The 115,343-nt window shown below is 29.4% G+C and carries 92 protein-coding genes, 1 pseudogene and 1 riboswitch (1 of these 94 running past the window's edge); of the genes and pseudogenes, 55 read left to right on the top strand and 38 right to left on the bottom strand.

Going from position 1 to position 115,343, the window contains the following annotated elements; genetic code table 11:
* Together CUEA01_RS08970 and CUEA01_RS08965 are read left to right on the top strand one after the other, a co-directional pair.
* Window positions 1-131: the 3' portion of a UbiX family flavin prenyltransferase gene (locus CUEA01_RS08970; protein WP_234121305.1), read on the top strand. Its footprint begins 427 nt before the window's first position; the window shows 131 of its 558 coding nt (coding positions 428-558); its start codon lies off the left edge, out of view; its stop codon occupies window positions 129-131.
* Window positions 132-204: 73 nt separating this feature from the next.
* A complete protein-coding gene (locus tag CUEA01_RS08965) occupies window positions 205-1,731 on the top strand; it encodes a sensor domain-containing diguanylate cyclase (protein WP_234121304.1) in 1,527 nt (508 codons plus the stop codon).
* 40 nt (window positions 1,732-1,771) lie between these two features.
* On the opposite strand, the gene CUEA01_RS08960 is transcribed toward CUEA01_RS08965, so the two are convergent.
* A complete protein-coding gene (locus tag CUEA01_RS08960; protein WP_234121303.1) occupies window positions 1,772-3,937 on the bottom strand; it encodes a helix-turn-helix domain-containing protein in 2,166 nt (721 codons plus the stop codon).
* Between the two features lie 223 nt (window positions 3,938-4,160).
* Between CUEA01_RS08960 and CUEA01_RS08955 the strand changes: the two genes are divergently transcribed.
* The 5 genes from CUEA01_RS08955 to CUEA01_RS08935 all read left to right on the top strand — a co-directional run bounded on the left by CUEA01_RS08955 (window position 4,161) and on the right by CUEA01_RS08935 (window position 10,525).
* Window positions 4,161-5,873 (top strand): methyl-accepting chemotaxis protein, encoded by a 1,713-nt coding sequence (locus CUEA01_RS08955; protein ID WP_234121302.1) that lies wholly within the window; start codon window positions 4,161-4,163, stop codon window positions 5,871-5,873.
* 207 nt (window positions 5,874-6,080) lie between these two features.
* Window positions 6,081-6,713, top strand: coding sequence for a TetR/AcrR family transcriptional regulator (locus CUEA01_RS08950; protein WP_234121301.1), 633 nt, complete (start codon window positions 6,081-6,083; stop codon window positions 6,711-6,713).
* A 134-nt stretch (window positions 6,714-6,847) separates the two neighbouring features.
* Complete coding sequence (locus CUEA01_RS08945; protein ID WP_234121300.1) at window positions 6,848-7,549, top strand: ABC transporter ATP-binding protein; 702 nt, start codon at window positions 6,848-6,850, stop codon at window positions 7,547-7,549.
* 25 nt (window positions 7,550-7,574) lie between these two features.
* On the top strand, window positions 7,575-9,842 hold the full coding sequence (locus tag CUEA01_RS08940; protein ID WP_234121299.1) for an FtsX-like permease family protein: 2,268 nt from the start codon (window positions 7,575-7,577) through the stop codon (window positions 9,840-9,842).
* A 128-nt stretch (window positions 9,843-9,970) separates the two neighbouring features.
* Complete coding sequence (locus tag CUEA01_RS08935) at window positions 9,971-10,525, top strand: DNA-3-methyladenine glycosylase I (protein WP_234122152.1); 555 nt, start codon at window positions 9,971-9,973, stop codon at window positions 10,523-10,525.
* A gap of 83 nt (window positions 10,526-10,608) precedes the next feature.
* On the opposite strand, the gene CUEA01_RS08930 is transcribed toward CUEA01_RS08935, so the two are convergent.
* On the bottom strand, window positions 10,609-11,244 hold the full coding sequence (locus CUEA01_RS08930) for a TetR/AcrR family transcriptional regulator (RefSeq protein WP_234121298.1): 636 nt from the start codon (window positions 11,242-11,244) through the stop codon (window positions 10,609-10,611).
* A 258-nt stretch (window positions 11,245-11,502) separates the two neighbouring features.
* Here CUEA01_RS08930 and CUEA01_RS08925 point away from each other — a divergent pair, with 258 nt between their 5' ends.
* Together CUEA01_RS08925 and CUEA01_RS08920 are read left to right on the top strand one after the other, a co-directional pair.
* A complete protein-coding gene (locus CUEA01_RS08925) occupies window positions 11,503-13,170 on the top strand; it encodes an MFS transporter (protein ID WP_234121297.1) in 1,668 nt (555 codons plus the stop codon).
* 866 nt (window positions 13,171-14,036) lie between these two features.
* On the top strand, window positions 14,037-14,645 hold the full coding sequence (locus CUEA01_RS08920; protein ID WP_234121296.1) for a class I SAM-dependent methyltransferase: 609 nt from the start codon (window positions 14,037-14,039) through the stop codon (window positions 14,643-14,645).
* Window positions 14,646-14,888: 243 nt separating this feature from the next.
* On the opposite strand, the gene CUEA01_RS08915 is transcribed toward CUEA01_RS08920, so the two are convergent.
* On the bottom strand, window positions 14,889-15,560 hold the full coding sequence (locus tag CUEA01_RS08915; protein WP_234121295.1) for a methyltransferase family protein: 672 nt from the start codon (window positions 15,558-15,560) through the stop codon (window positions 14,889-14,891).
* Window positions 15,550-16,383, bottom strand: coding sequence for a MerR family transcriptional regulator (locus tag CUEA01_RS08910; RefSeq protein ID WP_234121294.1), 834 nt, complete (start codon window positions 16,381-16,383; stop codon window positions 15,550-15,552). Before CUEA01_RS08910 ends, CUEA01_RS08915 begins: the two co-directional genes overlap by 11 nt.
* 261 nt (window positions 16,384-16,644) lie before the next feature.
* On the opposite strand from CUEA01_RS08910, the gene CUEA01_RS08905 reads away from it, so the two are divergent.
* From CUEA01_RS08905 to CUEA01_RS08850, 12 genes are all read left to right on the top strand, one after another.
* Entirely contained in the window at window positions 16,645-17,220 is a 576-nt protein-coding gene (locus tag CUEA01_RS08905) for a hypothetical protein (protein ID WP_234121293.1), read from the top strand.
* Window positions 17,221-18,023: 803 nt separating this feature from the next.
* The gene (locus CUEA01_RS08900; protein WP_234121292.1) at window positions 18,024-18,731 is read left to right on the top strand and encodes a thioesterase II family protein; all 708 of its coding nucleotides are present in this window, start codon (window positions 18,024-18,026) and stop codon (window positions 18,729-18,731) included.
* 5 nt (window positions 18,732-18,736) lie between these two features.
* Window positions 18,737-24,421, top strand: a complete 5,685-nt coding sequence (locus tag CUEA01_RS08895; RefSeq protein ID WP_234121291.1) for a non-ribosomal peptide synthetase — start codon at window positions 18,737-18,739, stop codon at window positions 24,419-24,421.
* A gap of 24 nt (window positions 24,422-24,445) precedes the next feature.
* Window positions 24,446-25,591 carry an MFS transporter gene (locus tag CUEA01_RS08890; protein ID WP_234121290.1) on the top strand — a complete coding sequence of 382 codons (1,146 nt, stop codon included), beginning with the start codon at window positions 24,446-24,448 and terminating at the stop codon, window positions 25,589-25,591.
* A 110-nt stretch (window positions 25,592-25,701) separates the two neighbouring features.
* On the top strand, window positions 25,702-34,881 hold the full coding sequence (locus tag CUEA01_RS08885) for a type I polyketide synthase (protein WP_234121289.1): 9,180 nt from the start codon (window positions 25,702-25,704) through the stop codon (window positions 34,879-34,881).
* Window positions 34,882-34,901: 20 nt separating this feature from the next.
* Entirely contained in the window at window positions 34,902-36,608 is a 1,707-nt protein-coding gene (locus tag CUEA01_RS08880; protein ID WP_234121288.1) for an AMP-binding protein, read from the top strand.
* A 182-nt stretch (window positions 36,609-36,790) separates the two neighbouring features.
* The gene (locus CUEA01_RS08875; protein ID WP_234121287.1) at window positions 36,791-37,489 is read left to right on the top strand and encodes a 4'-phosphopantetheinyl transferase family protein; all 699 of its coding nucleotides are present in this window, start codon (window positions 36,791-36,793) and stop codon (window positions 37,487-37,489) included.
* 747 nt (window positions 37,490-38,236) lie between these two features.
* Entirely contained in the window at window positions 38,237-38,611 is a 375-nt protein-coding gene (locus CUEA01_RS25280) for an SEC-C metal-binding domain-containing protein (protein ID WP_407929235.1), read from the top strand.
* A gap of 91 nt (window positions 38,612-38,702) precedes the next feature.
* Window positions 38,703-39,926, top strand: coding sequence for an AAA family ATPase (locus tag CUEA01_RS08865; protein ID WP_234121286.1), 1,224 nt, complete (start codon window positions 38,703-38,705; stop codon window positions 39,924-39,926).
* Window positions 39,919-40,638 carry a DUF4276 family protein gene (locus tag CUEA01_RS08860; protein ID WP_234121285.1) on the top strand — a complete coding sequence of 240 codons (720 nt, stop codon included), beginning with the start codon at window positions 39,919-39,921 and terminating at the stop codon, window positions 40,636-40,638. The genes CUEA01_RS08865 and CUEA01_RS08860 overlap by 8 nt, the downstream gene beginning before the upstream one ends.
* 85 nt (window positions 40,639-40,723) lie before the next feature.
* Window positions 40,724-40,873 carry a hypothetical protein gene (locus CUEA01_RS08855; RefSeq protein ID WP_234121284.1) on the top strand — a complete coding sequence of 50 codons (150 nt, stop codon included), beginning with the start codon at window positions 40,724-40,726 and terminating at the stop codon, window positions 40,871-40,873.
* Window positions 40,874-41,108: 235 nt separating this feature from the next.
* A complete protein-coding gene (locus CUEA01_RS08850) occupies window positions 41,109-41,282 on the top strand; it encodes a hypothetical protein (RefSeq protein ID WP_234121283.1) in 174 nt (57 codons plus the stop codon).
* A gap of 72 nt (window positions 41,283-41,354) precedes the next feature.
* On the opposite strand, the gene CUEA01_RS08845 is transcribed toward CUEA01_RS08850, so the two are convergent.
* Together CUEA01_RS08845 and CUEA01_RS08840 are read right to left on the bottom strand one after the other, a co-directional pair.
* Complete coding sequence (locus tag CUEA01_RS08845) at window positions 41,355-42,347, bottom strand: P-loop ATPase, Sll1717 family (protein WP_234121282.1); 993 nt, start codon at window positions 42,345-42,347, stop codon at window positions 41,355-41,357.
* A 112-nt stretch (window positions 42,348-42,459) separates the two neighbouring features.
* Window positions 42,460-42,663: pseudogene (locus CUEA01_RS08840) on the bottom strand (ATP-binding protein); the annotation flags it as partial.
* A 275-nt stretch (window positions 42,664-42,938) separates the two neighbouring features.
* Here CUEA01_RS08840 and CUEA01_RS08835 point away from each other — a divergent pair.
* Window positions 42,939-43,322 carry a (deoxy)nucleoside triphosphate pyrophosphohydrolase gene (locus CUEA01_RS08835; protein ID WP_234121281.1) on the top strand — a complete coding sequence of 128 codons (384 nt, stop codon included), beginning with the start codon at window positions 42,939-42,941 and terminating at the stop codon, window positions 43,320-43,322.
* Window positions 43,323-43,505: 183 nt separating this feature from the next.
* Here CUEA01_RS08835 and CUEA01_RS08830 read toward each other — a convergent pair whose 3' ends face one another.
* Window positions 43,506-46,466 (bottom strand): DUF3427 domain-containing protein, encoded by a 2,961-nt coding sequence (locus CUEA01_RS08830; protein WP_234121280.1) that lies wholly within the window; start codon window positions 46,464-46,466, stop codon window positions 43,506-43,508.
* Between the two features lie 81 nt (window positions 46,467-46,547).
* Here CUEA01_RS08830 and CUEA01_RS08825 point away from each other — a divergent pair, with 81 nt between their 5' ends.
* The 8 genes from CUEA01_RS08825 to CUEA01_RS08790 all read left to right on the top strand — a co-directional run bounded on the left by CUEA01_RS08825 (window position 46,548) and on the right by CUEA01_RS08790 (window position 57,380).
* On the top strand, window positions 46,548-46,766 hold the full coding sequence (locus CUEA01_RS08825; RefSeq protein ID WP_234121279.1) for an NUDIX hydrolase: 219 nt from the start codon (window positions 46,548-46,550) through the stop codon (window positions 46,764-46,766).
* A 104-nt stretch (window positions 46,767-46,870) separates the two neighbouring features.
* On the top strand, window positions 46,871-47,326 hold the full coding sequence (locus tag CUEA01_RS08820) for a DUF3990 domain-containing protein (RefSeq protein ID WP_234121278.1): 456 nt from the start codon (window positions 46,871-46,873) through the stop codon (window positions 47,324-47,326).
* Entirely contained in the window at window positions 47,319-47,765 is a 447-nt protein-coding gene (locus CUEA01_RS08815; RefSeq protein ID WP_234121277.1) for a hypothetical protein, read from the top strand. Before CUEA01_RS08820 ends, CUEA01_RS08815 begins: the two co-directional genes overlap by 8 nt.
* 85 nt (window positions 47,766-47,850) lie before the next feature.
* Window positions 47,851-49,212, top strand: a complete 1,362-nt coding sequence (locus tag CUEA01_RS08810; protein ID WP_234121276.1) for a hypothetical protein — start codon at window positions 47,851-47,853, stop codon at window positions 49,210-49,212.
* 344 nt (window positions 49,213-49,556) lie between these two features.
* Entirely contained in the window at window positions 49,557-50,627 is a 1,071-nt protein-coding gene (locus tag CUEA01_RS08805) for a Wadjet anti-phage system protein JetD domain-containing protein (RefSeq protein WP_234121275.1), read from the top strand.
* Window positions 50,628-50,631: 4 nt separating this feature from the next.
* A complete protein-coding gene (locus tag CUEA01_RS08800; protein ID WP_234121274.1) occupies window positions 50,632-52,137 on the top strand; it encodes a hypothetical protein in 1,506 nt (501 codons plus the stop codon).
* A gap of 1 nt (window position 52,138) precedes the next feature.
* Window positions 52,139-52,903 (top strand): DUF6063 family protein, encoded by a 765-nt coding sequence (locus CUEA01_RS08795; RefSeq protein WP_234121273.1) that lies wholly within the window; start codon window positions 52,139-52,141, stop codon window positions 52,901-52,903.
* Window positions 52,887-57,380 carry a hypothetical protein gene (locus CUEA01_RS08790; protein WP_234121272.1) on the top strand — a complete coding sequence of 1,498 codons (4,494 nt, stop codon included), beginning with the start codon at window positions 52,887-52,889 and terminating at the stop codon, window positions 57,378-57,380. Before CUEA01_RS08795 ends, CUEA01_RS08790 begins: the two co-directional genes overlap by 17 nt.
* Before the next feature lie 74 nt (window positions 57,381-57,454).
* Here CUEA01_RS08790 and CUEA01_RS08785 read toward each other — a convergent pair whose 3' ends face one another.
* Window positions 57,455-58,261 carry a MerR family transcriptional regulator gene (locus tag CUEA01_RS08785; protein ID WP_234121271.1) on the bottom strand — a complete coding sequence of 269 codons (807 nt, stop codon included), beginning with the start codon at window positions 58,259-58,261 and terminating at the stop codon, window positions 57,455-57,457.
* Between the two features lie 112 nt (window positions 58,262-58,373).
* Between CUEA01_RS08785 and CUEA01_RS08780 the strand changes: the two genes are divergently transcribed.
* From CUEA01_RS08780 to CUEA01_RS08755, 6 genes are all read left to right on the top strand, one after another.
* Window positions 58,374-60,104 (top strand): ABC transporter ATP-binding protein, encoded by a 1,731-nt coding sequence (locus CUEA01_RS08780; RefSeq protein ID WP_234121270.1) that lies wholly within the window; start codon window positions 58,374-58,376, stop codon window positions 60,102-60,104.
* A complete protein-coding gene (locus CUEA01_RS08775; protein ID WP_234121269.1) occupies window positions 60,101-61,867 on the top strand; it encodes an ABC transporter ATP-binding protein in 1,767 nt (588 codons plus the stop codon). The genes CUEA01_RS08780 and CUEA01_RS08775 overlap by 4 nt, the downstream gene beginning before the upstream one ends.
* A gap of 613 nt (window positions 61,868-62,480) precedes the next feature.
* Entirely contained in the window at window positions 62,481-62,825 is a 345-nt protein-coding gene (locus CUEA01_RS08770; RefSeq protein WP_234121268.1) for a CidA/LrgA family protein, read from the top strand.
* 2 nt (window positions 62,826-62,827) lie between these two features.
* Window positions 62,828-63,532: an LrgB family protein gene (locus CUEA01_RS08765; protein ID WP_234121267.1), complete on the top strand. Its 705-nt coding sequence runs from the start codon at window positions 62,828-62,830 to the stop codon at window positions 63,530-63,532.
* Window positions 63,533-63,553: 21 nt separating this feature from the next.
* Window positions 63,554-64,144 carry a hypothetical protein gene (locus CUEA01_RS08760; RefSeq protein ID WP_234121266.1) on the top strand — a complete coding sequence of 197 codons (591 nt, stop codon included), beginning with the start codon at window positions 63,554-63,556 and terminating at the stop codon, window positions 64,142-64,144.
* A 44-nt stretch (window positions 64,145-64,188) separates the two neighbouring features.
* Window positions 64,189-65,364: an SAM-dependent methyltransferase gene (locus CUEA01_RS08755; RefSeq protein WP_235699822.1), complete on the top strand. Its 1,176-nt coding sequence runs from the start codon at window positions 64,189-64,191 to the stop codon at window positions 65,362-65,364.
* 322 nt (window positions 65,365-65,686) lie between these two features.
* Here CUEA01_RS08755 and CUEA01_RS08750 read toward each other — a convergent pair whose 3' ends face one another.
* Window positions 65,687-65,863 carry a hypothetical protein gene (locus CUEA01_RS08750; RefSeq protein WP_234121265.1) on the bottom strand — a complete coding sequence of 59 codons (177 nt, stop codon included), beginning with the start codon at window positions 65,861-65,863 and terminating at the stop codon, window positions 65,687-65,689.
* Between the two features lie 165 nt (window positions 65,864-66,028).
* Between CUEA01_RS08750 and tlp the strand changes: the two genes are divergently transcribed.
* The 13 genes from tlp (at window position 66,029) to CUEA01_RS08685 (ending at window position 78,634) form a co-directional block, all read left to right on the top strand.
* Window positions 66,029-66,253 (top strand): small acid-soluble spore protein Tlp, encoded by a 225-nt coding sequence (gene tlp, locus CUEA01_RS08745; protein WP_234121264.1) that lies wholly within the window; start codon window positions 66,029-66,031, stop codon window positions 66,251-66,253.
* Between the two features lie 509 nt (window positions 66,254-66,762).
* Window positions 66,763-66,978, top strand: coding sequence for an RHS repeat domain-containing protein (locus CUEA01_RS08740; protein WP_234121263.1), 216 nt, complete (start codon window positions 66,763-66,765; stop codon window positions 66,976-66,978).
* A 201-nt stretch (window positions 66,979-67,179) separates the two neighbouring features.
* The gene (locus CUEA01_RS08735) at window positions 67,180-67,599 is read left to right on the top strand and encodes a hypothetical protein (protein ID WP_234121262.1); all 420 of its coding nucleotides are present in this window, start codon (window positions 67,180-67,182) and stop codon (window positions 67,597-67,599) included.
* A 45-nt stretch (window positions 67,600-67,644) separates the two neighbouring features.
* Window positions 67,645-68,145 (top strand): hypothetical protein, encoded by a 501-nt coding sequence (locus CUEA01_RS08730; protein WP_234121261.1) that lies wholly within the window; start codon window positions 67,645-67,647, stop codon window positions 68,143-68,145.
* A 236-nt stretch (window positions 68,146-68,381) separates the two neighbouring features.
* Window positions 68,382-68,795 (top strand): YtxH domain-containing protein, encoded by a 414-nt coding sequence (locus CUEA01_RS08725; protein ID WP_234121260.1) that lies wholly within the window; start codon window positions 68,382-68,384, stop codon window positions 68,793-68,795.
* 9 nt (window positions 68,796-68,804) lie between these two features.
* Window positions 68,805-69,146 (top strand): hypothetical protein, encoded by a 342-nt coding sequence (locus tag CUEA01_RS08720; protein WP_234121259.1) that lies wholly within the window; start codon window positions 68,805-68,807, stop codon window positions 69,144-69,146.
* A 124-nt stretch (window positions 69,147-69,270) separates the two neighbouring features.
* On the top strand, window positions 69,271-70,254 hold the full coding sequence (locus CUEA01_RS08715) for an alpha/beta fold hydrolase (protein ID WP_234121258.1): 984 nt from the start codon (window positions 69,271-69,273) through the stop codon (window positions 70,252-70,254).
* A gap of 298 nt (window positions 70,255-70,552) precedes the next feature.
* On the top strand, window positions 70,553-72,463 hold the full coding sequence (locus CUEA01_RS08710) for an acyl-CoA dehydrogenase family protein (RefSeq protein ID WP_234121257.1): 1,911 nt from the start codon (window positions 70,553-70,555) through the stop codon (window positions 72,461-72,463).
* A 31-nt stretch (window positions 72,464-72,494) separates the two neighbouring features.
* Complete coding sequence (locus tag CUEA01_RS08705; protein ID WP_234121256.1) at window positions 72,495-73,709, top strand: FprA family A-type flavoprotein; 1,215 nt, start codon at window positions 72,495-72,497, stop codon at window positions 73,707-73,709.
* 426 nt (window positions 73,710-74,135) lie between these two features.
* Complete coding sequence (locus tag CUEA01_RS08700) at window positions 74,136-74,936, top strand: helix-turn-helix domain-containing protein (RefSeq protein ID WP_234121255.1); 801 nt, start codon at window positions 74,136-74,138, stop codon at window positions 74,934-74,936.
* 225 nt (window positions 74,937-75,161) lie between these two features.
* Window positions 75,162-76,289 (top strand): tyrosine-type recombinase/integrase, encoded by a 1,128-nt coding sequence (locus CUEA01_RS08695; protein WP_234120269.1) that lies wholly within the window; start codon window positions 75,162-75,164, stop codon window positions 76,287-76,289.
* Window positions 76,282-78,258, top strand: a complete 1,977-nt coding sequence (locus CUEA01_RS08690; protein ID WP_234120274.1) for a tyrosine-type recombinase/integrase — start codon at window positions 76,282-76,284, stop codon at window positions 78,256-78,258. The genes CUEA01_RS08695 and CUEA01_RS08690 overlap by 8 nt, the downstream gene beginning before the upstream one ends.
* A 1-nt stretch (window position 78,259) precedes the next feature.
* The gene (locus tag CUEA01_RS08685; protein WP_234120276.1) at window positions 78,260-78,634 is read left to right on the top strand and encodes a DUF6262 family protein; all 375 of its coding nucleotides are present in this window, start codon (window positions 78,260-78,262) and stop codon (window positions 78,632-78,634) included.
* 72 nt (window positions 78,635-78,706) lie between these two features.
* Here the strand turns inward: CUEA01_RS08685 and CUEA01_RS08680 are convergent, their stop codons facing one another.
* From CUEA01_RS08680 to pdxR, 11 genes are all read right to left on the bottom strand, one after another.
* Window positions 78,707-79,549: a PDC sensor domain-containing protein gene (locus CUEA01_RS08680; RefSeq protein ID WP_234121254.1), complete on the bottom strand. Its 843-nt coding sequence runs from the start codon at window positions 79,547-79,549 to the stop codon at window positions 78,707-78,709.
* 130 nt (window positions 79,550-79,679) lie between these two features.
* Window positions 79,680-80,666: a tyrosine recombinase XerC gene (locus CUEA01_RS08675; RefSeq protein WP_234121253.1), complete on the bottom strand. Its 987-nt coding sequence runs from the start codon at window positions 80,664-80,666 to the stop codon at window positions 79,680-79,682.
* 368 nt (window positions 80,667-81,034) lie between these two features.
* Complete coding sequence (locus CUEA01_RS08670) at window positions 81,035-82,006, bottom strand: pectinesterase family protein (RefSeq protein ID WP_234121252.1); 972 nt, start codon at window positions 82,004-82,006, stop codon at window positions 81,035-81,037.
* A gap of 49 nt (window positions 82,007-82,055) precedes the next feature.
* A complete protein-coding gene (locus CUEA01_RS08665; protein WP_234121251.1) occupies window positions 82,056-83,609 on the bottom strand; it encodes a 2-isopropylmalate synthase in 1,554 nt (517 codons plus the stop codon).
* Window positions 83,610-83,801: 192 nt separating this feature from the next.
* A complete protein-coding gene (metA, locus tag CUEA01_RS08660) occupies window positions 83,802-84,719 on the bottom strand; it encodes a homoserine O-acetyltransferase MetA (protein WP_234121250.1) in 918 nt (305 codons plus the stop codon).
* A 91-nt stretch (window positions 84,720-84,810) separates the two neighbouring features.
* Window positions 84,811-84,923, bottom strand: a riboswitch (SAM riboswitch).
* Window positions 84,924-85,065: 142 nt separating this feature from the next.
* The gene (locus CUEA01_RS08655) at window positions 85,066-85,209 is read right to left on the bottom strand and encodes a hypothetical protein (protein ID WP_234121249.1); all 144 of its coding nucleotides are present in this window, start codon (window positions 85,207-85,209) and stop codon (window positions 85,066-85,068) included.
* 63 nt (window positions 85,210-85,272) lie between these two features.
* Window positions 85,273-85,401: a CPC_1213 family protein gene (locus tag CUEA01_RS24905; RefSeq protein ID WP_268906148.1), complete on the bottom strand. Its 129-nt coding sequence runs from the start codon at window positions 85,399-85,401 to the stop codon at window positions 85,273-85,275.
* 98 nt (window positions 85,402-85,499) lie between these two features.
* Window positions 85,500-87,758 (bottom strand): ATP-dependent Clp protease ATP-binding subunit ClpA, encoded by a 2,259-nt coding sequence (gene clpA, locus CUEA01_RS08650; protein WP_234121248.1) that lies wholly within the window; start codon window positions 87,756-87,758, stop codon window positions 85,500-85,502.
* A 3-nt stretch (window positions 87,759-87,761) separates the two neighbouring features.
* Entirely contained in the window at window positions 87,762-88,061 is a 300-nt protein-coding gene (locus CUEA01_RS08645) for an ATP-dependent Clp protease adaptor ClpS (RefSeq protein WP_234121247.1), read from the bottom strand.
* Between the two features lie 31 nt (window positions 88,062-88,092).
* Entirely contained in the window at window positions 88,093-88,578 is a 486-nt protein-coding gene (gene msrA / locus CUEA01_RS08640; RefSeq protein ID WP_234121246.1) for a peptide-methionine (S)-S-oxide reductase MsrA, read from the bottom strand.
* A gap of 251 nt (window positions 88,579-88,829) precedes the next feature.
* Complete coding sequence (gene pdxR / locus CUEA01_RS08635; protein ID WP_234121245.1) at window positions 88,830-90,215, bottom strand: MocR-like pyridoxine biosynthesis transcription factor PdxR; 1,386 nt, start codon at window positions 90,213-90,215, stop codon at window positions 88,830-88,832.
* A 127-nt stretch (window positions 90,216-90,342) separates the two neighbouring features.
* Here pdxR and CUEA01_RS08630 point away from each other — a divergent pair, with 127 nt between their 5' ends.
* On the top strand, window positions 90,343-90,957 hold the full coding sequence (locus CUEA01_RS08630) for a LysE family translocator (RefSeq protein ID WP_234121244.1): 615 nt from the start codon (window positions 90,343-90,345) through the stop codon (window positions 90,955-90,957).
* Between the two features lie 52 nt (window positions 90,958-91,009).
* Here CUEA01_RS08630 and CUEA01_RS08625 read toward each other — a convergent pair whose 3' ends face one another.
* Both CUEA01_RS08625 and CUEA01_RS08620 read right to left on the bottom strand, forming a co-directional pair.
* The gene (locus tag CUEA01_RS08625) at window positions 91,010-92,734 is read right to left on the bottom strand and encodes an ABC transporter ATP-binding protein (RefSeq protein ID WP_234121243.1); all 1,725 of its coding nucleotides are present in this window, start codon (window positions 92,732-92,734) and stop codon (window positions 91,010-91,012) included.
* A 21-nt stretch (window positions 92,735-92,755) separates the two neighbouring features.
* Window positions 92,756-94,501 carry an ABC transporter ATP-binding protein gene (locus CUEA01_RS08620; protein WP_234121242.1) on the bottom strand — a complete coding sequence of 582 codons (1,746 nt, stop codon included), beginning with the start codon at window positions 94,499-94,501 and terminating at the stop codon, window positions 92,756-92,758.
* A gap of 231 nt (window positions 94,502-94,732) precedes the next feature.
* Here CUEA01_RS08620 and CUEA01_RS08615 point away from each other — a divergent pair, with 231 nt between their 5' ends.
* Window positions 94,733-95,143 carry a DUF3888 domain-containing protein gene (locus tag CUEA01_RS08615; protein ID WP_234121241.1) on the top strand — a complete coding sequence of 137 codons (411 nt, stop codon included), beginning with the start codon at window positions 94,733-94,735 and terminating at the stop codon, window positions 95,141-95,143.
* 24 nt (window positions 95,144-95,167) lie between these two features.
* Window positions 95,168-95,548, top strand: coding sequence for a hypothetical protein (locus tag CUEA01_RS08610; RefSeq protein ID WP_234121240.1), 381 nt, complete (start codon window positions 95,168-95,170; stop codon window positions 95,546-95,548).
* A 227-nt stretch (window positions 95,549-95,775) separates the two neighbouring features.
* Here the strand turns inward: CUEA01_RS08610 and CUEA01_RS08605 are convergent, their stop codons facing one another.
* Window positions 95,776-96,765 carry a fumarylacetoacetate hydrolase family protein gene (locus CUEA01_RS08605; RefSeq protein WP_234121239.1) on the bottom strand — a complete coding sequence of 330 codons (990 nt, stop codon included), beginning with the start codon at window positions 96,763-96,765 and terminating at the stop codon, window positions 95,776-95,778.
* A 2-nt stretch (window positions 96,766-96,767) separates the two neighbouring features.
* Window positions 96,768-97,532, bottom strand: coding sequence for a cyclase family protein (locus CUEA01_RS08600; RefSeq protein ID WP_234121238.1), 765 nt, complete (start codon window positions 97,530-97,532; stop codon window positions 96,768-96,770).
* Window positions 97,533-97,656: 124 nt separating this feature from the next.
* Between CUEA01_RS08600 and CUEA01_RS08595 the strand changes: the two genes are divergently transcribed.
* Window positions 97,657-98,187, top strand: a complete 531-nt coding sequence (locus tag CUEA01_RS08595) for a TetR/AcrR family transcriptional regulator (protein ID WP_234121237.1) — start codon at window positions 97,657-97,659, stop codon at window positions 98,185-98,187.
* Window positions 98,188-98,230: 43 nt separating this feature from the next.
* Complete coding sequence (locus tag CUEA01_RS08590) at window positions 98,231-98,602, top strand: nucleotidyltransferase domain-containing protein (RefSeq protein WP_234121236.1); 372 nt, start codon at window positions 98,231-98,233, stop codon at window positions 98,600-98,602.
* 37 nt (window positions 98,603-98,639) lie between these two features.
* On the opposite strand, the gene CUEA01_RS08585 is transcribed toward CUEA01_RS08590, so the two are convergent.
* Entirely contained in the window at window positions 98,640-99,182 is a 543-nt protein-coding gene (locus tag CUEA01_RS08585) for a hypothetical protein (protein WP_234121235.1), read from the bottom strand.
* Window positions 99,183-99,374: 192 nt separating this feature from the next.
* On the opposite strand from CUEA01_RS08585, the gene CUEA01_RS08580 reads away from it, so the two are divergent.
* Window positions 99,375-99,917 carry a hypothetical protein gene (locus CUEA01_RS08580; protein ID WP_234121234.1) on the top strand — a complete coding sequence of 181 codons (543 nt, stop codon included), beginning with the start codon at window positions 99,375-99,377 and terminating at the stop codon, window positions 99,915-99,917.
* A 358-nt stretch (window positions 99,918-100,275) separates the two neighbouring features.
* Here the strand turns inward: CUEA01_RS08580 and CUEA01_RS08575 are convergent, their stop codons facing one another.
* The 13 genes from CUEA01_RS08575 to CUEA01_RS08515 all read right to left on the bottom strand — a co-directional run bounded on the left by CUEA01_RS08575 (window position 100,276) and on the right by CUEA01_RS08515 (window position 115,297).
* A complete protein-coding gene (locus CUEA01_RS08575; RefSeq protein ID WP_234122150.1) occupies window positions 100,276-101,970 on the bottom strand; it encodes a M3 family oligoendopeptidase in 1,695 nt (564 codons plus the stop codon).
* A gap of 20 nt (window positions 101,971-101,990) precedes the next feature.
* On the bottom strand, window positions 101,991-102,848 hold the full coding sequence (locus CUEA01_RS08570) for a L,D-transpeptidase family protein (protein WP_234121233.1): 858 nt from the start codon (window positions 102,846-102,848) through the stop codon (window positions 101,991-101,993).
* Window positions 102,849-103,010: 162 nt separating this feature from the next.
* Window positions 103,011-104,441 (bottom strand): adenylosuccinate lyase, encoded by a 1,431-nt coding sequence (gene purB / locus CUEA01_RS08565; protein WP_234121232.1) that lies wholly within the window; start codon window positions 104,439-104,441, stop codon window positions 103,011-103,013.
* Window positions 104,442-104,601: 160 nt separating this feature from the next.
* Entirely contained in the window at window positions 104,602-104,862 is a 261-nt protein-coding gene (locus tag CUEA01_RS08560) for an HPr family phosphocarrier protein (protein ID WP_234121231.1), read from the bottom strand.
* A gap of 94 nt (window positions 104,863-104,956) precedes the next feature.
* A complete protein-coding gene (locus CUEA01_RS08555; protein WP_234121230.1) occupies window positions 104,957-105,415 on the bottom strand; it encodes a PTS sugar transporter subunit IIA in 459 nt (152 codons plus the stop codon).
* 181 nt (window positions 105,416-105,596) lie between these two features.
* Entirely contained in the window at window positions 105,597-106,460 is an 864-nt protein-coding gene (locus tag CUEA01_RS08550; protein ID WP_234122149.1) for a decaprenyl-phosphate phosphoribosyltransferase, read from the bottom strand.
* 136 nt (window positions 106,461-106,596) lie between these two features.
* Window positions 106,597-106,857 (bottom strand): stage V sporulation protein S, encoded by a 261-nt coding sequence (locus CUEA01_RS08545; RefSeq protein WP_053241904.1) that lies wholly within the window; start codon window positions 106,855-106,857, stop codon window positions 106,597-106,599.
* Between the two features lie 164 nt (window positions 106,858-107,021).
* A complete protein-coding gene (gene rny / locus CUEA01_RS08540; protein WP_234121229.1) occupies window positions 107,022-108,560 on the bottom strand; it encodes a ribonuclease Y in 1,539 nt (512 codons plus the stop codon).
* Window positions 108,561-108,817: 257 nt separating this feature from the next.
* Entirely contained in the window at window positions 108,818-109,867 is a 1,050-nt protein-coding gene (gene recA / locus CUEA01_RS08535; RefSeq protein WP_234121228.1) for a recombinase RecA, read from the bottom strand.
* A 137-nt stretch (window positions 109,868-110,004) separates the two neighbouring features.
* Window positions 110,005-110,616 carry a CDP-diacylglycerol--glycerol-3-phosphate 3-phosphatidyltransferase gene (pgsA, locus tag CUEA01_RS08530; RefSeq protein ID WP_234121227.1) on the bottom strand — a complete coding sequence of 204 codons (612 nt, stop codon included), beginning with the start codon at window positions 110,614-110,616 and terminating at the stop codon, window positions 110,005-110,007.
* Complete coding sequence (rimO, locus tag CUEA01_RS08525) at window positions 110,600-111,937, bottom strand: 30S ribosomal protein S12 methylthiotransferase RimO (RefSeq protein ID WP_234121226.1); 1,338 nt, start codon at window positions 111,935-111,937, stop codon at window positions 110,600-110,602. Before rimO ends, pgsA begins: the two co-directional genes overlap by 17 nt.
* 174 nt (window positions 111,938-112,111) lie before the next feature.
* Window positions 112,112-114,367 carry an FtsK/SpoIIIE family DNA translocase gene (locus CUEA01_RS08520; RefSeq protein WP_234121225.1) on the bottom strand — a complete coding sequence of 752 codons (2,256 nt, stop codon included), beginning with the start codon at window positions 114,365-114,367 and terminating at the stop codon, window positions 112,112-112,114.
* A gap of 249 nt (window positions 114,368-114,616) precedes the next feature.
* Window positions 114,617-115,297, bottom strand: a complete 681-nt coding sequence (locus CUEA01_RS08515; protein ID WP_234121224.1) for a ClpP family protease — start codon at window positions 115,295-115,297, stop codon at window positions 114,617-114,619.
* Between the last annotated feature and the right edge of the window lie 46 nt (window positions 115,298-115,343).

Raw genomic sequence — 115,343 nt, 5'->3', positions numbered from 1 at the left:
AGATGATGCCTCCAATGCCAGCATTTTATAATAAACCACAAACCATAGACGATATAATAAACCATCATATAATGAAGATACTTGACCAGTTTGGAATTCCGTATGATAAGGTTAAACGATGGAAAGCTTGATGGCGGTATGATATAATAATTGGTGGATTTTAAGGATAGATTAGCTAATATAATTAGGGGTTGTGGTAACTAGATGAAGTTCTTGTATAAATTTACATTATTGCTTGGTATTCTAATTTTTTTAAGTTCTAGCATTCAATTTGCAGTATTTAACAAAGTTTTTATTTCTAATACAAATTCGCTATTGTTAAATATTAATGAAAAAGCTTCAGAAAATGTTAGTATGCAGCTTGTGGAGAATTTTAAAAAAATCGAAAACTATTTAAAAGCTGTTGCTGCAGATGAAGAAATAAGAGGAAATAAAGAACTTCTTAATAAAATTAACGATATTATTCCAGAAGTAGATGTAGTAACCGTGCTTAATTCAAGAGGAGATATTATGCAGCTTGTTGGTAATGAATATAGTCCTGATGTTTTAAATTTGTCAGATAGGGATTATTTTAAAAAAGCCATTCAGGGGAAAACCTATATCAGCAATGTTTTTATAACGCACAGAGGATCTAAGGTAGTTGCAATATCGGTTCCAATTGTAAAAAATAATAAAATTGATGGTGTTGTTGTTGGAATTGTAAAGTTACAGAGAACTTCTTTAGCATCAATGTTTGATAACAAAGAGTTTGGTGAAAATGGTTATATTTCTGTTCTAGATAGTAAGGGTTATGTTGTTTATCATCCTAATAAGGCTAGGATTGGCAAGAAAGCTGTAATTTTTAACAATTTACGTGAGAAATCAGGCACTGTAATTACAAAGGATTATACAGATACGGATCAATTTGTTGGTTATTGTAAAGTTCCTAATTTAAATTGGTATGTAGCAGTCATTACACCAACGGCGGGGGTAGTTAGAAATAAAAATATTGTGAACTATGAAACGATGTTTATGGCGATTATATTAAGTTGCTTGATTATTTTACTTAGTGCATATGCAATAAAACGTTATACTAAGCCGTTAGATAAGCTTATATACTCATTTAATGCTTTAAAAAATGGAAATTATAGAAAGATTAATTCATGCAATTATAAGAAAGAATTTCATGAAATGATTCGAGTTTATAACAATGCAATAGAAACTTTAGAAGAAACCCATAATGATCTAGAAGAAGTTGCTGGCAGTGATCCATTGACAGGTGCTTATAATAGGCGTGCATTTAATAATTTTATTACAATTGTGAAGCAAGAAATAAATAATAATACTTTACAAAGCTTGGGGATTGTTTCATTGGATGTAGACCATTTTAAGAAATTAAATGATACAGGTGGACATTTAGCTGGCGATAATATATTAAAAAAACTCACTGAAATAATGAAAGAAATTGTGGGAGAAAAATTTGTATTTCGTTTTGGTGGAGATGAATTTGTAGCTATACTTAGAGATGTTTCAAGTGAAAAGTTATTATCAGTTGCAGAAGAAATTCGATTGAAAAGTGAAGCTTCTTTGGAGGGATGTACTGTTAGTATTGGTGTAGCTGAATTTCCTAAAGATGCATATTCTATGGATGAATTGCTAGAGCTTGCTGATAAAGCTCTTTATGTAAGTAAGAAAAGTAGAAATAAAGTAACTAGTATAAAAAAATTGGTTAAAAGTAACTTAAGATTTTAGGGGGCGTAATATCCTCTAAAATCTTATTTTTGCCTATGTTTTAAAGTAAATTTTTAAAGTAAATTTTATCATTATTCATGTTTATAAATGCCTGTTTAATAAAATGTTTGGAGTCTATTATTTTATCAGAATATTGCTTGATTCCGTAGTTTAAGATGCAGAAATTATTATTTTTATATATTTCAAATGTGGTTTTGTTAAATTCTTTTTTTATTTTGTTTGCAACACTCATGACATTTTTATAATTAGTATTGTTCAGTGCAAGTATGAATATATTTCCAGTATAGCGTCCAGCCCAGTCATTTGGAGTTACTAGGTAATTTGAGAGGATATCAGCAAATTTTTTAAATATATAATTAATTGAAATATGATTAAAAATATTTTTTTCTTGATTAACATTTTCAATTGTAAATAAAATTATGAATAAAGATTTTTGGTTGAGAATACTGCTGCGCATATTTATATCAAGTTTTTTCCCTATGTAAATTCTACAGTATAGGCCAGTTACTATATCTTTTTTATTTAATAAAAAGTTTTCGCTATCCTTTAAACAAATCTTAACTTTTTTTTCATCCATATCAATTAAAAATTTATTAGAAACATTTTTTTTCAATTCAACAATGTAGGTATTTCTTTCTGAAGTTATTGGAATATCTATCATCAAAAAAGTATTTTCATCTTTATCGTATAGTTTGAAAATTGTATCATTCTGTAAATATGCTTTTATATAAAGGGCATTATTACAGTAAGTAGTTTCTCTTTCAATTTTACAAATTTTGTTTATACAATTAGTATTACCTTCAGTATTAATATTAATTTTTTTATGATTAACGGGGTCTATAATACATGCACTATCGAATAAATTAGAAAGCATGGAAAGCTTAATGCTAATATTTTCGATTAAAGCGTTAGAAGTTTTATCAAAAGAATTATAGTCTTTTTTTGAAGTGAGTTCATTTCCAAGAGCTTTTCTAAATTCATTTGGAGAAAAACCAGTAAATTTTTTAAAAATTGATGCAAAATGATTTTGATAGTTAAAACCAACTCTTTGTGATATATCCAAAATGGTTATATTAGTATTGATTAATAAATATTTACTCTTTTCAATTCTAATTTTGTTAATATTGTCTAAAAGGCTTAGTCCTGTTTCTTTTTTTATTTGCTTTGATAAGTAAAACGTACTTAGCTTTGTATGCTCTGCAAGCATTTTTAATGTGATTTTTTCTGAATAATGTTGATATATATAATTTATGGTCATTCGAATATTTTTTGAATATGCACCTTTTAGACTTTTAGAAACAATATCAGTAAGTTTAAGTAACATTTCCTCAATTAGCTTATAAATATCGTTTATATTTTGTAAATTTTCAACCTTGCATATATAAGCATCGGTAGTATTTATTACTTTTTCATATGGAGCTTTTGAGTCAATTGCTATATAACAGGCTATAGAACATAGTTTAATAAAGTTATTTTTTAATGAACGTATAAACTCTAAGTCATATAGTCTATAAAGATCTAAGCTGCCAGCAGTGATTTTATGCAAGGTTTTAGCCAATAATTCTGTATTTCCAGTTTTTATTAAAGATGTTATATCAAAAAAAATTGAAAACCGAGTATTATCTTTTTCTATTGGTAGAATTGAAAAATTATAATTATTATTAGGCATTTGATAAGGTTTCTTAATTTTTGTTTTAGTATTTGAACCGCATAAAATTTGTTTTATATCATTTTGAAAAATAGTTTTTGAAAGTTCATATAGAATATTTCCAATAGGTGTAATTGCAGAATAATCGATTATTGGCAATTTTAATATTGTATTTTCTAAGTTTTTTTTATCTTTTAGTGACAGAATTGAAGAATTAAGTATTGTTTCAAGCTTTTTTTTATTAAAAGGTTTTATTAAAATTGGTTCTGTAACAAAAGCCCCCATATACGCATTATCTTTAATTGCAAATGCAATATTAAATATAAAGTTATTTGGCAAAACATATGTGTGAAAAGAAGATTCTTTTATTGGAGTTTTTGAAAAAGCTTCTGCTAGATACGCCGATATTTCATTCATACCTAAAACAGAAAAATTATAGGCTGTTTTCTTTTCAGGGAAGCAGGTTATAAGGTTTAGATTAGTATCTGAGAAATTTAGTTTTATACCAGTGGATTTGTAGAAAGTATTTAATATACTATGTATTTTAATATTATTCATATTTATAATTAGTCCTTTCCTTATTTAAATAGATTTTGAAAAATATATTAAATATCGAGGGTAATTTGATTTTTTTTAGCAAAAAATAAAATTTGTGACAATTTAATATCATTTATAGCAATTTTTTATCTATTACTTTCGTTTTTATATTATAAAATGTTCTAGTGTCATGCATTTTGGTAGCGTTACTATTATGAATAAAAATTACAAGGGGATGAAAATTGTGAGATGGTTTAAAAATATTAAAATATCAAAGAAACTGATAATAGCTTTTGTTTTAGTTGCTTTATTAGCGGGAGTTGTTGGAACAATAGGCTTGCTTAATATGAATAAAATTAATTCCAATGCAATTTCTATGCATGACTATAATTTAGCTTCAATAAGGAGTTTAACTAAAATAAAGGAAAATTTTTCTGATGTACGTGCTGATTTATTAAAGGTTGTATATCAAAAAAATGCTAATGAAATGGATAGTATAAAGAGTGAAGTTAATAGCTTATTTTTGAGCAATAACAATCTTATAAATACCTACGAAAAATCATTACTTGCACAATCTGAAAAAACTTATTTTTGGGATTTAAAAAGTAAATTTGCTTCTTATGAGGAGCTAAGTAATTCTTTAATTAAATATGTATATGAAGGTAATGATGCCGCTGCTGAAAGTGCTTTTTCTAAGCTATCTACAATAAGAAAAAAAATATATTCAGATATGGATAAATTAATAAAAAGCAATGAAGATCAAGCGGATAAAGCGTATGGCCAAAATAATTTAACTTATAAAAATTCTTTATTTACTACAGGAGTTATAGTGGCAGTAAGTTTTATAATAGCTATTTTATTAGGTGTATTTATAGCAGCCATTATTTCAAAACAAATTAAAGAAGCTCTTTCTTTTGCTGAGGCACTTGGAAGGGGAGATCTAACAAAATCCATTAAAGAAACTTCAAAAGATGAAATTGGTAATATGCTAAGAGAATTAATTAATGCAAAGGACAATATAAAGAAACTTATAATTGAGATAGTTAGCAGTACAAATGATATAAGTGCTGCTAGTGAGGAACTTTCTGCAACTACAGAAGAAATATCAGCAAAGATGGATGCAGTAAATGAAGCAGCAGGCCAAATATCTGATGGTGTTCAAGATTTAAGTGCAACTACTGAGGAAGTTAGTGCTTCTGCTGAAGAAATAAATGGTACAGCAGATTTAATTTTAAAAGAGGCAGACTCAGCTGCGACCTCAGTAAATGAAATAACAAATCGTGCTGTAAAAATAAAGAATGAAGCAGCAGAAAGTATACAAAAAAGTAGGGCAATTTATGATGAAAGTCGCTCAAATATTTTAAAGGCAATTGAGAATTCTAAAGTTGTAGCAGAGGTAAAAACCATGGCTGATTCTATTGGAAGTATTGCTGGACAAACAAATTTAATTGCTTTAAATGCTGCTATAGAAGCTGCAAGGGCTGGCGAACATGGAAAAGGGTTTGCTGTAGTTGCTGATGAAGTGCGTAAACTTGCAGAGGAATCAGCTGAAGCTGTCAGTAAAATTCAAAATATGGTATTACAGGTTGAAGAAGCGGTTAAAAATCTTTCACAAAGTGGTCAAGGGGTATTAGAATTTATTTCAGACAATGTAAAACCTAATTATGAACTTCTTATGAATACAGGAGTTCAATATGAAAAGGATGCTGAATTTATGTTGAAGCTTATTAAAAAATTTGAAGCATCCTCAAGTCAAATGAATGAAGCAACGGTTCAAATAAATAGTGCTATGCAGAATGTATCAGCAGTAGCAGGTGAGTCTGCTAATGGTACAGAGGAAATAGTGGGAAGCGTTCATGAAGTTACGGCGGCAATTACTGAAGTGGCAAAAGCTTCTCAAAGTCAAGCTGAACTTTCTGAAAGACTTACTGAAATGATACAAAAATTTAAAATATAAAAGGACCAAGTAATAGTGCTTTGGAATATTAAAAAGAATCTATAAATCTAAGGTAGAAAAATCACAAAATCCTAAGATATTTCAATAACTCGCTAAGCAAATGCAAGTATAGATTGAAATGCCTTAGGATTTTATAAATCATGAAATTATTGACACAACAATGATTGTATGATAGCATAACATGTGTTATGTAGAATGAGGGTGATTGTGATAGGTAATACACTTGAAACAAGAGAAATGTTATTAGATTCCGCAAAAAAGGAATTTTTAAAAAAAGGTTTTGAAAAAGCATCATTAAGGACAATATGCAAAAATGCAGGATTGACTACTGGTGCATTGTATTTTTTCTTTAATAACAAGGAAGATGTATTTGATTGTCTTGTAAAAGATATTGTTGTAGAACTTAAGAGTATGCTTTGCAATTTTTCACAAAAAGAAAAGCTTGAATATAAGAGTGCGTTAAACAATGAGAGAGACAACAACTTTCAATTAGATATAGAAGATGAAAAAGAGGTTATGAAATATCTATATACTAACAAAGAAGAATTTGTTCTATTAATTAATAAAGCACAAGGATCTCCATATGAGAATTATTATCATGAAATAGTTGGATTTTTGGAACAGTTATTTGATGAGTTTTTTCAGTTATATTATGACAAAGAAATTGTTGATTCAAAGACTGTCCAATATGCAATTCATAACATGGTTTCCTGGAAGATTAATTCTTATATTGAAATATTGAAAAACAGTTTAACACTAGAAGAAGCGATGATACAAGCTGAAATAATAGCAAAGTATGCAATTGGCGGCTTTCAGAATGTAATAAAGAGCATAACTTAAAGTAGAGTGAAAGGTGAATTTACCTTTCGATTCACTTAGATTAAACTTGAAATTTGTTATTTTTAAGTTTCAAGATATTTCATTAGGTCCACAACATAACAACTGTTATGTAAATATAAAAAGGAGATGTTCTTATGTTTTTACAAATCAAGAATATTAATAAAAGTTACGGAGGAGGCCAAAGCTTTATAAAAGTTTTGAATGATGCTTCAACAGATATTGAAGAAGGACAAATGTGTTCCATTTGTGGGCCGTCAGGTTCTGGCAAGTCAACTTTCTTAAATGTTATAGGTGGAATAGATACAGTTGATTCGGGAAGTATATTAATTGATGGAAAAGAGATTGTAAAGTTAAGTAAAAAAAACAGAGCATTATATAGAAGAGATTACTTAGGATTTATTTTTCAGTTTTATAATTTAGTATCAAATTTAACAGTACGTGAAAATATTTTAGTGTGTGAATATCTAGCAAAGGAAAAGTCCTTAAATGTAGATGAGTTAATAGAGCTATTGGGGCTGAAAGGACATGAAAATAAGTTTCCTTCACAGCTTTCTGGGGGGCAGCAGCAAAGGTGCGCAATTGCAAGAGCATTAATAAAAAACCCTAAGCTGCTTCTTTGTGATGAACCTACTGGGGCATTGGATTCAAAAACTTCGGGAGAAATACTTACGTTACTTGAAAATGTTAATGAAAAATATGGTACAACCATGCTCATTGTAACACACAATGAAGGCATTAATGATATGGTACATAAAGTTATACGAATTAAGGATGGCAAAATTGCTAAAGATTATATAAATGAAAAAAGGAAGCATGCGGCTGAACTAGATTTGTAATTGAAATAAAGATAGGAGATTTACTATGATATTAAATAAGAGAATATTAAGAAATTTAAAAAGTAATTTTACAGGATATTTTATAATATTTCTTTTAGTAATAATGAGCGGATTCCTTGTTGTATCTTTTGGCGGTACAACATATACCGTTAGGAATTCAGTTCAAAAATCCTGGAAAGCAAGCAATGTGGAAGACGGCGAATTTGTATCATATAGTCCAATTTCAAATGAAAATCTAAATAAGCTTAAGAATAAGGGTGTAAAGATTGAAAAAACATTTTATATGGATATTGAAGCTAACAATGGTTCAATTGTAAGGATATTTAAAAATCGAGATGATATTAATAAAATTCAAATTATTAATGGAAAAGGAAATCCTAAAAATAATGAAATTGAACTTGAATATACTTTTGCTAATTTTATGAAGGTTAAAACAGGCGATGAGTTCACTATAGGTAAAGATAATTTTATGGTTAAAGGGTTATGTTCTGCAGCGGATTATGCCCACCGTGTAGCTAACATTTCTGACACTGGAACAGACGCTAAATTTGGAATTGCCTTTGTATCAAGTGATACCTTTAATAAGATTGTGTCAAATAAAAAATATGGTAAAAAGTTGGTATATAATTATACATACTTATTGCATGGTAAAATGACAGATGCTCAACTAAAAAATTGGTTAAAGAAATTGAAAATTGATCAATATATGGACAAGACAATGAATTATAAGCTTCCAGTTTTAAAATCATTTCAGGCAAGAGAAAGCAATTCAAGGATAATTGGTATTATAAAATACAATGAAAGTATGTTATCCTATGCAATTATGGCAGGAATATTGCTGACAGTTATAATTGCATATATATTAGCAGTATTTGCATCAAGCAATATTGAAAAGGAAAGCACAGTTATAGGAGCAATTTTTGCATTAGGTTATTTGAAAAAGGAACTTATTAGGCATTACATGATATTACCTATTATTATAGTTATGATTGGATCTGTTGTGGGAACTGTGCTAGGTATTAATGGAATTACATGGTTTGTAGCAACATCTTATTCATATCCACCGTTAGTTCCTACAGTAACTCAAGGACTTATAACATACAGTATTGTGCTTCCAATAATATTAGTAAGTGCAATTAACTATTTTATATTAAATCATGAACTAGGACAAGAACCACTCAGTATGATGCGCAATGAGAAAAAGGCAGGTAAAATTTCAAATATTAATTTGCAGCGATTCAAATTCATTTCCATGTACCGTATTCGTCAATTATTAAGAGAATCTAGGAGCTACCTTATAATGTTCTTTGGAATGGGAGTTGCAATTATTTTTATGATGCTTGGCTTTGCACTATATGGAACCATAAACCATTATGCTTCTAAAGTATCACAGGACATGGAATATAAAAACATGTACATTTTAACAAATCCTCTTCAAAAACAGCCTAAGAAAACTGAAATTGGACTTACAAATGGTTATACTATATTTAGTAATCAAGCAGGAACCGATATGGATGTTGTCTTACAGGGAATAAAAAGTAAAAGTAAATATTTTAATTTTTCAAACAAACTTAAGAATAATGATAATTTAATATATGTTTCAGATTCTGCCGTTGTTAAATTTGGATATAAGGTTGGAGATAAGGTTACGCTTACAGATAAACTCAATAATAAAGATTATACCTTTACCATTGCTGGTGAGGTGCCTTTTAAAAACGGCATTTACTTCTTTATGAATATTAATGCTATGAGAAAGCATTTTAATATACCAAATGATTATTACAATACGTTATTTTCTAATGAAAAAATAAAAGTTGATGATAACATGCTTATAAATACAATTTCAAGAACAACCGTAGAGCAAACAGCACAATCATGGTTAAAGGACGCAAAGAAATATATGGTGATGTTTTTTATAATATCAATTATAAGTTTTGTGTTAGTAACGTATCTTCTCATGAGAAACATATTGGATAGGGCGACTTTTGGAATATCGCTTATTAAAATATTTGGTTTTAATAAAGGCGAAATTAAAAATATGTATTTAGGTAGTGCTAAATATGCTGTTATTGCAGCTCTCATAATATTTATTCCAATTTCAGCAGTATTAATGAATTATGCAATACCATCACTTAACGCTGCTATGAATTCAGGAATGGCTAATTTTATATATCCCATTACCTACGTTATTATTATAGCAATTACTTTTGTAACGTATTTTGCAGTAATGTTTATTTTTGATAAAAAAATTGATGGAGTAGATTTAGCAGAAATACTTAAAAATAGAGAATAAATAGGGGGGGCTGCCGCACTAATGGTATTTAATATGTAATTTTTAAAATATGAAGGACATAATATGACATGCAGTTGTCAAAATAAAATGCTATAATGAGTGTACTTAAAAGTGTTTGGAGTGATTATATGGACAATTGTGCATGGCCCGGAAAAAATGAAATAATGCAAAAATATCATGATAAAGAATGGTGTGTACCAAGTTATGATGATACATATATATTTGAAATGCTTTCACTGGAAGGAGCTCAGGCAGGATTATCATGGAATACTGTGCTTTCTAAAAGGGAGGAGTATAAAAAGGCTTTTAACAATTTTGATATTGTGTATTGTTCAAAGTTAAGTGATGAGGAGCTTGAAGAAATAAGGCAGAAGTATTGTGTGATTAAAAACAGATTAAAGCTTAAATCCGTAAGAAGCAATGCACTAGAAATATTAAGGGTGCAAGATGAATTTGGAAGCTTTTCTAACTATTTATGGAACTATGTAAATTTTAAACCAGTTATAAACAGCTGGAAAACTGACGCTGAGGTTCCGGCAGAAAATGAATTATCTCAGAAAATTAGTAAGGATTTGAAGAAAAGAAACTTTAAATTTGTTGGGCCTCTCATAATTTACTCATTTATGCAGGCAATAGGGATGATTGATGATCACATAATATCATGTAAGTATCATTCTTTCTAAATCAGAGTACAGTTAAGGTTGATTTACCTTTCCTTGCGTCAGGTAAATCAACCTTAACTGTACTTTGTACTCCGTACTCTGAATTAAATATCCGCTGTATTTTTTAACAAAGTACACAGCATTTCAACGGCTTGTTCTATATATGAATCGGCATTTTTAATAGAATCATCATAGAGAATTTGATGGCAAACATCATCTATTAGAACATTGCAGTAGTGGAGAAATATATTTGAAGCTTCTGCGTTTTTAAATGGAATGTCCAATATATTTAATATATTCATTGTACGTTTCATGCGCATTTTGGAATTTTCTTTTTCTAATAAGGCAATATCTTTATCAAGAAGCTTTAATGCTGTCATATCATCATGGAATAATTTTGAAAAATTGTGATAACTCATCATGGCTTTAATAAATATTTTAAATATATTTTTTACATTTTCAATGTTTTTAAAGTCCAATTTTTTATTTTCTTCCCAAAAACTTTCAGTAGGCTCAAATATATTTTTTCCTATCCTATTTGAAACCTCAATATAAATATCTTTTTTATCTTTAAAATATGTGTATACAGAACCTGTAGCGATATTGGCTTCCTTAGCAATATCCGTAGTAGTTGTATTAAAATAACCTTTTTCATTAAAAAGTTTAAAAGCAGCTTCAACAATTCTTTCATACTTTTCAAGAGATCTTTTTTGCGTTGGCTTTTTTATCTTTTTTTCCATCACATTGTATTCCTTTCACTATAGATAAACCGGTTTAATTACCAAAATAAATTGGTTTATCTTTAAAAATAGGAGCTTTTTTTATTTTATAGCTTATATAAATTTAAATCAAGACCTATTGACTTAATTAAATTATAATGCTAACATAAAACTTGAAATTGAATTCAACTTCAAGTTTTTAAAGTTATTATATTTCGTGTAGATAAATCATTTCAAGTTTCAATGTGGTTTATCTTTAAGAGAGGAATGGATTAAATTATGAAAAAATCACAAAAAATTTTAGCCTTTATATCAATAGCTATAGCATGTTTTTTAACGGTATTAGATAGTACTATAGTAAATGTGTCGCTTCCAAGTATGGCAGCTTATTTTAATACCGATACGACAGGAATATCCTGGGTGAGTACAGCATATTTAATTGCTTTTTCATCATTGCTTATTAATTTTTCAAAAATAGCAGACATATATGGAAGAAAAAAATTATTTTTAATTGGTCTTGTTTTATTTGGTATGGCATCAATATTTTGTGGACTTGCAAATTCTTTAAATACGCTAATAATTTTTAGAATTATCCAAGGAGTAGGGGCAGCAATACTAACTCCTCTATCTATACCACTAGGAATTGAGATTTTCGGAAAAAAGGCAATGGGTAAATTAGCTGTTATTGTTGGAATGACTATATCTATTTCTGCTGCTTCTGGTCCTGTTATTGGTGGAATTTTAAATGAGTATTTTAATTATAGAGCTATATTTTATGTAAACACACCTTTTGTCATCATTGCATTTATACTTGGAGCACTATACGTAAAAGAATGTTATGATGAAACTATAGAAAAGAAAATAGATTTTATGGGCTGCATTCTTTTAGCAGTTGGTTTAGGTACTTTAACTTTTTCACTTGTAAAAGGAAATGATTATGGTTGGAACAGCACCAAAATTATTGCCATGTTTATAATTTCAGCTGCAGCTATAATTGCTTTTGTAATATATGAAATGAAAATAAAAAATCCAATGATTGAATTTAGTTTATTTAAAGTTAAAAGTTTTACGGCTTCAATAATTTTAATAGCGGTATTTTTCTTCGCCTATATGCCAGTAGCTTATTTGCTTAACTTTTATTTTGAAAATACACTTGGATATTCAGTTTTAAAGGCAGGTTTAATGATGGGAATTCCAAGTGTAGCTGCACTTATATCTGCACCACTTTTGCCGCTTATAGCTAAAAATATTTCGGATAGAGTAGTGTCCTTTGTATCTATACTTATAGTGGCTTTTGGAAATCTTATGTTTGCATTTATGAATAAGGAAAATCATATGACAATAATCATTACTTCATTTATTTTACTTGGTATTGGTGTTAGAATCACAACATCACTTTATCAAACTGCTTACGAAGAAATATCAAAGGATAAAAATGCTATGGCATCTGGAATACAAAACAGTTTAAGACAATTGTGTGCATGCATTGCAATAGCATTGGTATCAACTCTTAGCAGCAATTTTACAACTACTGCAATTCAAAATACAAAGGATAGAATATCAGCAGAAATAAACAAAAGTACAGTTCTTGAGGCACAGGTGAAAACTTCCTTTAATGATAAAATAAAGGCTTCTAATAGCAAGAATTCAACCGGTTTTTCAAAAGCAGCTGTACACAGCATATTTCTTAGCAATGAAGTATCAGTATTAAAAAGCGTACCTGATAAAATGAAAAATACTGTGATTAAAAATTTTAAGGTTCAAGAAAAGGAAGTAGATAAAATAATTGATGACGGTTCAAAAATTAAAGAAGAGGAAAGTTATAAAGTTTATAATAAATGTTTTTTAATAACTGGAATTATAGCAATGCTTGGATTTATAGCTGTACCTTTTAATAAAAAGAGGGAAAGAAGTAAAGTTATTAATGAAGAAGCTGTGAATGCTTAAATATTGCGAAGCAAAGTGTAGTGCAAAATCAAAAAACCTTTGGTAGGCGTAGAAAAATGATGTTAGTGAATAGCGGCTCAAAATCCTAAATAAAATTAATAAAACTAAGCGGCAAATTTTTTAAAGCTTAAGAGCTTTCGATAACTCGCAAAGATTAGCTCAGACAATCTAAAGCTCTAAAGCTTTAGAAAATTTCCCACTAAGTTTTATACAATTTTATTTAGAAATTTTTTCACCACTATTCCCTAACATCATTTTTTTCCTACACCTACCAAAGGTTTTTGATTAATCCACTACATCTTTGTTTCACAATATATAATTGTTATTTAACAACCTAATAAAGTAAACTTAATGATTTCAGTAATAAATATTGTTTCTGTACTACACCAAAATTCCGTAGGCCACTTAATATTTTTGATTAATTCATGTCTTTGAAATGGAGCATTAGAAATTAATGATATAGGTTCAAGAATCTTAATGGGCTTACGCCCAAGCCTCTGGTATGTGTTCTTTCCTTAAACAACTGTAAATGCGAAGTAAGTGTAGTTCAGGATGGTTTAAATAAAATTTTAATAAAACTTAGAGTGAAATATTTAAAAGGCTTAGATTTTTCAATTGTCTGAGCGTCCAGCGAGTTATTGAAACATCTTAGGCTTTTAAATATTTTGCTCTTAGTTTTATTAATTTTATTTAATATCCTGGACTGCACTTACTTCGCAATATTTTTATGTTGTAATTAAATGTTTTTTAGTGAAATAATGTAAAGAGAAGATAAAAACATATGACTTGTGTTTGGAAAATTACATAGTTTAATGTATAATTGTAGTAGTTTTGAGTAAAAAAGTAATAATGGAAGAAGGGGTTTTATGAAATTTAAATTTAGACAACCTCAGTTGTACAGATTTTTGGAATTTTGTAATGAGGAAGGATTAGAAAAGACTATATTAGATTGTGGAGCAGGAGGGAATATGCCGCCGCTTGCAGTTTTTTTAGAACATGGATACAAGACCTATGGAATTGAAATAAGCGATAAGCAAATAAAAAGGGCTGAAGCCTTTTCAAAGGAAAATAAGGTTGAACTTAATATTGCTAAAGGGGATATGAGAAAACTTCCTTTTGAAAATGAGTCATTTAACTATGTTTATTCTTATAATAGTATTTTTCATATGAAAAAAGAAGATATTAAAGTAGCTGTAAATGAAATAAAAAGAGTATTAAAGCCAGGGGGAATTTGCCTTATAAACTTTCTTTCTATAAATGATGAGGATTATGAAAAAGGTGAAAAAGCAGGGGAAGGCGAATACTTTAGAATTGAAGATGGTGAAAAGGTCCTACATGCTTATTATGATATTAATGAAGCAGAGGAACATTTTAAAGACATGAAAATATTGTTTAAGGAAAATAGGATTTTGGAAAGAATATATGAGGGAGAAAAAATAAGACAAGGATACATTGATTATATAATAAAAAAATAATGGAATTAAACCAAAGTACGAAGTACAAAGTACAGAGTACAAAGAAGGATGATTTACCTTTCGCGCTGCTCAGGTAAATCTTAAACTTATATGTTGTCAGCTTCCATGAACAACATTAGGAACGCGATTGCGTAAGCAATCAAAAAATAAGTTATAAGATTTTCTATAGCAAGGCTGAAGAAAATCATCCTTCACTGTACTCTGTACTCTGTCAACTGTACTCTGAATAGTTGTTTTTTATAATTACCATACTGACGGAATGAGTCTATATCGTGTTTTTAAGCAGTAATCGCTGTAGCCGTCAAGTTCCTTTAAGAGAGTTTTTTCTTCACCCTTTATTCTAAATACAAGTATAGGTATTATGAAAAGTATAGGTATTAGTGAAAAATAAGATCCAAGTGCAAGCGGCATAAAGAGAGACATAATTAGCATTCCAGTGTACATTGGATGACGGACTATTGAATAAGGACCTGTTGTAATAACCTTCTGCTTGTTTTCTACCTGAATAACTGTTGAAGCATAAGTGTTTTCTCTAAAAACAAAGAAAATAAAGATGTATGCTGCAAAAAATATTAAATTTGATAGAATTATGAGCAATACTGGTTCTTTAGACCAGTTGAAACGAAAATCTATACCAGGAAGAATAAAACCTATAAAATATAGTTTTAAGAATGCTGGAGTCTTTACAGTTTCCTTTTCTTTAGTTTTTGATCGTCTAGACAGAAACTCAGGGCTTTTTTTAGTAAAATAAACTGCAATAAAAAAAGTTATTAAAGAAAAACCTATCCATAAAATCCATGCCTGCCAAAATTTGAGTGTGCCTGCCGGTAAAAATAGAATAAACCACATGATAATCATAATAATTATTGGAAATATATAAACTTTGGCGTTTGATTTATTAGTATCATTTTTCATTTGTATTTCCTCCTTTGTAGTTGAGATATTTTTGTATAAGCTCTCTATGTTTTCTTTGAGCAGGTGAAAGATAATCATCTGTAAGTGTATTAAATAAGTTTTCATAGGGTATTTTGAAACCAGATTGATTGCATAGTCTATCTTTAAGAAAAGGTATTGATTTTATAAAATCGGAGCCTTCTTTTGCCAAAGCTTCAATCTCTGGATCATCGTAAGAAAGTTCTTTTAATTTAGCAAGACGTTTACCAAATTGTAATGCTATTTTATATTTTTCCGGGTGCAGCTTAAAATATTCCGCTATTTCTATAAAATTGTCTTTATAATCTTTATCCCATTTAAAATCTTCTATAATACCAAAAACATTACGCTGCTGTTCAAAAAGTTCGTTATAACCATAGAGTTGTTTTTCAACTTCAGTAGTTTCTAATATATTGGTAATCATTTTAAAGGCTTCGGATTCAAAGGAAGCTTTTTCAATAGTTACTGTCTGGTGCTTTAAAATTGTCTCTATTTTAGATAATTGTTCTTCAATGCGTCTTTTTTCTTTTAAAAGATCAGCTTGCAACGCTGTTAGAACCTCATTTAAGTTGGTTTGCTCTTTTGCATCTACTAATATTTCTTTTATTTGCTTTAAATCTAAGCCTAAAGTTTTTAAGTGTTTGATCATTCTCATTCGTGAAAGTTCTTCTGCTCCATATAAGCGATAACCGTTAGCTGAACGTTTAGGTTCCTTAAGTAAGCCAATTTTATGATAGTATAAAACAGTTTTTAAGGTGCTGCCAGTTAATTTAACGAAATCGCTGATTTTAATTTGGTTATCCATTTTCACCACCCCTTCTTTGCTACATTATAAACTAAACCCTTGGGGAGGAGTCAAAGGAAATTTAATTAATAATTGTAATAATTTTTATAGATTTTAATTATATATTAAATAATAAGGAACTAAAACTGGTATATCTTTAGATAAACCAGTTCAACTACCAAAATCAATTTGCATCAAAATGCCAAGAAGACGGCATTTTGATACAAATTAATTTTGAAGTTTCAAGTGGTTTATCTTTAAATCAATGTAAAGGAGTTTTATATGCGTAATAGACAATTTTTCTGCTGTCCATACTATCTTAAACAAGTCCAATATCGTTCTTATATTAGTGCAAAGTCTAGAAATAAAGTACAAAAATTTGCGCCTTTTAGTGGTACTGTAATTAGAATTGAAGATTTCTATCCTGATGAAAGTGCAAGTGCTGGTTGCTACAAATTAATGTCGCTTGAAAACAAGAATAAGGAACCTGTAAACTTTGTAATATGGCCTCAAACTTATTTTGTTGATCATGAAGTCATAAAGGTTGGGGATAAAGTAACTGGATTTTATGATGCAAATGCACCTGCTATTCTTATTTATCCTCCACAGTACCCTGCAATTGTTATGGCAAAAAATAAGAAATATCAAAATGTTGTTGTTGATTATTTTAATAAAGACCTTGTAAGTAGTAATGGAAATTTAAAATTAAATATTGCTCCAAATACGAAGGTAATACTAACAAATAATCAGCCTTTTAGTAAATATCCTGGAAATAGAAATCTAGTTGTTGTTTATGGAAGTACAACAAAGAGCATACCAGCACAAACTACCCCGGATGAAGTGATTGTTTTGTGTTAGAGAAATACCATTGTGAATTGTGCATCGTGAACTGTGAATTGAAAAATATTGCTGTCAGGATAAACTTGGAATTCTCAATTTTAATGTTCCAGATTGTCTATCTATAGGAGCATGTGAAAAATGTAGGTATTCTTTTTTATGAGCCGCTCATAAGGCTTTATGTGCGGTATAATAAAACCTATAGAATACCTTTTTTCACATCCTCCTATAGTTGAATATTTTTTTAGAAGTCGTAGAGTAAAATCTGCGGCTTTTAATTTTGTGCAATTAAAATAAATATAAAATTTTACATAAAAATAGGCATATTTAATGTGCTGGTAACGTTTTTTTTATTATAATTAGTATTAAAAAAGTAAAAAGTAAATATTAATTATAAAATTCTTAATATAAATAAATTTAAACTTATTAAATATATAGCTGCTCAGCTATAAAAATTAATTTGCATAATAATATCCAAAAGACGACATTTTGGTACAAATTAATTTTGAACTTTCACATAGAATATCTTTGAAAAGCCTAGAAGTTTTATGGAAATTTTAATATTATAAAACTAATACTTGAAAATTACATATAAGGTAACAAAAATGATACAAATATTAAAAAAGTGTTATAAAATTGAAAAAAATGTTGACTTATGTATTTAATATAAATATAATTTAAACATAGAAATTAAGTAATTAATAAATTTTACAAAATACGATTGGCACAATCTTAAATTTTGATTTATTTTTGCATATATAGTGAAAAATAAAAAAGTAAAAAAAATAACTGTATTTAATATGGTTTTGTATTTAGGAGTAGGTATGAAAAAAAATAAGATTAAGCTATTTTGTATACCACATGCAGGAGGATCAGCTGCTTCATATTTTAAATTAAGGGAATGTATTGGAGATAGTATGGAAGTGATACTTATAGAATTGGCTGGTAGAGGAAAAAGGTATAATGACAAATTTTATGACAGTATAGATGAAGCTGTGAAAGACGTATATAAATCCATAAAAGATGATATGGATTGTGAATATGCTATTTTTGGGCACAGCATGGGGAGTCTAATTGCTTATGAATTGGTACATTATATTAAAAGACTAAAAGGAAAACTTCCCATAAATGTTTTCTTTTCTGGAAGAAAAGCACCGAATGTTATTTATGAAAATAATTTTATCCATAAATTGCAGGATGAGGAGTTAAAAAATGAAATTTTACAGCTTTCAGGAACTCCTAAAGAAGTTTTTGAAAATAAAAGAATTTTCGATAGTTTTTTACCAATTTTGCGAGCAGATTTTAAAATTTGCGAAGAATACAAGTATAAGGAAAAGCAATCTAAACTGGATTGTGATATTACAATATTAAATGGAACTATGGATAACATTAGAATAGGAGATATAGCAGCATGGAAAATGCACACAAATAAAAAATGCAGTATTTATTTTTTTGAAGGTGGTCATTTTTATATAAATGATAATTGGGAAAGTATAAGTAAAATTATATATAAAACTATATTTGGAGGGTGATAAATATGTCAACGAATAAATTATTAAACATCACAAAGTCTGTATTTGATATTATTTCTGAGATAACAGGACATCCAGTAGAAAATTTAGAAACGGATATGTTTTTAGAAAGTGATTTGGGTTTTGATTCCATTAAAATGATAAACTTAATGAACAGCCTAATGAAGTTAGTTCCCAAGGAAGATATACAAGCCTTCACAGAAAAATATTCTATTTCATCGCTTATGACTTTAGATACTATTGGAGAAATTATAAACGTATTTGAAACCTGGAATTCCAGTAATGAGGATGAAGTTAAGTTAAATAATGTAGATGAATTGGATATGAAAGAAACTGAAAAACTAGAAATATTAAACTCACAATATCCATTTTTAGCTTCATACTTTGCAGTGGGAACTATGACAATTTGTTCAGGGGTGAAAATATCTGGAGAGCTTAATTTAGAAGTTTTGCAGGAGAGCTACACTGAAATTATAAGAAATAATATCACTTTAAGGGCATACTTTAAAGCTGATGAAACTGCAAGTTCATTTGAAGATTATGAACAATTATTATACGAAAAAGAAAGCTCGCCCGAAATTGAAGTTTATGATTTTCAAAATTTAGACAAGAATGCACAAGAAGAGGAAAAATATAAATTTATTAGAAATACGATTAATACAAAATTTTCTATTTTTCAATGGCCCTTGCATAAGGTTAGTTTAATTAAAACAAAAGTATCAGAATATGAAGTGATATTTTCCAATAATCATCTTATTGCAGACGGATTAGGAAATCAGGAAATTGTAAGAGAACTTTTGGAAGTATATAGTGCAAAGCTGTCAAATAAAGAAAAAATATGTAATAGAGATATTACTGCAGCAAGGTATAACGAACTAGTAAAAAACATAAATTCATATTCTGATTTAGAAACTAATGAAAAGCTTAAAGAATATTTAAAAAAGCAGGGTAGGGAAAAGTATTTTTTTAATCCGTTAAATTTAAACAAGAATGTTTTGGACAAGTTTGCAAAGGTAGATAGTGTAAAATATTGGATTGATGAAAAGACTTTACATGGCTTGAATGAAACCGCAAGAAAGTTTAGGGTATCGTTATTTACTCTTTTGGTAAGCGCATATGTGAAGACTGTAGTAAAAATACAAACAGAGGAAGAAAACCTTATTTTAAATTTACCAACAGGAGGTAAAAATTATCCTGGTATGGATTTAGATAAGCAGATAGGTTGTTTTGCGCAAAATATGGCCATTAAATTTTCTAATATAGGAAAGTATGATGATATTGAAACTGTAGTAAAAAAAGTGAACAGTGAAACTAAAATAATATTGACAAGCGGTTTTGATAGGGAACAAGTTAATAATGCGGCTAGAGAGCTTAAGAATAAAAAAATGTTAGAAAATGGGCAAATGACAGAAATCACAGCTTCATTTATTAGATCAAGTTTAAAGTCAAATCTTTATATGTCTTTTATGGGAAACACAAAAATTTCAGAAAATTATAATAGCATAAAAGTTATAGATTATGAAGCCTATACAGGAACTAATTCTGGCGCTATAGATAATATTTTAGAAATATTTCAAAATAGATTATTAATTTCAAGCAATTATGATAGTTTGTTTTTTGATAGAAATTTTATTGAAAAATTGATTGGAAGTTTTATAGAAGAATTAAAAGAAGTAAGTCAAAAGAAAGATGAATTTAAAACTTTAGGGACAGTAAAAAATTATAATCATGATACGGCTAAAAAGGTATGCGACATAATTAATGAAGTTTCTAAGGTAAATGTTAAAGAAAGCGATTTTGAAAGTGATTTAGAAGCACAATTTGGAATTGACTCTTTAGAAAAAATTAGAATTATTACAAGAATAAATAAACAATTTAAACATATAAATAGAGACAATTTATTTGATTGCAGATCTATAAGTGAATTTGCTGTAGTAATAGATAGTAATGCAAACATAACCATGGATACAAAAAATGTAATTGAAAAAGAAGAAGAAATAAAATTGCCTTTCGTAAAGATAATGAAACAATGCTCAGAAACCCCAAATGCGCCTGCTGTTAATTTTATGAATGATGAGTTAAGTTATGGGAAATTAGACGATTTATCTAATAGACTTGCACATTACTTAAGAAAGCAGGGAGCTAATAGAAACAATTTAATTGGAATTATGACATTGCCGGGACCACTTATGCTGGTTGGAATGCTTGGGATATTAAAATCAGGAGCGGCATATGTTCCTATCGACCCAAATTACCCAGCTGATAGAATCAAATATATTTTGAATAATTCTGATATAAAAATTTTGATATCAGAACAAGAGTTAAAGGATGATATTTTAGGTATACTAAAAAATAATGAAATTTTGGAAGGCGTTGTATTTTTAGATGATGGAGATTTAATAAATGAGCCGGTTAATTTTGTCCAAGTTCAAAGCCATATTTGGAGAGACTATTCAAATGAAGCACCAATCGTTATAAATGAGCCAGAAGATTTGATGCTAGTTATATATACATCAGGTTCAACGGGAAATCCCAAAGGTGTAATGCTTACTCATGAAGGGTATATGAATAGGTTAGTTTGGCATCAGAAGTTGTTTAAGTTAAAACCAAAAGAAAGAGTTGCACAAAGAACCTCTTGCTGCTTTGATATATCTATTTGGGAATTATTTTGGACACTTATGTATGGTGGAACTGTATGCCCAGTAAGAAAAAACATAGTAAGAAATCCTTGGAAACTAGCTCAGTGGATGATAGATTTAAAAATTAATATTATGCATTTTGTTCCTTCACTATTTGGAGAATTTGTAAATAGTATAGAGGATGAGGAGTATGAATTTAAGGATTTAAGATGTCTAGTGTATAGTGGAGAAGCTTTGCCAATGTCATTTATTCAAAAATGGATAGATAAATATGGGATGAAAACAAGTTTAACCAATCTTTATGGTCCAACAGAAGCATCAATTGATGTAACCTACCATGTCATAGATAGAAGACCTGGTTCTATGGGAGAAACTTCTATACCTATAGGAAAACCTATAGATAATGTATATATTTTAAGTTTGGATGAAAATATGCAGGAGGTTAGTAATGGTGAGACTGGCGAACTATGGATTGGAGGCATACAGCTTGCTAAAGGTTATTTAAATAATAAAGAAAAAACAGAGGCAGCATTTAAGCCTAATCCTTTTAAGCATATACCTGGCAAATATCTTTATAGAACAGGTGATTTAACAGTAAAAAATGAAAATGGAAGCTTTGACTATCATGGTCGCATAGATAATCAAATAAAAATAAGAGGCTTTAGGGTTGAGCTTGGAGAGATTGAAGCTGTATTGGATTCAAGTCCTAAAATTAAAGAAGCAGCTGTGGTTGCTGTTAATTATAAGGATAATCAAAAAAGATTAGTGGCGTTTATAGTAGGAGAAAAAGTCAGCGATAACGATATAAAAAGTTTAGTTGCAAGCAAGGTGCCTGAGTATATGGTACCACATAGTATAAAATGGATAGAGGAACTTCCTAAAACGCCAAATGGAAAAACTGATAGAAAGGCTTTAATAAAGCTTATAACGGATTCCAATAAGTCTGAAAAGACAGAAGATTCAAATAATAGTAAAGAACAAATACTTCCATTAGCACCAGCTCAAAGGTGGCTTATGAGTTATTTTGATTATCCATATGAGTGGGCAGGATTTACTAGATTCAAATACAAAGAAAATTTAGATTTTGGAGCTTTTAATAAAGCCTTAACCTTATTAAGCCACAAACATGAAATTTTAAGATGCAAATTAGATAAGCAAGGCAATAAATGGGTTCAAAAAATATTACCAAGTGAAAGTATGGAAGTTACTGCTGAATATTATGATGCTTCAAATGGTGAAATTGGACAGAAAGAAAATAAAATACAGGAACTAATAATCAGCAAAATAAATGAATTAAGATTTGATAAATGGCCTTTGTGGAAGACAATAGTTATTAAAACAAATGAAAATGAATATGATATTTCTGTTGTTGGACATCATTTAATATCTGATGTAATAACTAATAAATTATTGTTTGAGGATATATGGAAATTTTATTCAAAGGTACTTTTAGATGGAGAAATATCACCAAAGGTAGAATCTAAAACCTATAGTGACTTTATCAATACTTTAGAGTTAGAAAAAAACAATAAGGAGAATGAGTTTATAGAATATTGGTTAAATAAATTTCCTAATGAAGAAGCTGCTTTTAATATTTCCTATGATTTTGACAAAGGAGCAAATTTAGAGAAAACAAGTGATATAAAGAGCTTTACCCTAGATGAAAAATTAACTTCTACATTGCTTGGGCGTGCAAAGAAATATTATAAATCCAATGTTTATAGTATGCTGCTTGCACCACTTTATAAAAATTTTTCTGAAGCTAGTGGGAAAAATCAAGTTGTAATAAGTCACAGGGTTCACGGAAGAAATTTAAATGAAAAAATGTACTTTGATACTGCTGGCAATTTTGCAATAAATTTTCCGCTTTCCTTAGATCTAGGTGACGTAAATGGTTATGAAGGAATAGTAGCTAAAATTCAAAAAGAATTTGAAAGTGTTCCACTAAACGGATGCAGCTATGATTTAGTAGCTGAGAAATTGCCATTTTATATGTATCCTGATTCAAAATTAACAGCTGTAAGGGCAAATTATCTTGGAAATAGACAGCTAGTAGATTACGAATCCTTTGAATTCTCTAAGGAAAATTTTGATAAAAGATTTTCAATGCCAAATCAAAAAAGAACAGTAATACTAGAATTTTTCTTCTATATAGAAGCTGGCAAAGTTGTACTTGATTTAGAGTACTCAAAAAATCTATTTAAGGCTGAAACAATAGAAAAAATGGGGAAAGATTATATAAACTCACTTACTAATTTAATTTCACAGGTAAAGCCTTCTGTTAAAGAAAATGAAATAAAAGAAAATAAAGAAGATAAGGTAGTATTAATTACTGGTGGAAGCAGGGGAATAGGAAAAGAAATAGCAGTTTGTATGGCTGAAAAATATAAAACGGTGGCTATCGTTGGTAGAAATAATGAGGATTTGCTTAAGGTAGCAAAGGAAATTGAAAAACGTGGAAGTGTGCCTTACATAATAAAGGCTGATATAACTGATTTAGAAAAAATAAAAAGTGAGATTAATGATTTAGTTAGTAGCTTTGGCAAAATTGATATATTAGTTAATAATGCTGGCATTACCAAAATGTCAACTTTAATTGAAACAGATCCAAAGGATTGGATAAACATAATTAATACAAATCTTATAGGAACATATAATTTGTGTTTTGCTGTTGCACCGTACATGGTAGAAAGGCAAGAAGGAAAAATAATAAATATTGGTTCTGATTCTTCTTTAATTGGATATCCACTTATGACTGCATATGCTGCTTCAAAGCATGGTATTTTAGGTCTTACTAAAGCGCTATCTGAAGAATTAAAATTGAAAAATGTACAGGTTAATGCAGTTTGTCCAGCATTAGTTGCAACAGACATGGCGCCAAGTGCTCTTAAAAATAGTGCCATTGCACCAATAAAGGTTGCAAAAATAGTTATGTTTTTGGCTTCTAAGGATGCCGATTGCATAACGGGAGAAGCAATTCAAGTTAATGGAAGACAAGATATGTATTGGTTTGGTTCAAAGCAGATGGACATGCTAAAAAGGTTTATATAATGTTTAGAAATTGAGTGATTTTATATGAATATCAAAAAAATATTTAACAATAACAAATGGGCAATTTTTCTAATGGCATTTCTAATCGGAGGTGCCATTGGAATAATAATACCACTAACTTCTACTTATATGTTACAAAGGAATGTAAGTGATTTAACCATAGGAGTAATTGAATCTGTATATTTCTTTGCTATTGCCGTGGGAACTGTATTTATAAATAAAAAAATGTTTAATATGGATTTAAAAAAGTTTATTTTTATAGGCTTAACTTTAAGCTCTATAGGAACTTTAATATTTCCATTAGTAAGCAATCCATATTATTGGTTTTTCACCATGTGTTTGATTGGATTTTGTATTAGTTTCCATTTGGTTGGCACGCAGACGGCACTTCATATACTATCTGACGAAGCTATAAGAGGTGTCGTAAGTGGAATATACACATTATTATTTGCAGCTGGATATGCCGTTGGAACAATAAGTGGGCCGATAATTTATGAAAAAAGTATAGTAGGCTCCTTTATTGTTGGAGCAGCATTTTTAATAGGAGCAGCGTTTATTGTATTAAGTAAAATAAATATAAAACTTATGGTAAACCACAAAGGTATAAATGAAAAATCGAATAAGGGTATAACTGTATCTTTGCAGGGAGCCTTTTCATATGGCTTTATTGAAAATACTATAGCAGCTTTATATCCTGTATTTTTAATAAAAAGTAACTTTTCGGTGTCACAGATGGGTACAGCACTAGCTATGTTTGTCATAGGTGGAATTGTTGGAACTATACCAATAACATATCTTGGAGACAAAATAGGAAGAGAAAAGAGCTTAGTTATTTGTTCAATAATTTCTATATGTTCCTTAGTTTGCATTACAAAGTTTAATGCTTTTGAATACAAACTCTTATTTTCCTTAATCTGTGGTATTGGAGTTGGTGCTATTTATCCAGTATGCATGGCCTTAGGCGTTGAAGATTTAAAAAAAGAAGATATTTCAAGGCAAGCCTCTAGATTTACTTTTTTTTATAGTTTTGGATCAGCAGCAGGACCTGTATTATCTTCTTATATAATGAACAGATTTTCAAATAAATATATATTTTCTATTAGTATATTGTTTTTAATAGCTTTACTTATAAGATTAATAGGGATAAACCGCTTGAAACTTCAAAATTAATTTGTATCAAAATGCCGGTTTCTTGGCATTATGATGCAAATTGATTTTGGTAGTTGAAATGGTTTATCTATATTAAAAAATTTAAAGGTATAAACTAAGGAGGGAAAAAAATGAAGAAGTCACTTAAAAATTATAAAAATAAGGTGAAATTGTCCTACATAAAGGGGAACACTTTAAAAAATACTTATTATGAAAAGAAAAATATAGGAAATTTATTAATTGAAGCTGCCAGTAGTAATAAGGAGCAGGGGATTGTATTTATAGATGAAACCTACAAAGAAAAATATCTATCCTATAAAGAAATTTTTGAGAAAGCTGTATTGGCTTTAGGGGTACTCCAAAAAAAGAATATTCAAAAAGGTGATTATGTTTTACTTATGGTACAAGATAATCTTGAATTTGTAATTAACTTTTGGGCGTGTGTACTTGGTGGTTTTGTAGTTGTACCACTTTCTCATCCAACAGAATTTAAAGCTGGCAATTCTTCTTTAGAAAAACTAATGAGCATTTGGGAAACACTAGATAAGCCAATATTAATAGTGGATGAGGGAAAGAAAAGAGACTATGAAGAGTTTACAAAATCTGATAAAAAAGCTTTAGAGGTAATTGGCACACAAGAGCTTATAAATTCTTCTTCAAAAGGAAAACTAGAACTTAGGGAGGTTACTTCTCCAGCTTTTATTCAATTTAGTTCTGGTAGTACAAACGCTCCAAAGGGAATTGTACTATCACATGAAAATATACTTATAAATATTGAATCAATGATAAATAGATTGAAAATAAACTCAGAAGATACAATTGTGAACTGGATGCCTTTTAGTCATGATATGGGACTTATAGGTTTTCATATTCTTCAAATTGCAGCTGTTTCAAAAATTATACAGTTAAGTACTATAAGCTTTATAAAAAATCCAACTATTTGGTTAGATTTAATTACAAAGTACAAAGGTACTGTAACTTGTTGCCCTAATTTTGGTTATAAATTGCTTTTGCCAAGATTAACTGAAGAAAAACTTAAAAACTGGGATTTAAAATCTATAAGGGTAATTATAAATGGAGCGGAGCCAATTTCGGAAAATTTAGTAAAACTTTTTTTACAAAAATTAGAGGTATGCGGATTAAATAGTAACACTATGAATTTAGCTTATGGTATGGCAGAGGCAACTTTAGCTATAACAATATCAGAAACCAATTCAAAATCCGTATTTTACCATATGGATAGAGATAAGGCGGCAAAGGATTCTAAGGTGGAACTTGTTAAAGAAGAAGGTAATTCTTTAGTAGTAGCTGATCTTGGCAAGATACTAGATGGTATGGAGCTTAGAATTGTAGATAATGAAAATAATATTCTAGAAGAAAAACATATTGGTCAGATTCAAATAAAAGGGAAAAATGTAACTAGAGGTTATTTAAAAAATGAGAGTTTAAATAAAGAATTGTTTGTTGATGGATGGCTTAAAACAGGTGACATGGGCTTTATTTCAAATGGCAAGCTTGCAATTACAGGGAGATTCAAGGACATTATATTTATAAATGGACAAAATTTTTATTCTCATGATATAGAAGAGAGAATAGAGGGTATTAAGGGTATTGAGCCTAGTAAAATTGCAGTATGTGGTTATCATAATGAAATTGAAAATAAAGAAAGAGTTGTTTTATTTTCTAATTTAGAAGTTAAAAATGAAGTTTATGCTGAAATAATAAGCTTTGTAAGCACAAATTTTGGATTTAACTTAGATGATATAGTTATGGTTAAAGCAATACCTAAAACAAATAGTGGGAAAATTCAGAGATTTTCATTACTTAAAGATTTTATGGCAGGTAAATTTAAAGAAACAACCTATAAAGCTAGTAAGTTTTTAGAGGCTGATGTTGAAATTCAAAATGAGAATTCTAATTACATAAAAAATGAAATCGAAAATTCACCTGATTCATATATAGATATCATAAGAGCTATATGGTCTAAGGTATTAGAAGTTCCAGAAGAAATAATTACAGAGCAAAGAAGCTTTCTTTCTTTTGGAGGAAATTCTATTAAGGCAATTCAGCTATTAAGCTATTTAGAAGAAAGCTTAAATATTGAACTTAGTCATGATATATTAATTAAATGTCATACGGTTAGTGAAATGAATGAGTATCTATTAAATAAATTTAACGTTAACAAATCAGAAAAAAAACATATAGCTAATAGGGATAGTATGAAGGATGAGGATATTGCAGTTATATCTATGTCAGCATATTTACCAGGAGCAGAAAATATAGATGAATTTTGGAATAATATAAAAAATGGAAAGAGCAGTATCGCAAAGGTACCAGAAAGTAGATTTGATATTGACAGCTATTATAGTTCAAATGCAGCAGAAGGGAAAACTTATAGTGATAAGGGAGCCTTCATAGATAACCCATATTCATTTGATTGCGGTTTTTTTAATATTAGTGAAGAAGAAGCAAGCATAATGGATCCGCAGCAGAGACTTATATTAGAACTTGTGTTTAAGGTACTTGAAAGTGCAGGTTATTCTAAAGAAGCAGTTGATGGAAAAAATATTGGTATGTTTGTTGGAGCTGGAACAAGTAACTATTTGGAATATCACCTTAATAATTTAAAAATGAATAAAATCAAAGAGTTTAGCAGCTTTAATACTTTAACTAAAGAGCAAAAGGACAGTTTTTTAGAAGAGTGGAAGAGTGAATTTGGAATGCTTAAAAATCACCCTAATGTATTAGTAGACAACATAAACAACATGATTGCTGCTAGAGTATCACATGAATACAATTTTAAGGGCCCAAGTTTAACTATAGACACAGCTTGCTCTTCAGCTTTAGTTACAATCCATATGGCATGTGAAGCCATGAGAAATGGAGAGTGCGATATGGCATTAGCTGGAGGGGTAAATTTACTTTTAACGCCAATACCATACATTTATTTTAGTAATGCAGGTGCATTGTCAAAAAGCGGAGAATCAAGAGTTTTTGATGCTTTGGCAGATGGTTTTGTACCAGGGGAAGGTGCAGGAATAGTATTATTAAAACCCTTAAAAAAGGCTGTTAGTGATAAGGATGAAATTCTTGCTGTAATAAAGGCTAGTGCAGTAAATAATGATGGACGTTCAATTGGAGTTATGGCGCCTAATCCAGATGGACAAAGAGAAGTTATACAAAACTTATATGAAAAAAGTAGTATTGATCCTAGAGAGGTGCAATATGTTGAGGCACATGGTACGGGGACAAAGATAGGAGATCCAAGTGAAGTTAGGGCGCTTTCAGAAGCGTATAGCAGTTGGAAGCCTGAAAGCAAATCTATTGCTATAGGTTCAGTTAAGGCAAATATTGGTCATTTATTAAATGCAGCAGGTATAGCAAGCTTTATCAAGGTAGTTTTAGCTTTAAAAAATAAGGAATTGCCGCCAAGCATAAATGTAACTGAACCAAATCCATTAATTAAATTTGAAAAGACACCTTTCTATTTACTTGAAGAAGCAGAGCCATGGAAGGTAGAAAAGAACCAAAAGAGAAAGGCCGCCATTAATTCCTTCGGTTTTGGTGGAACTAACTGTCATATGGTTTTAGAGGAAGCTCCAATAGAAAAAGAGCTAAAAGAACAAGAAAGCAGAATTGCTTGTGCAAAAAATGTATTATGCTTAGGAGCACAAGATGAAGAAGCTTTCAATAATAAGGTTATTAACTTGAAAAATTTTTTAAAGGTTAATAAGGAAATTAAGCTTGGAGATATTTGTCTTACAGAAAATACTAAGGTTTCTGATTTTAAGCTTAAAGGAACTGTAATAGCAGAAAATACTGCTGATTTAATAGATAAATTGGATAAGCTAAAAGCAGGAAAAGAAATTAGAAGGTCAAATAAGATAGCCTTCATGTTTACAGGACAGGGTTCACAATATATAAATATGGCAAAAGAAATTTATGAAGCAATACCTGAATTTAAAGCTTGCTTAGATAAGTGTTCAGAAGCTTTTTATCCATATATTAAGGTTAAAGTAACAGATTTAATATATGGCGAAAATTGTGATGATAATGTTTTGAAAAAAACTAGTATTACTCAACCTGTGGTATTTTCTATAGATTATTCTTTAGGAAGATTGCTTATAGAATATGGAATAAAACCAGAATGCCTTCTTGGCCATAGCATTGGAGAATGGGCAGCAGCAGCTATTGCAGAGGTTGTGACCCTTGAAGAAGCAGCAAGGCTAGTTTCATTAAGAGGAAAGCTCATGGGAGAGATAGCTGTAGAAGGTTCTATGGCAGCGGTGTTTATTAATAAGGATACATTAGTAGAAATAATAGATGAATGTAAGTTGGAAAATTTGTGGATTGCTGCTTTTAACGGAAGTCATCAAGTTGTATCTGGAAGTTCAAAAAGTATAGACGAATTTGCTAGTATACTTGAAAAAAAAGGCGTGGTATGTAAAAAGCTTAGAGTGTCACAGGCTTTCCATACACCTCTAATGAAGCCAATGCTTGCTGCCTTTGAGAGTGAATTAAAAAAGGTACAATTTAAAACTCCAAAAATAAAAATTGTATCAAATATAACAGGAAACTTTATTGATAAGCCTATAACAGCAGAATACTGGTTAGAACACGTACTTAGTTCAGTTAAATTTGAGCAAAGTATAAGTTTTATAAATAATCAGGGAATAAATACTTTTGTTGAATGTGGTCCAGATAAAATTTTGACGGGTATGGCTTCAGCAGTTTTGTCAGCTGGAAATTCAAATGTTATAAAGCTTTTAGATAGAAAGAAAGATTGCTTGGAAACATTTTTTACTGGAATAGGAACTTTACACTGCGCAACAGGTAGATTTGATTGGAAAAAGTTATATGAAAATTATGGCTACAAAAAAATTAAGCTGCCACTATATCCTTTTAATAAAAAAGTATTTTCTCCACAATTTTCAAGAAGTAACAATGCATTGCCGCCTAAGGAATGGTTCCATAAATTTGTATGGGAAGAAGAAAATAAAATTGTAGAGAAAGAGCTTAAATCTGGAGCGGTAATAATTTTTGAAGACGAAAAGGGAGTTGGCAGAAAACTTGGAAATATGTTTGATGTTCAAATGAATCCAGTTTATTTTGTTAAAGCAGGTAGTGAATTTAATTATGATGATAATGATAATTTTACAATAAATAAAAAAGATGAAAGTGATTATAAGAGAATTTTTAATGAAATCCCATATGAGGTGACTTCAATAATATACCTTTGGACCTTGGATAATACTAAGTTAGATGAAGAGTTATATGAGACTTTCTACAGCTTGTTACTTATAGGACAAACAGTTGAAAAAATAGGACATAGCAGTATAGATTTAGTTTTGGTTACAGATGGGGCACAAAAAGTAAATAATAAGGACACTATAACTTCACCGTATTTAAATTTATCAGCCAAAATAGTAGAGGCAATGGATGAGGATATGAAAACAATAAACTCCAAGGTGATAGATGTAAAGGTTGAAGAATATGGAAGTAAAGCAGAGCTTGCAAATACCATATTTAATGAACTAACTATAGCAGCTAATGAGGAACATATAGTGGCTATAAGAAATAATAAAGGTTTTCAACGTAAATTAGAAGCTATAACTGAAAGAGAAGATAATATAGAAATTAATGATGGAGATACCTTTGTTATAACTGGAGGAACTGGTCCACTTGGTGGAGAAATAGCTTGCGCTTTAAGTGAGAAAGCTAAAATAAAGCTTGCATTACTTGGAAGAACTAATTTGCCAGCTCCAGAAGAAATTAAAGGAAACATAAATCCTTTATTAAGGGATAAGCTCAATTTAATTGAGAAGCTCAGAAAACTTGGAGCAGAGGTAGAGTATTTTGCAGTAGATGTAACAGATTACGAGAAAATGAAAATTTGCATCCAAAAAATAAAAGATAAATTTGGTGAAATAAAGGGTGTGATTCATGCAGCTGGAGTTGTAGATTATACAGAGCTTAATTTTAGCAATAAAACTTTTGAAGGTATAGAAAAAGTATTATTGCCAAAGGTAAAGGGAACAATTGTTATAGATAAAGTTACTGAGTCAGAACCATTAAAGTTTTTTGCCATGTTTTCATCTGTTTCAGCAAGTAAAAAAAGTCTTTCAAAGGGTTTGGGCGACTATGCCGCAGCCAATGCTTTTTTAAATAGTTATAGCATTTATAGACAACAAAATAATGCAAAAGGCAGAACCGTCTCCATAAATTATTCGCTTTGGAAAGATAAAGGAATGGTCAATAGCTTTGGAAAGGCTGCGGAATATGCTGCAAAAATTCAAGGACTGCTTCCACTTGAAACGGAAAAAGCTGTAGGTGCATTTTTTAAAGCTTTAGCATTTAAAGAATGTAATAATGTCCATGTTATAAACTTTCATAAGGAAGAGAAAGAAAATAATAAGGAAGAAAAATTAGAAATTAAAATTGAAAAAGAACCTCAAATATTAACTCACGCTGAAATTAAGGAAAATAAAGCTTCAATATACAAGGTAATAGCAGAGGTACTTAAAATTGAAGAGGAGCAGCTTGAGTTAGATACTAATTTTATGGATTTAGGGCTTGATTCAATAGGTGCTGTAAAAATAATGACAAATTTAAGTTCTACGCTTAACAAAGAATTATATCCTACCTTAATATTTGAATACCAAACACCTAGGGCTCTTGCAAATTATATCGAGGAAGAATATTTTACTGCTAACGAAGCAAGAGAAATTGAGTCTGATAAATATGAAAAAAAGGAAGTTTTAGAAAAAAATAAGGAAAATGATGATATAGCTATTATAGGTATGTCACTTAGAATACCAGGTGCGGATAATTTAGAAGAGTATTGGGATATTTTGAATAAAGGAGAAATAGTAGTAAAGGAGATCCCAGAGGATAGATGGTCAAAGGAAGAAGAATACAGTTCTGAAATGGGAATATCGCATAAAACCTATACGAAATATGGTGGTTTCATAAATAATCTTTATGGTTTTGATCCTTTGTTCTTTGGAATATCGCCTAAAGAAGCAGAGGTAATGGATCCACAGCAAAGAATATTTTTAGAGGTTGCCTTTGAAGCACTTCAAGGTGCAGGATACATTGGCAAATATAAAACAAATAAGATTGGAGTTTTTGTTGGTTGCGAGCAAAACGGGTACATGGAACATTTTTTAAATTATCGTAGTTACAAGGTTATTGAAGAAAAATTTGAAAATAGTGATTGGTTTAATAGTATAGATGTTCAGTACAAAGAAAAAATTAAAAATACGTTGCTTCAGGTGTTAAAGCCAAAGGAACTAATATCAGATTCAGTTGCAGGAAATGGATTAAATGAGGTGGCTTCACGTGTAAGTCATTGCTTAAATCTTGTTGGACCAAGCCTTTCCATTAACACAGCATGTTCATCTTCGTTAGTGGCGCTTCATTTAGCTTGTGAAAATTTAAGATCAAATCCAGATCAAATGGCAATTGTTGGTGGAGTAAATCTAAATACAAATTCTATTCCATTTATCTCCATGAGCAGGTTAAATGCTATTTCAAAAACTGGAAGCTGCAGACCCTTTGATAAGGCAGCAGATGGTATGATTTTATCTGAAGGCGTAGGGGCAATAGTAATAAAGCCATTGTCCAAGGCAGTAGAAGATAATGATAACATATATGCAGTTATAAAAGGTTCTGCCATAAGCAACGATGGACATTCACAAGGAATAACTGCGCCAAATCCAAATGGGCAAGCAATTGCAATAGAACAAGCATACAGAAATGCGGGAATTAATCCAGAAACTGTATCTTATATTGAGGCTCATGGGACAGGAACCCCTTTGGGAGATCCTATTGAAATTCAAGGTATGACAAAGGCTTTTAGAGCATTCACAGATAAAAATAGTTTTTGTAATATAAGTTCTGTAAAAGCTTCAATAGGACATATGCTGTCAGCTTCAGGATTGGTAAGTTTAATTAAAGTAGTACTTGCTATGAAGCACAACACAATTCCAAAGGTTGCTAATTTTGAAAACCCAAATGATAATATAAATTTTAAAACTACACCATTTGTTGTAGCAAAGGAGAATGTAAGTTGGACAGCTAAAGAAGGAGAAGTATTAAGAGCTGGTGTAAATGCTTTTGGATTTGGAGGAACTAATGCACACATAGTGCTTGAAGAGGCACCTTCTAGAAGTGTAAAAAAATGTGATGATAAAGAATTGACAAGTGTTTTACAAATAACCGGAGGCAGTGAAGCTGCTGTAAAGAAAATATCAAAGAATTTAATAAATTATATAAATAACAATCCCAATATAGCAATGGAAGATATATGCTCTACAATGAATGAAAATCAAAAACAACTTTCTTATAGGATGGCCATAATAGCTGCTTCAAGGGAAGAATTTATAAAAAAACTAGAGGCCGCTTTAAATGGTGAGCTTGCACCTGGAATGTATAAATATAAAGCTAACCCTAAAAAGGAAGCAATATGCCACTTGCTTTATGATGGAAATTTAAAAATGAGTAAGAAGGACATAGAAAGCTTACAAAATAGATATAAAGCTTTTGATGAAGCATATTCTAAATGCATTGAAGAATATGAAAATATAAGAGCTATGACAAAAATAGGAAAGGAAAGTTATGAAAAATTGCAAGCCTTTTTCTTAGAATATTCCTTTGGCGTGCTAATAAAAAATTTGGAAATTAAAATTGAGACTATAGTAGTAAGGGGCCTCGGTATATTAAGTGGTGCTGTATTAACAGGTAAGATTAGTATCAATCAAGCAATAAATATAATTCTAGAAGAAAATATTTGCACCGATTGGAATAATAAGGCTAAGCTTGCATGTCCGCTTGTAACAGAACAGGGAATATTAAATTGTCCAGATGGAGAAGAAGTTTTATATGTTTTAGATTTAACCTTTGAAAATGGTTTATATAATAATTTAAGTGAAATTGTAAAGGAAAAACAAATTGTATTGTATTTTGGAGATGATAGCAATTTGAAAGAAGAACTTGTAGCTTTGAATTTAAAAAGTGAATTAGTAAATGAAAATTCAAAAGCTTCCGCAGAAGAAAATTTACTTTTAAATTTGGGAAAATTGTATGTTCTTAATGTAGGTTACAATCCTAAAAATATATATCAAGGGTGCACTACAAGCAAGGTGGTTTTACCAACTTACCCTTTTGAAAATAAAGAGTATAAAATAACTTTTAAAAAGGATACATTTACAAATTTTAATATAAAGAAGATAGAAGATATTGTAACTTTAAGTCCTAAGGACAAACAAGAATCAGCTTATAAATTAAGTCGTGATTTGAAATTAGATTAAGAGTCAGGAGCGTGAGAATATTGAATAAGATAAATATAAACACATTAGCACAGGCACTAGTAAAACACCACAATGAAAATACTGAAAATGGCATTTGTATTATTAATGCAAGAGATAAAGAAAAATTTATTCCTTATAAATCATTATATGAAAAAGCCTTAAAGGTTTTATATAACCTTCAGAGCTTAGGGATTGATGAAGGAACAGAATTAATATTACAAATTGGTGATGATAAAAATGAGTATTTTATATATACTTTTTGGGCATGCATACTTGGAAAAATAATACCAGTTCCTGTTTCCGTGGGATTCAGAGAAAACTTAACAAAAATATTAAGAGTATTTAAAACCCTCAAAAATCCTAGAGTAATAATTGATGATAAGTGTTATGCTGCCTTAAATGAATTGGAAAAAGATAAGGAAGAAGAACTACTATTTTGCAGCCTAAAGGATAGAATTGTGCCTTTAGAAAAATTAGTAGAGGATAATGGATATGGAATAATAAAAAAATCTAATGAAAATGACATAGCATATATACAATTTTCCTCTGGAGCTACAGGAGACTGTAAGGGAGTTGTTTTGACAAATAAAAATTTAATTACAAATATAGGCGATATTATTGCAAATTCAAATAGCACAAAGGAGGATTCAACCCTAAGCTGGATGCCGCTTACGCATGATATGGGTATGATTGGCTTTCACCTATATCCTCTTGTATATGGTATAAATCAATTTATTATGAAAAATTCATTATTTATAAGAGGTCCCATCTTATGGATGGAAAAAATTAATGAGCATAGGGCTACTATTGCAGCTTCATCGAATTTTGGACTTAGATACTTTTTGGATAATATTAAAAGAAAAGAAATTGATGAGTGGGATTTAAGTTGTATAAGAAAAATATATAATGGGGCGGAGCCTATATCCATAGAAATAATTAATGAATTTATTACTAAATTAAAAAAATACGGTTTATCAGAAAAAGCCATGTATCCTGTATATGGTATGGCAGAAGCAAGTCTTGCAGTAGCTTTTCCAGATCCAAATAAAAAATTCGAGACTATTACTGTTAGAAAAGATAAGCTTGGAATTGGTGATAAGGTAATCGAGTTTAATGAAAAATGTGAGAACAAAACAGAATTTATAGAGCTAGTAAAGGAAGGAAATAATTTAAATAATTGCAGTATTAGAATAACAGGAAAAAATAATGAAATTTATGGAGAAGATATTGTTGGATATGTTCATATAAAAGGTGACAATGTAACAAAACAATACTATAATAATTATAATCTTACTAAAAAGAATATAAATGAGGAAGGATGGCTTAATACTACTGATTTAGGATTTGTAAAAGATAATAAATTGGTTTTAATAGGTAGATCACAGGACTTGATAAACATAAATGGTACAAGCTATTATGCACACAATATTGAAAAGGAATGTGAAATTCTAGATAATATAGATACTGGAAGAATAGCTGTATGTAGTCATAATAACAGTTTAATCATATTTATTCTTTTTAAAAGAAAAATAGAGGATTTTATTAAATATATAGAAGACATAAAGAGCTTTATAAAAGGTAAATATGCTGTTGATATTAAACATGTTATACCTGTAAAATATATTCCTAAAACTACCAGTGGAAAAATCCAAAGATACAAACTAAGCGAAATGTATTATGATGGTGAGTTTAGCGATGTAATTAATGAAATAGCTAATCTAATATAAATAAAGGCTATGTTTTAAATAAGTGTGAAAATCAACACTTATTTAAAACATAGCATAAATATAGATATACCAGTTCAACTATTAAAATTAATGTGAACTACAATGCCTAGGAGACGGCATTTTGGTACAAATTAATTTTAAGTTTCACAATGGTATATCTTTAAAAAGAGGGAAATTGATTAATGGAAGTATATGCTATTAATATTGATAATAAATTAAGTGAAGTATTGAAAGAAAAGTTTTTATCATACATTAGCCTTGAAAAAAAAGATAAAATAAACAGGTTTAGAAATGAGAAGGACATGCTAAGAGGCTTAATTTCTGATGTTTTAATTAGAGGTATTATTTGCAGCAAATTGCAAATGAAAAATTATGAAATAATATATGAGTATAATAAGTACGGCAAGCCTACAATAAAAAACAACCCTAATTTTCATTTCAATATATCACATTCAGGTAAATGGGTAGCGGCTGCTATAGATGACGAGATAGTAGGAATTGATATAGAAGAAATACACGAAATGGAATATTTGGATATATCCAAAAGATTTTTTGATCAAAATGAATATAGGTGGTTATTAAGTAAAAATGACAGCGAAAGGGCTGAAGGCTTTTTTAGACTATGGACTGCAAAGGAAAGCTATGTAAAACTGCAAGGAAAAGGCTTGTCGATACCTTTAAATTCATTTCCTTTAGTTATTGATTCGCAGGATAATACTTGCATGAGGCATTTTAATAATGAGAATTTAAAAGTATATTTTAAAACGCATAAAATCGATGAAAATTATGTATTAACTACCTGCTCAAAAAAGGAAAGTTACGATTTAAATACAAATATTATGAGTTATGATAAGATTTTGGAGCTTATTAGTATGGTGTAAGTTTAGGGGTTAAGCAGAGTACAAAGTATAAAGTACAGAGTACAAAGAAGGATGATTTACCTTTCCTTGCGTCAGGTAAATTTTAAACTTATATGTTGTCAGCTTCGCTGAACAACATTGATACTACGATTGCGTAAGTAATCAAAAAATAAGTTTTAAGATTTTCTGTAGCAAAGCCGAAGAAAATCATCCTTCACTGTACTCCGTCATCCGTAATTTGAATAAAGGTTCGTATTTTTTAAAATTTGTTTATAAAATAAATTCGTGCGACAGCCAAATATTCCAATGTATATTGTGCCGCGGTATAGTTTGCCGTGGCTTTATTGTGTAACGAAGGAAACCACTTGTTAAGCAAGTAGAAAAAAAGGCTTATGCCGTTAAGTGGAAAAAAACTCCCATGTTTTTATATATGCAGGTATAGCCAACCGCAAATATAAAAACATAAGTAGATGTCTAATTAAAGACATAAATAGTTTATCCCTAATTGTGAAAAAATGAATACTTTAAAAATTTAAAAGAAAATTCAATAGTTGAAGCTTTTTATAAACTGGTCGATGAAGTTTATGAAATGTTGACGCAGTGCGTCAAGAATTTAAAGCCTAGATTATTAAAAGAATGGCAATAATACATAGTGAGATTAGTTTACATAGAAACTATATATGTAGTATAATGCTTAAAAGATAGCATTTCGCTAAGAATCAATTTTGAAATTCAAGTATTTTATATTTAAAGGAGCAGAAAAATAAATTGGCAAATCATAGATTAAAAAAAAGTATATTAGAAGTTGTAGATAATCAAATTAGGGATAATAATCCTAAGTGCACAAATGAAACTTTGCAAAAGCTGATAAGCATGGGATATACAGAAGAAAAAGCAAAAGAAATGATAGCTTCAGTTTTAATAGAAGAACTCTATTATATTATGAAAGGTAAAGAAAGTTTTAATGAGATAAGATATAGTTATAAATTATCCAAATTATTAGATTGTGGTTTGGAAGAAGAAAATTTTGATGGTGAAGCTAATTCAATGCCTGTAAGAAATGAAAACAAGGTAGGTAGAAATGACCCTTGCCCATGTGGGAGTGGGAAGAAATATAAAAATTGCTGTGGGGGAAATAAATAATAACTATTAAACACTAAAACTTTGGTTATAATTATAGATATACCGTTTTAACTACCAAAATTAATTTGCAAGTTCCAAGGGGTTTATATCCATGAGAAAAAGAGGTGATAAAATGATTAAAGGTATTTATATTGATAATTTTAAGGCATTAAATGATTTTAACATAGATTTAAAGCCACTTACAGTATTGATTGGTGGAAATGGTAGTGGAAAAAGTACAATTCTTCAGGCAATAGACTTGTTATGCAATATAGTAAAGATGGACATAGATAGTTATATACAATCTAGAGGTTGGGAACCTTCAGATTTAAAGTCACAGCTAAGTAGCAGTAGTAAGAGGCAAATTACGTTTAGAACAACATTTGAGTTTGACATTGATGGCAATGAAGAATTAATATGGGAAATTACTTTTAATAGTAATAAGACTGAAAATAAGTTGTTTTTTACAGGTGAGAAAGTTTATAATAAAACAAATAAAACTACGTTATTACGATATTATTCTAGAAATATAGAAAGATTTAATAGGTTAGATGGAAAAAATGAAACTTTACCTAATATAGATTTAACAGCTTCTTTTATGAAAAACATTGATGAAGAAAAAGATAAAGATAAGTATCCGGAACTTTGTAAAATAAAAAGTTTTTTAATTCAATCAGATTCATTTGAATTATTATCTACTGAAAAAATAAGAAATAGAAGCAGCAGAGGGAAGACTAATGATATTGGACTTGGTGGAGAGAAGTTAGCATCATTTATTCATGGATTAAGTAATGCTCAAAAATCAGAATTAAATAATAGGCTTAAAAAATATGTTCCTTTTGTAGAAAACGTAGATACTGTTGTTAAGGGTAAGGCAAAGTGGCTTCAAATGAGCATATATGAGAAATACAATTCTAATAAAATAGAGATAAAATCAGTTTATCAAAGTGATGGCATTTTGAGGATGATAGCAATTGCGGCTATTGCAGAAATTAGTAAAGTATTAGGAGTTGTACTTTTAGATGAAATAGAAGACGGAATAAATCCTTATTTAGCAAGCAGTTTGGTTAATGACTTAAAAGAAATATGCCAAAATTATAATAGGCAAATTGTTGTAACTACACATAGTACTGTTATACTTGATTATTTTGAAGCAGATAGTATTGTATTCATATGGAGGGATGAATCTGGAAAAGCTTATAGTAAACCTCTATTTTTAAATAAAGAAATGAAAGAAAAGCTTGAATACATGTATCCAGGAGAGGTATGGCTCAATATGAGTGAAACAGAAATTGTTGAAACTCTTAAAAATGAGGAGGATAAAACTAATGATTGAGGTTTTACTCTGTGGAGAAGGACCAACTGATTATGGTACTCCTAAGTTACCAGGTGAGCCATGGCTAGAAGGTGCTGTGCAGCCGATTATAAGGAAAATGGCAGTTGTCAATTTTGAAAATGTTAGAAAAGATAGCTTGAAAGATAGAAGATTGCAAAGAAGTATAAAAGATTCTAAGGTAAAAGGGCACGGCATAAAATCATTTGTTTTGAGCAATATAGCAAGAGAAAAATCTATTAAGTATGTTATTTGTTATGTTGATGCAGATAGAGAACATTCTACAAGTAAAAGTGAGAATGATGCCCAAAAGAGATTCTTAGAAATATATAATCAAATTATGGAAGGATTTAATGCTTTTAATAGTAAAAGTAAGTCATACGAGGTGATTGGAATACCAATGGTGCCAATTAGGATGATAGAATCATGGCTATTAGGAGATGAAAGTGCTTATGAAAAATGTTTTGGTAAAAAGCCATCCAATCCTAAATTGCCTAAAAAACCAGAATTTTTATGGGGCAAGGAAGATGATCCTAATAGTGATTTTCCTAAGTGTTATTTAGATAGAGTGCTTAAACAGTATAATGAAGTAAGTTCAAGAAAAGTTTTTAATGAAATTGCAGAGAATATAGATATAGAAAATTTGAGGAATACTTGTTACATTAGCTTTTTTAAGTTTTGTGAGGATTTTAAAAATATTAAACATGATGTTTAAAATAGACTGGGCTTTGCTCAGTCTATTTTAGATGTTATACTGTATATGTTGAGAAACTTAAATGCTTCTCTTTTTGTACCAAGCAATGAGGAAAATAAACGTGAAACTTACAATTAATAGGCAAATTGATTATGTGAATAAGACTTACGAAAGAGCTGATACAGATATAAATGAGAAGCTAGTAACAGTACCCGATTATAATAAAAATCCAGAGCTTTCTGTTATATTAATTTAAATACTGTACAAGTGTATTAATAGCGAAATAAAGCAACTAGACAATGAATTTAGATATTTTTCCTAGAAGTGGTTGAAAAAATTTTCAAAATTAGTTTTGATATAATCTATAGGCACATGTAGAAGGCATTAAGTGGTATATATAGCAGAATAATTATAAAGGTGATTTGGCAAGAGTACCATATAATCCATTGACAGTTGATACTTGCAAAAGTTTTTAGAAAATTATAGTTAATATGATAGGAACTACAGAAGAGGATAGAAGTTATGATGAACTTAAAACTATAAGTATTATATTTCATAAAAGATGTGGACATGTTCTACAGGCATATTATAATGAAAGTTCTATTTCAGATAAGTATTATGTACGGGTAAGCATAATGAAGCTTCTAACAAAACAGATGAGTTAATGAAAGAGGTTTGTAGGTTACAATCCTCTTTTGGTATCACAGCTTATGCAATTATAAAATTTAAATCTATGTTTAAGCATTATTATAAAGCTTTTTCCTAAAAGCAGGGTGAACATCAAAAGTACTCCTTTGAATATCAATGTCTCGTTCATCAACAGAAGTTATATACTTAATGCTATATTGTCCAATTCTCCTTATTTTCCTAAAAAATCCTGCAATGTATAGCAATTCAACAGTTTCACTAGTAGTTAAATAATGCTTAGACACTTTGTTATAAACCTTTGAGCCATCATCTAATGTTTTATAATGCTTATCTATATCATTAAAAGAAAATTTCCAATTATAAAGTATGTGTAGTCCAGAAAATGATAATATAAATTTATCAATGTTTTCATATGTTTTAGAATACTCGCCAGCTAGGTCAATTACTTTCCAATTAGAATACTCTTTTTCAGCACTATATATAATATCAGGGGTAATAGGTAGATTATTTGATGGATTTTTTTCTAAAATTAATCTTGCAAATTGCAATAATTCTCTTGGTCTAGAGAAAGTTCTTTCAATCATGTAAGCTAAAGTATGTCTTTCTTTATTTCTTATTTTTCCACTAGAGGTGTATTTTAATTTTATAACAAAAAGCTTGCTAATTTGCTTGTCAATTTCATAGCTGCTACCTGGCAATGTTTCACCATAATAATTTGCTATTCTATAGGCTAATATTTTTCTAAGCAAATAATTTTGGTCATCTTTCCATTTTATCCGTAGCAATTCATCTTTACTATCAAAAATATCACTTCCTCTAGCAATGATATCAAAAATATCATCTCTTAAAAAAGTAATAACTTTAAGATTAGAGTAATCTCTTTTAAGCTGTCTCATTGATAACATTAGCCCCCTTAGCCAACTGTTCATTTGAGTACTATTTTTCCACGGTTCATCTAGGTTATCAATTAATACATAGTAGTTATTATTGTTAATTTCATTTCTAATTTCTTGGTAAATTTCTTCTTCGTCAACAGAAAATATTGTAAATGTTAATATGGAAGTGCATAAAAGTTCCAACATGAAAATGTAGGAATTTAAGCGCTTTTTATGTGCTATTTTTTTAAGTTATAATTTTATAAAATCTCTAATAAAGAAGGTGCAATTATAGTTGATAAAAGATGTACATAACAAATTAAAAAAATATACAAGAGAGTTCACTTATTCTCTTTTTAGTAGTAGCTATGCCGATAGAAGTAGCTAGGTGAGTTTTACCCACCAAACTATTCCTAATTAAAATTATATTGCTAGTACTCTCTAAAAACTGCTTTTTATTTATTCTAGGTTGAAAATCAAAGTCAAAATCCTTCATTTCCGTTAAGTGTGGAAAACCAGCTACCTTTACTAGATGAAGTTATTGTTTTATGTTAAGAAAATATATTTTTAAAGGTCGTAGAGTAAAATCTGTGGCTTTTGCTTTAAAAATTTAAAAGAAAATCTAGTAGTTGAAGTTTTTCATAAACTGTTTGGTTAAGTTTATGAATGTTGACGCAGTGCGTCAAGAATTTAACGTCTATATTATTAAAAAAATGGCAATAATACATAGTAAGATTAGTTTACATAGAAACTATATATGTAGTATAATATATCCTATATGTAGAGGTGATTATATAAATGAAAACAATAGAAGTAGTAGCAGCTATTATAAAACATGGTAATGAAATATTTACAACGTGTCGTGGTTATGGCGAATTTGAAAATATGTGGGAATTCCCTGGCGGTAAAATAGAGCCTGGAGAAACAAGGGAAGAAGCACTTATTCGTGAAATTAAAGAAGAATTAGAATTGGATATATCCGTCTCTAAATATGTAACTACGGTTGAGTATGATTATCCAAATTTTCATCTTACAATGCATTGTTTTCTATGCGAAGTATGTGGTGGGAAGATGCACTTAAATGCCCATAATGCAACTAAATGGATATCATTAGATGAAGTAGACAAGCTTAAATGGGTACCAGCAGATATATTAGTAGTTGAAAAACTTAAGGAATTGTAAAATAAAAATGATATTTCTTAATCTAAAATGCTAAGCATATATGATAATAAGAAATATCATTTTTATTGGTACTAAAGGGTTACTGTACCGAAACTTAAGTTATACATGTTTCAAAATACCATGTTCTGGGCATTATGAGACATGTATAACTTAATAGTTGAGTCGGTAACCCTTTATAAAATTTTATGAAGTAATATAACTAAAAATATCTTCTCTTACAGGAGTATATAACTGATATTCGATTTCTACAGCTGTTTTGCTAGTGTTTTCCATAGTAATTGAATGTGGCAATCCTGTAGCCTTAATTTTTCCTAGATAGTAAAATTCTTTTGATATTTTATCATCTTTATTTTTTCTAACAAATAAACTCATTTCAACACCATCTTTTTCAGCACTATATGCTTGTACAATATCAGCTGATTTTTCTGTCCTACCTGATTTGGATATTGCAATTAATTTTGATGGAGATTCGAATCTATCTTTATAATTTATAGTATCACTTATATCTTCAGATTTAGTATAGTTAATAAAAACAGGATAAGTCTTAGTTTTTTTGTCAAACTTGTAACCTCCAATATTAAGAGCTACTTCGCCTTTTTCCCATTCTAATAATCTGCAGACATCCTCATAAGTGTATTTTTGATATAATTGCAAGTTTGTGTCCATATAGCGGTTGCTATAAAACTTGTTATATCTGTATATGCCAAATTCAATTAATTCAACAACAATGTCTTTAAATTCTTTGTTTTTTAAGTTTTCCTCAAAAACTTGTGAAATTTTATAATCCACTGCATCCTTTTGTAAGAATATACAGTCCTCATAGGTTTTTTTACTAGATCCACTGGCAAATTCATTTGTTAACACGTTAACTATAGAGGTTTCTGTACTGTTTTTAAACTTTATATCATATTTTTCTTTTAAAACTTGCTTTAACTTAAATATTAAATCAAATTTATAATTTATTGCACATTTAAGCATTTCTAATTCATGAATCCGCTTTCCAGGGGCAAGTTTTTTAGAAATAAATTCTACAAAAGATTCTTGAACATCAGTAAGCTTTACATCATATTCTTTTTCATATTTCTTTAAAAATTTATGATATGAGCCTAAACTATTATTATCAAAAATTCTTGTAGGATCAATGGAGTCATGTATATCAAAGTCTATTAATTTAGGAATTCTACCAAGTTTATGCTTTAAATTAATATAACTATCTTTTATAAGTTTGATATCGTTAAAGTTTGCGCTATCAATAGATTCAAAAATTCGCTTCTTTGAAATTTCGTCAAAATTAATTGTAGAGCAGCCAGGAATTACTCTATTTCCTTCTAAAACATATTTTCTTATGGCATCTTTATTATAGGTTTTATCACCAGAGAGAGCTATTGGAATTAAAAAATTACTATTATAATTTCCAACAAAATCAATGATAACAACATATTCTTTATTATCATGTTTCCTAAGACCACGGCCTAATTGTTGTACAAAAATTATAGCTGATTTAGTAGGCCTTAGCATTACAACTTGATTAACGGCGGGGATATCTACACCTTCATTAAAAATATCAACTGTAAAAATATAATCTAAGCAATTAGTATTTTCATCTTGTTCAAGACGCTCAATGGCATCTTCACGTTCATCCTGAGTATTTTCTCCAGTTAATGCTAAAGTTCTTAATCCATGCTTATTAAATTTAAAGGATAACTCTATAGCCTCTTTTTTATCACTGCAAAATACTAGCCCCTTTACTTTATCGCCTGAGTAGCCATAAAAGTTAATTTTATCAATAATGTGTTTGACACGCTCATCACTGACTAAATATCTAAAATCAGTAGTTTCATTTAAGTCGTTTCCATCTATAGATATATCTGTAATTCCAAAATAGTGGAATGGACAAAGTAAGTCTTCTTCTAGGGCTTGTTGAAGGCGAATTTCGTAAGCTATATTATAATCAAATATTTTAAAAATATTAAAGTCATCAGATCTTTCTGGTGTAGCTGTCATACCTAATAAAAACTTTGGTTCAAAATAGTCAATAATTTTTTGATAGCTAATTGCACCAGCTTTATGAACTTCATCTATAATAATATAGTCAAATTCATTTTTAGGAAAACTTGATAGTACTTCATCTTTCGATAATGTCTGCACTGTTGAAAATAAGAATGTTTTATTTACCTCTTTTGAATTACCAGAAAGTATTCCCATGGTTTTAGTGTCACCAAATACATTTCTATAGCTATCTAGGGCTTGTTTAGCAATCTGCTCTCTATGTACAATAAAAAGTGCTCTTTTGGGAGTAAAGTTTCTAACAGCAAAAGCTGATAAATAAGTTTTACCAGTACCAGTGGCCGAAATTAATAAGGCTTTTTTTATACCTTTTTGTATTAGGTTATCTAAAGCTTGAATTGCAGATATCTGCATTTTATTTGGTCTTAGTTTATATTGAGAGATTCTTGGGACAATACTTTCTCGGATAGCTTTTCTTTGTTTTGAATATATTTCTTCATAAGTTTCAATCCAATCAACGGTTAAACTATCGGCTTCAATCCACATAGCTTCAAATTCATTCAATACAGTTTCTGTTAAACTTCCTTCTTCTAAGGAGGATACTTCTATATTCCACTCTTTATTCTTAGTTAAGGCAGATTGAGTTAAATTAGAACTACCAACTATAAGTTTATAATGATCACTATGTTTAAAAATATATCCTTTAGTATGAAAATTATCCTTGCAATACATTCTTACGTCTATATTAGGAAATTGTAAAAGCTTTTTTAGTGCTTTTGGCTCACTAAAGGTTAGATAGTTTGTTGTTAGAATTTTGCCTTGAATTCCTTTTTGAGATAGATATTTTAAAGTTTCTAAAAGAGGCGTTAGTCCACTGCTTGTAATGAAAGCTACAGATATCATGAATTCATTGCATTTGGTAAGTTCCGTCACAATATCACTTAAAACTTTTTCACCTTTACTATAGTCATTTATAATAAGTTTAGGTCTTAGTGCTAAGTTGGAATCTACTAAATTATTTATTAACCCAGTTTCACTTGCCTTTAAAATATCAGTTGAAATTGTTGTATCTATTGATTTAGGATTTATATAAGTATTTATATTGTTTAAATTATCTGTTTTTATTAAGTTATTCATATATAACCTTCCTTGCAAAAAATGGGGTTTATGTATATATTATAACATGCCTTTGTTTTATTTGTAGCTTTAATAAAAAATATGAAGATTAATATTAAAATTTCTAAATACATAACTACAATTGATTATGATTATCCAAATTTTCATCTTACAATGTACTACTTCTTATGTGAAGTATGCGGAGGAGAGCTGAAGTTAAATGCTCATAATGCAACCAAATGGATATCATTGGATGAAGTGGACAAGCTTAATTGGGTGCCGGCAGATGTATTGGTTATTGAAAAACTTAAAAAGATATAACGCTGAAGGTGATATTTATAGATTTTAAAATATCACTTTTTCTTTTTGGATAATAATAAAAATGATATAATATCAATAAATGATATGAAAAGGGTGATTATTTTATGCTGTATCACGCATCGGGAGAGATTGTTGAATTCCCTGAGGTAAGAAAAAGTAAATATACAAAAGATTTTTCATGGGGGTTTTACTGTACGAATAATTTTGAGCAAGCAAAAAAATGGGCTAAAAGAAATAGACGACATGCCATAGTTAATTATTATACGTACACAGAAAATAATGAACTCAAAATATTAAAATTTGACGATATGACGGATGAATGGTTAGACTTTATTGCAGCTTGTAGAAACGGCTTAGTACATGACTATGATATTGTAGAAGGACCGATGGCAGATGATACCGTTTGGAATTATGTAAATGACTTTTTATACGGAGACATTACAAGAAATATTTTTTGGGAACTGGCAAAGTTTAAATATCCTACACACCAAATAAGTTTTCATACGTTAAAAGCTTTAGATTGTCTTAAATTTGAAAGGAGTGAAATTATAAATGAATGACACTCAAAAAGATGATTTGTTTTATGTTTGCTCACTCATAGAATTCATAGGAAGAAAGACGAAGAACAGGAGAGCGGATGTTGTTAAAACCCTTGGAAAGAAAGAGCTTGAGAGACAGCTTGAACTTGCAAGTGTTAATCATTGCCTATCATTTGAACAAGTATCAGATGAAATAATAGAGTATTTTAACATTAAAGAGGGAGACTTTGATTCAGTAGGATTATGCAAATATAATATACCAAGCTTTCAAGCAATAGGCAAAGATTATCAAAGATTAATAATAGATGTAAGTTCGGAAAAAGATAATATAGTAGATGTTTTATATTCGGTATTTCAATCATTTATAAGTGATGAAATTTCAGATTTCAATTCATCAGTATATTATAGTAATCCTCAATACTTAAAGTACTCTTATTTAGAAGGAAAGTTACTGGCATAGGATCTGAATTAATTTACAAAAACGGGATATAATTAAAACCATAGATGATATTTATGGAAAATATACAAAGGTAAGGCATAAAAAAATGAAGAAAGAATTGGATATAAAGCAAGTATTAGAAGCTCTTTCAAAGGAAAAGCTTATTGATATAATTCTAGATGTGACTGAGAATAACGATGTTTTAAAAAACAGAATTATTTTTAAATATTCAAAAGGTGATAATAAAGAAGAAATTAAAAAATGCAAAAAATTAATAAATTTGATAGTAAAAGAATATGTAGATGAATCGGGTTTTGTACGATACGAGCATGCCTGCGATTTTATGCAATCTATGGAAGAAATTTTGGAAAGAGCTAGGGAAGAAGAAGATGTTATGCTCGCATTTGACATTTCACTTTTACTCCTAAATGAAATTATTGAAGCTTTTAAATATTCGCATTATTCTTCTGGAGATATAGGTTATTTAATAGCAAATACTATGGAATTTATAAGTAAAGATATAGTTATAAGAGATGATTTGAATTTAAGTTTAAGAAAACAAGTATTCAATAAATTGATAGAACTAATTAACAATAATGTTTTTCATGATTTTGAGGATTATAGAAATGATATATTACAAATATGTTCGAAATTTGCTGATATTAGCGAATTAAGATATAAACTTGTAAGGAAAATTAATGATTTAATAAGTAAAGATCCAGATAACAGATATCATAACGAAATTATGCTTCAAATATTATTTGAAATAGTGAAAAAATATGGTACAAAAGAAGAGTCAGAGAAATTTATAAAAGATAATTTAGAATTTACGTATTTTAGAGAAATGCTCATACATAAATATATGGAACAAAAAAATTATGGTGAGATTGTACAGTTAACTTTGGAAGGTGAAAAAAAGGATAGAAATTATGTTGACTTAGAGGATAAATGGAAAAAAATAAGATATACGGTGTATAAAAAACTTCAAAATAAAGAGGAACAAGAAAAATTGGCAAAGGAACTTTTGTTTCATGGAAACTTTGAATATTATAGAGAACTTAAAGAGTTAAATAAAGAAAATACAAAAGAGTTTTATAATAATCTAAAAAAAGAAATTAAAAATAATGGCAAAATGTACATAGGTAAAATTTATGTTAGAATTATTTTACAAGAGAATGATTTGGATGAACTTATGGAGTTTGTAAGGAATAATCATAGGGATATAGAACTATATGCGAATAGATTAGTTGGAAAGTTTAGTGACGAAGTAATAGATATTTACTGTAAGTATATAAAAGAAAAAGCTAGTTATTCATTTAATAGATCTGAATATAGGTATGTGTGCGAAATGTTAAAAAAATATAAAAAGATAGCTGGAAAGGAAAAGCAAATGCAATTAAAAAATCAGTTGAGTGATTTATATAAAAAGAGGCCAGCATTTGTAGATGAATTAAGTAAGTTTAGATAAAAAATCACTGCTGTATATAATGAAATTTCAAAGTAATGCAATAGTTGGTATTATAAAAATTCAATGAAGATGACATTTAAATTTGTAGAAAATGCGGAATATTAATTCTGCATTTTTTATTTTTGTTGACAAGATATCTAATAATTTATATCAAATTTTTACCAACGTAAAGAATTAGGATAGGTGTGGTTTGGGGAAGATCTTGTGAATGTTCCTATATACTAAAACTTATGAGAACATATCGCTAGATCTTGAATATAATATGTTTCAGATTGTGTATCTACATGCTTCTTTTTTTTGTTATAATAATTATAGAAATATACAAAATTGAGGGGAAAGATATAATGCGCAAATATATAAAAGCTTTCTTTGACGATAAATGTAAAAACAATAGAAAATTTGAACTTGCTCGTTTAGAACTATTTATTATAGAAAAATGCGGGGGACAAAGTAATTACTATGAACTTGGTGGTTATGAGGCTTTTTATGGAGAAATGCAAAAGTTAAAGGATGAAAAAATTATAAGAGAAATTGCAAATTCAGATAGTAATAAAGCTAAATTTCCAATGAAACTAAAATGGACTATGGTCACTTCAAAAATAGAAGCTTCTTGGAAAGATGAGGATATTATTAAGTATTCTGATGTACTTAATTTTAAAGCTTACATTAAGCATCCAGAATATCAAACTAAAAAAGAATGGGAATACATAAAAAATATATATAAATTCTTAAAAGAAAAAGAACATAGGCAGTGGGCAAGTGTAGAAGAAAGATGTTTAGAACTTTTTTATGATGAAAAATTTTTGACAGATAGTGATAGTGGAAAAAAAGATAATAAAGTGCTTAAAAGACTTTCTTTAAATCTTGAAGACATAAAAGCCAAGCAGTATGGCGAACAATTTATTTATTGGAATAGAGGGGTTAGTGAAATTAAAACCATAATAATTTTGGAAAATCACTCTACATTTTTTTCATTTAAAAAAGCAGTTCAAAATGGTATAAAAATATTTGGAATAATGCCAGATGCACTTATTTTTGGATATGGGAAGAAAATTATAAAAAGCTTTTCTTTCTTAGATGAAATAGCTAAGCCAAGTGAAGTTACGGTATATTACTTTGGAGATATGGATCCAGATGGATATTTTATATATAAAGCATTAAAGGACAAGTATAATGGGGTAAATATAGGGTTACTTGTACAGGCTTATGCTGAGCTTATAGAGGTACATAAAAAATATAAAAGCAAGGATCAGCAAAAAAATGAGGCATGTTTAAAGTGTATATTAAAAGAATTTGAGGAAAAGAATTATGGCAATTATAAAGAATATATAGTAGAGCTTTGGAAAGAAAATTGCAGAATTCCTCAAGAATTTATTACATATGAATACTTGCTAAAAAGGGAAGGAGCGGTATAAATAAATGGATTTAGTTCAAACTGGAATGATGGACAGGTTAAAAAAGATTAATGTAATAAGAATGCTTGGTACAGGAATGGACATAGGTGAATTAAAGGATTATGCCCATGAAATTTGTCTGTATCTTTTACTAAGTATATTTAGAAGAGAGATTACGGAAAATCCTAATAGAACGCGCAATGACATGATATACATTGTTTCAGATATTTTAAGGGAAATGAAAATTCCTACGTCTGATAAAAATATAGAAAGAATTGTTGATGGAGTGTTGTGGTACAAAGATCCAGATAGACAGTATCCCTTCAGTTGTACAATATATAATGAAGAAACCAGAGAACATGAGCCATATAAATTTAAATATTTAAAGCCAGATAGAGAACATTCAAGATGGGAAAAGGGCGGCAGTACCGTGTATATGCTTACAGAAGAAGCTCAAGAAATGATATTTATAACAAGGGAAATGCTTGAAGAGTTTGGCTTTGATGTTGAGCAATTTTATACACTGCAATTAATCAAAAGTGGAAATTTTAATAAAGCTTTAAGCAGTGTAAATAACCTAATTGGAAGAGTTAGAAATTTAATACGAAAAGAAAAGGATTATAGGCATGATATTATGAGAAATCCTCAAGTGATATTTTTTGATACTAAAAGAGATAGAAGAAAAACAGATCAAGAAATAAAAAATCAATTTGAGGATGAAAAAAAGACCTTTGAAGATATGCTTGCCTGGAAAAATAGGCTATACAATTTTCCTAAGGATAAGAGAAAAGATGGTGAAAAACTTTTTGAAGAAGTAGAAAAGGCTAGAGTACTTCATAATTTACTTGCAAAAATAGTAGTAGACAATATGGCTTTTGAAGTAAAAGTAAGAGTAAATTATCCAGAAAGCTTTTGGACAACTTCTAAGGTATCCTTTAAAAAGGACATATGGCAAAACGTAGTTGTTAAAAATGGGCTTCCTAGCTTTGATTGCCTAGAGAGTTTAGTAGTGCCTATTTTGTCTCCAGAGCTTGAATTTATATATCCATTAGATTGGGCATGGCAGGAACAGCAGTCTGTGAGAGAAAGTGAAGAAGTTAATTTAGATTTGAAAAGTGAAGAAGAGGAGAAGGAGTTTATAAACAAGAAGAAAGTAGATTGGAACCTAATACTAGAACTTTGGCAGCCGATTTTTGATGGATTTATGGAGGGCAAAGGCTTTAGCATTACAGAGCTTAAAACTATGGATATCATTCTTCAAGAAAGTTGGCTAAGTCAAAAAAAGAATACAGAGATATTTATGATGTTTGTACTTACAGAGCTCACCTTTAGTGAAACTACAGAAGAATTTGATGAAATGGACGAAAGAATAATTTTATTTAATAAATTATGCGAAAAGGATGAGAGATATAAAAAACTTATTGGAAAAACAGTTGCTTCAAAGTTAGAAGAAGAAAAGAAACCTTTAAGTTTACAAAATTTATTTATATCACCATATAAAATATATATTAAAAATTATTTGGAGGATTAATATGGCATACACAACAGAAAATATACAAAAGGCTTCTGCATTATTTTTTATGCTTTTAAAAGAAAATATTGTATCTGTTAAAGAACCTCTTGCAGAAGAATATTCAAATGACAATGAGATGAGGCAAATAGTAAAGACTATGGCACAAGAAGCAGAACTTATGATAATAGAAACTATGGAAAATCTTCATATTATTTCTTCGGCTAATGGATCTATTTTTGCAAACTCCTATACTCAAATGAAAGAAAAATATAAAGACTTAAAGAATAAAAAATACTTTTATTTAGCTAACTTAATAATATGCGTGTTTTTATCTGAAGTGGACAAAGAAAATAATATAAGAATTAGATGGGAAGAAGAGGGTATAACATATGCTAAGCTTGAAGATTTGGTTAATGGAATTATAAATTCTTGGATAGCAAGGGAAAAGAAAGAGGAAAGCTTTAGTCAAAATTGGGGTATAGCACTTAAAGAAATTGATGAGGTGTGGAATAAAGATTTTTCACCAATGAAAAACAGCAAAACAAAAGGAAACATTGATGTGGTAAATACTACGGATAATAGATTTAATTTTATTTATAAGGCATTAAAGCCTTTAGCAGATCAAAAGCTTATTTATAACAATACTAAGGAACTTAAGTTGATTCCCAAATTAGAATTATATGAAAGATTAGACAAGGTATATCACAATCAAGATAGGTACAAGGAATTTATGGAACTTATAGAAGCTGCAAAGGAGGAAAAAGATAGTGCCAAGGTTAACTAAAATCAGAATAGTAGGAAATAAGTATGATAATTTTAAAAAGTGCCACGACAATAGTATATTTGATTTAACTAAGCTGGGAGAACCAGATCATACTTTGTTTACGCTCAATAATGGAAGTGGAAAGGGCGTAATTATGCAGCTTATATCTCAAATAATGCTTCCCAATACTAGATGGGGTAAAAATGATGGAAATAAGCTTTCTGGAATGTTTTTGAATAAAAGTAATCAATTTAAGCCATATACTTTTCATGTGCTTTTGGAGTGGAAACTGGATACTGTGCCAGATAGATGGTTAATAACAGGTATTTGTATTACTGCCATAAAAAAGCTTGATAATAAAGATGAAGAAAAGGAAGAAGAAAAAATAGGCATAAGATATTTTTTATATACCCATGAGCACTATGACAATGGACCATATACAGTAGAAAATATACCACTTTATTTAAAAGATGAAAGGAAAGCAGTAAGCTATAAAACCTTAGAGGAATTTTTGACAAATGCTAAAAGAGATTTTAGAAAGTTTTCTGAGTCGGATTCAAGAAGTACAAACTCTGAGTATTATCAGTATTTAGCAGGGTTTGGAATATATCGTTCAGAGTGGTCTATTTTAAAACTTATAAATAAAGTAGAAGGTGGAGTTGGAGAATATTTTTCAAAGGCAAGAGATAATAAAGGGATTTTTGATGAATACATCATTCCAGCTATTTCTGAAAATTTAAATAGCCAATTTGAAGAAAATAAGAATGTGCTTAGAGATATGTTTAAAAGCAACATTTCTATAACTAAAAATCTTCCTATACTTATAAATAGAGAGGTGGATTATAAAAATATATCTTCTGCATTAGATCCACTGATATTAGATGCAGAACATGGAATTGTTTATGAAAACAAGAAAAATAACTGTATCATAGAAGGAAACAATCTATACTGCAGTTTAAGCAGTCTTCAAAATAATGTATTAAATCAAATAGAAATTTGGGAAAAAGAAAAAATTAAAGCAGAAGCAACAAAACATGAGCTGCTGTTTGAAAAAGATAATTTGGAGTATGCAAAGCAAATAAGGACAAAGCAGGATTATGAAGAAGATAAGTCTTATAAGCAAAAAGAGCTTGACTATGTAAATAGTGAAATAGATGATTTGAATGAGGAAAAGAAAAAATATGAAATAAACAAGCTTATTATTCCTATGGAGAAAGATGAATATAAGAAAAAATCTACTCACGAAGAAATAGAAAAACTTATGAATTCTTTGGATTTAAAAGATATACAGAAGGAAATGGATAAGGTAGAAGAAGAAATTAAAGATAAATGGAAAGTTACGCAGGAAAAATGGGACAAGATATGCAGCCAGTATAAAGCCTATGAAGCTTTTCTAAAGAGTAAAGAAGCAAAATTAAAAATAGAAATTAAAACTTTAAATGAAAAAAAGCAGAATATACAGGTTAATTTAAAGGCAATCGAGGATAAGAAGAAAGAATTTGATAAAAAAGAAAAAGAGCTTGGCACGGAGTTTGATCCTTTTAGAATTGTTTATCCAGAATTATTACTTGAAGATATTAAGAAGGAAAAGGAAGAAGAGGATAAAAAACTTTTGGCTTTAAAGGATGAAGGTGAAAAGCTAGAGGAAAAGATAAATAACAGCAAGCTTAAAAAAGCTAAACTTGAGATTGAACTTAAGCAGCATAGGAAAAACAAAAAAGATACCGAAGAAAATTATAGTAATAAGAAACAAGAGGAAGAAAAACTTTTTTTAATGGTTTTAGAAGTTTGCAAGCTTGACCCTTTGCTTGAAGCTTATTCTGAAAATTGGCTTCAAAATAAGTCATTTGAGGTAAAAAAACTTAAAGAAGAAAAGGAACTTCAAGCAAAGAAGCTTTACAAGGAATTATGGGAAAACAGCATTGATGTAACCTTAAATACGGAAGAATATTGGATAGCAAATAATGATGTAAATGCCGTAAAAGATAGAATAGAAGCTTTGGGGATAAAAGTTATTTACGGAACTCAGTTTTTATATGCTCTTTCTGAAGAAGAAAAGAAAACTATGCTTTCAAGTTACCATATGCTGCCTTTTGGTTTAGTTATATCGGATATTAATGAATGGAAAACAATAGAAAGCAACATAGATAAGGAAATTTTTTTAAGAGCGTTAGTCCCAATTTATGTTCGAACAGAAATGAAAATAGTTGAAAGTGTTAACTACAAATTAGTAGAACATAGGGCTTTAAAGTTTGTAGAGGATTATGATAGTTATGTGTCTTGGAAGGAAAGCTTGAACAAAAAAGAACTTGAAGCAAAAGAAACCATTAGAATAGTTGAAGGTTCTATAGAAAAAATAGAAGAAATTATTAGGGATATTAGCCTTATGTTTAAAACTGAAAGCTCTGCAGTTTTAGAACAAAAGCTTAAACAAATAGAGCTTAGTATTAATGAAAATTTAAGTGAGATAAGTGCTGCAGAGGTTAGTATAAACAATTCTACAGATAAGCTTAATATCAATAAAAAAAATATAGAAAATGCAAATGAAAATATAAAAAAGCTTGCTTTTAAAATTGAAAAACTTGTGAATTTTATAGAATTTAAAAATGAAGTAGAGAAAAAATTAAAAGAGGAAAAAGAAGCAAGTAAGGAGCTAAATAATTTATCTTCTAAGCTTAGTGAAAAAGAACTGGAAAAAGAAATTTTAGATAAAAACATAAATGATGAGAATTTAAACTATGAAAGGTGGAAGGTTAAACTTGTTGAGCCAGGACTTAAGGACATAAGGGAGGTTGTAAAGGAAGCAGAATTTAAGGAAACAAAGCTTAAAGATAATTTAGAGTGCAGCGAGGCTCCAAATTATGAAGCTTTAAAGCAGGATGAAATATACAGCAGCATTTCCTATAGAAAAAGCTTAAGTTCTAAGCTTGAAAGTAAAAATGATAGCATTACCCTTTTGAAAAAAAATGCAGGGGAGCTTCAAGAAAATATAGACAGGCAGCTTAAAATGCTGAAAAAAATTGATTTAGATTGGAAAAACTATAAATTAGAAAATATATCCTTGGAGTTTGCAGAAACAGAATTCGACAATTTAACCAGCAAAATAAAACTAAAAGAAAAGCTAGCTAAAGAAAAATATCAAAATATGAGTAAGCTCGAAGGTCTTATAGAGGGGATAACTAAAGACATAGAAAAGCAGTCTAATAAAATATTTGAAGAACATAAAAAAACAGCTCAAGTGTGGGAAAATTTAAATTTAGAAGAAAAAGAATTTAAAATTAAAAGTGGTATAGAGGATAATAAAGAATATTTAGTTAGGACAGAAAATATATTAAAGGGTTTAGAAGTGAGAAAGGCAAATATAACTAATTGTATCTCAGAAATTAAATACTTTGAAATTGATCCACTAAAAGGAAAAACTTCAGAGTACGATATGAATAAGATAAAAGACAACGAAAAGAACGAAGTTGATAAATGGATAGAAGAATTTAAGAATATAGCTCAAACTATAAAAAAGCATACTATAACTGCTGAGGATAATTTTCAAGTTTTTTTGGAAAACTTAAAAAACGATATAAAGGATGAGGTTTTAAAGCATAAGATTAAAGAAGTTATAGGAGACAAGACAGAGGTAGGCAATTTTGTAAGCAACAAGGATTCTTTTAAAAGTATGAAGGAACATGCTGAAAGAGAAATAAATCAAATAAAAAATGATAAACTTGAAGCTGAAGAAGCAAAGGAGCAGTGGGTTTCTAGAGCTGCAAGACAGGCAATTAAAATATCAGAGTGTTTAAAAGAAATGGTAAATAAAATGGTATATGTCAATGAAAATAATTATGCTTTTAAACTTGTAAGACTTAAGGGTGAAGAGTTTTTACCAAAGGAAGAAAGTGATATTAGTATACTTTTAAATGAATACTTTATTGAATGTATTGGAAAATTAGAAAAGAAGGGCGTAGACTTTGACAATCTTGATAATAAACAACTAGACGAGCTTATGAGTGACAAACGCATATTCTCAAAGGCATTAAGGGGAAAGTATCCTAGTTTAGAAGTATATAAAATGTCAGAGAAAAATGAATTCTTATATGCAAAACCTCAGGACTATCATTATGCAACCTGGGGAGCTGTAAATGCAGGAGAAGGAGATGCACCTGAGGGCAGTGGAGGACAAACACTATCTATAAATACCTTTATAATTATGATGCTTATGAATTATAAAAAGAAAACTTTAGGCAATGAAAATCCATGGACTGTATTAATGTTAGATAATCCTTTTGGCAAAGCTTCAGGAGCACATGTGTTAGACCCTATATTTACCATAGCAAATAAATTGAATTTCCAAATTATAGCCTTTGCAGCACCAGAAATTATAAAAACAGAAATTAGTGAAAGATTTCCTGTTTTTTGGGCACTTAAAATTAATAATGAAGAGGAAGAAGGAAATCTAGGAAGTGTAGTTGGTAGAGTAGTTCATGGGGGTAGAGTTAGAGGTTAATTAAAACTACCTTAAAATTAGAAATTGCAAATACTTAAGTTTATCCTGGTAAATTGTAATTTGTCAGGATAAACTTACAAAGTTTCAATCATAATCTTTGTAACATAATTCTTTGGCTCTTTCTCAGCAATATCAGAAATTATATATTCTTCATAGGAATAATTACCTAAAGTAATGTTATTTTTATCAGCGTAAGCTAACATTTCATTATATGCGCTATACATGTATTCATACTTTCCTTTAAAATATACACATAAATATAAGCCGGGTTTACGGATTACGGTTTTGCCTTCAATGAAAGAATCTGATTTTATATACAAGTAAGCAGGCATTGAAAAATTGTTATTCAATACATTTTTTAATGGGACAATACTTCCTACAGATTCTTGAAGTGTAATGCCTAGGCTTTTAGAAAACTTTGTATACTCCTGCATAAAACTTGCAAAGGTCTTACTTGAAGTATTATCTATATTATATGATCTTAGAATAATTTCTTTAGGAAGATACTTTAGGCATATAGTGGCATTACTATTTAAAGCTTCAGTTGTCGTAGCTTTCATGGTATCAATGGTCTTTTGGAGATCTTGAAACCACTTAATTTTTTCGGCTACTTGTGCACTTTTTTCTTCTAGAAGCTTTAAAAGTTGGTAAGAATTTCGATGTTCAAGATATATTTTTATATCCTTTAAAGACATACCTAACATTTTTAAATTTATTATTACATAGAAGGTAAAATACTGGTCATAGGAGTAATAGCGATAGCCATTTTCGCTAATTATTGCAGGTTTAAATAAGTCAATGCTATCATAGTGAAACAAAACATGCTTTTCAACATTGCACATTTTAGCAAATTCTCCAGTAGTAAAATATTTCTCACGCATTTTAGTATCTCCTCTTGACTATAAGGTAACATTATAGTTTATGATAGTACATGTTGATATCAAAATCAAGTATCATTTCTAGAAAAGAATACTAACAAAAGAGAGGTTACATATGAGATTAATTTTGCGATATTTAAAAAAATATAGATTGTATGTATTTTTAAATATATTAGGAGTGTTTGGATTTGCAACTGCAGAACTTGGAATTCCAACTATTGTTTCTAATATGATAGATAATGGGATTGCACTTGATAATAAAAGTTATATTTATAAACTTGGCGTTCTTATCTTAATAGTGGCGGTCATTGGGGGTATTGGAAACATTGTGCTAGCTTATTGCAGTTCAAAGGTAAGTACATCAATTATAAGAGATATAAGAAATGACATTTTTAAAAAGGCACAGGAATTTTCTCATACTGAGTACAATAAATTCGGCGTATCAAGTATGATAACGAGAACTACTAATGATGCCTTTGTTTTGATGCAATTCATTAATGTAATATTTAGAACAGCCCTGTTAACGCCTGTTATGATTTTAATTAGTATGTTTATGGTAATAAGAACAAGTTTCAGTTTATCCATTATCATTGGAGGCTGTATACCTATTATTTGTTTTGGAGTATTTATAATTGCTAAAACCAGTGATCCAATAAGTAATAGACAGCAAAAAGGTATGGACAAATTAAATAGAATTTTAAGAGAAAATTTAAGTGGAGTTAGGGTTATACGTGCATTTCGAAAAGATAGCTATGAGAGCAGAAGATATTCCATGGCAAATGAAGCTTATGCTAATAATGCAAAGAAATTATTTAAACTTATGTCTGTTTCAGAACCAGCTTTCTTTATGCTATTAAACATTGCAATTGTAATTGTGTTTATTATATCAAGTAAAATGATAGATAGTGGCACACTTCAGGTTGGAAAGTTGGTGGCTTTTGAAGAATATATGTTTCATGCGATGTTTTCCATCATGTTATTTTCAATTGTATTTGTAATGTATCCTCGTGCAGAAATAAGTGCTGAGCGTATTGAAGAATTGTTAAATGAAGAGCCGACCATTAAAAACTCAGAAAATGCAGTAACTAGTGGAGATGGAAGTGGAACTTTAGAATTTGATCATGTAACCTTTAAATATCCAGACAGCGAAGCCCCTGTGCTGCAAAATGTAAGTTTTCAAGCCCAAAAAGGAGATGTAATTGCTTTTATTGGAAGTACAGGCAGTGGAAAAAGTACTTTAATTAACTTAATACCTAGATTATACGATGTTAGTGAAGGAAGTATTAAAGTAGATGGAGTAGATGTTAGAGAATATGACCTAGCATCACTGCGAAAGAAAATTGGGTTAATTCCACAAAAGACTATGCTATTTTCAGGAAGTATCAAAGAGAATATAAAATATGGCAAATCTGATGCTGCTGAAGCAGAAATAAAAAAGAGTACTAAAATTGCTGAAGCCTATGATTTTATAACGGATAAGAAAGATCAATTTGAAGAAATACTAGAAGAGGGTGGAAGAAATCTGTCGGGAGGACAAAAACAAAGATTGAGCATTGCAAGGGCAATTATAAGAAAACCAGATATTTATATATTTGACGATTCATTTTCTGCCTTGGATTTCAAAACAGATGCAAAGCTAAGAAAGAGACTAAGAGATGAAATTAGTGATTCTATTACCTTGATTGTAGCTCAGAGAATATCTTCCATTGTGGATGCTGGTAAAATTATTGTATTAAATGAAGGAAGTGTAGTTGGAATTGGAACTCATGACGAGCTTTTAAAGAATTGTGAAATTTACTATGAGATAGCAGCTAGTCAGATGACAAAGGAGGAACTTGCACGATGAAAAAGAAAGATATTGGCATTAAGTGTTTAATTCCTTATCTTAAAAAGTATAAGGTAAAGATTATTTTAGCAGTAATATTAATTATCTTGTATGCCTTTTTAGTAGCATTAAGTCCTACTTTTGAAGGAAAAATTACAACACAATTATTTTCAGATGTTACAGCAAAGAGAAGTGTTAATTTTGCAAGGATAAATCAAATAATAATAATTTTAGTTTGCATATATGTAGGTGGAACTTTAAGTAACTTTGCCTATCAATTTTTAATTACTGATGCCATACAAGACTCTATGGTGGATTTAAGAAAGGAAGTTCAGTCGAAAATTGCAAAACTTCCAATTGCATATTTTGATAAAAATTCACTAGGAGATATATTGAGTCGTGCTTCTAATGATGTTGATACTATCTCAAATGCTCTTCAACAAAGCTTTGCTAAGATTTTAAATGCTGTTTTAGGACTTAGCCTTGCCATATTTATGATGTTTAAGATTCAAAGCTTCATGGCAATAGTTTCCTTAGCAATTATAGTATTTTCCGCTATTATATCTAAAATAATTACAAAGAAGTCACAGCCATTGTTCCAAAAGCAGCAGGATTCACTTGGCAGATTAAATGGTATTGTGCAGGAAAAATTTACTGGTTTTAATGAAATTAAATTATTTGGAAAGCAGGAAGCTGCAATAGATGAATTTAGGAATGTTAATGGTGAATTGTGTGAAAGTGGATTTAAGGCTCAATTCATAAGCGGATTGATGAATCCATTAGTTGCTTTTGTAACTTATATTGGAATTGGTGTTGTAGTTATTTGGGGAGCCTTTTATGTAATTGCTGGTGTAATTAAGGTAGGTCAGCTGCAAGCCTTTATACGTTATATTTGGCAGGTAAATCAGCCTATGTCTCAAATAACACAATTGGCTGGAACTATTCAATCATCTATAGCTGCGGTTAATAGAGTATTTAACTTTTTAAATGAAGAGGAAGAAATAGAAGAGGTAGAAACAGTAAAGGAACAAAGGGATATTATAGGAAGTGTGTCCTTTGAAAACGTAAAATTTTCTTATACGGAAGATAAACTGCTAATACATGATTTAAACTTCAAGGTTAAAAGTGGGCAGATGGTAGCAATAGTTGGACCGACTGGTGTAGGAAAAACCACATTAATTAATTTGCTTATGAGATTTTATGATGTTACTGGTGGTTCTATTAAAATAGATGGTGTAGATATTAGGCAAATTAAACGTGATGACCTTAGGGCAAAATTTGGCATGGTGCTTCAAGATACCTGGCTTTTTAATGGAACTATTAAAGAAAATATTGCCTATGGAAAAGAAAATGCCAGTGAAGAAGAAATCATACGTGCAGCTAAAGTAGCAAACGTGCATCATTTTATTACGACACTTCCTGGTGGCTACAATATGATACTAAATGAAGAAGCAAATAACATTTCTCAAGGGGAAAAACAACTTTTGACAATAGCGCGTTCTGTTCTTTGCAATCCGCCTATTCTTATCCTAGACGAAGCTACTAGCTCTGTTGATACAAGGCTTGAACAAAAGCTTCAGAATGCCATGAGAAATATTATGGAAGGAAGAACTTCTTTTGTAATTGCACATAGGTTATCTACAATAAAAAATGCAGATTTAATTTTAGTAATGAGTGATGGAAATATTGTAGAACAAGGAACACATGAGGAATTATTGGCTAAAAAAGGATACTATGAGCAACTTTATAATGCACAATTTGCAATGCAGGATGCCGCACTATAGATATACTAGTTGAAACAGCGAAATTGCAAATGCCAAATGTATTCTGTTAAATTAGAATTTGAAAAGCAGAGTACAAAGTACAGAGTACAGAGTACAACGAAGGATGATTTTTCTCCGCAAGCGTAGAAGAATCTAAAACTTATTTTTTTATTGCTTACGCAATTGAGCCATGTATGGTGCTTAGCCAAGCTGACAACATTTAAGTTTAAGATTTATCTGAGTATAGCGAAAGATAAATCATCCTTCATTGTGCATTGTGAACTGTGAATTGTTAATTGAAAAACATTGCATTAGGATAAACTTAGTATTTGCAATTTTGATTTTTCAAGTAGTCTATCTCTATAGATAAACCAGTTCAACTATTTAAATTCATGTGCACCAAAATGCCAAGAAGACGGCATTTTGGTACAAATAAATTCCAAGTTTCACAGTGGTTTATCTTTACTACGGATTAAAGCCTATTTAAGAGCAAATGATTAAGTAAACGATAGAATTTTGCTGAAAAAGGGCATATTTGAGAAAATATTAGTTGAACTAATATAGATAATATGGTATATTAGCACATGTGGTCAGACCAATGTACCAATACTTAACTTCCAGATGAGGTGATTCTTTGAAGTATTTAAAACAACTAATGATTATTTTAATGGCATATTTTTTAGGTGTAATTATACAATCAATTTTTAATTTGCCTATACCGGGCACGGTTCTTGGACTAATATTACTTTTCTTAGCTTTATATTTTAAAATAATTAAAGTTGAAATGATTGAAGATACATGTGAAATTTTAATATCTTTTATGTCGTTTTTATTTGTTCCAGCTGGTGTTGGATTAATGACGTCTTTTAATTTGCTTAAAGGTAAAGTTATAGCATTTTCTGTTATTATTATTATTTCTACTATTGTTGTTTGGATTGTAACTGCTTATGTTGTTAAATTTTTAAGAAAGGTGTGCTAAAGATGAAAGAAATAGTTACTTCACCCGTTTTTGGAGTACTAATATCCATAATTGCCTATGAGATAGGGTCTTTAATTAAACAGAAATTTAAGTTATCAATTCTTAATCCACTACTTATTGCAATAATACTTTTAATAGCATTTTTATTGAAATTCAATATTAAATTTCAAGATTATAATAATGGAGGACAAGTAATTTCTTTCTTTTTAGCCCCTGCAACAGTATGCTTAGCTTTACCTTTATATAAGAAATTTTCTTTATTTAAAAAAAATGCAGTGCCAATTTTGGTGGGTATTTTATGTGGTGCGGTTTCAGGAATGACATGTGTAATTTTGCTTTCAAAGTTATTTGGTCTTTCTGGTATTATTACAAAATCTTTAATGCCTAAATCTATAACAACACCTATAGGTATGGCACTAGCTAAACAGTTAGGTGGGATTCCTTCTATAGCTGTTGTTGCTATTATAATTACTGGAATATTGGGGTCTATTGTTGGACCATTTTTATATAAAATGTTAAAAATAGATGATAAAGTGGCAATGGGAATTGCTATGGGCTGCTCATCACATGCCGTTGGAACAGCTAAAGCTATAGAAATAGGAGAAACTGAAGGAGCTATGAGTAGTTTAACTATAGCTATTTCTGGAATAGTCACAGTAATTATAGCACCTATACTGTGGAATTTATTTTCATCATTTTTTAAATAAATGATTTATGGAGGTAGTGACGTGACGGATAATAAAGGTGATTGTAAAAAAAGTACATGTGCGTTTAATAAATTAGTTGAGTCCATTGATAATTTATTAACTTTAGAAAAAGAGCAAAAATTAAAAATAAAACTTGCTAAAGAAATAAAAAACAGTATATTTACTAGTGAAATCATAACAGAACTTAATGAAAATGACTTTTCAGGCGTAAGTGATGAAGAAGAGAATAGGATGGAAGTACTTTTTTCAAGTATATTTCCTGTATTCATCAAGAAAGGTGATGTTATCTTTAGGCTTTATAAGCATAAAATTGAAGTTGATTTATCATATGAAATGCGAGACAGATATATTTACATATTTTCTGATGGAAGATTAACTTCTGGACTATTTCAGTGCTTTAGCCTAAGTGATGATGAATATGTGTATGGAGTGAAACAAATAATTGATGCTATCCCAAGTTTTAAAAACGCAATTATTGATACTTTGGAAAATTACAAAAGCAATATTGATATACATAATGATAGGATACAAAAGTCAAAAAGTAGAGAGCAATTTTCAGATAAAAATTACAAAGAATTACTTGACTACTTATTAAAAAGTAGAGAGCATTAAAATTTAAATTAAGATATATATTCATATAGAGGGGGATAATAGTGATGATTATTGACAAAATATTTTATAAAACATTGTTTAAAAATTTATTTTCAGATACTTTTGAATTAAAGTTATGGGATGGAAGCTCAGAGGTTTATGGTGAAGGTGAAGTTAAATTTAAAATAATTTTTAATGAACCTATTCCTAAAGCGGATATTATTAAAGATCCTTCTTTAACCTTTGGAGAAGCTTACATGACTAAAAAAATAGACATTGAAGGTAGTGTTCAAACAGTTATAGAATCTTTATACAACAATATGGAAAGTTTTTTACGCAATAGTGATAAATATGCTGATTTACTAAAGAAGGCTACTAATAATATAAAGAATAGTAAGAAAAATATAGAGTTCCATTATGATATAGGAAATGATTTTTATAAATTGTGGTTAGATGATACTATGACATATTCTTGTGGATATTTCAAAACAAAAGAAGATTCTTTAAATCAAGCACAAAAAAATAAGGTACAGCACATTCTTAAAAAGCTAGATTTAAAAGAAGGAGAAACTTTACTAGATATAGGTTGTGGCTGGGGAGAATTAATTATTTCAGCGGCAAAGCAATACAAGGTTAAGGCTATGGGAATAACTTTAAGTTCTGAACAGCTAGAAAAAGTTAAAGAAAGAATAAAAAATGAAGGCTTAGAGGATTTGGTTGAAGTTCAACTTGTAGATTATAGGGAACTAAAAAATAGAAAGTTTGATAAAATAGTTAGTGTTGGTATGCTTGAACACGTAGGACAAGATCATCTTAAAGAATATTTTTTAGCTTTAGATAATTTACTAAATGACAAGGGTGTATCTTTACTTCATTGTATAACAGGCGTAAAAGAAGGTGGAAATAATACATGGATTAGTAAGTATATTTTCCCAGGTGGATATGTTCCAGCAATTGCAGAACTCATTAATTGCATGGCAGAGAGAAGCTTCAATATAATTGACGTAGAAAATTTAAGATTGCATTATGGAAGAACCTTAGAGCATTGGGCAGCTAACTTTGAAAATGCTTTGCCTGAAGTAAGAAAAACTAAGGATGAAACTTTCATAAGAATGTGGAGGCTTTATTTAAATTCCTGTGCAGCATCCTTTAACTCTGGAAATATAACTATTCACCAATTCTTGTTTAATAAGGGCGTAAATAACAATTTAGAGTGGACTAGAGACTATATGTATAATTAAACATTAAATCAGAGTACAGTTAAGGTTGATTTACATTCCTTACGTCAAGTAAATCTTAAACTTAAATGTTGTCAGCTTCGCTTATAGATATACCGTTTCAACTACCAAAATCAATTTGTATAAAAATGCCCAGAATACGGCATTTTTATACAAATTAATTTTCAAGTTTCAAGCGATATATCTCTAACAACATTAATTCTGCGATTGCGTAAGCAATCAAAAAATAAGTTATAAGATTTTCTGTAGCAAGGCGGAAGAAAATCATCCTTCACTGTACTCTGTACTCCGTCATCTGTACTCTGAATAATGGTTCTTAATAATTTTAGTCCGCCTTTATGTTTTCTTCTGCATAATTTTCTTTCTTTAAATTATTTAACCCTAAATTTGTAGAACCATAAGCTAACATGGTTTCTAGTTCTTTGTTTGATTCAGACAGTTCCGTATCAAGGTTTTTTTGAGATTTTATTAATTCTTTATCTAAATTTTTAGCTTTGGACATAATAAACTCACCTCATATCATACTCTATTAAACCTCAAATATAATTTACCCTCATATATCTATAAGAATGCATAAAGTAAAATGAAAAAAATGTAAAGAATAATCAACAGCTATCTTGAACATAATAATCAATGAAAAAAAATTTGCAAAAGGAGCTGTTGAATTATGAAAAGTAAGCCAGATGATAGAAGCGACAATGTGGAAAGAATTCAAGAAAATATAGACAATACTATGGAAAATATTCATTTAGCAAATGAAGCCATTTCAAAAACCGATGATGAAAAAACAAAAAAAGATTTAAAGTGTAAAAACCATAGGAGAGAAGAAGCTTTAGATGGATTTAGATCAGAAATTAAAGATGAAGCTGCACATAGCAAAAGATGTAAATAAATTTTTATAACTGTGAATGGCAGCATAAGGCAATGCTGAGGAGTAACCTGAGCGGTCATTAGTGTTCTTTACAGAAACGGATGGTTTTAAGCTATCTGTTTCTTGGAGAACTAAAGCGATAAATATCAGGGTTTGGAGAAATGGTTCATAATTTATGTTTCTTTATTTAGATTTAATTAAATAACATGCTAAGTTGAAAATACATATATAAAGTGGTAATATTATACATGAAAATGGTAATAAATTGGTTGTTTAAGATGTGACAATCATGTAGCTTTAGACTATGGAAAAACAAAAAATCCAAGTTCAAAATGTTCTGTAGCATTAGGCAGCAGATGAAATAAACACTACAGCTCAAGGTAAAATAATTTCACTTAAGAAACAAATCAATACAAGCAATTCAGCAGATACAACTCAGAGTAAGGTTACAAACAATATATATAATAATGCTAATAGTAATAAAAATATCATTAAAGTCCCTCAGATTTCATTAAGTGAAAATGAAATATATGATGTTTTTAGTTCAGATAACGATTTTTGGAGTTATCAAGGAGTTGCTTACAAGAGATGCGACTAATATAGTTTTAAATAAAATAGTAGCAACAACAGATGCTCTTGGCAATGAAACAAGGAATAAATACTATAAACTGGACAGATTAAAGGGCATAGCAGATGTAGCCGGAAATTCCACAAGATTCACCTATGATAACATGGACAGGCTGTGAGTGGATAGGTATCAACTGCGCTTAATGGTAAGCATGCCAATATTGAATTATGGCAAAAAGGATTTATAGGAATGGATGTGAATACTTTCTGAATGTTGCCAAGATGGCTTAATGAAAATTCGATTTTGAACGATATAAATTGGTACGCAAGTTATCCTTTTAGTTAACAGGATATAGTTTTTACACTGGAGGTTTATAAATATGAGCAATTATAGAAAATTTATGCTAGTATCAGGTATACCATTATGGTTAATATCATTATTAATGATATTTTTAGGAATACGATATTTAAGGACTAAAAATTGTATAAGTTTTTTCGGAGTAAAAAAACCTAAGTTTACAAAGGGATTCTCACTATTTCTAATAGTTTTTGCTATTTTATCAGTCTATCCAATAACTTTAGATACTATATTTATGGATATAAAAGAAAAGGTTGTAACTGTAACAGGATGCAATAATGACTCAAAAGCAGGCTTAATAAAGAATGAAATTAGAACTGATAATGATGGTATATTTAATAATATGTTTAAAACTTTTAAATTTGAAAATGGTAGTAAGTATATAATCAAATATGTACCTAGAAGCAAGATATTACTTTATAGTAAGAAAGTGATAAATTAGACTGAAGAATATTTAAAATAAATTTTACGAAAATGGTGATATGGTATGAATGATTTTCAAATAAATGTAAATAAAAATTCAGAGCAATGTATGAATGTTATAAAAAATGCCATTCCTAATTTTTATAATCCTTTATATATGGGTAATTCAGGTGAAATTAAAAGTTATAAATATTTATGCAAAATTAAAAATAACGATATATCAATAATTAGCAAAGGAATTGGATACTGGTCTGTTACATGCAGAATAAAAATAATAAGGAATAATGATAGTGATACTGCAATAATAGGTAACTTTGATAAAAATATATTATATAAGTTAATTAGCTTTTTAGTGACAATGATAGTAAGTTTTTGCTGTATGTTGTATTTATTTGGAGAATTATTTATGGATACTGCAAGACCAATAAGGGAAAGAATTGTATATGCTATTTTTGCAGTAATAGTAGCCTTATGTTTTGTAACATATTATTTATATAATAAAAAAACTAGATACAAGGAAAAAAAGAAAATATTAAATTTATTAAGTGATTTATTTAAAACATAGTCAAAAATGAAAGGGGACAATAAGATATTAAAATCAAGCAAAAAAAGTGGAATTATAGCATCAGATGAACAATGTAATTTTAAATTATTGAAATTTTAGAGAGGAATTAAAAAATTTATATAGAATATATAATTATACAGAAATGTGAAGAAAGGTGTTACAATTAGCGAATAATTCATATGAATTTGAAAAGTTTCTGAAAAAATCAGACATTAAAAATACGAGGTGATAGGGATATGTTAAAAAATATACTAAATGAAAGAAAAATGAAAAAAATTAGAGAACAAAGAAAAAAGACAGCTAAAAAAATAGCAGCAGGAACTATTAGTGGAATTGTTGCTGGAGTAGCTAGTGGCGTTTTATTGGCGCCTAAATCAGGAAAAGAAACACGCAGTGAAATATCAGAAAAAGCTTCAGAAGTGAATTCTCAAATAAAGAAAACTGCGGCTGATGTAAAAAATAATATTAAAGATAAGGATGAAAAATTAAAATCAAATATTAGTGAAGCTAGAGAAAAGATTTCAACATATCTTTCAGAAAGAAAAGCAAAATCAAAAGAAGATGAAAATTGTACAAGCTGTGAAGAAGTTTCTAGTGAAAAAGAGACTAAAGAAGAAATTTCACAAGAAAATAATTCAGAAAACAACTAGAGGTGTACTATGTATATTAAATTATCAACATTAGGTTTTATTTGCATTGGAGGACTATTTGCAATAGCTTTAATATATTTAATAGTTCTTATTCATAAATTAACAAATACTATTTCAAAGGTAAATTCATTTATGGATAAGAATGAAGAAAATGTTACGAAGTTTATAGACAGCCTTCCAAAAGCCTCAGAAAATATAGTAGAGATAACTGAAAATGTAAAGCTAGTAAGTGAGGTTGTAACAGAGACAACAGCATCAGTTATAGAAGTTAAGAAAAGTATATTTGATCGTTTAGGTATTGTTAAAGATATTTTAGATATAATTATGGCAATATTAAAAAAAGATAAATAAGGTTGCTGCTCACAATGAAGGATGATTTACCTGACGCAATGGAGGAAAATCATCCTTTATTATTCAGTGTATTAATGCTGTACACAGAAAATTAAGTTACTATAAATTAGGAGGTGAGATAAGTATGTTATTTTGGAGAAGTACATGTTCTAAAAATAGAGATAAAAATGGTGTATATAAATTAAAAAAGCTTCAAATTGGTGGAATTAAACAATGGATTTTAGTTAGAGGTAAAAATAGAGATAATCCAATTCTATTGTTTTTACATGGTGGACCTGGCTCTGCGCAAATTGCTGTTTCAAGAGCATATTTCTCTAAATTAGAAGAAAAGTTTATAGTAGTAAATTGGGACCAAAGAGGAGCAGGATTGTCTTATTCAAAGGATATACCTAAAAATACAATGACTGTTGAGAATTTCAGTAATGATACAAAAGAATTGATAGAGTATTTATTGAATACATATAACAAGAAGAAAATATTTTTAGTGGGACATTCTTGGGGAAGCGCGTTAGGAATATTAGTAACTAGCAAATATCCTCAATTAATTCAAGCATATGTAGGCATAGGACAAATAGGGGATATGCAGGAAAATGAGAGATTAGCCTATAAATATGTTAATGAATATGCTCATAAAACTAATAATAACAAGGCAATTAAACAACTTCAAGAAATTGGTAAACCGCCTTATAATGACCTTATTAGTTATATGAGAATTAGAAGCAAATGGACAGGTAGATTTAAAGGAACATTTTATAAATTAGATGTGAAACAGCTTGTATTAAAGCTTCTTATATCATCGGAATACACTATTGTAGATATATATAAACTTATAAAAGGAAGTACGTATTCAATAGAAACAATGTTGGAAGAAGTTTCAAACTTAAATCTTTTAAACCTTGTTCCAGAATTAAGTGTGCCAGTCTATTTCTTACTTGGAAAACACGATTATACAGTTCCATATGAAGCAGCTGAAAAATATTTTGATAAATTGATAGCTCCTTTCAAAGAAATTGTATGGTTTGATAATTCAGCACATTGTTTACCCTTTGAAGAACCATTAAAATTTCAAAAAATAATAATTGATAAGTTGACAGATATAAAATATTAAAATACAGCTCAACTTATCTTTTTATATCTTAATATAAAATATTTTTTAATATTAATTATTATTTATATTGAAAAGTATACCAATTAGGTATATAATAAATGTATACGGTTTAGGTATACATTTATTATATATATTTCATCATATGGTTAATGCAGTAAGATGTTTTAAAACCGTGTTAAAGATAAACCATCTTGAAACTTAAAATTTATTTGTAACAAAATGACGTCTTCTTGGCATTATGATGCACATAAATTTTAATAGTTGAGTTGGTATATCTATAATACAAGGAGGGGTGATTATGTTTTTTAGAACTACAGAGCAGCATGAAAATTTAAGGGCAAAAATTAGAAAGTTTGCCGAGGAAGAAGTTAAACCAATTGCGTTTATGCTTGATCAGGAAAATAAATTTCCGCAAGAAATTGTTCAGAAACTAAAGGATTTGGAAACTATGGGACTTCCATATCCAAAAGAGTACGGTGGAGCAGGACTTGATGTAATAAGCTATGCAATCGCTGTTGAGGAATTATCAAGAGTGGATGGTGGCACAGGTGTAATTCTTTCTGCTCATACTTCACTAGGAACATATCCAATTTCCGCTTATGGAACAGAGGAACAAAAACAAAAATATTTAGTTCCACTAGCAAAGGGAGAAAAGCTTGGTGCATTTGGACTTACAGAAGAAAATGCAGGAAGTGATGCTGGCGGTACAGAAACAACAGCTGTTTTAGATGGTGATTATTATATTTTAAATGGTGAAAAAATATTTATAACAAACGGCGGTGAAGCTGATATATATGTTGTTTTTGCTGTTACAACACCGGATATTGGTACTCATGGGATAAGTGCTTTTATTGTGGAAAAAGGCTGGGAAGGCTTTAGTTTCGGCAAGCATTATGACAAAATGGGAATTAGATCTTCTGCTACTGCTGAATTGATTTTTAATAATGTTAAAGTACCTAAAGAAAATTTACTCGGCAAAGAGGGAGAAGGTTTTAAAATTGCTATGGCTACCTTGGATGGTGGGCGTATTGGTATTGCAGCACAAGCACTTGGAATAGCCGAGGGAGCTTATGAAAATGCACTTGAATATTCAAAAGAAAGAGTTCAATTTGGAAAGCCAATATGCCAGCAGCAGATTATAGCTTTTAAATTAGCTGATATGGCAACTAAGCTTAGGGCAGCTAGATTGCTTATTTATAGTGCAGCAGAATTAAAAGGAAATCATGAGCCATACAGTATGGAAGCCGCTATGGCAAAACAATATGCTTCAGATGTTTGTCTTGAAATTGTAAACGATTCACTTCAAATTTTTGGAGGAAGTGGTTACCTTAAAGGAATGGAAGTTGAACGTGCTTATAGAGATGCTAAAATTTGTACAATTTATGAAGGAACCAATGAGATTCAGCGTGTGGTCATTGCTGCTAACATAATTGGTAAAATGCCAAAGAATGAAGGAGCAGGAAGAGCTCATAAACAGGGGCCAGCTACAGGTTATCGTAAGAAGGTTATTTTCAAGGATGGAGATTCATCTGAAAAAGTGGCTGCACTTGTAGAAGCACTTAAAAAAGATGGCTATGATTTTACAGTTGGAATTCCTATAGATACCCCTATTAGTAAGGCTGACAGAGTAGTTAGTGCTGGTTTAGGTATAGGGGAAAAAGAAAATATGAAGCTTATAGAGAAGCTAGCTGTTCAGGCTGGTGCAGCTATTGGATCTTCACGTCCTGTAGCTGAAACTCTTAAGTATGTACCTCTTAATCGATATGTTGGTATGTCAGGTCAAAAGTTTAATGGAAACTTATATATTGCCTGCGGTATTTCAGGTGCCGGTCAGCATTTAAAAGGAATAAAGGATGCCACTACAATTGTAGCTATAAATAATAATCCAAATGCTAAGATTTTTAAGAATGCGGATTATGGCATTGTTGGTGATTTAGAAGAAATACTACCAATTTTAACAACTGCATTAGATAATGGACAGCCAAAGAAGGAGGCTCCTCCGATGAAAAAAATGAAGAGAGCAATTCCAAAGAAAGTAGTTCCAAACTGGAAACATTACGTTTGCAATGGCTGCGGGTATGAGTATGATCCTGGTGTAGGTGACCCAGAAGGAGAGGTAGCTCCAGGTACTTTATTTGAAAAATTACCAGAAGAATGGACCTGCCCTGCTTGTGGAGAAGAAAAAGATATGTTTATAGAAGTACAATAATATGCTTTTAGCGTAAAGGAGGATTAGTAAAATGTTTTGTGTTAGAAATATAACTGAGGATCTTTATTGGGTTGGTGGAAACGACCACCGCCTTTCTCTCTTTGAAAATATTCATCCAATTCCTTATGGAGTTTCTTATAATTCCTATGTACTTTTAGATGAAAAAACAGTACTTTTTGATACAGTTGATTGGTCGATTTGTCGCCAGTTTGTCTCAAATATAGAAGCTGTTTTAAATGGCAGAAAGCTGGATTATATGGTTATAAACCATGTTGAACCTGATCATGCAGCTTGCATTGAAGAAATTGCTCTTCGTTATCCAGAAGCAAAAATTATATGCACAGAAAAAGCATTTATGTTTATGAATCAGTTTGGTTTTCATATTGATGATAAAGTAATAAAGGTTAAAGAAGGAGAAACAATGTCTTTTGGAAAGCATGTGGTAGCTTTTGTTTCCGCTCCAATGGTACACTGGCCAGAAGCTATGGTTACCTTTGATACTACTGATGGTGTTTTGTTTTCTGCTGATGCCTTTGGCTCCTTTAAAGCTTTGGATGGCAAGCTTTTTAATGATGAAGTGAATTTTGATCGTGATTGGATTGATGAGGCTAGAAGATATTATACAAATATTGTAGGTAAATATGGTCCTCATGTTCAGTCACTTTTGAAAAAAGCAGGTACTCTTGATATTAAATATATTTGTCCTCTGCACGGTTTAGTATGGCGTAATGATTTTGGATACTTATTAGATAAATATAACAAGTGGAGCAGTTACGAGCCAGAAGAAAAGGGAGTAATGATTGTATATGCAACAATGTATGGCGATACAGAGGCAGCTGCAGAAGATTTAGCGGCTAGACTTGTTAAAAAGGGAATGACGAATGTAGTCATGTATGATGTTTCAAAAACAAATGTTTCTTATTTAATTTCTGAAACCTTTAAATACAGTCACATAGTTCTTGCATCCGTTACTTATAATTTAAAAATATATCCACCTATGCTTAATTATATAATGGATATGAAGGCCTTGAATCTTCAAAAGCGTACTTTTGCACTTATAGAAAATGGTTCATGGGCACCTCAAGCTGGAAAATTAATGCGCGAACTTTTAGAAGATATGAAAGAAATGACTATTTTAGATAGCGATGTTACAGTAAGTTCAGCTTTAAAAGAAGATGATGATTCATCAATGGAAAATATTGCAGATAGCATTATTGCCTCTATGGAAAGTAACGGCAATATATAGAAGCATGCGAAAAGTATAGGCGCTCTTTTTTATGATAAGCTCTATAGGATTTATGTACGGTATAGTAAAGACTATAGTACAAAAGTTTAATTGCTTACAAAAATTCATGTCTAAAATTCCGTAGGTACGTAGGAATTTTTTCCTTGAACTACCGTAGAAGCGAAGTAACAGCATTGAAGAAATAGTTTAAATAAAATTTTATAAATCTTAGTGCCAAATTGTTAAAAGCTTTAGAGATTTCAATTTGTTTGAGTCAAAGACGAGTTATTGGAAGCTCTTAAGATTTTAACAATTTGACGCTTAGATTTATTAATTTTATTTAATATTTCAAGATGCTGTTACTTCGCAATATTTTCATTTACTTTCAATAATTTTTGTGGTAGAATTGACCATAAAAATATAGGTTATGTTGGAGAAAATAACTTTATGGATAATTATTTTTCAGTGCAAATTCCTTTTACAGAAAGAGAAAAATTGGAAAACAAATTTAAATATGAGGAGATACTAGCAATTCCAGAATTGGCTGATACTATATGCTGTTACTGGAATTTTTCTTCCTATGGTTTTAATGATTCAGATATTGTATTAATGCCAGATCCATGTAGCAGTATAATTATAGATCTTAATAACATGAAAGACGTGTATATATTAGGGCCTTTGGACAAGCCATTCAAGTATAAATTTAATAGGAAATCTGAATTTTTTGGGATAAAACTTCTTCCAGGAAGATTTTCTGTATTTTCATCTATTCCAATTGAAAGTATTAAAAATAGGGTTATTCCACTTGATAGCAAATTTTATGATTCAAATAAACTTTCTACAATTAAATTAATGAAAAGTGATATGAATAGTTTGCAAAGTTATGCAAATGAGGAGATTTTAAATTCTAAAGAATACAGTATTATAAAAAATTCAAGGTTAAATATATTTGATTCTATAGAGCAGATATACATAAAAAGAGGTAATATTTGCATATCAGATTTAGCACAAATAAGTAACTGTAGTATAAGGACACTTTCTAGAAAATATGATGATATGGTTGGGATGAATCCAAAGTTTGTGTGCAGAATTATAAGATTTCAGTATACACTTTTTTGTTACTATAATAATTTAGAAGCTAACCTAGCAGATTTAGCTGTAATGAGTGGCTATTATGATCAATCTCACTTTTATAAGGATTTTAAGGAGTTTCTTGGTATTTCTCCATCTAGATTAATTTCTTGCTAAAACTTGTCCGTTTTTTACAATACATCAAATTAGAATTGTGCTATACTTTTTTAATATTATAGGATGAATATAGTGTAGGAAATTAAATAGTATTTACAGTATTTTATGTACTACTTTTATATAAAAATATGACTTAAATTACTATATAGATAGTTAGAATAATTAAAGTTGTTATAGTAAAAACTATGATTGAAATAAGTAAATCATAGGAGTGAATATAGAAAAATGGAAGTAGTAAGAGTAAGAACAGAAGACGATAAGGAAAGATACTTTGTAGCTGATGATGAGGGGTTACCTATTGAACCAATTTTAAAATTTATAAGGTTTAAAGATAACACTAATTATGCAAGAAATACATTAAGAATGTATTGTCAACATTTAAAATTATATTTTGAATATTTAGAACAAAGGAAATTAGATTTTCAAAATATAACCATAGATGATTTATCATTGTTTGTTAATTGGTTGCAGAATCCTTATAAGAGTTTAAAAGTAATACCTACTAACAAAATAGATTCAGCAAGAAGTCCAAGGACTATAAATATTATAATAGATACGGTTTTAATGTTCTACGACTATATTTTAAGGCATGAAGAGTATAGCAATAATATTTCAGAAAGGCTTAAAAAATTCGTTTCTACTCCAAGTAGAAACTTTAAAGGATTCTTATATGGAATAGCCTATGATAAGAAAAAAGTTACAAGTAATATATTAAAACTTAAAATACCAAAATCTAAACCTAAAACTTTAACCAAAGAAGAAATTACAATGCTCATAAATACTTGCAATAATTTTAGAGATAAATTTTTGTTATTACTCTTATATGAGACTGGATTTAGGATAGGCGAAGCCTTATCCTTATGGATTGAAGATTTTGATATAAGTGATATGATAATCGACCTTAAAGATAGAGGAGAACTTGAAAATAATGCTGAGATAAAGACGGTATCAAGTCCAAGAAGAATAGATATATCTCAAAATCTTGCTGATATGTTTATGGAATATATAGCTGAATATCATACTGAGGAAGTTGAAACTAATCATATTTTTATAAAGATAAGTGGTAATAATCAATATAAACCAATGAACTATATTGACGTTGATAATTTATTTAGAACACTTAAAAAGAAAACTGGTATATACGTTACGCCACATATGTTTAGACATAGTTCATTAACCATTCTTAGAATGGCAGGTTGGCAACCAGAGTTACTTAGAATAAGAGCTGGTCATAAAAATATTTATACTACTTTAAACACATATATTCATCCTTCAGAAAAAGAAATAACGGAAGAGTTTAATAAAACTCAACCTAATTTGGACTTAGATATTTACAACGAAGGAGATGAATAGTGTGAAGATACAAGATATTAAAAGTAATCAACAAAGTAAATATGAAGAAATCATTGAGTATCTTAGTCAAGATAATGGATATTGGTTGAAAAATGATAAATGGGATTTAACTAAGGACTTTTTCGTTGGAAAAGTTATAAGAAGTTATAAAAATATTAATTTTTCTAATATAAATAATGAAGCTCTAAAGAATGAATTGAAATTTTATATTATATATAGTTTTAAAGAAAATTTACTGAAAAATTCCTATATAGTATGTTTAGCTTCAACATTAAAACATTTTAGTGATTTTCTTAATAGTTATTATTTAAGATGTATAACTTTTAATATTATAAATGGTGATGATTTTAAGTTTAAATTTAAAAATTATCTTATGAATGTAGGATTTAAGATATCAGATAAGGGAAAAATTAATGCTACTGAGATGAATAACATATTGTATGTTATAGATTTTATTCAAAATTACTATGATGACAGAGAAGAAACTGAAAAAGATATATGGTATTCAAAAAATATTAAAGGTTTAAAGATAAGAGCTACTCAAAATAGAAAGAGTTCATCATTGAACTTTAATGAAATTCCAGAGTATTATAAAGAAACAGTAAAACGGTATTTTAGACATATAATATGGAAGAAGTCGTTTGACCATTGTTTTAATATTTTAGTTTATTTAAGATATTTTTTTAAATTTTATTATTCATTGGGATATAAAGATGGATTTATAGAAAGTCTTACAAGAACAGATATTGAAAAATATGTAAGTTTTTTATATCAAGATAAAGCAAACGCCTCAACACACGAAAAACATCGATATTTATCTCAAATAAGAATTTTTTTAGAATATATTCAACTGGCTCAATTTGAAACAGCTCCACAAAAAGAAATAAATTACCTCGTATTTAAAGATGATATGCCAAAGATAGAGAAATTTGCAGATTCTTTAAATAGAACTAAATTTATCCCAGAACCTATATTAAAGCAAATAGATAATAATATTATGCATTTAGATAGACCACAGTTTATACCTATTTATATCTTGCTTAGGGAAACAGGATGGCGTGGTACTGATATATTAAATCTAAGATTTAATAATTGTTTAGAACAGATTTGGAATAACAAAGAGCAAACTTATAACTACTACCTTTGTGGTGAAATAACTAAAACAGGCATAGCACAACTTAAAATACCTATAAGAGATAAGGTTGCTGAAATGGTTCAAAAAGCCAATGATAAAGCTAAGGAATTAAGTACAGATGAAAATAATCCTAAGAAATATTTATTCAATACTTATGAAGGAAAATTAAAAGGAATCCCATTAAGTAAGCAATCTTTACTGCTTACAATTCAAAGGTTAATTAAGCAGAAAAATATATTAGATGTCAATGGTGAGTTATATCATTTTAGACTTCATTCATTAAGGCATACAAGGGCTAAAGAATATGTAGAACAAGGTATGGGCATTAGCATTATACAACAAATATTAGGGCATCAGAGTCTTCAAATGACGGTTCATTATGCAACAGTAACAGAAAATGTTCTTTATGAAAAGTGGAAGAATACGGAGGATTTAGAACTATTTAAAGTTGATACTAAAACTAATGAGCTTGAAAAAATAGATTTAAATTCTGACGCAGGTGAAAATTTAATAAGATATGAGTATGTTAAAAAGAATTTAGATGCAGTTAGAGTACCTTTTGGAGTATGTTTTAAACCTTCTAAATTACCTTGTAAACAACAAATGAATCATTGTTTAACTTGTGCTAGTTTCTGCACTACAGTTGAAAATATTCCTGAATATGAGGAAGAAATTGAAAAAGTAAAATCTCAAATAGAAGTAAGTAATAGATGTGGTAGAGAACTATGGGCAGAAAAGAATAAGACGTATTTAAAATTATTAGAAGATACATTGATAAGAGTTAAAGAGCAGAAAATTATTCATAAAAATGGTAAGTCAAGGGAGGAAGCATAAGATGGCTGGAAATACTAAAGGATTGAAAGAATATGCTCAAAATAAAACTAAAATGACATTAGAAAAAGTAGATAAAGCCATTAGAGAACTATCTCTTGGCGAACATAAAATTAATTTTAATAGTGTATCTAATTTAAGTGGAGTATCTAAAAATTTTTTATATAAAAATGAAGAAATTAAGAAAAGAATTGAAGAACTTAGATACAAACAAACTGAAAAAGTTATAAAACAAAAACTTAAATATAATAAAACTGATAAGTCGAAAGATATTATTATACTTGCAAAAGATAAAAAGATTAAGGAAATTCAAGAAGAAAACAGAAAACTTAAAGGAGAATTAGAAGTTCTCAGAGGAAAATTATATGAAAAGATATAAACAAAATATAAACTACATTGATTATATATAATCAATGTATAAATTAAATAGAATCAATCCGTGTAGCATACGCTACACGAGATATAATAATGAGGTGTAGTAAATGATTTTCTTATCAGCTCCATCATAGTAATACGAAGAACCGCTTTTTCCACTCAATAAATCTTTTTTTATAGTTGAAAATTTGTTATCATTTTTAATATTTGATTTCATAACTTTTGAATTGTCAACACCTGCAATATAAAAACCGTCCTTGCTTAATAAAAAAGCCTTTCCGGAAGTTCCTATCTTTAAATTATTAACAATAGATTGTAATTTTGATAAATTTATATCTGCAGTTGTTTCACCTAAGAAATTATTATTATTATCATAGAAAGGTGCTGTAGTAGTTACCATTGTAAGTTTTGTTGAATTGTCGTAATATGGAACTGTCCAAGATATTTTGTTGCTGCTTTTACATTGAGTGTACCAATCTTGATTTGGATAATTGTAATCATCCGTCATGTATTGCTCAGTGTACTGAACTTTGTTACCATCTTTTAGAACATACGGTCCAAAGAACTTTAAATTACTTTTGTACTTATTAGGCTCATACCAAATGCCTGTTCCTAAGGTATCACTGTTTATTAATACATATTTTTTAAGCAGATTTTTATAATCGTCAGTTGACATAGTATTTCCGTTTACTTCAATCGTTCTTGCTAAAGTCTCGGCTATCCTTGAATGAAGTTGAAGCTTGCTATTAATTGATGTTTTTAATTCGCTTATATTATTTTCAATTTTAGAATTAATTTCTTTTGTTAAAATATTTTTAGAAATATAGTAACTCGAAAATAATAATACTATTAATAAAAATATTATAACAGGTAAGAAGATTAATAATGTTTTGACTCTGATACTTTTTAATTTAATCATACACAATACCCCCCATTTATAATGTAATTATATGTCGATTATACAATAAAACAGGGGGATTGTATATGTGATTTTCTGTCAGTTAATTAACATGCTGTCAAAATATTTTTATAAACATATTAAATTTAAATTATAAATCATTTAATGGGTTTGATTTAACAGCTTCTCTTAGTTTTTCATCATCCACGTGAGTGTAAATTTGAGTTGTGGAGACATTTTCATGGCCTAGTATTTGCTGAAGACTTCTTATGTCGACATTGCCGTATTTATACATAAGGGTTGCAGCGGTATGCCTTAGTTTATGAGGCGTGAATTTGTCATAGCTAAGTCCAGCTTTAGCTACATATTTCTTTACCATAAGTTCTATGGTTCTTTTATTTATTCTAGTTAACTTTCTGCTTATAAAAAGGGCATCAGCATCTTCAGAGTGAACCTTACTCGAGATCTTATTTCTTTCTATCAAATAGCTGTGTATAGCTCTAATGCAGGCTTCGTTTAAATAAACTGTTCTTTCTTTGTTACCTTTACCTATTATTGTGAGGGTATCGCCTTTAATCTTTGATATGTCTATACCCACAAGCTCAGACAAACGCATACCGCAATTTAAAAATAATGTTATTATGCAATAATCTCTTTCGAAAAAGGGGCCATCTATTGAATTTAAGAGCTTCTTGCTTTCTTCTAATGTTAGATATATAGGGTTTCTTTTACTTATCTTTGGAGATTCTAATTCAAGCGTTGGATTTTCCTTTATTATTTTAGCTTTCAAAGTAAGGTACTTGAAGAAGGATCTTAAGGTTGCAACTTTTCTTGCTCGTGCATAAGCGCTGTTTTCTCTGTAATTTTCTACAAAAGATAAGAATGCGTACAAATCGCTTAAAGATATAGACTCTATAAATCTATTATCAATATCATTTATTTTTATTTCATCGAATTCTTCGTCTTTACTTGAGAGTCCTTTATACAACTTTAAAAATCTAAAAAATAAAATTAAATCGGTTTTATAGCTGTATATAGTATTTTTAGACTTACCGCGAATTGTTCCTAAATAGTTTAAAAAATTATTGACTTCGAATGGAATATCTGAATCAAAAGCTTGCTTGATATCATATTTCATGTAAAAACCTCCTAAAAAATACTCTTATTTCGTGAAATTCACATTTAACGAATAAAATATTCGACGTAAGGGGGATAAAATCCTTCTTTTTTTGCTACTATATAGTAAGTATTAGTAATAAAAAATAAATGTATTTTTTATTAAATGCCTGTTTCTATGTTTTTGCTCAAACAGCAATTGGAAAATTGCTATAAGTTTGTGAAGCTGATTTTTGACTTTATATCCCCTGTTTTCTTATTGATAATCAAATGAAAGATATTCTCAATAACCATAGGGTTTTAAAAATGCTTTGTATTAAAAAAATGGATTATACTTTTTACTTAAACATAGAATTCTACATTTTATTAAAAGTATAATCCAATTTTTGCTCAATTTATATGTGGAGTCCAATTATCATTTTTTCCAAGAATATTTGATATTGAAAAGTCTTTAGCTTCTTCACTAGTTAAAAGTTTTGAAAAGTCTGCTCTTTTACTTTTGTCTGCTCCAGGACCATAGTTATCATATTCTACATAACTAATGAATTTTTCTGCGTTTAGTTTATTCCAGCTATCCCAGCCTTCTACCTTTATATGTTCACCAAGATAACAGTGTATGAAGGCTGTTTTTGCATAATCTCTCCAAGGCCTTCCAAGGTAAACAGTGTTAGGAGCTGCATTGCTTGTAAGTTTACAATCAATAAACACATATCCAAAAGCGTTGCCTTCTGGGGTTGATGCCGCAGTAACAAATCCATTTACGGTTTCTTTTCTGTCATTTGAAAAAATTTCACATTTATTAAATACGGCAGTAGCTGATCCAAAAATAAAGTCTATATCGCCTCTTATGAAACAGCTTTCATAATATTGTTTAACATTTCTTCTTGGTTTACCTTCCATTGGTCCTCCGAAATTGTTACCTTCAATAGGTTTTGGAGGTAGTGGACCAGTAAAAAGAGTATCCTGGCACGCAAGAAATTTGCAATTTTTAAATTTATTCCTATTACCATTAACGTAAGCGGCCACAGCTTGTCCAACAATCTCACCACTTCCAGCTGAATTTTCAAAAGTCATATTTTCAGCCGTAAAATCATCACCATCTACAAAGATTGTATAAGAATTAAAGGTTCTCATAGGTTCACCATTGGAAAGTGGTTTTTTTGCCGCATCATCAAAAGTTAAAATTGTATATTCTGGATCTTCTCCGATCAAAGTGATAAATGGCTTTGTAACATTAACCTTTTCTTTATAAATACCATTTTTTATATTTATAATTACTTCTCTTGAATTATTTTCCGGTACTGCATTAATTGCATCTTGAAGATTATCAAAATCACCATTTCCGTCTTTTGATACAATCATTTTAAAACCTCCTGCATAAGGCATATTAAAGAAAATAATACGTCTAAAACTAAATGGAATTAATTACATCTTCATCAATTATAATACTATTAAATGCATTTATCAAGGCATATGCACTTGCTTTAATGACATCAGTATCTACAGCTTTTGCGGTATAACTTTTTTTATTATAACTTACTAATATACTTACTTTACCTAAGGCTTCTTTGCCTTTCGATATACTTTTTATTTTATATTCTTTAAGTTCAATATTTAATTTAATTACATCTCTAATAGCTGTATATACAGCATCTATAGGACCATTTCCGGTACCTTCCCCCATAAAAACATTATCTTTTTTCTTCATTTTAACACTTGCCCTAGAAAACAAAATATTGCTAACAACTTCTATATCAATTAATTCATAGCGTTTACTTTTAAATTCAAAAAATTCATCACTTTGCTCATTGTCATCTTCAATATTTTTATCTATTAAGTAAAAAAGATCATAAACATATATTTCTTTTTTCTTATTCGCCAAAGTAAGAAAATTTTTATATATATTTTCAAATTCTTTTTTGGTGAATTTTACAAAACCTATTTTTGCAAGCTCACTTTTTAAAGAGTTACGGCCAGAAGTAGCAGAAAGAACAGGTTCCACCTTTTCAACTCCGACATCTTTTGGGTTTATTATTGCATAATCCTCTCTTACTTTTATAAGACCATCTGGAAGTAATACTGATGATTTTGTAAAAGCATTGTCACCTGTTATTGCTTTATTAACTTGTGTATCAATACCTGTTAAATATGTGACAAGTTTTGACGATGTCTTAATTTCAGAAGTAATAATATTAGTATATGCATTATAGTATTCTTTATGAAGTTTAATTCCCATAACTATCTCTTCTAATGCAGCATTTCCAGCTCTCTCGCCTATACCATTTATTGTGCATTCTACTTTATCAGCTCCATTTTTTACAGCAGCAAGCGAATTTGCAGTTGCAAGACCAGTATCATTATGGCAGTGCACGCTTAACATAATATTACTATTTAAATTTTTTAGGCGATTATTTATTTTGTTTATCATATCACCATATTCTTCTGGTACTGCAAAACCAACTGAATCTGGTAAATTTATAATTGTAGCTCCTGCCTTTGCAGCGGCTTCAACTATACCCCAAAGATGATTAAATTCTAAACGAGAAGCATCATCTATAGTGTATTGAACTTGAGAAAAAATTGATTTCCCATATTTTATAGCTTCTATATTTTGAAGGAATATTTGTTCTTTGTTTTTACCAGCATATACATCGTATGAACCTAAAATTATATGTAAAATCGGATTTGTTGTTGTTCTTAAACAATTATAAACCTCATCTATATCATGCCTTACTGGCTTAGAAGTTGCAGAAATTATAGTATCTTTTCCTATTTTTTGTGAAATTATTTGAACTGCTTTGTAATCATTTTCTGATAATCCAGGGAAACCTGCATCTATTATATCAACATTAAGCCGCTGCAGCTGATATGCCATCTTTAGTTTTTCATTTATGCTTAATTTAGCACCTGGAATTTTTTCGCCATCTCTTAAAGTTGTATCCATTATTAAAATCTTCCTATTCAAAGTTGTTACCTCCATTTCTGACGAAAGAATCTAAATAAAATTATAAACCCCGTCTCCAAAACAGAGACGGGGCAATATATAACTTCTTATAAATAAGCCGCCGCTTTACTATTCATTATATAAATAGTAATATTTAAATATCATTCTGTCAATAGTATATACGTTATATGCTAAAAATAAATATTAAGAATTTCATTTAATATGTTTAATTTCATATGGAGTTTCTTGGTATACGTAATAATTTAGCCAGTTTGAAAAAAGTAAATTTGCATGACCCTTCCAGCGTACAATAGGTCCTTTTAATGGATCATTATCTTTAAAATAATTTTTAGGTAATTCTATATCAAGTCCTAAATTTAAATCTCTTTCATATTCTTCATTTAAAGTATATTTATCATATTCAGAGTGACCCATTATAAATATTTGCCTTCCATCTTTTGTAGCTACTATATATGCTCCTGCATCTTTTGATTCTGCAAGTATTTCTAATTCAGTCACCTTTTCAATATCTTCTTTTTTCACAGTTGTATGTCTAGAATGTGGTGCATAAAATACATCATCAAATCCTCGTGTAAGTTTAACATTGTTTTTATTTAATGTATGTTCAAAAACTCCAAATAATTTATGTGGAAGTTTATGTTTTTTTATGCCATAGTGATGATATAATCCAGCTTGTGCTCCCCAGCATATATGAATTGTAGATGTTACATTTTTTAATTTCCAATCAAATATTTCACAAAGTTCATCCCAATAATCTACAGCTTCAAAATCCATAGTTTCAACTGGTGCCCCTGTTATTATCATTCCATCAAATTTTTCATTTTTTATTTCATGGAAGGTTTTATAAAACATTAATAAATGTTCTTGGGATGTATTTTGAGAAGCATATGATTCTGTATGAATAAATGTTGGATTTACTTGAATTGGAGAATTTCCAATCAATCTTAATATTTGAGTTTCTGTAGTTACTTTTTTAGGCATTAAATTTAAAATAAGTATATCAAGAGGTCTTATATCTTGATGATATGCCCTATTTTCATGCATAAAAAATATATTTTCATTATTTAAGGTTTTAGCTGCTGGAAGATTATCTGGTATTTTTATAGGCATTTTGAATCACCATCCTTATAATATAAAAATCCGTTCTTCAAAAGAAAAACGGATTTTAAGTACTTAAACTAATAAATCTTAATTACAGTTTTTCTTATCTCTCAAAACTAACAAAGTTCTGCAGGAATTAACACCGTACATTGAAATGATAATGCCGGTTGTTAGGTTTCACAGGGCCAGTCCCTCCACCACTCTTGATAAGAACATTATTTTATTGTTATTATAATGATAGTATATATATTTTATGTTGTCAATATTTTAAGTTTAAGTTTTCATAATTTGCTATTAACATAATATGTATTATGTTAACTTATATACTTATAAATTCTTTAAACTTAATATTTACCTATTTATTAATCTTAAATTTTTTTATACTTTTCTTTCTTTCAATTTCTTCTTCCCATTCATCAGCTCTAGCGGCAGCTTTAATACAAGATATAGTAAACATTACAATAATAAATATTAAAATTAATATGATAGTAATTAACATTAACATTTCTCCATTCAAATTTAAATTTTAACCAAAACAGTAAAGAAAAAACCCTTCATAAGGTTATGAAAGGTCTTTTTCTTCATTTTTAGGGCTAAATTTAGCTCTTGCACTTTCCGCAGAAGGATCATGCTTAATATTTTTTTTATTGCTTTTTTTAACATGATCAGGCTTTTTATTATTCTTATCCATCTTAAATATTACCTCTCCTTTTATAGATATACCACTTAAAACTTTAATTATACGTATAGCTATAGTATTGCCAAGATGAATAAAAGCATGCACAATTATTAAATTTTTTCAATTTTTATTTTATCCTCTACTATATCAATTAATGCATTTCCGCCATTTGATAATTTTCCAAAAAGAACCTCATCAACAAAATAAGTTTTTATATCTTTTTGTACAACTCTTAAAATTTCACGAGCACCGTAATTTGAGCTAAGTCCTTTAGCAGATATCCATTTTAAACATTTATCAGTTACCTTTAATTCTATGTTTTTCCCTTCTAGCTTTGCTTCAAATTCTTGCAGAGCCTTTTTAGTTATTAACATAGCCATTTCTTCATTCATACTGTTAAAGACAACTATATCATCTAATCTATTTCTAAACTCTGGTGTAAAGTATTTATCTACTTCTTTATTAATAAATTCTTCTTTTATATATCTCTCACCAAAGCCTATTATTGCTTTACCTACATCTGCAGCCCCTTTATTGGAAGTCATAATTAATATAACATTTCTAAAATCAGCTTTTTTGCCAACATTGTCAGTTAAGGTTGCATAATCCATTATTTGAAGTAAAACATTTAAAATATCTGGATGAGCTTTTTCAATTTCATCAAGCAGTAACACAGAATATGGGCTTTTTCGTATTGCATCTGTTAAAAGTCCACCTTCCTCATATCCTACATATCCTGGAGGGGCCCCAATTAGTCTTGCTACTGTATGCTTTTCTTGATACTCGCTCATGTCAAATCTTATTAGCTTTATATTAAGTGCTTCTGAAATTTTTCGTGCTATTTCAGTTTTACCTACTCCAGTCGGACCAACAAAGAGTAAATTTGCTACAGTTTTATTTTCATCATTAAAGCCTGCCCTTGACCTTTTAACAGCTCTTACAATGCTTTCAATTGCTTTATCCTGGCCAAATACATTTTTCTTTAATGTATCTTCTAAATTACGAAGTTTCTCCATTTCAGATTCTGATACCTCATTTATAGGTATTCCAGAAATAGATGAAATTACATTTTCAATATCCTTTACCTCTACATTAATAACCTCATCCGAAGTCCTGTTTATCTCTACAAAAGCACCACATTCATCAATAACATCAATTGCTTTATCTGGAAGAAATCTATCATTAATATACTTCGCTGAAAATTCAGCCGCAGCTTTTAAGGCTTCATCCGTATAATGTACATTATGAAATTTCTCATATTTTTCCCTTATTCCTAATAATATTTTATAGGTTTCTTCTATTGATGGTTCCTTTACATCTATTTTTTGAAATCTTCTTGAAAGTGCCCTATCTTTGTCAAAAATTTTCTTATATTCATCGTAAGTAGTAGAACCAATAAATTTTATTTTACCATCAGCAAGATACGGTTTTAATATGTTAGCTGCATCAATTGCCCCACCTGAAACTGCACCTGCACCAATTATGGTGTGTATTTCATCAATATAAACTATTGGCTTATCTTGTTTTTGTATTTCGTTCAATACATTTTTAATTCTTTCTTCAAAATCACCTCTATATTTTGTACCAGCAATAATATTAGACATATCTAATGAATATATCTTACTGCCCTTTAACGCATTAGGCACAGCTTCACTTACTATTAAACTTGCAATGCCTTCTGTAATTGAGGTTTTTCCAACACCGGGTTCCCCTACATGTATAGGATTATTTTTTCTTCTTCTGCATAAAACTTGAAGGGTTCTCTTAATTACATCCTGTCTTCCTATTACTGGGTCAATAAGACCATTAGCTGCTTTATCAGTAATATCCTCTAAATACTTTTCTATTGCTGATTTACTTTCTTCAGTGTATTCAAAGCCGTAATCTTCTTCATCATTTAACTCATACTCATCACTAAAAAATGAAATATCTGCTTCATCCTTTATTACTGATATACCATGAGTAATATAGTTTAAGAGCGTTAACCTATTAATTCCTTGTTTTTTTAAATAATATCCACCAAAAGAGTCTTCTTCATCGTACATAGCAACATATACATCTCCAATGGTTATTACTTCCTTGCCACTTGAAATCACATGATTTGCAGCTGAATTTATTATGTTTTGAACTCCTTCGGTTTGAATAGGTTCTCCAGCTTCTTGCTTTTCAACATTTTTAACAAAATACTCTTCTAAATCTTTTTTTAAATTTTCTACAGATCCTCCGACATTTTTTATTATTTTAATGCCATCATTATAAAACAGTGATGCATAAAGTATATGTTCTGGTGTAAAATATTTATGCTTATCAAATTTAGCTTCACTATATGCCGCTGTTATAATTTCATCTAAAACATCATTAAATCTCATACCTTATACCCCTTTTATAGACAATTTTAGCGGATACCCATTTTTAATTGCCATAGTTTCCGTTTGTTTAACTTTAGTAACTGCAATATCATATGGATATAGCCCTGTAACACCGCTGCCTTTTTTATGTACATCAAACATAATCTTAACTGCTTCAGGTACACTTTTACTAAATATGCTGACTAAAACCTCTACTACAAAGTCCATTGTCGTATAATCATCATTATATATTATAACCTCATACATCCTAGGTTCTTTTATTTTATTTTCTGTTTTTTCATTTAAGGTTGTTTTTAACCCCATCCCATAAACAACTCCATTTTGTTTTATTTATTTATTTTTTCAATAATTCCTTAGAAATATGACAATATCCATTTGGATTTTTTTCTAAATATTTTTGATGATATTCTTCTGCATCGTAAAAATTTTTTAATTCTTCTATTTCTGTTACTATAGGTTTATCATAATTTTTTTGTTCATTATCCCTGGACTTTAAAATTATATTTAGATCCTCAGTATTTTTATAGTATATTCCTGTTCTATATTGTGTACCAATATCATGACCCTGTCTATTTGAAATAGTTGGATCAACTACCTTCCAAAATGCCTCTAAAAGCTTTTCTAAGGTTATTTTATTTTCATTATAATTTATAAAGCAAGCTTCTGCAAAACCTGTTTTATCTGTACATACTTCATCATAATTAGGGTCCTTTGTATTTCCGTTAGCATATCCAACCTTAGTTGAAGTTACTCCTTCTAGTGTATTAAAATATGCCTCTACGCCCCAAAAACATCCACCTGCAAAAACAATATTCTTCATTTTATCACTCTTTTCTATGGGTTTTTATTATAAATATATAAACCATTATAGCATTATTTTATTATAAAATATATGCGTAGAAATAGAAATATAAAACAAGGAGATATCCCTTTAAAAACTGCAGTAATTTCTCCATCCTCTCAGCACTTTATTACCTTATCTCAATTTTTTAAGTTTTCAACTTTTAATCTGCCAATATACTTTTGTGTCATAAAATTATGTATCAAAGTCCTCTCTTATATCACATTTATTCATATAATATCTGATAATAATTTTATACCCTTTTCCATTTGTTCAATCTTGGTATTTCCATAACCAAATATTAATGAATTGTCCATTGGGGAGATTAAATTATCCGATATATAATGTTTATTCATAGCCGTGATTTCTATATTTTTCTCACTAATCTTACTCATAAGGCATTTATCAAAAATAACATCTTTAAAAGTAGCTACAAAATGCATTCCAGCTTGAGCACCAGTAATTGTTACCCTCTCACCAAATTCTTTTCTAAGACATTCAATAAGATAGTTTCGCTTTTTGAGATACAATCTTCGCATCTTGCTTATATGACGATCAAAGAAACCTATTTCTATAAATTTTGCTAAGGTAAGTTGCTCAAAATTTGGTGAATGTAGATCAGCTACATACTTTATATTTTCTATTTTACAAAGGAGTTTATCAGGTAAAACCATATATCCTATTCTTAATGCTGGCATTAAAGTCTTGGAAAACGTTCCTACATAAATAACTTTTTCTGGATTCAAATGTTGCATGGAGTGTATTGGATTTCCATAAAATCGGAACTCACTATCATAATCATCCTCAACAATATAAGTCCCGTGTTTCTGAGCATATTTTATCATTTCAATCCTTCTATTGATTGGAAGAACTACTCCAGTTGGAAATTGATGACTTGGTGTTGTAAATATAAGTTTGGGAGGCTCTTTAGGTAATTCAGATGTCACCATCCCATTTTCATCAACTCTAATTGGTTTCATTGCCACCTGATTACTCTCTAATGTATTAAGAATACCGTAACTAAGTGGATTTTCAACTAGTACATATTCATTATTTTTAACAAGTTTACACAATAAGGAGAAAGCTTGTGCTGCACCATTAGTAATTAATATATTATCTGGTGATGTACATACGCCCCTAACACGTTCTAAATAATTAGAAAGCTCATAACGTAATTCATAACTCCCAAAAGGATTTTGATAACCCATCTGCTTCTCATTAATGTTAGAAATACTGTCCTTATAAACCTTTGCCCATTTATTAATAGGTATATTATCCAAATCCGGGATTCCTGTACGAAATGATATTTTATCTATATAATTATCGCTTTTATTAAAATGAAATTCCTTTCTTATTTTAATTTTAGGAAATGTTACTCCTTCACATATATAAGTACCCGAACCACTTTTTGTATAAACATATCCTTCCGCCATTAACTGCTCATAACAATCTAGTACTACGTTCCTTGAAATATTTAAATTTATTGATAATTCCCGTGTTGATGGAAGTTTATCGTTTGATTTCATTTTACCATTCAGTATTAATTCTTTGTAATACATATAAAGTTGTTTTGATAAAGAAACTTTTGATTTCCTATCAATATTTATAAAATTCATATAAACACCTTCTATACTTCTTAAAAAGTGGTTCCTTAAAAATTATTAAAATGTGGCTCTTATCACAACCACTATATCATGGTAAATTATATCATATAAGTTAAAAAAAATATATTAGGAGGCCATTATGAATACAGTCAGTTTTTTAATCACATCATTTATCATCATATTAATTCCAGGCACAGGAGTTACATATACTATTTCAACGGGCATAATAAAAGGGAAAAAAGCAAGTATATTTGCTGCTCTTGGCTGTACTATTGGTATCATACCGCATTTATGTTTAAGTATTGTTCTTTCATCGTATATTATGAAAATGAACAATACCACTTTCTTTATTCTAAAATTAATTGGTTCCGTATATTTATTATATCTTGGTATTGGTATAATGACATCAAAAACAAGTTTTGAAATAACAGACAGCGAATCAAGCCTAAAAGCAAGTAAAATAATTCGTAGTGGGATTTTTATTAATTTGCTCAATCCGAAACTTACTTTATTTTTTTTCTCCTTCTTACCTCAATATGCAAAATCAACTGGAAAGTATTATATAACTGAATGCTTATTTTATGGACTTGTATTTATGATTATTACACTTTTAGTTTTTATAGGATATGGTTTATTAGCAGGATTAACAAATAAGTTTTTTAAAGATTCTCCTAAAAATGTATGCATACTTCAAAAGATATTTGGTATTATCTTTATTATTTTTGCAATAAAGCTTGCATTTAGTTCGATTTAGAATATTTAATAAAGATAGTTGATTGAATTGTTCCTTTTGTGAGGAGTATGTACTAATCAGCATACATACTATATAAACTCATATATCTCCCACTTTTTCTTATCAAATCCTCATGTTTCCCGTACTCAGCTATCTTTCCCCCTTCAATTACACAAATCATATCCGCATTTTTTATAGTAGTCAGTCTATGAGCTATAACAAGAGCCGTTCTCCCCTTCATTAAATCTTTTAAACCTTTTTGCGCAAGTTGTTCTGATTCAGAATCTAAAGCTGATGTTGCCTCATCAAGAAGTATAATAGGTGAATTTTTAATAAAAGCCCTTGCTATAGAAATACATTGTTTTTGTCCACCTGAAAGCTTTACACCACCTTCTCCAACCTTTGTAGAATATTTATTAGGCATTTTCATAATAAAATCATGTGCATTAGCTAGTCTAGCCGCTTCAATTATTTCATCTTTACTGGCATCCATTTTTCCATACCTAATATTTTCTTCTATTGTTCCATCAAAAAGGTATGCATCTTGAGGTACATATGCCATAAGTTCTCTTAATTCTTTTAAAGTATACTCACTTATTAACTTTTCACCTATTGTAATTTCACCATAATTAACTTCATAAAATCCAAGTAAAAATTTAATAATTGTACTTTTTCCTACACCACTTGCTCCTACAAGTGCAACTATACTATTTTTAGATACTTTAAGATTAAAGTTCTTTAATATTGTACTTTGACCCTTGTATGCAAATCTTACATTTCTTAATGCTATCATGCTATTTTCAGGAATATTACCGTTTACCATATATCCTTCTTTCTCTATTGCTTCATCAAGTATTTCAAAAATACGACTTGCTCCTGCTAATGAACTTTGTAATTGCACAAAAAAGTTGCCCAAATTCAAAAACATAAAATTTACGCCCTTTTGCAAAGCCACAATTGCCACAACAGTGCTAAAATCAAGCATATTTTTAGTTACCATAAACGCACCTACTATATATATTCCTACCATACTTAAAACTCCAGATATATAATTTATACAACTAAGCTGAGAATTTTTTTTAGCACGTTCAATAGTTTGGCCTGCAATTATGTTACTCTCATTTATGAATCTATCTGTAATAAGACTACTAATGTTGAACATTCTTGCTGTGCAAAAGCCACTTAATATATCACTTAAATGTTGGTTCAAAATCCCCAATGAGTTCTGAATGTTATTAGCAATCTTACGTAAAGGACTGGAATAAGAAATATCAATTCTTGCAGAAATCACTCCCATTATAATTGTAATAATTGCTAACCTCCAATCTAAACTTATCATTGTAATTGTAGAACCTATACCTCCTACCCCTATCATTTGCATTTGATCATTATATGCATTTTCCATTGAGTTAACATCATTAATTAATCTTGACATTAGTTCTCCACTATGACTATTTTCATAATACGAAATTGGAAGCTTTTCTATGTGCTTAAACAAATCAAGCTTGATTTTTACCAGTACATGCTTTATTATTCGCACTTTTAAGTAAATACACATAGGAAAAATAATGCACCCCATTAAAAAGGCAATTACAGCTAATACAGCCCCACTTATTAGAAAATACATTTTTCCACTTTCAGCTGCACTTATAACATTTTTGTTTACGTAGGCACTTATTATATTACTTGTTGCATTAACTCCACAGCTTAAAATTAATACTAAAATATAAATCCATTTCTTCTTTTTCATTAGCGAAATCATTCTAAATAAATCACCAAGATAAATTTTTTTTAACATTGTTTATGCTCCTTCATTATCCTACTTATAAAAATGCCTTTGATATAATTGCTTATATAAACCTTCCTTGCTCAAAAGCTCATCATGTGTTCCACTTTGAACGATACTTCCATTATTAAGTACTAATATTAAATCAGCCTGTTCAATAGTATTGAGCCTATGAGCTATTATAAGTTTTGTCTTTTTGCTAATCATTGCTTGAAGTGATTTTTGAATAAAAGCCTCAGATTCTGTATCTAATGCAGAAGTAGGCTCGTCTAATAATAGAATAGGTGCATTTTTTAAAATAGCTCTAGCTATGGCTATTCTCTGTTTTTGACCTCCAGATAACTTTATGCCCCTTTCACTAACCAATGCATCATATCCATTTTGCAATTTTAAAATAAAATCATGAGCATTAGCTTCTTTTGCTGCGGATATAACCTCTTCATCTGTAGAGGATAGTTTTCCAAATCTGATATTATCCATAATTGAACCCGGATATAAATATGTGTCCTGTGATACAAACCCTAACTGTTTACGCAAAGAAACTAGATTCCAAGCTTTTATATCCTCTCCATATAATTTTATTACTCCTTTGTTAATTTCATAAAATCTGCAAATAAGATTTATAATTGTGCTTTTGCCAGCTCCACTTGGTCCTACTATTGCAACAGTACTTCCTTTCTTCAATTTAAAACTTACTTTGTTTAATATTTTTTCATTTTCATTATAGCCAAAGATAACATCTTCAAATTCAATATCGAATTCTTCTTTTATATTACTAAATGAAGTTCCACTAGCATATTCAGTTTTAAGTTCAAATAACTCAAATATTCTCTTAAATGCCCCCATTGCACTTTTAGCCATAACAATTAAATTAGGCAATTGAGACATTGGATTTACAAGATATTGAAGTAAAAGAAGAAATGCAACAAGACTTCCTGCTTTTATATTTCCTTTTACAGCTAAATAGCCACCATATGCAGCACATATAACGTATGGTAACTCATATATCATAAACATTACTGGCATTATTAGTGCGCCTCTAAAGTTTATTTTGTTGTCGTAAATTTCCAATGACTTATTTAATTTCTCACGACATTTAATTTGAAATACTTTTTCTAAATTAAATGCTTTTACCACATTTATTCCATCTATTGCATTCTGCATTAAGCTATTAGCTTCACCAATATATTTATAATATTCTTCATGAAGTTTTCCCATGGGCTTGCTTAGTTTATTGGATATGAATAAAGCAATTGGTATAGATATAGAACTTGCAACGAGCAGCTTCCACTGTATCAAAAACAAGTAAATGAATGTTACACAAAAGACTAATGGTATATACAGATAATTATGTATACTTCCTATAAATTGTTCTGCCGCTGAAATATCATTATTTAGTCTTGAAGTTATGTCTCCGTTATTCATCTTATCTTTTGATGAAACTTGCATTTTATCAATGTGCTGTACTGTTTTATTTCTCAAATCTTTAATTACATTACTTCCAAATAAACCCGAAGAATATGGCATTAGGTAGTTTGCTATTGCACTTATTAGCACTGTAATTATTGATAGCATTATTATTCTTAAAATCCCTCCATTGTCAGCATGATGGATATTGTCAATTAATTGTTTAATCAAGGTAACAGAAATAATATCACTTATTCCTATTACAATAGCGCAAAGAAGGCTTAGCCATATCCATTTTTTATATGGTTTTATTAAACTAATTAACTGCTTAAGAATTACAGACTCTTTATTCTCTAAAATATTTTTATACATAATTTTATTATCCCTTCTAAATTACAATAAAATGGCATTTTACAAACACAATTAAATTTTGTTTACTATTACATAAACATATTAGTATTTAGTTTTAAATTTGTCAACTCTTTTTTGCTTTTATGTGAATTACAGGAAATTAAGAATATTATTTTGCCGCATGTATAAACTAGCAATAAAATAATATAACTTAAATTCATTGAGCAATCTATATCTATAGAAGGTGATTAGATGAGTAAAAAATTCGTTATTATAAGTGCTTTTTTGATTATATTATTAGTTTTTAGTAATAATTTTTGTTGTAAGGTTTATGCGGCAAAAAAAACAAACTATTTGAACAATGTATATATAAATCAAATTGATTCACTAGAAAAATTACAAACAGATTTACTTATTAGAATGTTTTCCCCTTACATCAGTAAAGGAATTGAAAACTATTATGGAGAGCCGAGACAATTTGATTTATGGAGTGCTAAGATTTTAAGCATTAAGAGACTTCAGGATGGTTCATTTAATTTTGAAATAAAAATTGCAGTAAGAACATTCAAAGGACCACATAATCCACCATATGGATTAGAAATTACGACCATAAGGGTTGATGCTTTTGGAATACGTGTTATAGATTTCAACCATACAAAATAAATTAAAGAAGAATGTTGTCATAAAATGATAAAGAATACAAGAAACTTCTTGAATATAAAAACTAAAAAAACAAAAGATGAAGAAAAGAAAGCAAACTATGAGTACCTTGCAGAACTATATGAAGAAATTGTCTCTACCTGGAATAAAATCTATATATGTTGTGATAGTGGTGATGCTGTTCTTGCTTATATTTCAGGTACATGTTTACAAGATGAATTAAAGGAGTCTTCAAGGGAAAATGGGTTAGATAAATTTAACTTGATGGATGCATATAATCCAAAACATCTAGAAAAATTTAAAGAAAGAGCTGTAGAACTTCAAAAAAAATTTGTAAAAATAATTGAAGAGAATGGTGTCAATATAGAGGAATATGATACCGTAGAAGAGTTTATAAAAAATAATTAATTCATTTTTGTAACAAACACCATAATATATGCACCAATAGCTATAATTATGAATAAAACACCCTTAAAGGGGTGCAGCCAACAAGTTTAAAATGTTGGCTGCACCCCTTTAAATTATTTTAAAATCCAAATAATTACCTCATAATCTACATTTATGGAATAATTGTATTGTATTTTTTTACAAAACAATAGTTACATACCTTATAATACAAATGCATGAATACTGTATCAGAATTCTCTTTTTACATTGTTCTCAACAAACCCAATCTGATCAATCTCCAGTCGAATCGTATCCCCACTTTTGAGTAAATGTCCATTCTCAAGTCCACTACAGTTTGGTATTGTTCCTGTACCCATGAATTCGCCAGGATATACGGTTTCTCCTTTTGAAGCAAACGCCACTGACTGACCAAGTGTAAATAAGAACTCATTCAATTGTCCCGTTGCAACCGTTTCTTCGTTTATGATCACCCGTGTCTTAAGAGAATTAAGATGCGGCAGTAATTCATCCGCCGTCACAACAACATTTGATATAGAACTTGCAAAATCTTTTGCTTTGCATGGTCCAAATCCTGTCTGTTTCATCTCGGGAATCTGTACATTTCTTGCACTAAAATCATTAAACACACAGAAAGCACCTATGGCATCAAGCGCTGTTTTTTCATCCGCATCCCTAATCTGTTTTGTAATAATAAATCCAAGTTCCAGTTCATAGTCCAAGACCGTTGCATAATTCGGATATTTTATTTCACTTCCACTTCCAACAAAGGACAAGTGATTGCCCTTATAATAGACTGGATTCTCATAATATGCTTTTTTTGGCTTAAGTGGCGGAAATGTATTTCTAGTTATCGCTTCATATACCTTTAATATTGGGTATACAGATGGCATGCAGTTCTTAACCATTCCTCTGCCACTGTTTATCACATGCCGCTCTCCCAGCATAAAGTCACGATATAATATAGGTTTAAAAATCATGACATCTTCCATATCGAAACGTGCAAAGGAAGTTTCCTTCGCTGAAGCTATGATTTGATCAAGCTCATCCTTATGTGTTCCACGGTACTGTAAAAATGATATCAAGTCATTACAGACTGCTAATAAATCCTTATCTTTTATTTCCTCTGCTAGTTGTTTGAGCAAAATCCACTCTGCTCCACGGGAAACAGCAAGTGATGTGTTACCTTGTTTATTGAATACTAATTTTTTAATCTTCATATTTAATCCTCCATGATTGCAATTAATCTGATTGGTGATGCTGAACATCCTTTTAACGGCAATGGCATAGCCATTACTTTAAATCCATCCTTTGGCAACTGACCCAATCCAACAACCTGTTCTATGTGACAATAAGGTTTTTCTATTCCAACTCTATGCCCTTCCCAGAAGATATCCGTATTTTTTGTTTTATTAGATAAATGTCCTAGTTTAAACAGTGGTCTATCCCAGCCCCACTGATCAATTCCAGTAACATGTACTCCCTGATCAATGAGCCATTTAGTGGCTTCACCGCTAACTCCCGTTCCACTTTTAGGATAATTTCTCGTTCCTACATAACGATCTCTGCCTGTCTTTATAAAAACGATGGTACCTTCTCCTATATGTAAATTATTTTGTCTAACATAGTTTTCTAAATCTGCTTTTGTAATAAGTTCCATATCCTTTTTGTAAGACATATCAATCACAATTCCATCACCATAAAACCAATCCAAGGGTACTTCTTCAATACTCATGCTCTTTGATCCATCTGCTGTTCTAGCCGCATAGTGCCATGGCGCATCCACATGTGTAACAGAATGAACACCAAATGCAATTTTATCATCTGCCCATCCCCGAAAACTCTTTGGTAGTTTGAAAGGGTTCACTCCCATGAATGGTAATAGCATTTTTCCTTTTAGATGGCTTTTGTGCTTTATTCTTACTTTCATATACTGAGGATCTTTTTTATTTTTTTCAATGGGCTTTGTCAAGTCAATTATTTTCATTTGAATCTCCTCCTCTTGCAAGCACAATTTAAACATGATACAATATGTATCACATTTACAGATTATCATTATATGCTTTAGTCGTCAACGTACAAACCTGATACAAAAAAGGAGGTTTTGTTTCATGGATAAAAGAAAAGAGGCAAATGAACTGGTAAAGAATAAAATGGTATATGCTCTACTGAATTTACTTAAAGAAAAAAATGCCTCTTCCATATCAATTACAGAACTGATCAAAAAAGCCGGTGTTGCTCGTGCAACATTTTATCGCAACTACAATACTATAGAAGATATCATATATGAAGTCATTGATGTTATGCAACAGGATTATGAACATTCAAAGCCATTAGAAGTGGAAGATTTTCACAACTACGATTTTATGTTGCATTTATTTCAATTCTACGAAAAATATGCCGACTTTGTCCTAACCGCTGCAAAAGCTAATGTTTCAGTAAATATGCTAAACGAAATCACGGACTATATTATTCGGGTCAACGGGGATATGAAATCGAATTCCATACACAAATATGAGCTGTACTATTATTCTGGTGCCTGCTATAGTATCATTCTTCGTTGGTTGGAAGATGGAATGAGGGAATCTCCAGAAGAAATGGCGAAGGAATTTTGCAGAATCAGCTGTAACACAGCAAACTGATGTTTAAATGAAAATATGAAAGTACAAAGTTATGGAGGATATTATGAAAAGAAATGATATGATTGTCGATTGGGTAGTTAAAAAAATTAAAAAAGACTATAAAGATGATGTAAGCCTTTTACTTACTTATGGTTCTTATGAAAATGGTACAGCCAATCCATTATCAGATGTAGATTTCTATTTTATACCAAAAACAAAAAATGCATATACATGCTTGCAAAATGAATTAAACGAGGCTTCAATAGAAAACGGGTTATACAAATTTAATTTGATGGATGCATATAATGCAAAACATCTAGAAAAATTTAAAGAAAGAGCTGTAGAACTTCAAAAAAAATTTGTAAAAATAATTGAAGAAAATGGTGTCAATATAGAAAAATATGATACTGTAGAATCGTTTATTAACAATAATTAATAATATAAAATTACAGTAATAAGTTTAAGAGAATATTCTATTGATATTTAAAATCAATAGGATATGTATTTTTCAATACTAAATTAGTATTGTTAATAATAGTATTAATAAAAAAGTCTTTATCTTTTAATAATGAAAAAGAATCAATGGGAATTAATATATCATCATGTGTATTTGTTCTTATAAAAACATAATTGTCTATTAAATACAAACTTTTTAGAGAAATCCATTTATAAGCCCTTTGAGATAAATTAGTACTTAAATTCAAACCATTTTCATCAATAATCAATGTAGTGGCTTCAAAATAATTATTATATTTTTCAAATGAAAAAATTTTGCGCAATCTTTTCCTTATGCCGTATATCATATATCTTTTTCTAAATAATAAACAAACAAAGCACATAATAAGTGTAGAAATAGTATAAAATGAACTTTTAGAAAGCATAAAAACAAGAAATATCAGCAAAAGCATGAAAATTGTATTACCGATAATAGCATATTTATAATTTTTAGTTTCAGTAACATATTTTGTATGAAAATTTACTAATTCATCTATGGAAATTTTGTAATTTATCCTCACATTAGCACTCCATTCTTTACCTTTGAATAAAATCATTTCTAACATATTATACCATATTTTTAAATTTAAATATATGATAATATTAAATATCATAAAAACTCATAATTTGGTTATGTTTAAATTTTCAATAAACTAAAGTATAATGTATTTTACAATTACTATTCTATAAAAAATAAGATTGGAGTTTTAATTATGGAAATAAAATATCAAATTTCCAGGGACGATTTAATAAATTTTCACATGAAGCATTTCATTGAAACCAAAGCTTATAAACGTTCAACTATTATACAAGCAATTTCAATACTTATTTTTGCTATTTTTACTTGTATAATAATAAATCATTTATATTACTACATAATGTTGCTGTTAACATTGCTCATTTTAACGGTATATAGGAAAAGACGAATTAAATTTTTGCTCAGAAAAAAATTGAATAAAGTTTTTCTATCAGTGAAATACAATGATTGCTTCAAACCTACTAAGATAATCATAACTGAAGTTGGATTGCAAACAATCACTAGTTTATCTGAAAAAATTTATAAATGGCAATCTATAAAAATAATTAGTTTAATAGATAATTATATTTTTATCATAACTGCAGCCAATGATGAATTATTTATTCCTATTAGCGCATTTAAAGGCTATAATGATAAAAAACTCTTTTTAAACAAACTAATAGAAAATAGTAATTTAAAAATAAGTTATAAATATCCCATTGATGCTAAATATCAGTAGGATATTTATAATTTACTTTACAATTATTTTGAATAATTTTTTATTTAAATATAGAAAAGCAGCTGGAAAGGGGGACTAACCAACTGCTTTTTTATATTTAATTTATATTAAATTGGGATTGGGAAATTCATTTTCTATGTTTATATAATAACCTTTAATTGTGACAACTATATTACAATAGTACATACAATTTATTAATTAAATTATTTAATTCTAGGTTAACAAAAAAAATAATTCACATAATTTATATTATGTAAACAAAACCAACAAATCAGGTTCAATAATACCAAAAGTTGTCATTCTATAATAAAGGAGCTACTACCTTAAGCTCTTATGCCTTAAAGTAATAGCTCTTTTTCTATAATTTTAAATCATCAACGCTACCAATCCACTTTCCTACAGGTTCAATAGCTTCCTTTATAGTTCCGTCTTCAAAAGGCGATTTTAAATTTGCACTTTTTACAAGTTCCAAAAATGACTTACTTCCGCCAAGTTTACATAAATTACAGTAATCTTTCCAAGCTTCTTCCCTATTGTGCAATGACTTATTCCAGAACTGAAATGCGCATAACTGGGCAAGAGTATAATCTATATAGTAAAATGGACTCTCATAAATATGCCTCTGCTGCTGCCAATATCCGCCTAATTCCAAAAATTCATTACCTTCGTAGTCCTTATATGGCATGTATTTCTTTTCAATTTCTCTCCAGGTCTTTTTTCTTTCCTCTGGAGTCATATCAGGATTTTCATAAACAGCATGTTGGAATTCATCAACAGCTACGCCATAAGGTATAAATAGAAAAGCATCGCTTATATGATAAAATTTATATTTATCTGCTTCTTCTTCAAAGAAAAGATTAAGCCAAGGCCAAGTAAAGAATTCCATACTCATTGAATGTATTTCACAAGCTTCTAGTGTAGGAAAATTATATTCTGGTATTCCAAACCCCCTACTTGAGAAGATTTGAAAAGCATGCCCTGCTTCATGTGTAAGTACATTTACATCACCAGAAGTCCCATTAAAGTTTGAAAATATAAATGGTGACTTATACTTACTTATATACGTACAATATCCTCCGCTGCCTTTTCCTTTTTTACTTACTAAATCTAAAAGTTCATTTTCTACCATAAAGTCAAAAAATTCTCCTGTCTCTTTAGAAAGTTCAGAATACATTTTTTGAGCATTTTTTACCATCCATTCTGCTGAACCATGAGGCTTTGCATTACCTGTTTTAAAATAGAAATTAAGATCGTAGTATTCTATTTTTTCGAGTTCCAATCTTTTTCTTTGTTTTTCTACTAGCTTTTTAGCAATTGGAACTAAATATTCCTTAACTTGCTTTCTAAAATTCTTTACCATTTCAGGATTATAATCTGACCTATTAAGTCTTTTATACGCAAGTTCTACAAAACTATTAAAACCAAGCTTTTTAGCTATTTTAGTTCTAACTTTTACAAGTTTATCATATATATCATCAAATTCAACTGAATTATCGGCAAAAAATTGATATTTTAATTCACTAGCAAGTCTTCTTTCGTTTCTATCCTTTGATAAAGTAAAAGGTGTCATTTGTGAAAGATTTCTTTCCTCACCCTTATAATTTATTTTTGCAGAAGCAAGGAGTTTAGTATATTTACTTGCAAGTGCATTTTCTTCTTGAAGATCGGAAATTACTTCATCCGAAAATGTAGAGATTGCACACTCCGCTATTGTAAATAATTGTTTTCCCCATTTTTCTTCAAGTTTACCCTTAAATTTAGAGTTTATTAATGCCTTATAATAACTTGTTATAATGCCATTATATATTGGTAATTTTTCATCAAAAAAAGTCTGCTCAGCATCATAAAACTCATCATTAGTATCAATAGTATGCCTTATATATACTATTGTACTCATTGAATCAAATTCATTTCTAATATCATTAATTTCCTTAATTATTTTGTCCTGCATTTCAAAAGTATCCGCATTATTAAAATCTTTTAAAAGAAAATTAATTTTATTTTTTATTTCTTCTACATCGGGTCTTTTATATTCAAATTCTGTAAATTTCATATTGTACTCCCTTATTCTTTTTAATAAATCCATATAGACGTTCCCATCGGTATATTGTCATATATATATTTTGCATTTTCAACAGCTAGTCTCATGCATCCATGGGAAAGTGAAGCTCCTAAAGTACCATCTACAACATTACCATTCTTATCAAATAATATACTATGAAATAAATAATTGCCTTGTATTTGTGTATAGTACTTACATATAATATCATTCCCTGACTTAAATGCCCTGCCCTTACCTTGAACGAAAAAGTGTCCAGTAATTGTTGGCGTTGCTGCTGCACCTGATGTACACTGAAAAGTATTTATAAGTGTCCAATTTTTATTACTTCCATTAAAAATATAAACTCTCTGCTCTTTAAGTGAAGCTATAATTAAATATTTAGTATAGCTATCAAGATTATTTGAATTTGCAATATTTTCAGCATAAGCCTTTTTAGCTTGTACATCTGGATTTTGAACTGGATTAAGATTAGAATTACACATAGTGTCAGTGGTTGGTTTTTGATTTAGGAATTTAAAGGTGTTATCAGAAACAGAGCCATCCATATTAAGATTATGCCTATATTGGAAGTCTCTAACTGCCCAATCAGTAGCCACTCCGAATTTTCCATCATCAGTAACAGGATATCCATATGTTATTAATTTATCTTGAATGTCCTTTACTTTATCACCTTTTGATCCAACTTTATAAACTTGGGGTTTTTCCACTTCAGGGGGTTTTTTTACTTTATTTTGTTTTTTATCATTTTTAGCTGTGAGCTGCTGTGAGTTAACACTATTTTTAACTTTATTTTTTGTACTAGATGAACAACCACAAAAAAATAAAAATGTTAAAGAGGTTAATATTATAATAATTCTACTTTTAGTCATTTTCTACCCTTCATCTCATCATTAATATAAATAGTCCATGAAAAGAATAATATCGATACTATTTCATGAACTAATTATATACTTTTATGTAACTCATGTAAATATTTTTTTGTAATATTTTACATTTATTTTAGCAATAATTTACTTTAATTTATGGTAGAATTATACACTTATATTTACATCAACATTTATACAGTCTTTATTACTTTCTAGCACTGGTTTAACACATTCCTGTATATAGTCTACTACTTGACCAGGTGCTCTTCCAACAAACTTTTTAGGGTCAATAATTTCATCTATCTCTTTTTCACTTAATTTAAATGTAGAATCCTTTTTTATTCTATCAATTAAATCGTTAGATAATCCCTCTTCTTTAATCCTCTTAGCAGTTTGCATTGAATATGTTCTTATAAGCTCATGAAGTTCTTGTCTGTCCCCACCTCTTTTTACAGCTTCCATCATTATATTTTCTGTAGCCATAAAAGGTAACTCACTATTTACATGTGAAGTTATAACTTTTTCATATACAACCATATTACTTGACACATTTATATATAGATTTAATACTCCATCTAATGCCAAGAAGCCTTCTGCAACAGAAAGTCTCTTATTAGCCGAATCATCTAAAGTTCTTTCAAACCATTGAGTTGAAGCAGTAATAGCTGGATTTAAAGCATCTACAATAACATATCTAGCAAGTGCACTTATTCTCTCTGATCTCATTGGATTTCTCTTATAAGCCATAGCAGATGATCCTATTTGATTTTTTTCAAATGGTTCCTCCATCTCTTTCATATTTTGAAGAATTCTAAGATCATTACTAAATTTATAAGCACTTTGAGCTATTTCAGATAAAGTATTTAATACTATAGAATCAACTTTTCTTGGATAAGTTTGACCAGTAACATTGTATGCCTTTTCAAATCCCATTTTTGAAACTACTTTTTTCTCTAATTCTTTTATTTTTTCTTCATTGCCATTAAATAAATCCATAAAACTAGATTGAGTTCCAGTAGTTCCCTTTACTCCTCTAAGTTTCAAATTATCAATAACAAAATTTAAGTTTTCTAAATCTATCATTAAATCTTGTATCCATAGTGTGCATCTCTTACCTACTGTTGTAAGTTGTGCTGGTTGTAAATGAGTAAATCCAAGTGTAGGTAAGTCCTTATATTTCATAGCAAAATCACTTAAGTGACTAATAACGTTTATCAATTTCTTTTTTATTATTAATAACGCCTGCTTTGTTATTATCATGTCAGCATTGTCTCCAACATAGCAAGAGGTAGCTCCTAAATGTATTATACCTTTAGCTGAAGGACACTGAACACCATATGCATACACATGACTCATAACATCATGTCTAACAATTTTTTCTCTTTCCTCTGCAACTTCATAATTAATATCATCAACATGGCTTTTTAGTTCATCAACTTGTTCCTTTGTTATATTAAGACCTAATTCCATTTCACTTTCTGCTAATGCTACCCATAATTTTCTCCATGTTTTAAACTTCATTTCATCAGAAAAAAGATAACTCATTTCTTCTGACGCATATCTTCTATTAAGTGGTGTTTCATAAGTAGTTCTCATACTATACCTCCGTACGTAATATTTAGAATAATTAATTTCGTTTATAGTATACCATATAATTATATTCATTTTAATACATTTTATTCGTATTTTTTTAAATATATCGTAGAATAATGTAAAATAAAAACAATGAAAAAATTTTCATTGTTTTTATTTTACATTATTCATCTAAAGATTCTATTAATTTTGCGATTTCTTCAGCTGCTAAAGCTTCATCATCACCTGAAACTGTTATTTTAATTGTGCTGTCTTTAGTTACTCCTAAAGATAAAACTCCAATTAAACTTTTAGCATTTGCTTTCTTACCATTAAACTCCATATTAACATCTGATTTGAAACTAGATGCCTTTTTTACAAGTAATGTTGCTGGTCTAGCATGTAAACCAGTTGCACTTTTTACAACAACACTTTTTGTTACCATTAACAATCACCTCTATTTAATTTTTACTTAAATCAGCTTAGATTAGTATAACACAATTAGACTACATATTCAATAAAATTTGCGCAAAATACTACTAATCAATATAAAATTTTGCAAATTCCAAACCTGATTTTTTTACTGAATAATCTATATCATAATTTTTTACTCTCTCAGACTCTGTTATTACAACAGGTGTTGTTATAGACGCATTCTTTTCCAAAAAATCCCTATCAAAACTTAAAAGTTTGTCGCCTGCTTTTACAGCGTCCCCTTCTTTTACATATAATGCAAATCCTTTACCATCTAGCTTCGCACTATCTAACCCAACATGGATTAAAACTTTAATTCCGTCTTCATTTTCAATAGCTATTGCATGCTTAGCCTTATATATAAGCGCAACCTTACCATCAATTGGTGAAAAAACCTCACCATCTGCTGGCTCTATAGCCACACCTTCGCCCATTATTTTTTTATTAAACAAATAATCATTAATATCTGTTAAATGAATTAATGTACCATTAATAGGCAAAACCATTGTTAATACTTTACTCACAGTATCTCCCCCTACAAATTATTTTAGTTTATGTATAAACTCTTTAATGTAATTAAATCTTTCAATTATATTTTTAATTGAAATTTGATAGGAAATTTTTATACACATTCTCAATATATCACCTAATATTACCATTATACATCTTTTTATTGAATATGTAATATAAAATTATATATTTTTATTAAATTTTAAAGTAAATCACACAAACTACTACTAAAAACCAACAAATAATATTAACCAAAAATGCCTTATCCTTTGTAAAAACATCTTCGGGTTTTCCACCTATATTTTGTGTTTCCATAAGATACTGATATCTAAAAATTCCATATAAAACAAAAGGTATCGTAAACATCATACTTTTGCTTTGAGTAGAATTAAATGTATAAAGGCAATATGCCATTAAAATAGATGGAGTTACAATTGTAAGCATTTTATCAATTAATTCTACTGAATATTCTTTTAAAATTTTTCTTGTTTTTACGCTATCAGATTTTAAAGCTACTATTTCACTTTTCCTTTTATTTAAACCAAGAAATAATGAAAGCAGTATAGTGCACAGTATTATCCAAGGGGATAACTCTACATTTGTTGCAATACTTCCACTTTCTATTCTAAGAACAAACCCAGCTGTAATAACCATTACATCAATTATCACAACATTTTTTAAAATAAACGAATAAAATATATTCATTACAATGTACACAAGTATTACTATCAATACTTCAAAATTAAATCTGTACGTAAATATTAAAATTATTAAAAATAAAACAATATCTAAAATTATGCCCTGCAATTTTGATACTTTACCACTTGCAATTGGTCTAAACTTTTTTACAGGATGCAATTTATCTTTCTCAACATCAATTATATCATTGAGGACATAAATACTTGAAGATGCCAAACAAAACATAATAAATACAAGTATATTTGCCAAGAATAAATCTTTACTAACGAAATTTCCGGAAAATAATACCGCACCAAATACAAAAAGATTCTTGGTCCATTGCTTAGGCCTCATAAGTGCGATTAACGATTTAATGTCAATTTTTATCATTATACTCCTCCAAACAAAATATCTTTTAGTTTATATATAGTGAAACTATCAAATATAATTTAACACATTTTTAAAGAAAATAAAAGAGACCTGAATAAACTTCAAAGTCTCCTTATAGAATTACTAACTACCTAGGTTGAACTATCAATTTAATTGCAGTTCTTTCCTCTCCATCTATTTCAATATCAGTAAATGCTGGAATACAAACAAGGTCTATACCACTTGGTGCTACAAATCCCCTAGCTATAGCTATAGCCTTGACAGCCTGATTAATCGCACCAGCACCTATTGCTTGAATCTCAGCTGCACCTCTTTCCCTTAAGACTCCTGCTAAAGCACCTGCTACTGAATTTGGACTTGATTTTGCTGAAACTTTTAACACTTCCATAATAACCCTCCTAAGTTGATAAAATTGTGTGAACATTATTAATTTAATAGTATAGGTATATAATTCTACATATTTTAAAAAATTCCTGCTAAATTCCAAAAATATATAAGTAAAAAATTCCTTTCAATAAATATTGAAAGGAATCGTTTTTAATTAATATATTTCTATTTTGCATATTCAATAGATCGGGTTTCACGTATTACATTAACTTTGATTTGACCAGGATATTCTAATTCTTCTTCAATCTTCTTTACAATATTCCTAGCCATTTCTACAGAACCCGTATCATCTACTGTTTCTGGTTTAACCATAATTCTGATTTCTCTTCCAGCCTGAATGGCATATGACTTTTCTACGCCTTCATAAGAATTAGCAATTTCTTCTAACTTTTCTAGTCGTTTAATATATGCTTCTAATGTCTCTCTTCTTGCTCCCGGTCTTGCCGCTGATATTGCATCCGCAGCCTGAACCAATATTGCTTCCAATGATTGAGGTTCAACATCACCATGATGTGCACCAATAGCATTAACAATTAAAGAAGATTCATGGTATTTCTTTGCAACTTCCAAACCAATAAGTGCATGTGGTCCTTCTACTTCATGATCTACTGCTTTACCTATATCGTGAAGCAAACCTGCCCTTTTAGCGAAAGTTGGATCTATTCCTAGTTCAGCTGCCATAAAACCAGCTAAATATGATACTTCAATAGAATGCTTTAAAACATTCTGACCATAACTAGTTCTGTATTTTAATCTACCAAGTAGCCTGATAAGTTCATTATGTAATCCATGAACTCCTGTTTCAAATGTTGCTTGTTCGCCTTCTTCTTTAATATTGTTTTCTACTTCTTTCTTAGCTTTTTCAACCATTTCTTCAATTCTTGCTGGATGAATTCTACCATCCAAAATCAATTTTTCAAGAGCAATTTTTGCAACTTCTCTTCTAATTGGATCAAATCCTGATAAAATAACTGCTTCAGGAGTATCATCTATTATGAGATCAACACCTGTTAAAGTTTCAAGGGTTCTAATATTTCTACCCTCTCTACCTATTATTCTACCTTTCATTTCATCATTTGGAAGTGCTACAACATAAACCGTTGACTCAGCAACGTGATCTGCTGCACATCTTTGAATAGCGTAAGTTATAATTTCACGTGCTTTTTTATCTGCTTCTTCCTTAGCACGTTGTTCAACATCTTTAATCATAACTGCTGCATCATGCTTTATTTCTTTATTAATTTCTTCTAAAAGCATTTGCTTAGCTTCCTCAGAAGTTAAACCTGAAAGTCTTTCAAGTTCTTTTCTCTGCGTTTCATATAAACTTTCAATATTTTCTTCTTTTTCTTTTATTGAAACTTCTCGCTGATTTAGAACTTCCTCTCTCTTTTCCAGCATATCACCTTTTTTGTCTAAGGCTTCTTCTCTTTGAATATTTCTTCTTTCTAATCTTTGAATTTCACTTCTTCTTTCTCTTGTTTCCTTGTCAAGATCTGCTCTGAGTTTATGAACTTCCTCTTTTGCTTCTAGAATAGCCTCTTTTTTCGTAGTTTCGGCTTCTTTATTAGCGTCCTCTTTGATTTTTTTAGCTTCTTCTTCTGCCTTGGAAATTTTTGCCCAAGCGTAATTTTTTCTAAGATACACTTCAAGCGCTACTATTATAAATATAACTACAATAATAGCTATCAAGTTATAAATACTCATTGCCTAAAACACCTCCTTTGCTTATTTTGCCACAACATTATTAAGTAGATGAAAGCTATGAAAAGGTGTCATATATATTCAATTGACAATCATTCGAATATGCTAAACCAGTATTTGTATATTATTAATTGTATATTACTTTAACTATTATGTCAAGTTATATAAGTTTTAATATATATTAATCTAATATTAATTTTTAATAATAAAAAACCGCATTTTTAGCGGTTTTTATTATAAATTTATTAAGCATAATCAGATTATTTTTTTTCTGTATTTTTTTCCTCTTTTGGCTTTTCACTCTTTTTATCTTCCCCAACAAGAGGCAATTCGTATTTTTCTCTTATTTTATTTTCTACTTCAAGTCTAACTTCAGGATTTTCTTTAAAAAATTGCTTTGCATTTTCTCTTCCTTGTCCTAATCTTATTTCGCCATAGGAAAACCATGCACCACTTTTTTGAATTATTTCTTCTTTAACTCCAACATCAACAATATTTCCTTCTCTTGATATTCCTTCATTATACATAATATCAAACTCTGCTTGTTTAAAAGGAGGTGCCACCTTATTTTTTACAACTTTAATTCTTGCTCTGTTACCAATCATCTCTTCGCCCTGTTTTATTGAATCAATTCTTCTTATATCTAATCTTACTGATGCATAAAATTTTAGAGCTCTTCCACCTGGTGTAGTTTCAGGATTTCCAAACATAACTCCAACTTTTTCTCTAAGCTGATTAATAAAAATGGCAACACATTTTGTTTTATCAATAGAACCAGCTAATTTTCTAAGTGCTTGTGACATAAGTCTTGCTTGGAGTCCAACGTGTGAATCACCCATTTCGCCCTCTATTTCAGCCTTTGGAACAAGTGCCGCAACAGAATCTATTACTATTACATCAATAGCTCCTGATCTAACTAAGGCTTCTGCAATTTCAAGTGCTTGTTCACCCGTATCAGGTTGAGATACTATTAAATTTTCTATATCAACACCTAATCTTTTTGCATATTGTGGATCTAAAGCATGCTCTGCATCAATAAACGCAGCTGCTCCACCTTTTTTTTGTGCTTCAGCAACTATATGAAGTGCTACTGTTGTTTTACCTGATGATTCAGGTCCAAATATCTCGATTATTCTTCCTCTTGGTACTCCGCCTATTCCTAGTGCTATATCAAGTGATAAACAACCTGTTGATATTTCATCAATATTAAGAGTACTATGTTCTCCTAGTTTCATTATAGCGCCTTTACCAAATTGCTTTTCTATCTGCCCCATAGCCATATCTATAGCTTTTAACTTTTCATTATCCATATTATTCCCTAATGGGTTCACCAACCTCTCTACGTTTTCGAACATTTGTTCTTTGAATATATTATATAATAAAATTAATCATAGGTCAAATGTTTCCTATGATTAATTTTTGCCATAAACAAGCCTTTTTAAACAAACTATTTATCTTTAAGTAAAATCTCCTTATTTTTTACAAAGTAATCTATTCCAGAAATTACTGTTACTATAGCAGCTATATACATAGTAATCTCTGTTCCATAATGGAAAAATCCTACTATATGTTTCGGGCGAATGTTTAAAATATGTAAATTATATATCATTTTATTAAATACAACATTTTTTCGTACATTTAAGTATAAAAGAGCAAAAATTAATGCTACGATTTGGAAAACAGTTTTAATTTTTCCCCACCAGCCTGCAGCCATAATAATACCCTCAGCAGCAGCAACAGTTCTAAGTCCAGTAACTGCAAATTCTCTTGCTATTATAACTACTGCTATCCAACCAGGTATAACGTGAAATTCTACAAAAGTTATTAGTGCAGCTGAAACTAATAGTTTATCTGCAAGAGGATCCATTAATTTTCCAAAAGTAGTTATTTGATTTCTACTTCGTGCTATATATCCATCAATTTTATCAGTGATTGCTGCCACAATAAATATGACAGTAGCTATAGTTTTACCAAAAGGTATTCCCTTTGGCAAAATAAAGACTAAAAATGCAGGTATCAAAAATATTCTAAGCAAGGTTAGTTTATTTGCAAGATTCATCACATACAACTCCTATTAAATCATATTCTAAATTCTTTATAATTTTTACATCAGCAAAATCTCCATTTTTTAACATTTGGTCAGATTTAAAGAACACCTTACCATCAATTTCTGGAGCCATTTCATAGTTTCTTCCATAGAAATATTCACCATTAAATCCTTCAACTAATACCTTGTATACATTACCTATCTTTCTATGATTAAGTTCAGTAGATATAGCCTGCTGAATAACCATTATATCTTCTTCTCTTTTTTGTTTTATATCCTCGTCAATCTGCATAGGCATTTCAGCAGCTTTTGTGCCTTCTTCCTGTGAATATTTAAACACTCCCAATTTATCGATTTTTGTTTCTTTAACAAAATCATAAAGTTCTTTGAAGTTTTCATCGGTTTCACCCGGAAAACCAACTATAAGTGATGTTCTTATTATAATTTCAGGAACAGTATTTCGAATAAGTTTTATTTTTTCAGTTATCTCTTCTTTTTTTGTTCTTCTAAGCATCTTTTTTAATATATCATTGCTTATATGCTGTATAGGCATATCTATATATTTACACACCTTTTCATTAGAAGCAATTTCATTGATTAAATCATCTGTTATTTCTTCTGGGTAACAGTACATTATTCTAATCCATTCAAGTCCATTTATTAATGATAATTCTCTCATTAATTCATGAAGCCTTTTTTTACCATATAAATCAGTTCCATACCTAGTAGTATCTTGAGCTATAAGTATAATTTCTTTTACACCTTGCTCTACCAATTCATTAGCTTCCTTTATAATTTCATCAAATTCTCTGCTTCTATACTTACCTCTAATTTGAGGTATTATACAATAAGAGCAAAAATTGTTACAGCCTTCAGCTATTCTAATGTATGCGGAGTAGGTTCCTGTACTTATAATCCTCTTTCCTGCATTAATATTTCTATCACTATAATTGCAATAAACTTCTTTTTTTCCTTTATTAAAAAATTCTTTTATAATTTCGTCAAGCTTATCATAATTATTAACACCAAGTATTGCATCCAATTCTGGCATAAGCTTCATTAACTCTTCACCATATCTTTGTGTTAAACAGCCTGTTCCAATGAGCATTTTACAATTGTATTTTTTCTTATATGTACTCATTTCTAATATAGTATTTATAGATTCCTGCTTAGCTGATTCTATGAACCCACAAGTATTTATAAGAATTATATCTGCTTTTGTTGGGTCATTTTCTATTACATAATTACCATTTGCTTTTCCCAATATTATTTCACTATCTACTCTATTTTTATCGCAACCTAAACTAACTACTCCAAATCTTAATTTATTCAAGACTTTTCCTCCCAGCGCATTTTATTAAAACTACCAAACTTGTTACAAAAAGATTACAGTTACAAATTATATTTTATTACTTTAAATAAAATTAAACAAGGAAATTTTTTTTATTTAATCATTGTTAATAAAAAATTTTCACTTTAAATGTATAATATTCTTATACGGTAAATTTTACATATTCTCAATTTCTTCTTTACTAATCAGTATATTTCTTGGTTTGCTTCCATCCCTTTGAGATATATACCCTTTTTCCTCCATTTGCTCTATTATTCTTGCTGCCCTATTATACCCAATTCTAAGCTTTCTCTGAATAAGTGAAGTTGATGCTTGATTACATTCCACAACTATTTTTAATGCTTCAGTTAAAAGCTCATCATCATCAGAATCTGCTTTAGCTACATTATTATTTATTTGTTCTATAATTTCTTCCTTATATTCTGATTTCGTTCCTTGATTTTTTATAAATTCCACAACCTTTTCTACTTCCTCTTCAGATATAAATGCTCCCTGAATTCTTACTGGTTTGGATTCCCCAACAGGATTAAAAAGCATATCTCCTTTGCCAAGTAATTTTTCTGCTCCAGACATATCTAATATTGTACGTGAATCAATTTGGCTTGAAACTGCAAAAGATATTCTAGATGGTATATTTGCTTTTATTACACCTGTTATTACATCTACAGAAGGTCTTTGAGTTGCAATAACTAAATGCATTCCTGCTGCTCTAGCCATTTGCGCAAGCCTTCCTATATAATCTTCAACATCATTCGGACATACCATCATAAGATCCGCAAGCTCATCTATAATTATAACAATCAGCGGCATCTTACTTTGGACTTTATTTTTATGAAAAAGTTCATTATATCCTTCAACGTTTCTAACATTATTTTCTGCAAAAACTTTGTATCTTCTTGTCATCTCATTAACTGCCCAACTTAATGCACCAGCTGCTTTTTTAGGATTAGTTACAACTGGTATTAAAAGATGAGGGATTCCATTGTAAACATTAAGTTCAACAACTTTAGGATCAATCATTAAAAGTTTTACATCTGATGGTGGATATTTATATAGAAGACTTATTATAAGTGTATTTATGCATACACTTTTTCCAGAACCTGTAGCACCTGCAATTAAAAGATGCGGCATTTTAGTTAAATCTGTAACAACGCAATTTCCACCTATATCCTTTCCCAATGCAAAAGCTAAATGTGCCTTAGAATTAGCAAATGAATCAGAATCTATTACTTCACTTAAAAAAACAGGTGTCAATTCTTTATTTGGCACCTCTATTCCAATAGCAGCTTTACCTGGTATTGGCGCTTCTATTCTAACCCCAGCTGATGCTAAGTTAAGTGCTATATCATCTGCTAAATTCACTATTTTACTTACTTTAACACCTGCACTTGGCTGAAGTTCATATCTTGTTACTGATGGTCCCCTTGATACCTGTGTTACTTTAGCATCAACTCCAAAACTGTTTAATGTATCTGTTAGTTTAGCTGCACTTGAAAGTAATTCTTTTTTATCGCTCTTATTCATTTTGTTAAGTTCATTTATATTTAATAAATTGGGCTTTGGATATTCATAGTTTAATTCACTATCTATATTTGAATTTTGTTCAATTTCACTTTCTAGTTCTTTGCTTATCTCTTCACTATCATTTACATCCTGTGAATCATGTATTTTAATATCAGCAGCAACTTGTCCATCGTTTTTAGAATCTAAATTCCCATCATTTTTTAAAAAATCAACTATTTTAATTTTCCCAGCCAGCTTTTTGGTTATTCCACTAGGTTCATTACCCTTTTCTTGTAAAGCCTCTTCTTCATAAGTTGGTTCTTCCTTAATAATAGGCCTTTCCTTTGATTTTTTAGGAATCCTTTTAATCTTTATTATATCACCAAGAGATTTCTCTGAAATAAGAAGAAAAGCAACTAAATATGCGGATATAAATATTACAATATAACCTTTGCCAAACAGTTTATAAATAGGTATATCTAGTAAATAACATATTATTCCTCCATGAAACACACTGTTTGAATTATATATTAACTTTATTCCTTGCGATAAATTATTATTTATATAATACTCATCTAACACATTCATTTGTATAAACATTAGTGTATTAATAAATGCTAATATAAGTCCATAAAACCTTTTACTAAAATTAATTTTTCCTCTTTTTACTATATAACATATTCCAATGAACATTAAAAATATGGGAAGTACATATGCACCTAATCCAACTATAGTGAAAAGAAGCTTTTTCATTCCTACTCCTATTATTCCTGTGAAACTAGTAAAAAACATACTTAATGAAGCAAATGCTCCAAATGCAAATATAGCAATTCCGGCGATATCACTATTCAAAGTAGTTTCTGAAGGCTTATCATTTATATTTTTTTTACGTTTTCTATTTCTTGACACCTATAATCACCTCCATCGTAAGGTTATCGACTTTATTATTTAATTTATAGGTATTCAAAAATATTTTAGGCATAAGCTTTTGAACCATATATAAATTAAGTATTGTTACATAACCCTTTAATTATTATTTTCTACATAAAACATAATAATCCTTTTTATCTTAAGTTAATTACTATAATTAACCATAGGATTTTTCCTATGGTTCTTTTGAAGGTGATTTCATTAGAAATTCATTTAAGTTAAAAGATTTTATACACTAGCATCCTTATTGTCGATTAATTCGTTTAACTTCTTAATGGCATCTTTTAATCCACCAACTCCATCGATAAGCCCACAATCTACTGCCTGTTTGCCTATTAAAATTGTTCCCATATCATTTAATAAATCATTTGTTTTAACCATCATAGCTTTTAAATCTTCTTTTGATACTTTAGAAGTTCTAACTATAAATTCATTTATTCTTTCCTGCATTTTATTAAAATATTCAAAGGTTTGTGGAACACCCAATACAAGCCCATTCATTCTTATTGGGTGTATTATCATCGTTGCACTTGGTGAAATATATGAGTAATCAGCTGCCGTAGCCAAAGGAACCCCTATTGAATGTCCACCACCTATAACAAGAGATACTGTTGGCTTACTCAAACTCTGTATCATCTCTGCAATTGCAAGCCCTGCTTCTACATCCCCTCCTACTGTATTTAAAACCACTAAAACACCCTCGACTTTTTTGCTGTTCTCCATAGAAATTAATTCTGGTATAACATGCTCATACTTTGTTGTTTTAGTTTGAGAAGATAGAACTGCATGACCTTCAATTTGCCCAATTATCTGTATAAATTGTATTCTTTCATCGGTCTCTGGGACTCCTTCTTCTACTCCAAGTTCTTTTATATTTTCATTTTGCGAATCTTCTTTTTCATCTTCCATAAAAAATCCCTCCTGCACATATAAAATTATTATGTGCAAAAATAAA

This window comes from Clostridium hydrogenum, from assembly GCF_021432385.1.
Lineage (GTDB): Bacteria > Bacillota > Clostridia > Clostridiales > Clostridiaceae > Clostridium_S > Clostridium_S hydrogenum.
This window is presented reverse-complemented; position numbering and strand designations above follow the sequence as displayed.

Coding starts and splice junctions, on each gene's coding strand:
- CUEA01_RS08910 (WP_234121294.1), bottom strand. CDS start 16,383: ATGGATAACCAAATTAAAATCAGCGATTTCGTTAAATTAACTGGCAGC.
- CUEA01_RS08705 (WP_234121256.1), top strand. CDS start 72,495: ATGTTTTGTGTTAGAAATATAACTGAGGATCTTTATTGGGTTGGTGGA.
- CUEA01_RS08515 (WP_234121224.1), bottom strand. CDS start 115,297: ATGGAAGATGAAAAAGAAGATTCGCAAAATGAAAATATAAAAGAACTT.
- CUEA01_RS08935 (WP_234122152.1), top strand. CDS start 9,971: ATGGACAATTGTGCATGGCCCGGAAAAAATGAAATAATGCAAAAATAT.
- CUEA01_RS08615 (WP_234121241.1), top strand. CDS start 94,733: ATGAGTAAAAAATTCGTTATTATAAGTGCTTTTTTGATTATATTATTA.
- CUEA01_RS08965 (WP_234121304.1), top strand. CDS start 205: ATGAAGTTCTTGTATAAATTTACATTATTGCTTGGTATTCTAATTTTT.
- CUEA01_RS08820 (WP_234121278.1), top strand. CDS start 46,871: ATGCTGTATCACGCATCGGGAGAGATTGTTGAATTCCCTGAGGTAAGA.
- CUEA01_RS08620 (WP_234121242.1), bottom strand. CDS start 94,501: ATGTATAAAAATATTTTAGAGAATAAAGAGTCTGTAATTCTTAAGCAG.
- CUEA01_RS08600 (WP_234121238.1), bottom strand. CDS start 97,532: ATGAAAATAATTGACTTGACAAAGCCCATTGAAAAAAATAAAAAAGAT.
- CUEA01_RS08715 (WP_234121258.1), top strand. CDS start 69,271: ATGTTATTTTGGAGAAGTACATGTTCTAAAAATAGAGATAAAAATGGT.
- CUEA01_RS08915 (WP_234121295.1), bottom strand. CDS start 15,560: ATGAAAAATGATACTAATAAATCAAACGCCAAAGTTTATATATTTCCA.
- CUEA01_RS08605 (WP_234121239.1), bottom strand. CDS start 96,765: ATGAAGATTAAAAAATTAGTATTCAATAAACAAGGTAACACATCACTT.
- CUEA01_RS08570 (WP_234121233.1), bottom strand. CDS start 102,848: ATGACTAAAAGTAGAATTATTATAATATTAACCTCTTTAACATTTTTA.
- CUEA01_RS08700 (WP_234121255.1), top strand. CDS start 74,136: ATGGATAATTATTTTTCAGTGCAAATTCCTTTTACAGAAAGAGAAAAA.
- rny (WP_234121229.1), bottom strand. CDS start 108,560: ATGAGTATTTATAACTTGATAGCTATTATTGTAGTTATATTTATAATA.
- CUEA01_RS08900 (WP_234121292.1), top strand. CDS start 18,024: ATGAAAAAAAATAAGATTAAGCTATTTTGTATACCACATGCAGGAGGA.
- CUEA01_RS08960 (WP_234121303.1), bottom strand. CDS start 3,937: ATGAATAATATTAAAATACATAGTATATTAAATACTTTCTACAAATCC.
- CUEA01_RS08890 (WP_234121290.1), top strand. CDS start 24,446: ATGAATATCAAAAAAATATTTAACAATAACAAATGGGCAATTTTTCTA.
- CUEA01_RS08785 (WP_234121271.1), bottom strand. CDS start 58,261: ATGCGTGAGAAATATTTTACTACTGGAGAATTTGCTAAAATGTGCAAT.
- CUEA01_RS08750 (WP_234121265.1), bottom strand. CDS start 65,863: ATGTCCAAAGCTAAAAATTTAGATAAAGAATTAATAAAATCTCAAAAA.
- clpA (WP_234121248.1), bottom strand. CDS start 87,758: ATGAGATTTAATGATGTTTTAGATGAAATTATAACAGCGGCATATAGT.
- CUEA01_RS08675 (WP_234121253.1), bottom strand. CDS start 80,666: ATGAAATATGATATCAAGCAAGCTTTTGATTCAGATATTCCATTCGAA.
- CUEA01_RS08920 (WP_234121296.1), top strand. CDS start 14,037: ATGAAATTTAAATTTAGACAACCTCAGTTGTACAGATTTTTGGAATTT.
- CUEA01_RS08875 (WP_234121287.1), top strand. CDS start 36,791: ATGGAAGTATATGCTATTAATATTGATAATAAATTAAGTGAAGTATTG.
- CUEA01_RS08940 (WP_234121299.1), top strand. CDS start 7,575: ATGATATTAAATAAGAGAATATTAAGAAATTTAAAAAGTAATTTTACA.
- CUEA01_RS08580 (WP_234121234.1), top strand. CDS start 99,375: ATGGAAATAAAATATCAAATTTCCAGGGACGATTTAATAAATTTTCAC.
- CUEA01_RS24905 (WP_268906148.1), bottom strand. CDS start 85,401: ATGGATAAGAATAATAAAAAGCCTGATCATGTTAAAAAAAGCAATAAA.
- recA (WP_234121228.1), bottom strand. CDS start 109,867: ATGGATAATGAAAAGTTAAAAGCTATAGATATGGCTATGGGGCAGATA.
- CUEA01_RS08860 (WP_234121285.1), top strand. CDS start 39,919: ATGATTGAGGTTTTACTCTGTGGAGAAGGACCAACTGATTATGGTACT.
- CUEA01_RS08630 (WP_234121244.1), top strand. CDS start 90,343: ATGAATACAGTCAGTTTTTTAATCACATCATTTATCATCATATTAATT.
- CUEA01_RS08765 (WP_234121267.1), top strand. CDS start 62,828: ATGAAAGAAATAGTTACTTCACCCGTTTTTGGAGTACTAATATCCATA.
- CUEA01_RS08725 (WP_234121260.1), top strand. CDS start 68,382: ATGTTAAAAAATATACTAAATGAAAGAAAAATGAAAAAAATTAGAGAA.
- CUEA01_RS08655 (WP_234121249.1), bottom strand. CDS start 85,209: ATGTTAATTACTATCATATTAATTTTAATATTTATTATTGTAATGTTT.
- CUEA01_RS08930 (WP_234121298.1), bottom strand. CDS start 11,244: ATGGAAAAAAAGATAAAAAAGCCAACGCAAAAAAGATCTCTTGAAAAG.
- CUEA01_RS08695 (WP_234120269.1), top strand. CDS start 75,162: ATGGAAGTAGTAAGAGTAAGAACAGAAGACGATAAGGAAAGATACTTT.
- CUEA01_RS08780 (WP_234121270.1), top strand. CDS start 58,374: ATGAGATTAATTTTGCGATATTTAAAAAAATATAGATTGTATGTATTT.
- CUEA01_RS08865 (WP_234121286.1), top strand. CDS start 38,703: ATGAGAAAAAGAGGTGATAAAATGATTAAAGGTATTTATATTGATAAT.
- CUEA01_RS08775 (WP_234121269.1), top strand. CDS start 60,101: ATGAAAAAGAAAGATATTGGCATTAAGTGTTTAATTCCTTATCTTAAA.
- CUEA01_RS08755 (WP_235699822.1), top strand. CDS start 64,189: ATGATTATTGACAAAATATTTTATAAAACATTGTTTAAAAATTTATTT.
- CUEA01_RS08575 (WP_234122150.1), bottom strand. CDS start 101,970: ATGAAATTTACAGAATTTGAATATAAAAGACCCGATGTAGAAGAAATA.
- pgsA (WP_234121227.1), bottom strand. CDS start 110,616: ATGAATCTTGCAAATAAACTAACCTTGCTTAGAATATTTTTGATACCT.
- CUEA01_RS08810 (WP_234121276.1), top strand. CDS start 47,851: ATGAAGAAAGAATTGGATATAAAGCAAGTATTAGAAGCTCTTTCAAAG.
- CUEA01_RS08545 (WP_053241904.1), bottom strand. CDS start 106,857: ATGGAAGTGTTAAAAGTTTCAGCAAAATCAAGTCCAAATTCAGTAGCA.
- CUEA01_RS08610 (WP_234121240.1), top strand. CDS start 95,168: ATGATAAAGAATACAAGAAACTTCTTGAATATAAAAACTAAAAAAACA.
- CUEA01_RS08925 (WP_234121297.1), top strand. CDS start 11,503: ATGAAAAAATCACAAAAAATTTTAGCCTTTATATCAATAGCTATAGCA.
- CUEA01_RS08800 (WP_234121274.1), top strand. CDS start 50,632: ATGGATTTAGTTCAAACTGGAATGATGGACAGGTTAAAAAAGATTAAT.
- purB (WP_234121232.1), bottom strand. CDS start 104,441: ATGAGAACTACTTATGAAACACCACTTAATAGAAGATATGCGTCAGAA.
- CUEA01_RS08850 (WP_234121283.1), top strand. CDS start 41,109: ATGATAGGAACTACAGAAGAGGATAGAAGTTATGATGAACTTAAAACT.
- CUEA01_RS08795 (WP_234121273.1), top strand. CDS start 52,139: ATGGCATACACAACAGAAAATATACAAAAGGCTTCTGCATTATTTTTT.
- CUEA01_RS08710 (WP_234121257.1), top strand. CDS start 70,553: ATGTTTTTTAGAACTACAGAGCAGCATGAAAATTTAAGGGCAAAAATT.
- CUEA01_RS08730 (WP_234121261.1), top strand. CDS start 67,645: ATGAATGATTTTCAAATAAATGTAAATAAAAATTCAGAGCAATGTATG.
- CUEA01_RS08670 (WP_234121252.1), bottom strand. CDS start 82,006: ATGATTGTATCAAAAGACGGAAATGGTGATTTTGATAATCTTCAAGAT.
- CUEA01_RS08895 (WP_234121291.1), top strand. CDS start 18,737: ATGTCAACGAATAAATTATTAAACATCACAAAGTCTGTATTTGATATT.
- CUEA01_RS08680 (WP_234121254.1), bottom strand. CDS start 79,549: ATGATTAAATTAAAAAGTATCAGAGTCAAAACATTATTAATCTTCTTA.
- CUEA01_RS08815 (WP_234121277.1), top strand. CDS start 47,319: ATGAATGACACTCAAAAAGATGATTTGTTTTATGTTTGCTCACTCATA.
- CUEA01_RS08720 (WP_234121259.1), top strand. CDS start 68,805: ATGTATATTAAATTATCAACATTAGGTTTTATTTGCATTGGAGGACTA.
- pdxR (WP_234121245.1), bottom strand. CDS start 90,215: ATGAATTTTATAAATATTGATAGGAAATCAAAAGTTTCTTTATCAAAA.
- metA (WP_234121250.1), bottom strand. CDS start 84,719: ATGCCTATAAAAATACCAGATAATCTTCCAGCAGCTAAAACCTTAAAT.
- CUEA01_RS08595 (WP_234121237.1), top strand. CDS start 97,657: ATGGATAAAAGAAAAGAGGCAAATGAACTGGTAAAGAATAAAATGGTA.
- CUEA01_RS08825 (WP_234121279.1), top strand. CDS start 46,548: ATGAAGATTAATATTAAAATTTCTAAATACATAACTACAATTGATTAT.
- CUEA01_RS08855 (WP_234121284.1), top strand. CDS start 40,724: ATGAGGAAAATAAACGTGAAACTTACAATTAATAGGCAAATTGATTAT.
- CUEA01_RS08835 (WP_234121281.1), top strand. CDS start 42,939: ATGAAAACAATAGAAGTAGTAGCAGCTATTATAAAACATGGTAATGAA.
- CUEA01_RS08905 (WP_234121293.1), top strand. CDS start 16,645: ATGCGTAATAGACAATTTTTCTGCTGTCCATACTATCTTAAACAAGTC.
- CUEA01_RS08885 (WP_234121289.1), top strand. CDS start 25,702: ATGAAGAAGTCACTTAAAAATTATAAAAATAAGGTGAAATTGTCCTAC.
- CUEA01_RS08740 (WP_234121263.1), top strand. CDS start 66,763: ATGATGTTTTTAGTTCAGATAACGATTTTTGGAGTTATCAAGGAGTTG.
- msrA (WP_234121246.1), bottom strand. CDS start 88,578: ATGAAGAATATTGTTTTTGCAGGTGGATGTTTTTGGGGCGTAGAGGCA.
- CUEA01_RS08690 (WP_234120274.1), top strand. CDS start 76,282: ATGAATAGTGTGAAGATACAAGATATTAAAAGTAATCAACAAAGTAAA.
- CUEA01_RS08945 (WP_234121300.1), top strand. CDS start 6,848: ATGTTTTTACAAATCAAGAATATTAATAAAAGTTACGGAGGAGGCCAA.
- tlp (WP_234121264.1), top strand. CDS start 66,029: ATGAAAAGTAAGCCAGATGATAGAAGCGACAATGTGGAAAGAATTCAA.
- CUEA01_RS08685 (WP_234120276.1), top strand. CDS start 78,260: ATGGCTGGAAATACTAAAGGATTGAAAGAATATGCTCAAAATAAAACT.
- CUEA01_RS08590 (WP_234121236.1), top strand. CDS start 98,231: ATGAAAAGAAATGATATGATTGTCGATTGGGTAGTTAAAAAAATTAAA.
- CUEA01_RS08625 (WP_234121243.1), bottom strand. CDS start 92,734: ATGTTAAAAAAAATTTATCTTGGTGATTTATTTAGAATGATTTCGCTA.
- CUEA01_RS08830 (WP_234121280.1), bottom strand. CDS start 46,466: ATGAATAACTTAATAAAAACAGATAATTTAAACAATATAAATACTTAT.
- CUEA01_RS08735 (WP_234121262.1), top strand. CDS start 67,180: ATGAGCAATTATAGAAAATTTATGCTAGTATCAGGTATACCATTATGG.
- CUEA01_RS08645 (WP_234121247.1), bottom strand. CDS start 88,061: ATGGGGTTAAAAACAACCTTAAATGAAAAAACAGAAAATAAAATAAAA.
- CUEA01_RS08845 (WP_234121282.1), bottom strand. CDS start 42,347: ATGTTGGAACTTTTATGCACTTCCATATTAACATTTACAATATTTTCT.
- CUEA01_RS08560 (WP_234121231.1), bottom strand. CDS start 104,862: ATGGTAACAAAAAGTGTTGTTGTAAAAAGTGCAACTGGTTTACATGCT.
- CUEA01_RS08805 (WP_234121275.1), top strand. CDS start 49,557: ATGCGCAAATATATAAAAGCTTTCTTTGACGATAAATGTAAAAACAAT.